This window comes from Streptomyces spinosus (assembly GCF_020400655.1).
Taxonomy (GTDB): domain Bacteria; phylum Actinomycetota; class Actinomycetes; order Streptomycetales; family Streptomycetaceae; genus Streptomyces; species Streptomyces argyrophylli.
This window is the reverse complement of the sequence record NZ_JAINRC010000001.1, coordinates 341,829-457,171: the sequence shown is the minus strand read 5'-3', so window position 1 is coordinate 457,171 and position 115,343 is coordinate 341,829. Positions and strand designations below refer to the sequence as shown.

Sequence of the window (115,343 nt, the reverse complement as noted above, 5' to 3'; positions counted from 1 at the left end):
CACCGCGTACGCGGGCTCCAGCTCCAGGGTGAGCGCGGTGACGACGCCCAGCGCGCCGAGGGAGGTGACGGCGCCGCCGAACCGCGCGTCGTCCCGGCCGATCCGCACGGTCGCACCGTCCGCGGTGACCATCTCCACCTCGCGGACCGCCGACGCCAGCGGGCCGTTGGCCACACCCGAACCGTGCGTGCCCGTCGCCACCGAACCGGCCACCGAGATGTGCGGCAGGGAGGCCATGTTGGACAGGGCGAGACCGTGCGCGTGGACCGTGCGGGCCAGTTCGGCGTAGCGGACCCCGCCCGCCACCCGGACCGTGCGCGCGGCCGTGTCGACGTCGATCGTGCGCGGCAGATCCGCGGTGGACACCAGGACGCCGTCCGGTCCGGGGTCGGCGATCCGGTTGAAGGAGTGCCCGCTGCCCAGTACCCGCACCCGTGTGCTCCCCGCCACCAGCGCCGCCAGCTCCTCCGGCGTACGCGGACGATGGAACCCACGCGCTGTGTACGTGACGGTGCGTGCCCAGTTGGTCACCGCGTCCGCGCCGGACGCCCCGGTCTCCGTCGTCCCCGTCGACTCCGTAGTCCCCCTCGTCCCTGCGGTCTCGGTCATCCCTGTGTCCTCTCCTTGGAGCGTCGCGTCTGCGTTGACCCTCTCATCCGCCGCCACCTACGGTAGAGACCGGTTGCTGCCCGAGCGTCACCGAGCCGGAAGGCCCCTTCCTTGCGCGAGCGTCCCCAGGCGCTGTTCGCCATGACAGCCCGGAACGTGCCGCTCGTCTTCCCGCCGCGGCTGCTGGCCCGGCTGCGCGCGTGCGTGGACGTCGACCCCGCCCTGGTGGCGCACGACTTCACCGGGGCCCGGGTGCGGGAGGTCCTCGCCCGCGTCGAGATCCTGATCACCGGCTGGGGCTGTCCCCGCCTGGACGCGGCCGCCCTGGACGCCGCGCCGAGGCTGCGCGCCGTGCTGCACGCGGCCGGCTCGGTCAAGGGGTTCACCACGCCCGAGGTGTGGCGGCGGGGCATCGCCGTCTCCTCGGCCGCCGCCGCCAACGCCGTGCCCGTCGCCGAGTACACCCTGGCCGTGATCCTGCTCGCCGGAAAGGACGTCTTCGCCCACCGTGACCGGCTGCGCGACCGCCGCGCCTTCCCCGACGGCGGCATCCTGCCCGGCATCGGCAACCACGGCCGCCGCGTCGGCGTCGTCGGCGCCTCCCGGACCGGCCGCCGCCTGCTCGCACTGCTCCGCCCGCACGACCTCGCGGTCACGCTCGCCGACCCGTACGTGGACGCGGCGGAGGCCGCCCGGCTCGGCGTGCCGCTGCTGGAGCTGGACGAGCTGCTGCGCACCTGCGACATCGTGACGCTGCACGCCCCGCAGACCGCCGAGACCCGCCATCTGATCGGCGCCCGGGAACTCGCCCTGATGCCCACCGGGTCCGTTCTCGTCAACACCGCGCGCGGCTCCCTGGTCGACCACGGGGCACTGATCGCGGAACTGCGCTCCGGTCGCCTCAGCGCCGTGCTGGACGTGACCGACCCCGAACCGCTGCCCGCCGGCTCCCCGCTGTACGACCTGCCGAACGCCTTCGTCACCCCGCACCTGGCCGGCTCGCAGGGCAACGAGGTCGCCCGGCTCGGGAGGGTGGTCGTGGAGGAGGCCGAGCGCCTCGCGGCGGGCGACGGCCTGCTGCACGCGGTCGACCCGGCGGAACTGGACCGGACGGCCTGAGCGCGCCGACGGCCTGAGCGTGCCGGCCGGGCCGGGCGGCGGCCCTCTGCCGAAAATCCCGCCAAAAATGGCCATAAGCGGCGTACCGGTAGGATCGCCGGGGCCCCGGCACCGGTGCGCCGATGGCGGGGGCATACGGTGAGAGGCGTACGCCTGAGCCGGGAGGAGACAGACGGATGGGCAGTCGAACCGAGCTGGTCGAGGATCTGATGGAGCGGTTCCCGCAGGTGCCGCGGGAGGCCGTCTTCAAGGAGGACCTGCTCCGGGGCGGTGTCGCCTTCGACAAGTCCGCACTCAGCGACACCGCCAACGAGGCGGCAGGCGACGTCAAACCGAAGTCGTACTTCATCTTCTCCTTCGACCACGGCACCCTGCCCGAGCTGGGCGAGGCCGCGCTGCGCCGGCCCCCGGAGGAGATCATCCTGACGGGCGGCCCGTACGACCTGAGGCGCACGGTCGTCTCCGTCCGGGTGAACCCCTCCTCGCCGTACCGGGTCGCCGCCGACGAGGAAGGGCTGCTCGGGCTGTACCTCGACGGCAGGCGCATCGCCGACGTCGGGGTGCCGCCGATGCCCGAGTACTACCGGCACACCCTGTCCAACGGGAAGTCCGTGATGGAGGTCGCGCCCACCATCCAGTGGGGCTACCTGATCTACCTGACCGTCTTCCGGGTCTGCCAGTACTTCGGCGCCAAGGAGGAGTGCCAGTACTGCGACATCAACCACAACTGGCGCCAGCACAAGGCCGCCGGCCGGCCCTACACCGGCGTCAAGGACGTCGAGGAGGTCCTGGAGGCGCTGGAGATCATCGACCGGTACGACACCCAGAAGGCGTCGACGGCCTACACCCTCACCGGCGGCGCGATCACGTCGAAGGTGGCGGGCCGGGACGAGGCCGACTTCTACGGCCACTACGCCAAGGCCATCGAGGAGCGCTTCCCGGGCCGCTGGATCGGCAAGGTCGTCGCGCAGGCGCTGCCCAAGGCGGACGTGCAGCGGTTCAAGGACTACGGCGTGCAGATCTACCACCCCAACTTCGAGGTGTGGGACCGCCGGCTGTTCGAGCTGTACTGCCCCGGCAAGGAGCGCTACGTCGGCCGGGACGAGTGGCACCGCCGCATCCTGGACTCCGCCGAGGTGTTCGGCGCGCGCAACGTGATCCCCAACTTCGTGGCGGGCGTGGAGATGGCCGAGCCGTTCGGCTTCACCACCGTCGACGAGGCCATCGCCTCCACCACGGAGGGCCTGCGCTTCTTCATGTCGCACGGCATCACCCCGCGCTTCACCACCTGGTGCCCGGAGCCCACCACCCCGCTCGGCAAGGCCAACCCGCAGGGCGCGCCGCTGGAGTACCACATCCGGCTGCTCCAGGCCTACCGGCAGACCATGGACGACTTCGGCCTGTCCTCCCCGCCCGGCTACGGCCCGCCCGGCCCCGGCCGCGCGGTCTTCTCCGTCAGCTCCTTCATGGACAGCCTCCCCGCTGACGACACGCCGGCGCAGGGCGCGGAGGGTACGGAGACGGGGGAGGAGCCGGTCCGGGTGTGACCCGGCGGGCCCTGTCGGTGGTCCGGCGGGGCCCGCGTCCGGTGAGCACAACCGCGTCCGATGAGCTCACCGTCCGCGTCCGGTGAGCACAACCGCGTCCGCGTCCGTACCAGAGGCCGGAGTCGCGGGCTGAGCGCGGCACGCGCGCCCGCCGCCACTGTCGGTAGCCGGATGTGAACAGGCCGCTTGTCAGTTGTGGCGGGAGCGTGAAAGGCTCTGTGCCCTGCCGCGAGGTTCCCCGCAACTCCCTTTTCCCTTTGGTGAGTTGCCCTCGCTCGTGGATGCAGGAGTCCCATGCCCGACCTGCCGACCCCCCAGGACGACACCGAGGCCGCGTTGTTCTCGGAGTGCTGGGACGCGGTGCTCTCCTACGCGGACCTGTGCACCTCCGGGTCCCTGACGGCCCACCAGCTGGCCACCGAGGCGTTCACGCTCGGCATGCGCGAGGTCCGCGCCGCCGCGAGCACCCACGTGCGCGGCGCCGGCAGCCGCACCGCACGGCTGCCGACGATCCCGGCGCTGCTGACCGCCGTCCGCGCCACCGCCGCCGCCTGGGAGGCCGGCGGCCAGGGGCACAAGCTCGACCCCGAGCTGCGGCTGTGGCTCAACTCCGGGAACGCCGCCCGCTTCTCCGGGCCGCCGCTCGGGCGGCCGGTCGCGCTGCGGGGACTGCGGGACATGCAGGAGGCGGACGCCGCACTGCTCTGGCTGGCCGAGGTGGAGGCGCTCCCGCTGCCCACCGTGGCCCGCCGGCTCGGCCTCGACCCGGCCACCGTCGCCGACGAACTCGACCAGGTCCGCGGCCTGTTCCGGGACCGCTGCCACCGCGCCCACCTCGACTCCCCGATGGACGCGCAGTGCCGCAGCTACGCCCGCCTGCTGGACGCGGTGACCCGCTCGCCCACCGCCGAGACACCCGGCGACCTCTCCCGGCACCTCGCCACCTGTGTGCGCTGCGCCGAGGCCGCCGCCTGTCTGCGCCTGCACGGCGGCGGGCTGCCCGGCGCGCTGGCCGGCGGGGTGATCGGCTGGGGCGGCCTCGCCTACCTGGAGCGGCGCCGCCGTGCCACCGAGGTCCGCCTCGGCGCGGGCCGCCCGGGCGGCGCCGACACCGACGCCCGCGAGGAGGGCACGGGCCGCAGCCGTGTGCTGCGCGGCGGGCTCCTCGCCGCCGCGGTGCTGCTGTCGGCGCTGGCGCTCGGTGTGTCGATGATGCCGTTCGGCGGCTCCGGCGACGGCACCGCCGCCGCCCAGGACGACCGGCGGCCGGCCGCCGACCCGGGCGTCTCCCGCACCACGGCCCGCCCCACCGCCACGGACTCCCCTTCCGCCCCGGCCTCCGCGACCCGCGCCGAGCGCCCGCCCGCCCGGCAGAAGCCGGACCCCGAACCCCAGGGCACCTCCTCCGCCACCCACCGCGCGGCCCCGACGAGCGCCCCCGCCACCACCCGCCCGGCCGGCTGCCGGGTCGCCTACGAGCTGGACAGCCAGTGGCCCGACGGCTTCCAGGCCACCGTGAGCGTCACCACCGACCAGGCCCTCACCGGCTGGGAGGTGTCCTGGACCTTCCGCGACGGCCAGCAGGTCGGCCAGATGTGGGACGCCACCGTGCACCAGGACGGCCCCCGCGTCACCGCCACCGCCGCCGACTACAACAAGGCGGTCGCCGCGCACGGCACCCTGTCCTTCGGCTTCCTGGGGTCCTGGAGCGACGGCAACCGCACGCCGCACCGCTTCACGCTCAACGGCTCGCCCTGCGCGCTCGGCTGACCGCGGGCGCGGGGGCCGGCCCGTGCCACGGCCCGGACATCCGCGGCCGGGCGGAAAATGCTTTGACCCACCGGCCCGTGGACGGGATACAGTCTCCGGGCACGCCGAGGTGGTGTGCGCACGCGCGAGCGGAGACGAGGAGGTGTCGACCGATGGCTGTCACTGTGCCGGGCGCTGCCCTCATCCAGGAACTCATCAAGTCCACCTCCGTGGCCGCCGGCTGAACCGACCGCGCACCGTACGCGCCTGCCCGGGGCCACCCTTGTGAAGGGTCTCCCTTGACTTCCACCTCCGCTGCTTTCTCCGCACTGGCTCCCTACGGCTGGGACGAGTCCTGGGCCGAGGCGTTCGCCCCGTTCGAGGCCGACGGGCTGCTGCCCGGACGGGTCGTCCGGGTCGACCGCGGACAGTGCGACGTCGTCACCGCGGACGGCACCGTCCGCGCCGACACCGAGTTCGTCGTGCCCCGCGACCCGATGAAGGTCGTGTGCACGGGGGACTGGGTCGCCGTCGACCCCGGCGGCGACCCCCGGTACGTGCGCGCCTGCCTGCCGCGCCGCACCGCCTTCGTCCGCTCCACCTCCTCCAAGCGGTCCGAGGGGCAGATCCTCGCCGCCAACGTCGACCACGCCGTCGTCGCCGTGTCCCTCGCCGTCGAACTCGACCTCGGCCGTGTCGAACGCTTCCTCGCCCTCGCCTGGGAGTCCGGCGCCCAGCCCGTCGTCGTCCTCACCAAGGCCGACCTCGTGCCGGACCCGGTCACCCTCGCCCACCTCGTGCAGGACGTGGAGACCAGTGCGCCCGGCGTGCCGGTCCTCACCGTCAGCGCCCTGCACGGCGAAGGACTCGACGTGCTCGTCGCACTCGTCGGCTCCGGTACGAGCGTGCTGCTCGGCCAGTCGGGCGCGGGCAAGTCCACCCTCGCCAACGCGCTCGTCGGCGCCGAGGTCATGGACGTGCGGGCGGCCCGCGACGTCGACGGCAAGGGACGGCACACCACGACCACCCGCAACCTGCTCGCCCTGCCCTCCGGCGGGGTGCTCATCGACACACCCGGGCTGCGGGGCGTCGGCCTCTTCGACGCCGGGACCGGCGTCGGACAGGTGTTCACCGAGATCGAGGAACTGGCCGAGCGGTGCCGGTTCCACGACTGCGCCCACGAGTCCGAGCCGGGCTGCGCGGTGCGGTCCGCCGTGGAGGACGGCGAACTGCCCCAGCGGCGGCTGGAGAGCTACCGCAAGCTGCTGCGGGAGAACCAGTGGATCGTGGCCAAGACGGACGCCAGGGTCCGCGCGGAACTGCGCCGGGAATGGCGGCGGAAGGGAGCCGAGGGCAAGGCGGCGATGGAGGCGAAGCGGGGACGGTGGGCGTAGGCACACCCCGGCCGCGCCCGTCAGCTCCACGTCCGATTTCCGCTGGCCCCCGCCCTTCGCGCGTTCCACACTGGACCGCGTGAAGGACGAAGACAGCAGGTACGAGGCGGTACGGAGCCGGGACGGGCGGTTCGACGGCGTGTTCTTCTTCGCCGTCGAGACCACCGGCATCTACTGCCGGCCCAGCTGCCCGGCCGTGACGCCGAAACGGCACAACGTGCGGTTCTTCGCGACGGCCGCCGCCGCGCAGGGCTCCGGGTTCCGGGCCTGCCGGCGGTGCCGGCCGGACGCCGTGCCGGGCTCGGCCGAGTGGAACGTCCGCGCGGACGTCGTCGGCCGGGCCATGCGGCTGATCGCCGACGGCGTCGTGGACCGCGAGGGCGTCGCAGGTCTCGCCGCGCGGCTCGGCTACAGCGCCCGGCAGGTCCAGCGGCAGCTCACCGCCGAGCTGGGCGCCGGGCCCGTGGCGCTCGCCCGGGCCCAGCGGGCGCACACCGCGCGGGTGCTGCTCCAGACCACCGACCTGCCGGTCACCGAGATCGCCTTCGCGTCCGGGTTCGCCAGCGTGCGGCAGTTCAACGACACCATCCGCGAGGTGTACGCGGCGACCCCCACCGGGGTGCGGGCCGCCGCACCCCGCGACCGGGCCGCCCGCCGGGCCGCACCCGGAGCCGGCATCCCCCTCCGGCTCGCCCACCGCGGCCCCTACCAGTCCGCCGCCGTCTTCGACCAGCTCACGCGGGAGGCCGTACCGGGCGTCGAGGAGGTGACCGGCGCCCGAGGCGCCCGCACCTACCGGCGCACCCTGCGCCTGCCGTACGGCACCGGTCTCGCCGCCGTCCACGAACGCGTCCGCACCCCGCGGACCGGCACCGGCACCCGTCCGGGCGGCTGGCTCGACGCCCGGCTGCACCTCACCGACCCCCGGGACCTCACCACCGCCGTGCAGCGGCTGCGCCGGCTGCTCGACCTGGACGCCGACCCGTACGCCGTCGACGAGCGGCTCGGCGCCGACCCCCGGCTCGCCCCGCTGGTCGCCGCCCGGCCCGGACTGCGCTCGCCCGGTGCCGTGGACCCGCTGGAGCCCGCCGTACGCGCCCTGGCCGGCCTGAACGGCGCCGCGGAACTGGTGCGCCGGTACGGCAAGGTGCTCGACGCGCCCCACGGGAGCCTGACCCACCTCTTCCCGGAGCCCGCCGTCCTCGCCGAGGCCGAGCCCGGCGGACCGCTCGGCGCGCTCGCCGCCGCCCTCGCCGACGGCACCGTACGACTGGACCCGGGCGCCGACCGGCACGACGCCGAGGAGGCCCTGCTCGCGCTGCCCGGCATGGACCCGGCCACCGTCGCCACCCTGCGCGTCCGCGCGCTCGGCGATCCCGACGTCGCCCCGCCCGGCGCCGGTGTCCCGGGCACCTGGCGGCCCTGGCGGTCGTACGCCGTGCGGCACCTGCTGGTGGCGGGGGAGCCACTTCCGTGACCGCCGGCCCGGGAACCGCCCTGTCCGCCCGCACCCCGACCACCCCCGATCCGAGGACCGCCGCGATGACCACCGTCTACTGCACCCACCTGGACACCCCCGTCGGGCGGCTGCTGCTCACCGCCGACGCGGACGGCGCGCTCACCTCCCTGTCCGTGCCCGGGCAGAAGGGCGGCCGGACCGTCCAGGACGCCTGGCGGCACGACCCCGGCCCGTTCCGCGACGCCGCCGGACAGCTCGCCGCCTACTTCGCCGGGGAACTGAAGGAGTTCCGGCTGCCGTTGCGGGCGGCCGGCACCGAGTTCCGGCAGCGGGTCTGGGCCGCGCTGGACGAGCTGCCGTACGGCGCCACCGCCACCTACGGCGAGATCGCCGCCCGGATCGGCGCGCCCCGCGCGGCCGTTCGCGCCGTCGGCGGGGCGATCGGCGCCAACCCGCTGCTCATCGTGCGCCCTTGCCACCGGGTGATCGGCGCGAACGGATCGATGACCGGGTACGCGGGGGGACTTGAGCGCAAGGTCCGGCTGCTCACCCTGGAGGGCGTGCTCCCCTGACGCGCCGCCCCCGACGCCGCCCGCCGCGCCGTCGGCCCCCGCCGCCTGCGCCCGGTGCCCGCGCCGCCCCGTCGCTCCCCGGTTCCCCCGTTGCGCCGAGCGGGTGGACCGCCGTCGATGCTCCGGCGGCGCGGCCCGCCCGTGTGGCACGGTCGCCTCCGACGGCCGACGGGGAAGGGCGGACACACATGACCAGGGTCGTACGGGTCCTCACGGGCCTCCTCCCGGCACTGCTGCCGGGCCTGACGGCACCGGCCGCCGCCGAGCCGGCCCCGCCGCCCTGGACCGGCAGCTGGGAGAGCGCGCCCTCCGGCACCGCCGCCGCGCTGCCCGGCGCCGCCGTCCGCAACGTCCTCCACCTCAGCGTCGGCGGCACCGCGGTCCGCGTCCGGCTCAGCAACCGGCTCGGCACCGCGCCCCTGCGCCTCGGCGCGGTCACCGTCGCGCTGAGCCGGGCGGCCGGCCCCGAGGCCGTACCCGGCACCCTGCGCACCGCCACCTTCCGCAGTGCCACGGAGCTGACCGTCCCGGCGGGCGCGGACGCCGTCACCGACCCGGTGCCGCTGCGCGTGCCGCCCGGCGCCGACCTGCTCGTCACCGTGTACACCCCGCGGAACTCCGGGCCCGCCACCTACCACCGCACCGCGCTCCAGACCAGCTACGTGGCCCCGGCCGGCGCCGGCCGGGCCGCCGACGAGGACGGCTCCGCGTACACGGCGACCACCAGCCGCTGGTACTACGTCACCGGCGTCGACGTCCGCGGGCCCGCCGCCGGCGCCGTCGTGGCCTTCGGGGACTCGCTCACCGACGGCAACGGCTCCACCCCCGACACCAACCACCGCTGGCCCGACCGGCTCGCCCTGCGGCTGCGCGAGCGACGGCTCGGCGTCCTCAACGCGGGCATCGCCGGCAACCGGCTGCTCCTCGACGGCGCCGGACCGAGCGCCCTCGCCCGCCTGGACACGGACGCGCTGGACCGGGCCGGGGTACGGGTCCTCGTCGTCTTCGAGGGCATCAACGACATCAAGGGCACCCCGGAGGCGACCGACGCCACCGCGTTCGCGGACGCCTACCGGGCCATGGTGACCCGCGCCCACGCCCGTGGTGTCCGGGTCGTCGGCGTCACCCTCACCCCGTACGGCGGGTACCCCGCCTGGACCGCCGCCGGCGAGGCGGTACGGCAGCGGGTGAACGCCTTCATCCGGGACGGCGGCACCTTCGACGCGGTCGCCGACGCGGACGCGACCGTACGTGACCCGGACGACCCCGGCCGCATCCTGCCCGCCTACGACCCCGGCGACCACCTGCACTTCAACGACGCCGGCATGGCCGCCGTCGCCGACACCGTCCACCGCGTGCTGACCCGGGGACCGCTCGGCCCCGGCCTCACGGGCCGCGCCCACACCACGGTGCCGGTCACCCGCGCCGCACCGCGCCCGCGCCCCGCGGGCAGGTGACCGGCGGGGCCGGCACCGGAGGTCAGCCGGCGGCTTCGCGGGACACCCAGCCGCGTTCGCAGGCGTGCCAGCCCAGCTGGAGCCGGGTCCTCGCCCCGGCCAGTTCCATCAGGCGCCGCACCCGGCGCTGCACCGTCCGCAGGCCCAGGTCCAGCTGTTTGGCGACGCTCGCGTCGGTCAGCCCGGCCAGCAGCAGCGACAGCACCTCCAGATCGACGGCGTCCGGGCCGTCCGGCTCCTCCTCGCTCACCCCCGCGGGCCCCAGCCGCAGCGGCAGCGCCTCCCGCCACACCGACTCGAACAGCCCGGCGAGCAGCTCCAGCAGCCCGCTGGCGTGCACCACCAGCGCGGCCGGCTCCGCCGTCCTCGACGTCAGCGGCACCATCGCGAGCGACCGGTCGGCCACCACCAGCTTCGTCGGCACCCGGTCCACCACCCGCACCCGCTCGTCCCGGCCGAGCGCCGCCGTCAGCTCGGACAGCCCGTGCGGCAGGTCCAGCACCGCGCGCTCCACCACCACCCGGTAGCGCACCCCGCGCCCGGCCGCCTGCTCCTCCGCGTCGTTCTCCATGCCGGACACGACCACCGGGTTGCCGGTCACCAGCGCGCACACCTCCTCGGCCGCGCCCAGCTGGAGCTGGAGGAAGCGCTGGGCGACCGCCGACGCGCCGGTCACCACCTCCACCAGGTCGTGCACCGCCGGCTCCGCCGCCGCCGCCCGGTACTCCTGCGCGAGCAGCGCCGCCGCCAGCTCCGCCTTCTCCAGCTCGTGCCGCTGCCGGGTGAGCAGCGCGCCCAGCGCCACCCCGGGCGGAGCCGCGACCCAGCGGCCCGGCCACGCCGAGGACTGGGCCGCGAGACCCTGCCGCTCCAGCCGGCGCAGCGCCCGCTCGGTGTCGTGCTCCGCCAGCGCCAGACGCCGCGCCAGATCGGTGACGTCGGCCGCGCCCACGGACACCAGCGCCCGGTACGCCGCCTCGTGCGTCTCGTCCAGTCCTATCGCTGCCAGCATCGCCCCGCGTCCCTCTCTGCGCACACCAACCGACGGAAAGCGGAACGGCCTGGCGGAAACCGGCCACGGCGCAAACCCGCCGCCGGACATCATCGCCGTACCGGTGGTGACTCTGCCAAGGTGGGAACGGACGTCGCCGGGCGGTCCTCCCGTGGGGGGTGGGGCCGCCCGGCGGCCATCAGCCCCCGCTCGTACGGCGGTTCAGACGTTCCTCGACACGCTGTTCGACGGGGGCGATGCGCCGGATTTTCCTCATGTCCCGTTTTCCGGCCGCCCGCGCGGTGGACAATCAGGGGCATGAGCCAGCAGGGGGGAACCTCCGCCCGTCACGACGACGACTGGTGGGGGCAGCTGTACGACGACCGCACCGAGGACACGGGCCCCACCGCGGCGCCCGATTCCCTGGACGACCGTTTCGCCTCGGCGCGGAACGCGGTGGGGAGACGGCCCGCGGACACGGTGGACCCCGGCCCGGTGGACCGGGAACCGGCCGACGCGGTACCGGTCGATCCCGGACCGGCCGAACCGGACCCGGTGGATCCGGCACCGGTACCCGCGAAGGCGCCGGTACCGACGCAGCGGACCGCGCCGCCGCCACCGTCCGCACCCGCCCCGCCCGTGGAGGGCGCCGCGCCACCCGGAAGCACTCCCTCACCGCGGAGCACCCCGCCCCCCTCCGTCGACTACGTCGGCTCCGGACCCCCCACCTACGACCCCGAGCCCACCGCGCTTCCGCTCGCCGAACCGGACGAACTCGGGCAACTGGTCGCGGACACCGTGCTGGACGGCGCCCGGTACGGGGCCTGCACCCTGCGGGCGGTGTCGCTGCGCGGGGACTCGTCCCGCTACCGCGGCGAGCCGCGCCGGGACGCGCTGCTCACCGCGCGGTTCGGGACCGGGGAACAGGCGCTGCTCCTGGTCGCGATGGCCACCGGGGCCCGGTCCGCGCCGGGCGCGCACCTGGCGGCGGCCGAGGCGTGCCGCTCGATCGGGCGGGCCGTGGGCCGCAGCCACCAGCGGCTCGTGGCGGACATCCGCGCGGCCCGGCGCGGCGACCTGAAGTCGGGCCTGCACCGGCTGACCGACCGCAGTCTCGGCAGGCTCCGCGAGAGCGCCGCCGAACAGGGCCTGGACCCCGGGCAGTACACGGCGAGCCTGCGCTGTCTGCTGCTGCCCGCCGACCCGGACTGCCGTACCCGCGTCTTCTTCGGCGTCGGGGACGGCGGGCTGTTCCGGCTGCGGGACGACGCCTGGCAGGACATCGAGCCGCGGGTCGCGCCCGAGGGCGCCGCCGGCGCAGCCGTCGCCGGCCCCGGCTCGCCGCCGGAGCGGACGCCCGAGGGCGACCGGCTGACGATGGACCTCGGCCTCCCGGCCCCGCCGAGCCCCTTCGAGCCCGCGCCGCCGGACCCGGAGCCGCCCCGCGAACCGTTCCGGTTCCGGGCCTCGGTAGCCCGCCCGGGTGATGCGCTGGTGATGTGCACGGCGGGCCTTGCCGGCCCGCTGCGCGACGAGCCCGCCCTCTGCGCCTACCTGGCCCGTCGCTGGTCGGGCGGTACCCCGCCGGGCCTCGCCGCCTTCCTCGCCGACGCCCAGGTACGGGTGAAGGGCTACGCCGACGACCGTACGGCGGCGGCCGTGTGGGAGGCGTAACCGTCGCCCCTGTGGATTGATGGAACGGGAGGGCCGTATCCCGGGACAGCGAAGGGGCTGACGCGCGCCATGGCCAAACAGAACGTCGCCGAGCAGTTCGTCGACATCCTCGTCCGCGCCGGGGTGCGGCGCCTGTACGGCGTCGTCGGCGACAGCCTCAACCCGGTCGTGGACGCCGTCCGCCGCAACGCCGCCATCGACTGGATCCACGTGCGCCACGAGGAGTCCGCCGCCTTCGCCGCCGGCGCCGAGGCCCAGATCACCGGGAAGCTGGCCGCCTGCGCCGGCTCCTGCGGCCCGGGCAACCTGCACCTGATCAACGGCCTGTACGACGCCCACCGCTCGATGGCCCCGGTGCTGGCCCTCGCCTCGCACATCCCGTCGAGCGAGATCGGCCTCGGCTACTTCCAGGAGACCCATCCGGAACGGCTGTTCCAGGAGTGCAGCCACTACTGCGAGCTGATCTCCAGCCCGAAGCAGATGCCCCGGCTGCTGCAGACCGCCATCCAGCACGCGGTGGGCCGCAGCGGGGTGAGCGTGGTGGCCCTGCCCGGCGACATCGCCGGCGAACCGGCCCCGGAGAAGGCCGCGCAGAGCGCACTCGTCGCCTCCCGGCCCACCGTGCGGCCGGGCGACGCCGAGATCGACGCGCTCGTGGAGATGATCGACGCGGCCGGCCGGGTCACCCTGTTCTGCGGCAGCGGCACCGCCGGCGCCCACGCCGAGGTCATGGAGTTCGCCGGGAAGATCAAGGCGCCGGTCGGGCACGCGCTGCGCGGCAAGGAGTTCATCCAGTACGACAACCCGTACGACGTCGGCATGAGCGGACTGCTCGGTTACGGCGCCGCCTACGAGGCCACCCACGAGTGCGACCTGCTGATCCTGGTCGGCACCGACTTCCCGTACAACGCCTTCCTGCCGGACGACGTGCGCATCGCGCAGATCGACGTACGGCCCGAGGTGCTCGGCCGCCGCTCCCGGCTCGACCTGGCCGTGTGGGGCGACGTCCGCGAGACGTTGCGGTGCCTGATCCCGCGCGTCAGGGAGAAGAAGGACCGGCGCTTCCTGGACCGGATGCTGAAGCGGCACGCCGACGCGCTGGAGGGCGTGGTCAAGGCGTACACCCGGAAGGTCGACAAGCACGTCCCGATCCACCCCGAGTACGTGGCCGCCGTACTGGACGAAGTCGCCGACGCGGACAGCGTGTTCACCGTGGACACCGGCATGTGCAACGTCTGGGCCGCCCGGTACGTCTCGCCCAACGGCCACCGCCGGATCATCGGTTCCTTCTCGCACGGGTCGATGGCCAACGCGCTGCCGATGGCGATCGGCGCCCAGTTCACCGACCGGCGCCGGCAGGTGATCGCGATGGCCGGGGACGGCGGATTCTCCATGCTGATGGGGGACTTCCTGACCCTGGTGCAGTACGACCTGCCGGTCAAGGTGGTGCTGTTCAACAACTCCTCCCTCGGCATGGTGGAGCTGGAGATGCTGGTCGCCGGGCTGCCCTCGTACGGCACCACCAACACCAACCCCGACTTCGCCGCCGTCGCCCGGGCCTGCGGCGCCTACGGAGTGCGCGTGGAGAAGCCCAAGCAGCTCGCCGGGGCCCTCAAGGACGCCTTCCGGCACAAGGGACCGGCCCTGGTGGACGTCGTCACCGACCCCAACGCGCTGTCCATCCCGCCGAAGATCAGCGCCGAGATGGTCACCGGGTTCGCGCTGTCCGCCTCCAAGATCGTGCTGGACGGCGGGGTCGGCCGGATGCTCCAGATGGCCCGCTCGAACCTGCGCAACGTGCCGCGGCTCTAAGGGGAGTGATTTCGGCCAGTTTCACGTGGCGTGACCACGTGACGCCGGCCGGTGCCGGACGCGGCCGGACCGGTGTCCCGGGGCGTCCGTGGCGTCCGGCGGCGTCCGGTGGGCGCGACGTCCGGCCGCCGCGCCGTCCGGTGGCCGGACCTCCCGCGGTACGGATATGGCCGAACCACCGGTCATCGGGCATGCGCCAGGACTGCCCGGGTGCCTGCTGGGCAAGCATCCCCCCGTGAACGTGTTCGACCAGGAGGGGCAGGGACCGGCGGCGTGCGGGCGGGGGTCATGAAGAGGCAGGCGCGAGGGGGCGGTCCCGTGACGATAGGGGCCTTCTCGGCGACAACGGGGGAAGCGACCGACACCACCACCGAACACGCGCGGCGGCTGCGGCGCGAGCTGGAACGGGCGGACCTCAGGGCGGTGCCGGAGGCCCGCCGGGAGCTGCGCGAACTGCTGCGGCACTGGGGCAAGCCGGGCCGCTCGGAGATCGCCGAACTGCTCACCAGCGAACTCGTCACCAACGCGCTCGTCCACACCGACGACGACGCCGTCCTCACGGCCGTCGTGGACCCCGGCGGACTGCGCGTGGAGGTACGGGACTTCGTGGCCCGCAGACCCGAGCCGCACGCGCCGGCGACGGACGACGACACCCACGGCCGGGGCCTGCTGCTGGTGCGGTCCCTCGCCGACGCCTGGGGTGTACGGCCGCACGAGGTGGGCAAGTCGGTGTGGTTCGAACTCGGCGCCGAGGCGGCGTGAGGCACAGCGCGACGGGACGGGGGCGTGACCCGCGCGGTCACGCCCCCGTCCCGTACCGCGGTCGCACCGCGGGTCCGGCCGTCAGCCGAACTGCTGCTCCAGGTCCTTCAGCTTGCGCTCCAGGGAGTCCAGGCGCGGCAGGGCCATGGTGTCGTCCTCGGCGGTGAGGTCGACGGTCACCGGCTCACTCCCGCTGGGGACCCGCTGCAGGGAGGGCCGTGCGCGGACGGGCAGCTGCTCCGCGGTCGATATGGCAGGCTCCGCGGTCGCGGGAGCCGGGCCGCGCTCCACGGCCTGCACCTCGACCTGCCGGCCGGAACCCCGGCCCGCGAAGCCGCGGTGGCCCCGGCTGATCGCCTTGAGCTGGGCGCGCTCCACCCGCTGCTGGTCGCGCCGCCGCTGCCGGGTCTCCTCCTTCTGCCGCTTGTCCTCGCGGACCTCCTCGACGGCCTCGTCGAGGCTGCGCACGCCCTCCAGGAGCATCAGCGACCAGGCCTTGTAGGTCTCGCGGGGCGCCCGCACCCAGCGCACGATCCGGATCTGCGGCAGCGGACGCGGCACCAGGCCCTGCTCGCGCAGCGCGGCCCGGCGGGTCTGCTTCAGCGCCCGGTCGAACAGCACGGCCGCCGACAGCGACATGCCGGAGAAGAACTGCGGCGCGCCGGCGTGCCCCGCGCCCCGGGGCGCGTGCACCCAGTTGAACCAGGCCGCCGCGGCGGCGAACAGCCAGACGAGTATCCGGGAACCGAGCGCCGCGTCACCGTGGCTGGCCTCGCGGACCGCGAGGACGGAGCAGAACATCGCCGCGCCGTCCAGGCCGAACGGCACCAGGTACTGCCAGCCGTCGGTCAGCCCGAGGTTCTGCTCACCGAAGCCGACGAGGCCGTGGAAGGACAGGGCCGCCGCCACCGCCGCACAGCAGAACAGCAGCACGTAGGAGGCCGTGCCGTAGATGGCCTCCTTGCGCCTGCGGCGCTCCTCGCTGCGCTCCCACGAGTCGTCCGCGCTCGCGTTCTCCCCGGCCGAGCGCTTGCCGCGCGCGAGCACCGCCACCGCCGCCAGCACGCCCAGGAGCAGTACGGCGCCCGGAAGCAGCCAGTTCAGCGATATGTCGGTCAGTCTCATCAGGGTCCCTTGCATTGGGATAGGGCGTAACGCCCGCCATAGTGGCCCACTCCCGAGGGCCCTCAGGGGGTTTCGGGGCAAGAGGCCGCCAATAAGGTGCAAGGGGATGCCCAGGACGGCGTTCTGCTCGAACTGCCGCTTGAGGGGCGGGAGTTGAGTTCGAATAAGACTACCCGTACGGATGGTTCCTCGGAAAGTTCCCGCGACGGGTGAGGAAGTTGTGAATCACCTGTCCGGGAACCGCGCCGAGGGCGGGCGGTCCTGTGCGGGTGATCCTAGTGGACGCAGGGGCGTGCTCCCGCCCTGACCACCCCTCAGGCCGCCGCGCACGCCGTGAGTTTGGCGATCCGTTCGCTGTCGCCGGTGCGCGGGCAGGTGGCGCAGGTGTCCTTCGGGCGGACGGTGTAGAACATGCAGCAGCTCACCCGGTCCCGGGTGGGCAGCCGTGCGCCGTCCGGCGCGGTCAGCGTCCGGAACCCGGCGCCGCCGGCGTACGGCAGGGTCGCCCCCGGCAGCAGCAGCTCCAGCTCGCGCACGGCCCGCGCCGCCTCCCGCTCGCCGAACAGCCCCGCGACGTACCAGAGGCCCTCCACGAGCTCGTCGGTCGCCATGCCCCACAGGGCGCGCCCCCGCCGCCGCATCCGGGGCCCGAAGGCGCCGAGCAGCGGCTCCAGGTGGGCGGCCACGGCCGCCCGCACCTCGGCCCGCAGCGCCTCCTCGTCCGGGACGACGACGGCGCCGGGCAGTGCGGCGGCGGGGTCACCCGGCAGACAGGCGAGGGAGACGGGAGGCCGTACGGCCATCCGGCCGGCCGTGCGGTCGTACCAGACGTGTGTCACGGGCAGCCGGGGCACCCGGCGGTGCAGGAACCACGGGACGGTGATCAGCAGACAGGCCGGCCAGGCGTAGCGGTGCAGGCCGAAACTCGCGACGACGTCCGGGCGGGCCGGCCGGCCGTAGTCCCGCACCACCTGGTCCGCGTCCCGGGCGAGGAAGGCGTCCAGCTCCGCGCCGCCCGCGGCGAGCCCGGCGGCGCCGGTCCAGCCCGCGCCCTCCGGGGCCGGGTCGTCCGGTCCCAGTTCGGTCACGGTCAGGCCCGGGAAGGCCGTGGCGAGGCGGTCGTACGCGGCGGTGAGCGGAGAGGCCGCAGCGGGCATGGCGGGACCACCGGTCCTTGGACGCGTCCGCGAGCACGGACTAGGCTGCACAGGTAAGCCTCACCTTATCCGGAGTCGCCGGAGTTTGAACTGCCGCCCGGTGCGCCTAAGGTGCTTGACGGACAAGCGACAACCCGTCGTTAATGACCCCAAGTGCCGACAAGCCGCCAGGAGGAGCCGTGAAGCAGGGCGTGCAGGGCTCCCCGGGCGCGCCGGCCGCCGCGCGCGTGCCCGCGCAGCAGCGGCAGCGGCAGCGGCAGCGGCCGGCCGCCGCCGGCCCGGACCGGGAGCGGGACGCCGCGGTGCCGGGCGCGGCACGCGGCGAGCACACCCACGCGGAGCGGCCGGTCCCGGAGCCCCGGGCCGCGGTGCAGCGCTCCTCGGTGCGCGGGCAGATCCTGGACGCGCTGCGCACGGCGCTGGTCACCGGTGACCTGAAGCCGGGCGAGGTCTACTCGGGGCCGGCGCTCGGGGAACGCTTCGGCGTCTCGGCCACGCCCGTGCGGGAGGCCATGCAGCAGCTCGCGCTGGAGGGCGCCGTCGAGGTCGTGCCCAACCGCGGCTTCCGGGTGGTCGAGCGGGGCGCGCGGGAGCTGGCCGAGCTGGCGGAGGTGCGCGCGCTCATCGAGGTGCCGGTGATGGCGCGGCTCGCGCGTACGGTGCCCGCCGAGCGGTGGGCCGAGCTGCGGCCGCTCGCGGAGGAGACGGTACGGGTGGCCGCCGCCGGCTGCCCGGCGGCGTACGCGGAGTGCGACCGGTCCTTCCACCGGGCCCTGCTCGCCCTGTCGGGCAACGAGCAGCTGGTCCGCGTCGCCGAGGACCTGCACCGGCGCGCCCAGTGGCCCCCGGTGCGGCTGGGACGGACGGAGCTGCTCGCCGACGCGGCGGAGCACCGCGCCCTGCTGGACGCGCTGGCCTCCGGCGACGTCGAGCGGGTGCGGGGGCTCGTGGCCGGGCATTTCGCGGGCGCGGGCTGAGCACCGACGGGGGCGTGGGTACCGGGCGGGGGTCCGCCGGGCCCGTCCGCGCGGTTCCCCGCGCTCCGCGGGCGGGGCGGCCGGCGGGCTCCCGTGGTGCCCCGGGAACGGCGCGGTCGAGCACCACGCGCCCGCGCCCGGCGCCGATTCCCCCGGCCCCCTACGCCGTCGCCACCCCGGGCGCGGGCTGAGCACCGACGGGGGCGTGGGTACCGGGCGGGGGTCCGCCGGGGCCGGGCGCGCGGTTCCCCGCGCTCCGCGGGCGGGGCGGCCGGCGGGTTCCCGTGGTGCGCCGGGAACGGCGTGGTCGAGCACCACGCGCCCGCGCCCGGCGCCGATTCCCCCGGCCCCCTACGCCGTCGCCGCCCCGGGCGCGGGCGGTGCCAGCTGTTGCGCCAGCCACGTCGGCACCCCGCCCAGCAGCCGGAACAGGCGGCGGGCCTCCTCGCGCAGCCGGGACGCCTCCGGTTCCTCCTCCGTGTCGGCCAGGGAGACCAGCGCCGGCGCCGTGCCCACCAGGTAGCCCAGCTCCTCCCTGATCCGCAGGGATTCGGCGAAGCCGTGCCGCGCCTCCGCCAACTCGCCCTCCCGCAGCGCGAGCCCCGCCAGGTGGCGCCAGGTGAAGGACAGCAGCAACGGGTCGGCGTTCGCCGTGGCGGCGGCGTGCGCCCGGCGGAACGCGGCGCGCGCCGCCTGCGGGGCGCCGGCCAGGTTCTGGGCCACCAGCCCCCGCCGGAAGTCCAGCAGGGCCCGCCCCCCGGCCCCCGGCGGGATCAGCGCCGCCGCCCGGCCCAGCGCGGCCCGCGCCTCGTCGGCCCGGTCGCGCACCCCCAGCAGGGTCGCGGCGTACGCCAGGTAGCCCCGCTCGCAGGCGGCGGCACCCCGCTCCTCGTCGCTGTGCGCCACCGCCTCCGCCGTCCGCAGCGCGTCCTCCGCCTCCTCCCAGCCCCGCTCGGTGTACAGGCACCGTTCGGCCAGCAGGGCGGCCCGCTGCAACGCCGGGGCGGGGCGGTCGGCGGGCAGCAGAGCCGCCGCGTCGGCCCAGCAGGCCCGGCTGCGCAACCGCCATACCGCGGTCTGGAGCGGATCGTCACCGGTGGTTCCGTTACCAGACATGGCGGTATGCGCCACGTTGCCCTCCCCGAGCACGCCATCGAGCTGTTGAGTGGTGGCGGCATTCCAGCACCATTCGCGGGGCCCGGCCAAGAGGGTGGGTGAAAGATTTCACAAAGTAGTGGGGCGCGGGCGTGACCTCGTCCGGCCGCCGCACGCCCCGCTGACCTCAGCTCATGCGCAGGGCCAGGAAGAAGTCCAGCTTGTCCTCCAGCCGGGACAGGTCCCGTCCCGTCAACTGCTCGATGCGGCCGACCCGGTAGCGCAGCGTGTTGACGTGCAGGTGCAGGCGGGTGGCGCAGCGCGTCCAGGAGCCGTCGGAGTCCAGGAACGCCTCCAGGGTCGGGATCAGCTCGGCCCGGTGCCGGCGGTCGTACTCCTTCAGCGGGTCCAGCAGGCGGGCGGTGAAGGCGCGCCGGACGTCGTCCGGGACGAACGGCAGCAGCAGGACGTGCGACGCCAGCTCCTGGTGGCCGGCCGCGCAGACGCGGCCGGAACGGGCGGCGGCGACCCGGCGGGCGTGCCGGGCCTCCTCCAGGGCACCGCGCAGGCCCTCCGCGGAGTGCACGGCCGCGCTGACCCCGAGGGTGAGCCGGCCGTCCTCGTCCAGGCCGGCCGACAGCGGCTCGCGCACCGACCGCAGCAGGGCGTCGGCGAGCAGACCGGTCTCCGAGCCGTCGTGCTCGGCGGCGACCGCGGGCAGCGGCACCAGGGCGACGGCCTCGTCGCCGGTGTGCGCGACGGCTATGCGGTCGGAGGGCTCGGGGCCGGTGGCCAGCGGGTCGACCAGCACCTCCTCCAGCAGGGACTGGGCGACCGGGCCGCCCTCGACCTCGCCGTCCTCCCACTCGACCCGGGCCACCACGATCTGCCAGTGCGGGGCCGCCCCGAGCCCGGGGAGCAGCACCGGGGCCGCCACCCGGAGGCGGGCGGCGATCTCGGCGGGCGCGGCGCCCGTCTGCACCAGCTCCAGCACCTCCTGGGCGAGCCGGCGGCGGACCGTGCGGCCCGCGTCCCGGCGGTCCCGCTCCACGGCGATCAGCTGGGTCACGCCCTGCAGCAGGTCCAGGCGCTCGCCGGGCCAGTCGCCCGCGTCCGCCTCGACGGCCAGCAGCCAGTCCGACAGGACCGTCTCGCGGACATCGCGGGCGGCCTGCGGGGAGCGGCCGGAGGAGCGGACCGGGAAGAGGGAGAAGGTGGTGCCGTGCACCTGGACGCGGTACGGGCCGCGGCGGCCGGTGCGGGTGGCCGCCAGGTGCTCGGCGGCGAGCCGGGCGCAGGTCTCGGCGGGCAGCGCCGGGCCCGCCGCCTTGGAACCGGCGATCATCCGGCCGGTGGGGGAGAGCACCCAGGCGCGCAGGTCGAGGTCGGAGCCGAGCAGGTCGAGGACGACGTCCGGGCCGCCGCCGGCCGGACCCGAGGTCATCATCCGGCGGTGCCGGTCCACGACGGCCGCCAGGTCCCCGGCGCGCTCGCCGGAGACCTGCCGCACCACGTGCTCGGTGATCGTCGCGAACGCCACCGACTCGTGCACGGCGAACAGCGGCAGCCGGTGCTTCGCGCAGGCCAGCACCAGGTCGTCCGGCACATCGCCCAGCTCGGCCTCGCCGGCCGCGAGGGCGGCCACCCCGGCCTGCACCAGGATCCGTACGAAGGGCTCGGAGTCGGCGGCGTCCCGGCGCCAGGCGAGCCCGGTGAGCACCAGCTCACCGCCGGAGAGGTAGCGGCTCGGGTCGCGCAGGTCGGTGGTCATGACCCCGCGCACCGCGCGGTCCAGTTCGCCCTCGCCGCCGAGCAGCCGCAGGCCCAGCGCGTCGGTGTCCAGCAGTGCGCGCAGCCGCATCTCGTCGCCGCCGTTCTTCTGTCTCGAAACCTACGATGGATCTTGGAGGAGCACCGTGAAGCGGCCCGGTCAGGGGCCGCACCGGCCGGAGTGGGGGCCGCCGTGCCGTCACCCGTGTTTCCCCGGGAAAACGGAGAGGTGAGCGATGACCTCCGTTCATACGAATCTACAAGATGCTCCTGCTGGCCAGCGAACTCCTTCATGGTTTCGGTGACTGACCCCGTCGGAGCACAGGACGGTGTACTGAGTCCACTCCGCGTGAACAGCACATGAACGAGCCGGGCCCGCCGCACACGGATTGGCTCAATCTGCACGACCTCAAGAGCACTGAGACGAAGAAGAGAGCCGGTCATGGACTTCCTTCGCCCCGCCAGCTGGGAGGAGGCGCTCGCCGCGAAGGCCGAGCACCCCACCGCTGTGCCGATTGCGGGTGGCACCGACGTGATGGTCGAGATCAACTTCGATCACCGCAGGCCCGAGTACCTCCTCGACCTGGGCCGCGTCGGCGACCTCTACGAGTGGGAGGTCGGCGAGGACACCGTGCGGCTGGGTGCCTCCGTCCCGTACACCGCGATCATGGAGAACCTCCGTGCCGAGCTGCCGGGCCTCGCGCTCGCCTCGCACACGGTCGCCTCCCCGCAGATCCGCAACCGCGGCGGCGTCGGCGGCAACCTCGGCACGGCCTCGCCCGCCGGTGACGCCCACCCCGCCCTGCTCGCGGCCGGCGCCGAGGTCGAGGTGGAGTCGGCGGCCCGCGGCACCCGGCGCATCCCGGTCGACGCGTTCTACACGGGCGTCAAGCGCAACGCGCTCCAGTCCGACGAGCTGATCCGCGCCGTGCACATCGACAAGGCCGACGGCCCGCAGCAGTACTCGAAGGTCGGCACCCGCAACGCCATGGTCATCGCCGTGTGCGCCTTCGGGCTGGCCCTGCACCCGCGGACCCGGACCGTGCGCACCGGCATCGGCTCGGCCGCGCCCACCCCGGTGCGCGCCACGGCCGCCGAGGAGTTCCTGAACGCGGCCCTGGAGGAGGGCGGCTTCTGGGACAACGGGAAGATCATCACCCCGTCGGCCGCCAAGCGGTTCGCGGACCTGTGCTCCGCCGCCTGCAACCCGATCGACGACGTCCGGGGCACCGCGAGCTACCGCCGGCACGCGGTCGGCGTGATGGCCCGCCGGACGCTGACCTGGACCTGGGAGTCGTACCGCGGCGCCCGCCGCGCCACCGAGGGAGCTGCGTGATGCGCGTCAACTTCACCGTCAACGGACGCCCGCAGGAGGCCGACGACGTCTGGGAGGGCGAGTCCCTGCTGTACGTGCTGCGCGAGCGGCTCGGCCTGCCGGGCTCCAAGAACGCCTGCGAGCAGGGCGAGTGCGGTTCCTGCACGGTCCGCCTCGACGGCGTGCCCGTCTGTTCCTGCCTGGTCGCGGCCGGCCAGGCCGAGGGCCGGGACGTCGTGACCGTCGAGGGGCTGGCCGACTACGCCAGGCAGCGCTCCTGCGGGACGGGCGCCCGCGGTGGCACGAGCCTGGACGAGGCGAGGGGATGGCAGGCCGGGCGCGCCGACTCGCAGACCGGCGAGGGCACCGGACTGAGCCCCGTGCAGCAGGCGTTCATCGACGCCGGCGCCGTCCAGTGCGGCTTCTGCACCCCCGGCCTGCTCGTCGCCGCCGACGAGATGCTGGAGCGCAACCCGAACCCGAGCGACGCCGACATCCGCGAGGCGCTGTCGGGCAACCTGTGCCGCTGCACGGGCTACGAGAAGATCATGGACGCGGTCCGCCTGGCGGCCGCCCGCCAGTCCGAGGGGGTCTGAGCATGCCGGCCAACGGCGCACCCACCAAGATCACCCAGGGCTCGCAGACCAGGGGCGGCATCGGGGAGTCCACGCTCCGCCCGGACGGCACCCTCAAGGTGACAGGCGAGTTCGCGTACTCGTCCGACATGTGGCACGAGGACATGCTGTGGGGCCAGATCCTGCGCTCCACCGTCGCGCACGCCGAGATCGTCTCCATCGACACCTCCGAGGCCCTCGCCCTGCCCGGCGTGTACGCCGTCATGACGTACGACGACCTGCCCACCGAGGTGAAGAACTACGGCCTGGAGATCCAGGACACCCCGGTCCTCGCGCACGGCAAGGTGCGCCACCACGGCGAGCCGGTCGCGATCGTCGCCGCCGACCACCCGGAGACGGCCCGCCGCGCCGCCGCCAAGATCAAGGTGGACTACAGGGAGCTGCCCGTCGTCACCGACGAGGCCTCCGCCACCGCACCGGACGCGATCCTCGTCCACGAGCACCGCGACGACCACCACGCCGGGCACGTGCCGCACCCGAACATCGTGCACCGCCAGCCGATCATCCGCGGCGACGTGGCGGAGGCGCGCCGGCGCGCGGACGTCATCGTGGAGGGCGAGTACACCTTCGGCATGCAGGACCAGGCCTTCCTCGGCCCGGAGTCCGGCCTCGCCGTGCCCGAGGAGGACGGTGGCGTCCACCTCTACATCGCCACCCAGTGGCTCCACTCCGACCTGCGCCAGATGGCGCCCGTCCTCGGCCTGCCCGAGGACAAGGTGCGCATGACCCTGGCCGGCGTCGGCGGCGCCTTCGGCGGACGCGAGGACCTGTCGATGCAGATCCACGCCTGCCTGCTGGCACTGCGCACCGGCAAGCCGGTGAAGATCGTCTACAACCGGTTCGAGTCCTTCTTCGGGCACGTCCACCGCCACCCGGCCAAGCTCCGCTACGAGCACGGGGCCACCCGCGACGGCAAGCTGACCCACATGAAGTGCCGGATCGTCCTGGACGGCGGCGCCTACGCCTCCGCCTCCCCGGCGGTCGTCGGCAACGCCGCCTCGCTGAGCGCCGGCCCGTACGTCATCGACGACGTCGACATCGAGGCCGTCGCCCTCTACACCAACAACCCGCCCTGCGGCGCGATGCGCGGCTTCGGCGCGGTCCAGGCGTGCTTCGCCTACGAGGCGCAGATGGACAGGCTGGCGAAGGAACTGGGCATGGACCCGGTGGAGTTCCGGCAGCTCAACGCCATGGAACAGGGCACCGTCATGCCGACCGGACAGCCGGTCGACTCCCCGGCGCCGGTCGCCGAACTCCTGCGCCGCGTCAAGGCGATGCCCATGCCGCCCGAGCGCCAGTGGGAGTCCAGCGAGGGCGCCGACGTGCGCCAGCTGCCCGGCGGACTGTCCAACACCACGCACGGCGAGGGCGTCGTACGCGGGGTCGGCTACGCGGTCGGCATCAAGAACGTCGGCTTCTCCGAGGGCTTCGACGACTACTCCACCGCCAAGGTGCGCATGGAGGTCGTGGGCGGTGAGCCCGTCGCCACCGTGCACACCGCGATGGCCGAGGTCGGCCAGGGCGGAGTCACCGTCCACGCGCAGATCGCCCGCACCGAGCTGGGCGTCGCACAGGTGACGATCCACCCGGCGGACACCCAGGTGGGCTCGGCCGGTTCGACCTCGGCCTCCCGGCAGACGTACGTCACCGGCGGCGCCGTCAGATACGCCTGCGAGCTGGTCCGCGAGCGGGTCCTGGAGATCGGCCGGCGCAGGTTCGGCTCCTACCACCCCGCCTGGGCCACGGCGGAGCTGCTGCTGGAGGGCGGCAAGGTCGTCACCGACGGCGGTGAGGTCCTCGCCGACCTGGCCGACGTCCTGGAGGACCGGGTCGTGGAGGTCGAGGAGGAGTGGCGGCACCGGCCGACCGAGCCCTTCGACCTGCGCACCGGCCAGGGCAACGGGCACGTCCAGTACTCCTTCGCCGCCCACCGCGCGGTCGTCGAGGTGGACACCGAGCTCGGCCTGGTCAAGGTCGTCGAACTGGCCTGCGCCCAGGACGTCGGCAAGGCGCTCAACCCGCTCTCCGTCATCGGCCAGATCCAGGGCGGTACGACCCAGGGCCTGGGCGTGGCCGTGATGGAGGAGATCGTCGTGGACCCGAAGACCGCGAAGGTCCGCAATCCCTCCTTCACGGACTACCTGATCCCCACCATCCTCGACACGCCGACCATCCCGGTCGACGTGCTCGAACTCGCCGACGAGCACGCCCCGTACGGGCTGCGCGGCATCGGCGAGGCCCCGACCCTGTCGTCCACCCCGGCCGTCCTCGCGGCGATCCGGAACGCGACCGGGCTGGAGCTCAACCGCACGCCGGTGCGGCCCGAACACCTGACGGGAACGTGACCCTTCGGGGATCCAACCGGTGATTCCCCGGGGGGACCATCTCCCCCCGGGCCCCCACTGTTCGTCTCGGGCCGTCCCCCGGGTCGTCCAATCCCAAATCCCGTGCCCGGTCAAGGCGCCGCACACGGGTGCACCTATGAACCTTGGGAGTTGGCCCATGGCCCAGCAGTCAGTGGAGCCCAGGACCGCCGCCGAGGACGCGGGCGAAGGCAGCCGCGTCCCGGCCGGGCGGTCCTGGCTCGACCGGTACTTCCACATATCCGGAAGAGGATCGACGGTCGCGCGTGAGGTGCGCGGCGGCATCACCACCTTCATGGCGATGGCCTACATCCTCCTGCTCAACCCCCTCATCCTGTCCGGCAAGGACGCGGCCGGGGACACGCTCGGCCAGAAGGCGCTGATCACCGCGACCGCGTTCGCGGCGGCCTTCACCACGCTGCTGATGGGGTTCGTCGGCAAGGTGCCGCTCGCCCTCGCCGCCAGCCTCTCCGTCTCCGGCGTCCTGTCCTCGCAGGTCGCCCCCGCCATGACCTGGCCGCAGGCCATGGGCATGTGCGTGCTGTACGGGGTGGTCATCATGCTGCTGGTCGTCACCGGCCTGCGCGAGATGATCATGAACGCGATCCCGCTCGCGCTCAAGCACGGCATCACCATGGGCATCGGCCTGTTCATCGCCCTCATCGGTTTCTACAAGTCCGGCTTCGTGCACCAGGGCAAGGCCACCCCGCTCGCCCTCGGTCCCGCCGGGGAACTCACCGGCTGGCCGGTGCTGCTCTTCGCCGGCACCCTGCTGCTGATCTTCATGCTGCAGGCCCGGAACGTCCCCGGTGCCATCCTCATCGGCATCGTCTCCGGCACGGCCGTCGCCGCCGTCCTCAACGGCCTCGGCGTCATCGCCCCGGCGCAGTGGGCCGGTGGCGCCCCCGAACTGCACGGCAGCGCCGTCTCGATGCCCGACTTCTCGCTCTTCGGCAACGTCGGGTTCGGCGGCTGGGGCGAGGTCGGCGCGATGACGATCGGCATGATCGTCTTCACCCTGGTGCTCGCCGGCTTCTTCGACGCGATGGCCACCATCATCGGCGTCGGCACCGAGGCCGGACTGGCCGACGACAGGGGCCGGATGCCGGGCCTGTCCAAGGCGCTGTTCATCGACGGCGCCGGCGGCGCGATCGGCGGTGTGGCGGGCGGCTCCGGCCAGACCGTGTTCATCGAGTCGGCGACGGGCGTCGGCGAGGGGGCCCGCACGGGTCTCGCCTCCGTCGTCACCGGCCTGTTCTTCGCGGCCTGCCTGTTCTTCACCCCGGTCACCGCGATCGTGCCGCAGGAGGTCGCCTCCGCCGCGCTGGTCGTCATCGGCGCCATGATGCTGATGAACGCCCGGCACGTGGACTGGGCCGACCGCGCGACCGCGGTCCCGGTCTTCCTCACCGTCGTCCTGATGCCGTTCACGTACACCATCACCACCGGTGTCGCCGCGGGCGTCATCTCCTACACCGCCATCAAGGCGGCACAGGGCAAGGCCCGCGAGGTCGGCGCCTTCATGTGGGGCCTGACGGCCGTCTTCCTCGTCTACTTCGCCCTCCATCCCATCGAGGCCTGGCTGGGCGTGCACTAGGGCCTCTCGTTCGGACCAGCCGGATCAGGGCGCGGTGCCAGGGCCCGCGAGCCCGGCATGGTCCGAACGAGAGGCCCTGACCACCCTGACCCCTGCACCCGTCTTCAAGGAGACCGACAGATGCTGGACATCGCCGACGAGCTGGACCGGTGGGCCGAGCAGGGCCGTGACTTCGCCGTCGCCACGGTGGTGGCCGTCGGCGGCAGCGCCCCGCGCCGGCCCGGCGCCGCCCTGGCGGTGGACGCCGACGGCACGGCGATCGGGTCGGTCTCCGGCGGGTGCGTGGAGGGCGCCGTGTACGAGCTGTGCCGGCAGGCGCTGGAGGACGGCCACCCCGTCCTCCAGCGCTTCGGGTACAGCGACGAGGACGCCTTCGCCGTCGGCCTGACCTGTGGGGGCGTCATCGACGTCCTCGTCACGCCGGTCCGGGCGGAGGGCCCCGGCCGGCCGGTGTACGCGGCCGCGCTGGCCGCCGCCGCCCGGGGAGAGGCGGCGGCCCTCGCGCGGATCGCCGAGGGCCCCGGGGAACTGCGCGGCCGGGCCCTGCTGGTCCGGCCCGACGGGTCGTACGACGGCGGCTTCGGCGCCCACCCCGAGCTGGACCGCACGGTCGCCGCCGAGGCCGGAGCCTTCCTGGACGCCGGCCGTACCGGCACCCTGGAGATCGGCGCACAGGGCTCGCGCTGCGGCGCCCCGCTCACGGTGCTCGTGGAATCCTCCGTCCCCGCACCCCGGATGATCGTCTTCGGCGCGATCGACTTCGCGTCGGCCCTGGTTCGGATCGGCGCGTTCCTCGGCTACCACGTCACCGTGTGCGACGCCCGCCCGGTCTTCGCCACCCGCGCCCGCTTCCCCGAGGCCGACGAGATCGTCGTCGACTGGCCCCACCGGTACCTGGAGCGCACCGAGGTCGACGGCCGCAGCGTCCTGTGCGTCCTCACCCACGACGCCAAGTTCGACGTCCCGCTGCTGAAGCTGGCGCTGCGACTGCCGGTCGCCTACGTCGGCGCGATGGGTTCGCGCCGCACCCACCTGGACCGCGCCGAGCGGCTGCGCGCGGTCGGCGTCGGCGAGCTGGAGCTGGCCCGGCTGCGCTCCCCGATCGGCCTGGACCTAGGCGCCCGCACACCGGAGGAGACGGCGCTGTCCATCGCGGCGGAGATCGTCGCGGGCCGGCGCGGCGGCAGCGGGGTGCCGCTGACCGGTGCGCACACCCCCATCCACCACGACACGGCGGCGGAAACGGCGGGGCGGATCGGGTCGGTCGCCTGAAAAGCGTTTGCCGGCCGCCGCGGTCCCTGTGTTGCATGACGGCATGGTGTCCCCCGACCGGCTGGCGGCCTTCGCCGTCCTGTCCTTCCTGCTCATCGTCGTCCCCGGCCCCAGTGTGCTGTTCGTGATCGGACGGGCGCTGGCCCACGGCCGCCGGGCCGCGCTGACCACCGTCGCCGGCAACACGCTCGGCGCGTACCTGCTCGTCGTCGCGGTGGCGTTCGGCATCGGATCGGTCGTCGAGCGCTCGGTCCTGGTCTTCACGGCCCTGAAGCTCGCGGGCGCCGCGTACCTCGTGCACCTCGGCGTCAAGGCGTGGCGGCAGCGCGGCTCGCTGATGGCGGCGGTCGCGGAGTCCGGCCCGGCGCGCGGTGGCCTGCGCACCCTGGGGGAGGGGTTCGCGGTCGGCGTGGCCAACCCCAAGACGATGGTCTTCTTCGCCGCCGTACTGCCCCAGTTCGTGGACCGCGAGCAGGGTCACGTGCCCGCGCAGATGCTGTTGCTCGGGCTCGTCTTCAACGCCATCGCGGTGATCTCCGACGCCGTCTGGGGCCTGGCCGCCTCGGCCGCCCGCGACTGGTTCGCGCGGTCCCCCCGCCGGCTGTCCGCGGTCGGCGGCACGGGTGGCCTGACGATGATCGGCCTGGGCGTGACGGTGGCCCTGACGGGCCGCAAGGACTGAGGGCCGCGCGCAGGCACCCGCCCCCGGCTCACCCCCGCGCCAGCAGCTGGTCCGCCGCCCGGCCGAACAACAGCCGGGAGGCCGACTCCAGGGGGCCGTCGAAGGCCCGCGGGAGGAAGCGGACGCTCAGGTCCTCCCGCCACACCACGCGGCTGCGGCCCCCGGGCTCCGGGTGGACCTCGATCTCCGCCCAGCCGAGGATCAGCCGGCCGCGTTTGTCCAGGCGGCACAGCGCGGGCGCGTCGCCGGCGGGCGGTCGCCACACCGTCACCTCCATCACGTCGTCGAAGGCGAGCGGGCCGAGCCCCGACCGGGCCACGAAGCGCGTGCCCTCACGGGTCGGCGGGGGCGTGAGCACCCTGATCCGGGTCAGCGGGACCGCGTCGGCGTGGCGCGGCCAGTCGGTGAGCCGGCGCCACGCCTCGCCGGGCGGCAGCGGGACCGTGCGTTCGAAGGAGATGGTGGGCACGGCACGATCCTAGGCAAGGGACCCCGGTCACCGGCGGGTTCACCCGCCGCGCCGTCCCGCTCGCGTAGCAGGTGTCCGCCAGGAGTCGTATGGTGGAACCGTGGGTGCGGGGGCGGCGCCAGGGGGAAACTGCTTCTGCGCTTCCTGCCACGGGCCGGTCAAGCGGCCTGTCGTACGGGGGAGTTGATCGCCATGCCGGTGAAGAACTACGGCGTGCTGGTGGCCCGCGTCGTCGAGACACGGCGCGAGGGCGCGCGGGGGACACCGCACTACCAGATCCACCTGACGGACGACCACGGCACGCACTACCGCGCCGCGGTCAACGTGCTCTCCCAGGAGCACCCCTCCGAACTGCTCTACCTGGTCGCCGACGACTTCCGGCACCCGCTGACCACCGCCCTGGAGGGCCTGCCCGGCGGCTGGAACACCCTGCCGGCCGGCCCCGGCGGCCCGACCCTCGACTTCGTGCGCGGCAACCTGTTCGACCCGGCCGGGATGCGCACGCTCCCGCCGGACGTCGAGGGACCGGACAACGACCTCGCCGACCTCCTCGACCACTACGTGCAGCGCGCGGTCGCGGCCCCGGAGGCGCGGGCGTACGTCTTCGGCTCCCGCTTCGGCCCCGAACCCACCGTCAAGGACAAGGTGTTCGGCTTCCTACCCGGCAACGGCGTGCACGACGTCCACATGAACCAGGGCAACAGCTCCCGCTTCAGGGGCGACGACGGGGTGTGGCAGGACGGCGGGCTTCTGCTGCGCTTCCCCGCGCAGTCCCGCTGGGTCGCCATCTTCCTGGCCTTCCAGAGCCAGTCCTGGCACACCGACGACACCACCGGGCACACCCTGGAGGACGTCGACGGCACCCGGCCCGCGGCCGGAGCGCAGCCCGTGGTGATCATCGCGGCGGCGGTCAACCCGAGGGGCCCCGCTCCCGAGGCGGAGACCGTGACCCTCTTCAACGCCTCGCCTGACCCCGTGGACCTGACGGGCTGGCGGATCGTCAGCCGCCTCGGCCACGGTTCCCCGGTCCCGGCCACGGCCCCGCTCGCGCCCGGTGACTGTCTCGCCGTGCCGCTCACCGGGGAGACCCCGCTCGGCAACCAGGGCGGCGAGATCACCCTCCTCGACGCGGCCGGCCTGAAGGTCCACGGCGTCTCCTACACCGCCGGACAGGCGTCCCGCGAGGGCTGGTCGGTGGTGTTCTGAGCCGGGGAGGCGCTACGGGCGGTACACCTTGCCCGGCTCGGCCCTGCCGGGTGCCAGCAGCTGGGGGACCGTCACGAAGACGTAGCCCCGCGCCTTCAGCGCGTCGATGATGCCGGGCACGGCCGGCACGGTTCCGGGATAGATGTCGTGCAGCAGGATGATCCCGTCCCGGGACGACTGGTCGAGGACCCGCTTGGTGATGAGCGCCGAGTCGTCGGTCGTGTAGTCCTTGGCGGTCACGCTCCACAGCACCTCCGCCAGGCCCAGCTCCTTGCAGATCTTGTGCACGTTGGCGTCGGTGCGGCCCTGCGGCGGGCGCATCAGCGTCGGCTTGCGCCCGGTGAGCCGCTCGATCGCCTCGTCGGGCCGGTTCAGCTCCTCACGTATCTCCTTGTCCGATATCCGGGTGAGGATCTTGTGGTCCCACGTGTGGCTCGCGACCTCGTGGCCCTCCGCCGCCATCCGCTTGACCAGCTCGGGATACTTCTCGATGTGCCGCTTGCCGAGCAGGAAGAAGGTGGCCGGGACCTTCTTCTGCTTCAGGATGTCGAGCAGCCGCGCCGAGTTCTCGCTGGGGCCCGCGTCGAAGGTGAGCGCGATGCACTTGGCCTCACGGCAGTCGACGGTCCCGAACCGGGCCGGTGCCCCGTGCGCCGCCTCGGCGCGGGCGGTGCTCGGGGCGGTCGTGTCGACCTCGGCGCACCCGGACAGGGTCAACGCCAGGCAGGCGGCGGCGGACGCGAGCGCCCAGCCACGCAACCTCCGGCCCGTTGCGCGCATCTTCCTTGGCGCGTCGGTGATCGCGTGTGCGGGCGTCGGGGTCGCTTCGGTCGTCAGAGGCATGCCGGGACTATACACCGCGTGTATAGTCCACGTGTTCGGGTCCCCGTACCGCTTCGGTACGAGGCGGTGTCGCGGCCGGTCACCACGAGCCCGCGCGGCTGCACGCCGGAGCGCCAGGCGTCGTTCGTCCGGGGCCGCCGGCACGCCCGGAAGGACGTCGACGGCCGCTACGAACCCTCCGCCGGGCTGCTCCTCGGCGCCCCCGCCAACCACGCGTGGGAGGTCTCCGCGGACCTGGTCGCCCATCTGCACGCCACCCCGGCGGTCAGGAAACTGATCCGGTACCTGGCCTCCGCCGACGCCCAACGCGCCTGGGGCGCCCAGCAGTCCGGCTTCTCCGTCCACGCCGGCGTCCCGCCCGCCGGCGGCACCGGCCCGGACCGGCGCCGCTCCCTGGCGCGCACCTTCCGCGACCCGGGGCCGTGCGCTGCTTCGCCTCCGACGCGATGCCGCCCGCGGTGCGGGACGCGTTCGCCGAGGCGGCGATCGAACTCCCGGCCCAACGGCCGGCGGGCGGGCCTCGGGGGCGGCACAAGGGCGCGCCCGCGTGGGCGGGGGAGCGTCCACGCGTGACCCCGCGTCGCGTCCTGACGGCGTACGCGCGGGCCCGGGGGAGCGTCCACGCGTGACCGCGCGTCGCGTCCTGACGGGGTACGCGCGGGCCCGGGGGAGCGTCCGGGCGTGACCGCGCGTCACGCCCCGACGGCGTGCGCGCGCGGCCCCGGCCCCGGCCGCGCCCCGTGGAGCCGGCGGTGTACGGGTCCGCTCAGTCCATCGCCCAGGGCAGCGTGAGCGCGCGTCCCTGGGCCCGGCCCGCCTCGGCGGCCGGGCGTCGGGTGGCCGGGTCGAGGGCGTTGTCGCCGATCGCCGCGGCCGACGCCTCGTCGGGAGCGACGACCACGACCTCGGCGCCTTCCGCGCGCAGCTCCGCCACGGACCGCTCCAGCGGCCGCTCGCTGGGGAAGGGCTCGGTCGCGCCCAGCGGCACCAGCACCAGCACCCGGTCGGCGCCGGCGGCGAGGTCGGCGTTGGCGATGGACCGCACCCCGCCGTCCACGTAGCGGCGTCCGCCGATCGTCACCGGCGGCCACACGCCCGGCACGGCGCAGCTCGCGGCGACGGCGTCCACCAGCGGCACGCCCGAGGTCCGGTCGAAGACCCGCGGCTCACCGCTCACCGCGTCCACCGCGACGATCCGCAACGCCCGCTCCGGCCACCCGTGGGACGGCAGCCGGGACTCGATCACCGCGCGCCGCTCCGCCTCGGAGACCGTCCGCGCGTCCAGGGCCGCCCGCCCGACCGCGCGCCGCAACTCGGCCAGGGAGGCGGCCGATCCCATGGCCGCGCCGATCTCCGCCGCGAACTTCTCCAGGTCCATCTCGGCCATGATCTCGGCGGCCTGGAGGGCGGGGTCCACCTGCCGGGCGTACAGCTCCTCCAGACCCAGCCCGCTGCCCACCTGCGCCGCCACGGTGGACCCGGCCGAGGTCCCCACGAGCAGACCGGCGCCGGTCACGTCCCGTCCGGCCTCGGCGAGCCCCGCCAGCACCCCGGTGATCCAGGCGATCCCGCCCACGCCGCCGCCGCCCAGCACCAACGCCTCGCTCATGTCCGCCCCTTCCGCGGTGTCCCTGGTCCCGCGTACGACACCACAGCCGGCGGCGGAGGGACAACCGCCGGGCATCGCGGACACGCACTGTCCGCGACGGGTGTCAGGGTACGGTCATGACCCAGAGCACAGGGAAGCGGAGCGGGCCGGGAGGCGCGCCCGTCATGGACGTCCGGGCGCTGAACCGCGCCACCCTCGCCCGGCAGCTCCTGCTGAGCCGGTCCACGCGGCCGGCCGGGGACGCGGTGAGTCATCTCCTCGGACTCCAGGCGCAGAACACCAGGCCCCCGTACTACGCCCTCGCCGCCCGGCTGGACGGATTCACGCCGGAGCGGTTGTCCGCGCTCATGGCCGGCCGGGACGTGGCCCGGATCGTCACGCTGCGCTCCACGATCCACACCCACACCGCCGACGACTGCCTCACCCTGCCGTCCTTCGTCCAGCCGGCCCGCGACCGCGGACTGGTGAACTTCCGCGCGGGGCTGACCGGCGTCGATCCGGACCGGCTCGCGGCCGTCGCCCGGGAACTGGTGGAGACCGAGCCGCGGACCATGGCCCAGTTGCGCGCGGCGCTCGGCGCCGAGTGGCCGGACGCCGACCCGCAGGCCCTCGTCGTCGCGGCCCGCTGCACGCTCCCGCTCGTCCAGGTGACCCCGCGCGGCCTGTGGGACGAGAGCGGCCAGGTCGCGCTCACCACGGCCGGGCACTGGCTGGGCCGCCCCACCGGACCCGCCCCCGAGCCGGACGCCATGGTCCTGCGCTACCTCGCGGCCTTCGGCCCCGCCTCCGTGCGGGACATGCAGACCTGGGCCGGACTCACCCGCCTCGCGCCCGTCTTCGCACGCCTGCGCCCCCGGCTGCTGACCTTCCGTGACCCGCGCGGTGCCGAGCTCTTCGACCTCCCCGCAGCCCCGCGCCCCGACCCGGCCACCCCCGCACCGCCCCGCTTCCTGCCCGAGTTCGACAACCTCCTGCTCTCCCACGCCGACCGCACCCGGGTCGTACCGCCCGAGTACCGCGGCCGGCACTGGCAGGGCAACCAGGCCCACCGCACGCTGCTGGTCGACGGTTTCCTGGCCGGTCTGTGGAAGCTCGAGGGCCGCACCCTCGTCATCGAGACCTTCGCCGAGCCCGGCAGGGCACGGCGGGAGGAGGTGACCGCGGAGGCGGAGCGGATGCTCGCGGTCATGCACCCGGGCACCGCGTACGACATCCGGTTCGGGGACGTCGTACGGCGCTGAGGGCATCGTACGACACGACCGAGCGGTGGAGAGGGGGGGGGGGGGGGGGGGGGGGGGGGGGGGGCCCCCCCCCCCCCCCCCCCCCCCCCGGCCGTCACCCGAGCGGGGCTCGGGAAGTCTTCCGGGTCACGAGCCGACCTGCGCGGTCACCAGGTCCGAGAAGGTGGTCAGCCGGGTGTAGACACCCGGGTAACCGGCCTCCGCGCACCCCTCGCCCCAGGAAGTGATCCCTGCCAGGACGCCCCCGATGAGCAGGGGACCGCCGCTGTCGCCCTGGCAGGTGTCAACGCCGCCGGACGTGTATCCGGCGCAGACCATGTCGGACTGGACGAAGTCCGAACCGTAGGAGGAGCGGCAGCCGGAGTCGGACACGACCGGGACGGTCGCGGTCCGCAGCTGGTTGGAGGAGCCGCCGTTCTCCGCGGTGGTCCCCCAGCCGAGGATGCGGGCGGTGGTGCCGGCCGCGTACACGCTCGTCTGGGAGGAGGTGACGTACTTGGCCGTGGTGTACGGCATCGACGTCGAGAGGGTCAGTACGGCCACGTCGTCGCCGTTGGTGGCGTCCGTGTAGTCCGGGTTGATCCAGATCTTGCTGACCCGGCTCACCGTGCCGTTGGTGCCGTTGAGGTAGGTCCGGCCGCCGATCACGCGGACGCTGCCCGTGGTCTCTCCGACCATGCAGTGCGCGGCCGTGACCACCTTCGTGGGTGCCACCAGGGTGCCGCCGCAGAACTGGTTCTGCGACGCGTCCGTGATCTGCATCATGAACGGGTACGCGGTCGTCGTGGTGGTCGTGCCGCCGACGATGGGCTGGGGGGCTGCGCTCGCCGTGGGGGAGGCGAGCAGCGCGGAGGCCGCCGCGGCGGCGGTGGCCACCACGGTCGCGGCGGTCTTTCTAGCACGTGTGAGCCCGAACATGAGTCTCCTCAGTGGGGTTGCACCGGTGGGGGGTTCGCGCGGGTCGGTGTGGGGGGTTTGCATGGGGGTCGCGGGACCGACCCCCATGTGCCCGGGCGAGCGGCACGCCCATTACGCTAGGACCCGGCACCCTCGGCTCCCAATGAGGGAACCCCCTAGGGGGTTGGGTGAGGGAAAACCCTCGGTCCGGTTCAGTTAACAAGAGCACCGCTCAGGGCGCGCGGTGACCTGCCGCCAATCGGACGATGTCCACCCGCGAGCGGATCCCCAGCTTGCGGTAGACCCGTGTCAGGGTCGCCTCCACCGTCTTCACGCTGATGAACAGCCGGGCCGCGATCTCCCGGTTCGTGGCTCCCTCCATGACGAGCGCGGCGACCTGACGCTCCATCGCGGCCAGCGCGTGCAGCGCGTCCAGGGCCTCCGGCACGGCCGGCGCGGGTTCCGGTCCGGCGGTGGCCGGGGATTCGTCCACTTGGCGCAGCCAGGGCAGCGCCCGGCAGCGCCGGAACAGCCGGGTGGCCTCCTCGAACACGGCCGGTCCGGCCTCCGGGCCGCCGCGCAGCCGGGCCAGCGCGAACGCGGCCCGTGCCTCCTCCAGGCCGTAGCCGAGCTTGCCGAGCCGGTCCTGAGCGGACGTCAGCTGGGCGAGCGCGGCCTCCCGGTCGCCGCGGGCGGCGCGCACCAGCGCCTCGGACCGGTCGAGCACGGCGAGGACGCTCTCCCGGCCGAGCCGCAGCGCGTGTTCCCGGCTGACGTCGATGACGTCCTGCGCCTCGGCCGCCTCACCGGTCAGGACGAGCGCCTCGGCGAGGTCGCCGTGCCAGCGGCCCCGGGCCGGGTCGGTGATGCCGAGGCCCAGTTCCAGGGTGCGCACCCGGCGCAGCGAGCGCACGGTGCCCGCCGGGTCCCCGGCCACCAGCCGGGCGTACCCGAGGGCGCCCAGCGCCCGGGACAGGTACATCTGGTCGCCGTCCTCCTCGGCGTGGTGCACCGCCTCCAGGGCCAGGGCCAGGGCGCGGTCCACATCGCCGCCGGAGGCCTCGGCGAGCGAGGTGAGCATCGCCGAGGCGGTCTCGCCGATCCCGGAGTCCCGGGCGAGCCGCAGACTGTCGCGGGCCAGTTCCAGGGCCCGGCCGCAGTGTCCGGCGCGCAGCTCGGTCTCGGCGAGAGCGCGCAAGAAGTGCACCTCGCTCTCCACCGAGCCGCGCCGGCGCACCTCGCGCAGCAGCCCGGTGACCGCGGCCCGGGCCTCGGCCAGCTGGTCCCCCATGACCAGCCAGCGGAACCGGGCGCTGCCCGCGCCGTTGTGATGCCACGCCACCCGGGGGTCCTGGGGCTCCTTCAGGGCCCGCTTGATGGTGCGGGGCGCCTCCGGGTGACCCATCAGGGTCTCGGTCTGCGCCTGGAAGGCGAGGGAGAGCAGCTCGGTGCGCCGGTCCCCGCCGCGGGCGGCCAGCTCGGCGGCGTGCGCGGCGGCCTCCCGGGCCTCGGTGAAGTCGCCCTCCACGATGAGTGCCCGCCAGGCCAGCTGGTAGTGGACCAGGGCGAGCAACCGGGGGTCGTCGCCGGCGTCGGCGAGGGCCTGCGGGAAGACGGCGTCGACCTCGGCCATGGTGTGGCCGGCGGTGTCGATGACGATCATCCAGGCCCGCACGCGGTCGGCGGGCACGGTCGCCCGGGCCAGTACCTCCCGGGCGATGTCCCGGGCCAGGTCGACCTCGCCGGCGGTGATGGCGTCCTCGGCGGCCGTCAGCCGGCGTTCCTGCGGGCTCGGGGAGCCGTCGGCGGGGGTGTGCCGGGCGGCGAGCAGCCCCAGCTGGGCGGCGACCGAGGGCGCTCCGCGGTCCCGGGCGAGGGCGGCGGCCTCGGCGAGCCGGGCGGCGACCTCCGGGTCGGTGCCGGTGGTGGCCAGGGCCAGGTGCCGGGCCCGTTCGATCGGGTCGGAGGCCGCGGTGGACAGCGCCGCGTGCGCGGCCCGCCGTTCGTGGGCGGGCGCCTCCGCGTACAGCGCGGCGGATATCAGCGGGTGCGCGAACCGTACGGCCGGGGCGTCCGGCTCGGTGGCCAGCAGCCCGAGTTCGGCGGCCTGGGCGCACTCGGCCTCGGCGTTCTCCCGGCCGGCCGCGTGCAGCAGGGCCGGGGTGGGGCGGGCGCCGGCGCTGGCCACCAGCAGGGTGCGGCGGGCCTCCACGGAGAGCATGTCCAGCCGGCTGAGCACCAGGGCGCGCAGCGAGGTCGGCACGGGCAGCGGCTCGCCCGGCCGGGGCGGGGTGGGGCTGTCGGCGAGGGCGCGGCCCAGTTCCAGGGCGAAGAGCGGGTTGCCGCCGCTGGTGCGGTGGATCTCGCGGACCGTGGAGCGGGACAGGCAGCCGTGGCCGCGGTGGTCGAGCAGCTCGGCGACCTGGGTGCGGGAGAGCGGGCCCAGCCGGACCGCGAGGGTGCCCGGCGGGCAGGCGCGCAGGTGGCGGTCGTACTCCTGGCTCTGCCGGCCCTCCGTGCGGACCGCGCACAGCAGTTGCACCGGGGTGCCGTCCAGGCGCCGGGCGGCGAAGCCGAGGAGTTCGGCGCTGGCCGGGTCCAGCCACTGGAGGTCGTCGGCGACGACCAGGACGGGGCCGTGGGCGGCGAGGGCGCGCAGCGCTGACAGCACGGCGAGGCGCAGGGCGAGTCCGTCGCGCTGGAGGCTGGACTCGCCCCGGCCGGTGAGCGCGGACTCCAGGGCGGTGCGCTGGGCGGCGGGCAGCCGCGGGGAGACCTCGTCGAGCACCAGGCCGAGCAGGTCGGCGAGGGCGAGGAAGGGCAGGTGGGATTCGGACTCGGTCGCCGAGCAGCGCAAGACCGTGCGGGCGGTGGCGCCGTATTCCTCGGCCAATGCCCGCAGGACGGTGGATTTCCCTATTCCGGCGGGGCCGTGGAGCAGCACACTGCCCCCGGAGGCGAGTCGCTCACGGGCGTCGGCGAACAGCTCCTCGCGGCCTATGACCAGGTCGGGGCGGCACCTGGCAGGCTCCTTGAAGTCCCGTCGCACGGTCACCGCTCCCCTCGTGTGTCGTGTCCGGAGCAAATTCTAGGCAACGATCCCTGAAATCCGGACGGAAGCCCTGGTGAGGGAAATAACAAACGGTCAAGCAGAGGGAAATTCAAAGTGCCGCCGGATGAATGGTCAGGTTTCCTGACCAACGGGTTTCCCGGACGGGGGGTTGCATGACCGTCAGGTTTCCCGGTCGGAGGGTTGCGTGACCGTCAGGTTTCCCGGCCGGCTCCGGGCTACGGCAGCAGCCCCGCCCTGCGCGCCGCGGTGACCGCCTCCCCTCGGGTGTGCGCGCCCAGCTTCCGCATCGCCGAACGCAGATAGCCCTTGACCGTCTCCGGACCGATGCCCAGCCGCTCGGCCACCGCCGCGTTGGTGGCCCCCGCCGCCACCCAGGACAGCACGTCCACCTCGCGTGGCGCCAGGGTCACGCCCCCGGCTCGGGGCGGCGCGGTCAGCAGCCCGCACGCCGACAGCAGTTCGGCCCGCAGCCGCGGATCGGCGATCCGCGGGGCCAGCGCCCGCAGTGCCGCGTGCGCCTCGCGCACCTGCTCCCACACGGCACCGCCCTCGGGGACGGTCCGCTCGGGCCGGGCCGCCGCCAGCAGCTCCCGCGCCCCGTCCCGCACCACCAGCGCCTGCTCCACGTCCCGCGCCACCGCCACCGCCGCGTCCAGCGTGCGGTCACCGAGCGGCCGGGCCGAGCGCAGCGCGCCGTACAGCACCCCGCGCACCCTGCGCCGCACCACCACCGGCACGGCGAGCACCGCCCGGATGCCCTCGGCGGCCACCGGCACGTCGTACTCGTGGCTGATCTGGCGTGAGCTGGAGTAGTCGGTCACCGCGCACGGCCGGGCCAGCGCCACCGCCTTGCCGCCGAGCCCGTTGCCGGAGGTCACCGCGAGCGAGCGCAGCGCGGCCGTGGTAGTGCCGCTCAGCTCGCTGATCCGGATCCGCGGCCGGCCGGACTCCACCAGGCCGCCGAAGGCCACGGGCAGTCCCGTCACCCGCCGCAGCCGGGCCAGCGCGCCGCCGATCTCCACCGTCCCCACCGCGTCTGCCGTCACCCGTTCGCCCTTTCGGCCGCCCACACCCCCGTTCGGGGGTAGTGAGACCCGCATCACGGATTAGACGATGCCAGAGAGCCGCCCGGCAATGGTCCGGAGCATAGGAGGAGAACCGATGACGACGGCGACGGAGATGTTCCGCGGGGCCCGGGACTTCCTGCTGGAACACCGAGAGGACTACGCCACCGCCTACGAGGGCTTCCGCTGGCCCCGGCCCGAGCACTTCAACTGGGCGCTGGACTGGTTCGACGAGATCGCCGACGGCAACGACCGCACCGCGCTGCACATCGTGGAGGAGGACGGCACCGAGACCCGGCTCTCCTTCGCCGAACTGTCCGAGCGGTCGAACCGGGTGGCCCGGTGGCTGCGTGAGCGCGGGGTCGCCGCCGAGGACCGCGTCCTCGTCATGCTCGGCAACCAGGCCGAGCTGTGGGAGACCGCGCTGGCCGCGATGAAGCTGCGCGCGGTCGTCATCCCGGCCACCCCGCTGCTCGGCCCGGCCGACCTCGCCGACCGGGTGGAGCGGGGGAGGGTGAAACACGTCGTCGTCCGGGCGGAGGACACCGCCAAGTTCGACGACGTGCCCGGCGCCTACACCCGCGTCTCGGTCGGCGGCCTGCCGCAGGAGGGCTGGGAGCCGTACGAGGACGCCTACGCGGGCCCGGCCGACTTCCTCCCGGACGGCCCGACGCTGGCCGACGACCCGCTGATGCTGTACTTCACCTCCGGGACGACCGCCCGCCCCAAGCTGGTCGAGCACACCCACACCTCGTACCCGGTCGGGCACCTGGCCACCATGTACTGGATCGGCCTCAAGCCCGGCGACGTCCACCTGAACATCTCCTCGCCCGGCTGGGCCAAGCACGCCTGGTCCAACTTCTTCGCGCCGTGGAACGCGGAGGCGACCGTCTTCGTCTTCAACTACACCCGCTTCGACGCGGCCCGGCTGATGGCCGAGATGGACCGGGCCGGCGTGACCACGTTCTGCGCGCCGCCGACCGTGTGGCGCATGCTCATCCAGGCCGACCTCGGCCAGCTGCGCACCCCGCCCCGCGAGATCGCGGCCGCGGGCGAGCCGCTCAACCCCGAGGTCATCGAGCAGGTCCGGCGCGCCTGGGGGGTGACCGTACGGGACGGCTTCGGGCAGACCGAGACGGCCGTGCAGGTCTCCAACAGCCCCGGCCAGCCGCTGAAGACCGGCTCCATGGGCCGTCCCAGTCCCGGTTTCCGGGTGGAGCTCCTGGACCCGGTCTCCGGTGCGCCCGGCGCCACCGAGGGCGAGATCGCGCTCGACCTCGCCGAGCGCCCGGTCGGCCTGATGACCGGTTACCACGGCGACCCGGACCGCACGGCACAGGCCATGGCGGGCGGATACTACCGCACCGGGGACATCGCCGCCAGGGACGAGGAGGGCTACCTCACCTACATCGGGCGCAGCGACGACGTCTTCAAGGCCTCCGACTACAAGGTGAGTCCGTTCGAGCTGGAGAGCGCCCTGCTGGAGCACGAGGCGGTGGCCGAGGCCGCCGTCGTCCCCGCCCCGGACGAGCTGCGGCTCGCGGTGCCCAAGGCGTACGTCGTCCTCGCCGAGGGCTGGGAGCCCGGCCCGGACACCGCGAAGGTCATCTTCGAGCACTCCCGTGACGTGCTCGCGCCGTACAAGCGCATCCGCCGGCTGGAGTTCGCCGCGCTGCCCAAGACCGTGTCGGGCAAGATCCGCCGGATCGAGCTGCGCGAGGCCACGGCGGCCGGCTCGGAGAACGAGTACCGCGAGGAGGACTTCCGGTGACCCCGCAGCCGTCGTACGCGCACGGGACGAGCCCCACCGCCCTGCTCGGCGACACCATCGGCGCCAACCTGGACCGGGCCGTGGCCGCCTGGCCGGACCGTGAGGCCCTGGTCGACGTGCCCTCCGGGCGGCGCTGGACGTACGCGGAATTCGGCGCGGCCGTCGAGGAGTTGGCACAGGCCCTGGTGGCCGGCGGCGTCACCAAGGGCGACCGGGTCGGCATCTGGGCGGTCAACTGCCCGGAGTGGGTGCTGGTGCAGTACGCCACCGCCCGCGTCGGCGCCGTCATGGTCAACATCAACCCGGCCTACCGCACCCACGAGGTCGAGTACGTCCTCAGGCAGTCGGGCGTCTCGCTGCTGGTGGCCTCCCTCGGCCACAAGACGAGCGACTACCGGGCGATGGCCGAACACGTGCGGGGCCACTGCCCCGAGTTGCGCGAGATCGTGTACATCGGCGACCCGAGCTGGGAGGAACTGCTGCGGCGGGCGACGCCCGGGGTGGCGTACGAGGAGCTGTCCTGCGACGACCCCATCAACATCCAGTACACCTCGGGCACGACCGGCTTCCCGAAGGGCGCCACCCTCTCCCACCACAACATCCTCAACAACGGCTACTTCGTGGGGGAGTCGATCGCCTACAGCGAGCAGGACCGCATCTGCATCCCGGTGCCCTTCTACCACTGCTTCGGCATGGTCATGGGCAATCTGGCGGCCACCTCGCACGGCGCCTGCATGGTCATACCGGCGCCGTCCTTCGACCCGGCGGCCACGCTGGAGGCGGTGCAGCGGGAGCGGTGCACATCGCTGTACGGCGTCCCGACCATGTTCATCGCGGAGCTGAACCTGCCCGACTTCGCCTCCTACGACCTGTCCACCCTGCGCACCGGCATCATGGCGGGCTCACCGTGCCCGGTGGAGGTGATGAAGCGGGTGGTGAGCGAGATGCACATGGAGCAGGTCTCCATCTGCTACGGCATGACGGAGACGTCCCCGGTGTCGTTGCAGACGCGGATCGAGGACGACCTGGAGCACCGCACCGCGACCGTCGGCCGGGTCCTGCCCCACCTGGAGGTCAAGGTGGTCGACCCGGCCACCGGCGTCACCCGGCCACGCGGTGTGGCGGGCGAGTTGTGCACGCGCGGCTACAGCGTGATGCTCGGGTACTGGAACGAGCCGGACAAGACGGCCGAGGCCGTCGACGCGGGCCGCTGGATGCACACCGGGGACCTGGCGGTGATGCGCGAGGACGGGTACGTCGAGATCGTCGGCCGGATCAAGGACATGATCATCCGGGGCGGCGAGAACGTCTACCCGCGCGAGATCGAGGAGTTCCTGTACGCCCACCCCAAGATCCGGGACGTCCAGGTCGTCGGGGTGCCCCACGAGCGGTACGGCGAGGAGGTCCTCGCCTGTGTCATCCCGAGCGACCCCGCCGACCCGCTCACGCTTCAGGAGCTGCGGGACTTCTGCGCGGGGCGGCTCGCGCACTACAAGATCCCCAGCAGGCTCCAGCTCCTCGACGCCTTCCCGATGACGGTGTCGGGGAAGGTCCGCAAGGTGGAGCTGCGGGACAGGTACGGGGTGTGATCCGGGGGGTGAAGCGGCCGGGAACGAGCATGCGGTGCGTGTCCCACGGCGGTCCTCGGGGCGGGCGCACGGTCGGCGGCGCGCTCGGCCCGGGGAGCGCCGGGCGTACCCGGGGCAGGACGGAGGACGGCCGGTGGGGTGGTCAGGTCCGCCCGTCCCGTGCCGTCGTTCCCCGTTCCGGTGCGCCCCTGGTGTGCAGGGCCTCGGCGGGGTCGTTCACGGGCTGCGGGACGCCCGCGAGGTCGAGCACGAACAGCGGGACGCCGAGGGCGTCCGCGCCGGCCCGGGCGGCGTCGGTGTGGCCGGCGAGGGAGAAGTGCGCGCACTCGGCGGACTCGGTCATCGCCGTCAGCCACAGGCACTCCACGTCCCTCGCGCCGGCCGCCCGCACGGTCGGGTCCACCTGGGCGAGCAGCCCGCGCGCGGCGAGCCCGATGCCGTGCACGGGCCGCTGGTCGGCCCGGCGGACGTCCCGGTATCCGAGCCAGCGCAGGTAGAGCGCGGCGGCGGTGACGGCGTCCCGGGCGGTACGGATGGTGCGGGGCCGGAAGGGGGGACGGTGACCGGGGGCGGGGCCGGCGCCGTCCGCACCGGGTGCGCGGGCCGGCCCGTCCGAACCTGCGGGTCCCCGTGCGTGGTCGGGCTCGCCCGGACGGGCGGGTTTCCCTGCGTGGTCGGGCCCGTCCGGGCCGGCCGGTCCCTGCGCGCCGACGGGTCCCTGCGCGCCGGCGGGTCCCTTCGTGCCGGCGGGTCCCTTCGTGCTGGCGGGACCCCCTGGGCCGGCGGGACCCCCTGGGCCGGCGGGACCCCCTGGGCCGGCCGTGTTCGCCGGGTCGGCCGGTTCCTGGGTGCCCTCCGCCGGGTGCGCACCGGCGGGGCGCTGTGGATCGGCCGGAATCCGCGTCCCGCCCGGGTCTCGCGGCCCCGGTGATGCCCCCGCGCCGGGCGGCCCCCACGTCCCCGCCGCCGGCTCCGCCGCCCACGCACCCGTCACCGGGATGCGCAGGACCGTGCCGCACGGGCAGCCCAGTTCCGGGCGGGGCCAGTGGCCCAGGCGTCCGCAGCCGGCGCACGGCAGCGTGAGCCACTCGTCGTCCCAGGCGCGGTGCGCCGCCACGGCCGGTTCGGCCGCCGGGTCCAGCCGGGGCGCTGTCGGTGCCCCGCACGCGCAGGGATACGCCGGCGCGGTGTAGACGTGCGTGCGCCGGCAGGCCGGGCAGCGCACCGGAACGCTCTCGGGCATGTCCCACTCCAGGGCGTCGCGTCGGGACGGCGCTCCCATGGTGCTCCTCCCCGGCCGCCCCTGTCCGGCGCTTGCCGGTGTCCGGACCACTCTTGACGGCCTTGTCGCACCCCCTTACATTGCTTCCAGATAGTAGAAGTAACTTTCCGTTATGCGGAAAACATGGGTGCTCACCGCGGGGCGCGACGGGAGTACGCATCCGACAGCCGAAGCAGGAGTACTCGATGGCTCGTATGACCGCTGCCCGCGCGGCAGTTGAGATCCTCAAGCGCGAGGGCGTCACGGACGCCTTCGGTGTGCCGGGCGCGGCGATCAACCCGTTCTACAAGGCCCTCAAGGAGGGCGGCGGCATCACCCACACCCTCGCCCGCCACGTCGAGGGCGCCTCGCACATGGCCGAGGGCTACACCCGGGCCGCGCCGGGCAACATCGGTGTCTGCATCGGCACCTCCGGCCCGGCGGGCACCGACATGATCACCGGTCTGTACTCGGCCATCGGCGACTCCGTCCCGATCCTGTGCATCACGGGCCAGGCGCCCACCCACGTGATCCACAAGGAGGACTTCCAGGCCGTCGACATCGCCTCGATCGCGCGGCCGGTCACCAAGATGGCCGTCACCGTCCTGGAGGCCGCGCAGGTCCCCGGTGTCTTCCAGCAGGCGTTCCACCTGATGCGCTCCGGCCGCCCCGGCCCGGTCCTGATCGACCTGCCCATCGACGTCCAGCTCGCCGAGATCGAGTTCGACCCGGACACGTACGAGCCGCTGCCCGTCTACAAGCCGGCCGCGACCCGCGCCCAGATCGAGAAGGCCCTCACGTTCCTCCTGGAGTCGCAGCGCCCCGTCATCGTCGCCGGCGGCGGCGTCATCGGAGCCGACGCGGCCGACCTGCTGGTGGAGTTCGCCGAGCTGACCGGCACGCCCGTCATCCCCACCCTGATGGGCTGGGGCGTGCTGCCCGACGACCACGAGCTGAACGCCGGCATGGTCGGCGTGCAGACCTCGCACCGCTACGGCAACGCCACCTTCCTGGAATCGGACTTCGTACTCGGCATCGGCAACCGCTGGGCCAACCGCCACACCGGCTACAAGCTCGACGTCTACCGCGGAGAGCGGAAGTTCGTCCACGTCGACATCGAGCCCACCCAGATCGGCAGGATCTTCCCGCCGGACTACGGGGTCGTCTCCGACGCCAGGGCCGCGCTGGAGCTGTTCGTCGAGGCGGCGAAGGAGCTGAAGGCCGGGGGCAGGCTCCCCGACCGCTCCGGCTGGATCGCCGCCGCCCAGGAGCGCAAGGCCACGCTGCTGCGCCGTACCCACTTCGACAACGTGCCGATGAAGCCGCAGCGCGTGTACGAGGAGATGAACAGGGCCTTCGGCCCGGACACCCGGTACGTCACCACGATCGGCCTCTCCCAGATCGCCGGCGCGCAGATGCTGCACGTGTACAAGCCGCGCCACTGGATCAACTGCGGCCAGGCCGGCCCGCTCGGCTGGACCATCCCGGCCGCGATCGGCGTCGCCAAGGCCGACCCGGACTCCCCGGTCGTCGCGCTCTCCGGCGACTACGACTTCCAGTTCCTGATCGAGGAGCTGGCGGTCGCCGCGCAGCACAGGATCCCCTACGTCCACGTGCTGGTGAACAACGCCTACCTGGGCCTGATCCGGCAGGCGCAGCTCGGCCTGGACATCGACTTCCAGGTGAACCTGGAGTTCGAGAACGTCAACACGCCCGAGATCGGTGTCTACGGCGTCGACCACGTCAAGGTCGCCGAGGGGCTGGGCTGCAAGGCGATCCGGGTCACCGAGCCGGACGAGCTGGGCGCCGCCTTCGAGCAGGCGAAGAAGCTGGCCGCCGAGTACCGGGTGCCGGTCGTCGTCGAGGCGATCCTGGAGCGGGTCACCAACATCGCGATGAGCCGCACCATGGACATCAGCGACATCAGCGAGTTCGAGGACCTGGCCACCGAGCCGGGCCACGCGCCGACCTCCATCAGGCCGCTGAAGGTCTGATCCGCCGCACGCACCGCGCACCGTGGGGGCGGCCCGTCATCCGGACGGGCCGCCCCCACGTCGTCCACGCGCACGCCAGGCCCTCAGTCGGACCCGCCGCCCCCGCCGCAGCCGCCCCCGTAGTCGTGCCCCCCGTGGTCGTGTCCGCCGTACCCGCCGCCACCGCCGTCCCAGCCGCCGTACGCGCCCTCGTCCCCCACGACGTACCGGAAGGCGGTGCCCCGGCCGAACGGGAAGCGGCCCTCGTCCGCCAGCGCGCCCCGGCCGGTGAGCCCCGCTTCGCGGGCGAACCGCGGGGCGAGCACGCTCAGGGCCCGCCCGCCGTACAGGGCGACGGCCAGCAGCACCTCGTCCTGCGGCAGTCCGTCCGGTCCCTCGGGCAGCGGACGGCGCGCGCGGAGGTCCGCCAGCAGCCGGCGGGCCGCGCGGGTGCGGCCGGGCGGCAGCACCCGCAGCAGCCCCTGCGCCGCCAGCTCGGCCCGCATCCGGGCGAGGGCCCGCCGCACCACCGCGCGGGCGGGCAGCTCCCGGGGGCCGGCGGGCCGGTAGAGGGCGGTGCGGACGGCCTTCTCCAGCGGATGCCGCAGGGGCCCGGCGTCGCCGGTCGCGGTCTTGCGCAGCGTGCCCGGCCGGCCCGCCTCGACCGCGCCGCGCAGATGCATCCCGAGTACGGCGACGGTCAGGGCGGCACGGTCACCCCCGCGCAACAGCGCGACCGCGCACGGGTCCGTCGGATGCGACGCCGTACTGCTCATGAGACACCCCCGTACGGGGCCCGTCGCCCCCGTGCCGACGGGCCCCGTGTGACGTCAATCTGCCCTGTCACCGGGGTGGTTGAAGCCTCCGCCGCGGTCTTCAGAGGTTGATTTGAGGGTTGCGCACCCGCTCTACGACCGCTGCCGTACGCGCCGCCGTCACCACTCGTGCTCCGACAGTCCCGGCCAGTCGTCCGGGCCGCCGCCCTGCCATTCGATCAGGTCGCTCTGCTCCACCTCGATCCGGTCCAGATCGGCCAGCCGCAGGATCTCCACGACGTCATCGAGATGCGAGGCGATCCCCAGCGTCACGTCCCCCTCGGTCACCCGCCGGGAACCGTCCAGCGCCGGGGGGTGGACCACGATGTGCGGGTAGTGGGTCGGATTGGCCATGCCTTCAGCCTGCTGCCGAAGCGGTGCGGGCGCACCCCGGGCCGGGAACACGCCGGAGCGCCCCCTGGGCAGGGGGCGCTCCGGGTGCCGTCCTGTGGCCGTCCGACGGCGCGAGGCTGGGCGCGACAGGTCGTTCGCGCCGCCGGACGGGGTGGGCGGGCCCCTCGGGAGGGGCCGGGCGGGACCGCGGTGGACGCGACGGAACCGGGTGCCCTTCCCTCTGGTCGAGAAGGGGACGCGGGTCCTTCACCACCGCACTGGCTCGCGGGCCACCGCGGTCCTCACCCTGCCCGCGCGCTCCGCCGGGCCGTCCCTCATCCGGGCCGTCCGGCGTGGCGCGCGGGCCGCGTGCGCGGATCATGACCTCCCGTCAGATCCCGCACGCAGCTTGTGGTTTCTCGCTGCTCAGTCCTCGCGAAGGGCGCGGACCGCCTCCTCCACGCGCTTGCCGTACTCGGGGTCGGCGGCGTGGAAGTGGGCCAGGTTCCTCTCGATCACGTCGTCGCGGGAGACCTGCGAGAGGCCGCCGGCGATGTTCGCGACCAGCCGGGACTTCTCCTCCGGCGACATCAGGCGGTACAGCTCGCCGGCCTGGAAGAAGTCGTCGTCCTTGGTGTGCAGGGGCGCCTCGTGGGTGCCCGTGTGGCCCGAGACCGGCAGCGGGGCCGAGAGGGGGCGGCCGGTCTCGACCGGGCCGCCGTAGGAGTTCGGCTCGTAGTTCTTGGCGTGGCGGCCCTGCGCGTTGAGCGCCATGAAGCCGTCCCGGCCGTAGTTCCGCGCACCGCCGGGAACCGCCTTCGGGGCGTTGACGGGGAGCAGGGTGTGGTTGACGCCGAGGCGGTAGCGGTGGGCGTCGGCGTAGGCGAACAGGCGGCCCTGGAGCATCTTGTCCGGGGAGGGGCCGATGCCGGGCACGAAGTTGCCGGGAGCGAACGCGGCCTGCTCCACCTCGGCGAACACGTTGTCCGGGTTGCGGTCGAGGACCAGGCGGCCCACCCGCTGGAGCGGGTAGTCCCCGTGCGGCCACACCTTGGTCACGTCGAACGGGTTGAAGCGGTAGTCCGCCGCCTCGGCCGCCGGCATGATCTGCACGTACAGCGTCCAGGACGGGTGCACGCCCCGCTCGATCGCCTGGAGCAGGTCGGTCTGGTGGGAGGCGGGGTCCTGGCCGGCCAGCTCCCGCGCCTGCTCGGCGGACAGGCAGCGGATGCCCTGGTTCGTCTTGAAGTGGTACTTGACGAAGAAGGCCTCGCCCTCGGCGCTCGTCCACTGGTAGGTGTGCGAGCCGTAGCCGTTCATGTGCCGGTACGACGCCGGGATGCCGCGGTCGCCCATCAGCCACGTCACCTGGTGCGTGGCCTCGGGGGAGTGCCCCCAGAAGTCCCAGACGTTGTCCGGCTCCTGGCGGCCCGTGAACGGGTCCCGCTTCTGCGAGTGGATGAAGTCGGGGAACTTGACCGGGTCCTTGACGAAGAACACCGGGGTGTTGTTGCCGACGAGGTCGTAGTTGCCCTCCTCGGTGTAGAACTTCACCGCGAAACCGCGCGGGTCGCGGACGGCGTCGGCGCCGCCGAGGGAGTCGGCCACGGTCGAGAAGCGCACGAACACCTCGGTGCGCTTGCCGATCTCGCCGAGGAAGGCGGCGCGGGTGTAGCCGGTGACGTCGTCCGTCACCTCGAAGTGGCCGTACGCGCCGGAGCCGCGGGCGTGCACCACGCGCTCCGGGATCCGCTCGCGGTTGAAGCGCGCGAGCTTCTCCAGGAGGTGCTGGTCCTGGATCAGGAGCGGGCCGCCGACGCCGGCGGAGGCGGAGTTCTGGTTGTCGGCGACCGGGGCGCCGGACTCGGTGGTGAGCACGCGCTGCGACATCGTGGACCTTCCGTGCGGGAGTCAGCGGAAACCTGTTTCCGCTTCGTGGAGCCTAGGAGTGGGACGATCGGGGCGTCAACACTTTGTTGAATCGCATGTCGGGGTGGAGCCGGGGTGAAGGCGGTTCCGGGCCGCGGCGCCGCCTGGGCGCGACAGGACAGGTGTCGGCGCCGCCGCGGCCCGGAAGTCGGTGAGGGCCCGTCAGACCTGGGCGCCGGACAGGCGCTCCACGGCCCGCAGCAGGGCCGAGTGGTCCAGGCCGCCGTCGCCCTGGGCGCGCAGCGACGCGACCAGCTGGGCGACCACGGCGCCGACCGGCAGGGCCGCGCCGACGGCGCGGGCGGCGTCGGTGACGATGCCCATGTCCTTGTGGTGCAGGTCGATGCGGAAGCCCGGCTGGAAGTCGCGGTTCAGGAAGTTGTCCTTCTTGCGCGTCAGCACGGTCGAGCCGGCGAGGCCGCCGCCCAGCACGTCCAGCGCGGCCTTCAGGTCCACGCCCGACTTCTCCAGGAAGACCACGGCCTCGGCGCACGCCTGGATGTTGACGGCGACGATCAGCTGGTTGGCCGCCTTCACGGTCTGGCCGGAGCCGTGCGGACCGCACAGCACGATGGTCTTGCCGAGCGCCTCGAAGACCGGCCTGGCCTCGTCGAAGTCGGCCTGCTCGCCGCCGACCATGATCGACAGTACGGCCTCGACGGCGCCGGCCTCGCCGCCGGAGACGGGCGCGTCCAGAACGCGGATGCCCTTCTCCTTCGCGCTCTTCGCGAGGTCGACGGAGGTCTGCGGGGTGATCGAGGACATGTCGATCAGCAGGGCGCCCTGCCGGGCGTTCTCCAGGATGCCGTCCGGGCCGTAGGCGATGGCCTCGACCTGCGGGGAGGCGGGCACCATCGTGATCACCACGTCGGCGTCCCGCACGGCCTCGGCGATGGAGGCGGCGGCCGTACCGCCGGCGGCGGCCAGCCGGTCCAGCTTCTCCCGCTCCAGGGTGTAGCCGGTGACGTCGTAACCCGCCTTGATCAGGTTCTCGGACATGGGGGAGCCCATGATGCCGAGGCCGATCCAGGCGATCTTGGGAAGACTCATCGGGGGTGCCTTTCTCAGTGCGGGGTGGTCAGCGGGCGGCGCGGGGCAGCCAGTCGAAGGCCTCGGCGCTCGGGCGGTCGCCCGGCTTGTACTCCAGGCCGACCCAGCCGTCGTAACCGGCCTTCCTCAGCCGGCCGAGGAGGTCCTCCAGGGGCAGCGAGCCCGTGCCGGGGGCGCCGCGGCCCGGGTTGTCGGCGATCTGCACGTGCCCGGTCTTCGGGGCGTACCGTTCGATGACCGACGGCAGGTCCTCGCCGTTCATGGACAGGTGGTACAGGTCCATCAGGAACTTCGCGTTCCCAAGGCCCGTCGCCTCGTTGACCCTGTCCACGACCTCGATGGCGGCGGGCGCGCTCACCAGCGGGTACAGCGGTGACTCGGGCCTGTTGAGGGCCTCGACCAGCAAAACCGCGCCGATCCGGTCGGCCGCGCGGGCCGCCAGGGCCAGGTTCTCCAGGGCGAGAGCGTCCTGCTCGGCCGGGGCCACGCCCTCGACGCGGTTGCCGTACAGGGCGTTGAGCGCCGTGCAGCCGAGGGAGGCCGCGAAGTCGGCGGCGACGCCGATGTTGGCGCGGAACCTCTCGGACTCCTCGCCGGGGACCGACAGGGCGCCGCGGTCCGGGCCCGGCAGCCGGCCGGCGTAGAAGTTCAGGCCCGTGAGCCGGACTCCCGCGTCCTCGACCGCCTTCCTCAGGGCGTCCAGTTCGGACCGGGCGGGGGTGGGGGAGTCGGTCCAGGGCCACCACAGCTCGACCGCGGAGAAGCCCGCGGCGGCGGCGGCCGCGGGACGCTCCAGGAGCGGGAGTTCCGTGAAGAGGATCGACAGGTTGACGTTGAAGCGGTGGTCCGCGGCGGTGCTCCACTCGAGACCCGGCATCTGGTCCGCGCTCCCTTCCGTGGTCGAGTTTCCGTATTACGGAAGTTTGTTTCTGCGTAATGGAAGATTGCCGTCGGGTGTCGGAGCTTGTCAAGGGGGGCCGGCCGCCGGGCGCCCGAAAAGCCGCGCCGGGCGTTAGGTTGAGCGCGTGCGATTGAGAGTGGAGTTCACGACCGAACCCTTCGACCTGGACGAGGCCCCCGCGCACGCCCTGGTGGCGCGGGAGGTCATCGAGACGGCCGGGCTGGACGCCGTCGACGTCGGCCCGTTCGGCAACACGGCCGAGGGCGGCGCCGATCGCGTGCTCACCGCGGTGGACGCGCTGCTGCGCAAGGCCCTGGAGGCCGGCGCCACCCGTGTCTCGCTCCAGGTCAACGTGATCGACGGCGCGAACGGCGACGCGACCGCGGAGGGCGGCAGATGACCGGGGACGAGCCGTTCATCGCGGCCGTGAAACCACTGGTCGACGCCATGGGCGGCGAGATGCTCCCGCCCGACGAGGCCGGCCCCGAGGACGTCGTGCTCGCCTGGGAGGGCGTCGACGTCGTCGCCGTACGCCTGCCCCAGCTCGCCGACTCCCTGGACCACATCCTCGCCGCGATGGAGCGCAGGCAGGGCCGGCCGCTGGCCGACCTGGACCGCAAGGCCAAGCAGGAACTGGTGCGCAGCCTCGAGGCGCGCGGCGCGTTCGCCGTACGGCACGGCGTGGAGACCGTGGCCGGCGCGCTCGGCGTCAGCCGGTTCACGGTCTACAACTACCTCAACCGGGAGAAGGGTTCCTGACCGGTCCGGGAGCGGGTGCCGACGCGCCGTCCGGGCCCGCCCCCGCTTGTTACGCGGAATTTTCAACAAAGTGTTGACGTGATGTTTCCGAGGGCGTTAGCTATCGGCAGCCCGATCAGCACGACGGCCCCTCGTGGCCACGGAGGCTCCCGTGACGTCGACTTCCACGCCCCCGGGCCTGGCCCGGTTCAACGATCTGGAGGAGCGCGCGGCCCTCGCCGCCCTCCACGAGGCGTGCGCTTCCACCGAGTGGGCCCGGCGACTGCTCGCCGCCCGCCCCTACGCCACCCCGGAGGACCTCTATGCCGCCAGCGACGCCGCCACGGCAGAGCTGACCACGGCGGACCTCGAGGAGGCGATGGCCGGGCACCCGCCGATCGGCCGCCCCAAGCCCGGCGACCCGGCCTCCGCCCGCGAGCAGCGCGGCATGGCCGGCGCCTCCGACGGGCTCAAGGCGGAGATGCTCGAACTGAACCTGGCCTACCAGGAGAAGTTCGGCCACGTCTTCCTCATCTGTGCCACCGGCCGGACCGGCGAGCAGATGCGGGACGCGGTCAAGGAGCGGATCGGGAACGCGCCGGAGCGGGAGCGGGAGATCGTCCGCACCGAGCTGGGCAAGATCAACCGCATCCGACTGGCCCGACTCGTCGAAGAGGACGCCTGACACCATGAGCACCAGCACCACCGCCTCCGTGTCCACGCACATCCTGGACACCTCGATCGGCCGCCCCGCCGGGGGCGTCGCCGTCCACCTCTCCGCCCGCGGCGGCCAGGGAGCGGACTGGCAGGCGCTCGGCGGCTCCGCGACCGACACCGACGGCCGGTGCAAGGACCTGCCGGCGCTGCCGGAGGGGACCACCCACGTACGGCTCGACTTCGAGGTGGAGCCGTACTTCGCGAAGAAGCAAGCCGATGCGCAGCAGGACGCCCCCGCGAATCGGGACAGCGGACCGGCGGTGTTCTTCCCGGAGGTGGCGATCACGTTCGCCGTCGTACCGGGCGAGCACTACCACGTACCGCTGCTGCTCAACCCGTTCGGCTACTCCGTTTACCGAGGGAGCTAGCTCACATGCCGACCATCCTGGGACAGAACCAGTACGGCAAGGCCGAGAACCGAGTCGTCAAGATCACGCGGGACGGCGCCACCCACCACATCAAGGACCTCAACGTCTCGGTCGCGCTGAGCGGCGACATGGAGGAGGTCCACTACTCCGGCTCCAACGCCAACGTCCTGCCGACCGACACCACCAAGAACACGGTGTTCGCGTTCGCCAAGGAGTACGGCATCGAGTCCGCCGAGCAGTTCGGCATCCACCTCGCCCGGCACTTCGTCACCAGCCAGGAGCCGATCCGCCAGGCCCGCATCCGCATCGAGGAGTACGCCTGGGAGCGGATCGAGACCTCCGACGCCAACAGCAGGTTCATCGGCGCCGACGAGGTCAAGCACTCCTTCGTCCGCAAGGGCCAGGAGATTCGCCTCACCCAGATCACCTACGACGGCGAGCGGTGGGAGGTCGTCTCCGGCCTGAAGGACCTGGTCGTGATGAACTCGACCAACTCCGAGTTCTGGGGCTACGTCAAGGACAAGTACACCACCCTCCCGGAGGCCTACGACCGCATCCTGGCCACCCAGGTCTCCGGCCGCTGGCGGTTCAACTGGACCGACGACGAGCAGAAGATGCCCCACTGGGAGAAGTCCTACGAGCAGACGAAGAAGCACATGCTCCAGGCCTTCGCCGAGACGTACTCCCTCTCCCTCCAGCAGACGCTGTACCAGATGGGCGCGCGCATCATCAACAACCGCAGCGAGATCGACGAGGTCCGCTTCTCGCTGCCGAACAAGCACCACTTCCTGGTGGACCTGGAGCCGTTCGGACTCAAGAACGACAACGAGGTCTACCTCGCCGCCGACCGCCCCTACGGCCTCATCGAGGCCACCATCCTGCGGGACGGCTGTGAGGCCCGTATCCCGGTCGACATGACCAACCTCTGACGCGGGACGCGCGCCCCCGGCCCCGCCACCCGGGCCGGGGGCCCGCCACACCGGAGGGAACGAAATGGCACAGCCTGCGAAGGGGCCCGCCACAGCCCCCTGTTCCACCCCGCCGGAGCACACCGAGGACGCCGTCACGTCCGTGCACCCGGTGGACGAGAAGCTCCACCTCTCGCGGCTCGTCCCCGCCGCGCTCCAGCACATCGCCGCGATGTACGCGGGCGTTGTCACTCCTCCGCTCATCATCGGCCAGGCCTGCGGACTGGACATCGCGGCCCGCACCCGGCTGATCGCCGCGAGCCTGCTCATCGCGGGCGTCGCGACCGTCCTGCAGACCCTCGGCGTCAAAGGCCTCGTCGGCAACCGGCTGCCCTTCGTCAACGCCGCCTCCTCCGCCGGCATCGCCCCGATCCTCGCGATCGCCGAGACCACCACCAAGGGCCACCAACTGCCCGCGATCTACGGCGCGGTGATGGTCGCCGGCGCCTTCTGCCTGGCCCTCGGCCCGTTCTTCGGCCGGCTGCTCCGCTTCTTCCCGCCCCTCGTCACCGGCGTCGTCATCACCCTGATCGGCGTCACGCTGATGCCCGTACCCGTCGGCTGGGCGCAGGGCGGCGACGAGACCGCCGCCGACTTCGGCGCCATGCGGCACCTGGCGCTCGCCGGGTTCACCCTCGCCGTCATCCTGCTCGTCCAGCGCTTCGGCAAGGGCTTCGTCAAACAGGTCGCGCTGCTGTTCGGGCTGCTCATCGGCACCCTCGCCGCGATCCCCTTCGGCATGGCCGACTTCAGCGGCCTGACGTCCGCGCCCGTCGCCGCGCTGCCCACGCCGTTCGCCTTCGGCGCCCCCGAGTTCCAGCCCGCGGCCATCCTCTCCCTGTGCATCGTGATGCTGGTCCTGATGACCGAGTCCAGCGCCGGCATGCTCGCCCTCGGCGAGATCTGCGACCGCCGCGCCGACGCGCGGACCATCACCCGCGGACTGCGCACCGACGGCATCGCCACCCTGCTCGGCCCCGTCTTCGGCGGCTTCCCCACCTCCGCCTTCGCCCAGAACGTCGGCGTCGTCTCCCTCACCCGGGTGCGCAGCCGCTACGTCGTCGCCGTCGCCGGTGCCGCCCTGCTGGTCCTCGGCGCCTTCCCGGTCCTCGGCGCCGTCGTCTCCCTCGTCCCCATGCCGGTCCTCGGCGGCGCGGGCATCGTCCTGTTCGGCTCGATCGCCGTCAGCGGCATCCGTACGCTGGCCGAGGCGGGCCTGGACGACAGCTCCAACATCATCCTGGTGGCCGTGGCCCTCGGGGCCGGCATCATCCCGCTGGCCGCGCCGGCCTTCTACGCCGGCTTCCCGGCCTGGGCGCAGACCGTGCTCGGCTCCGGCATCAGCGCCGGCGCGCTCGTCGCGGTCCTGCTCAACCTGTTCTTCCACCACCTCGGCACCCGGAACGGGCAACCGGCTCCGGCACTCAAATCCTCCTAGGGTCCTGCCGTGCCCTCCCCGTGGGCCTCTCCCGTCCACGGGCCGCCACCGAAAGACAAGGAAGCACGATGGCACCACCGGCAGCCGAGCGCATCGTCATCGAGAACTGCGCCATCGCGACCGTGGACGCGGGCGACACGGAACACGCCTCGGGACACCTCGTCCTCGCGGGCAACCGCATCGAGTCGGTCGGCGCGGGCAAGGCCCCCGAGGGCCTGGAGAACGTGGTGCGCCGGATCGACGCGACCGGCCACCTGGCCACGCCCGGCCTGGTCAACACCCATCACCACTTCTACCAGTGGATCACCCGGGGCCTGGCCACCGACCACAACCTGTTCGACTGGCTGGTCGCGCTCTACCCCACCTGGGCGCGCATCGACGAGCGGATGACGTACGCCGCCGCCCAAGGATCGCTCGCCATGATGGCGCGGGGTGGCGTGACCACCGCCATGGACCACCACTACGTCTACCCGCACGGCTCCGGCGACCTGTCCGGCTCGATCATCCGGGCCGCCACCGAGACGGGCGTCCGCTTCACACTGGCCCGCGGCTCGATGGACCGCGGTGAGAAGGACGGCGGGCTGCCCCCGGACTTCGCCGTCGAGACGCTGGAGGGCGCCCTCGCCGCCACCGAGGAAACCGTCAAGCGGCACCACGACGCCTCCTTCGACGCCATGACCCAGGTGGCGGTCGCGCCGTGCTCGCCGTTCTCCGTCTCCACCGACCTCATGCGCGAGGGCGCCGAACTGGCCCGCCGTCTCGGCGTACGGCTGCACACCCACGGCTCGGAGACGGTGGAGGAGGAGAAGTTCTGCCACGAGCTGTTCGGCATGGGCCCCACCGAGTACTTCGAGTCCACCGGCTGGCTCGGTGAGGACGTGTGGATGGCGCACTGCGTCCACATGACCGACTCCGACATCGCCGCGTTCGCCCGCACCAGGACCGGCGTCGCCCACTGCCCGTCCTCCAACGCCCGCCTCGCGGCCGGCATCGCCCGCGTCCCCGACATGCTCGAGGCGGGCGTCCCGGTCGGACTCGGCGTCGACGGCACCGCCTCCAACGAGTCCGGCGAACTCCACACCGAACTGCGCAACGCCCTCCTGATCAACCGCCTGGGCGCCCACCGCGAGGCCGCCCTGAACGCCCGTCAGGCGCTGCGGCTCGGCACCCACGGCGGCGCCCAGGTGCTCGGCCGCGCGGAGCAGATCGGCTCGCTGGAGCCGGGCAAGCTCGCCGACCTGGTGCTGTGGAAGATGGACACGCTCGCCCACGCCTCCATCGCCGACCCGGTGGCCGCGCTCGTCCTCGGCGCCGCGGCCCCGGTCACCGCGTCCTTCGTGAACGGCCGGCAGATCGTGGAGAACGGCCGCCTGCTCACCGTGGACGAGGACGCCATCGCCCTCTCCACGCGCGCGGAGGCCCAGCGCCTGGCCCGTATCACCGCGCGGGCCTGACCCGGCTCGGGCCCCTACAGACTCCGGCCGGGAGGGACGGCTCCCGGCCGGGACCCGTGGATCCGAGCGGGATCCACGGCAGCCGTCCCCGGGGCGCGTGCGTGCACGCCCCCCGGGGACGGCCACCCCCGCACCGCTCGCCCCCGCTCACCGCGCCACCCCCGTCAGGTCCCTTCCCCGGCTCGCGGCTTCGTCCGAGCGGGGAGGTGCCCCCTGCCCACCCGCACCACCTCCATGACACCCACGTCGACGACGACGTGTTACCCGCCCGGAGGACCGCCGTGGCCGCCCATCCCGTAGACGAGAAACTCCCCGCCCTGAAAATGGCGACCAGTGGCCTGCAGCACGTGGCCGCCATGTACGCCGGGGTCGTCGCCCCACCGCTCATCGTCGGCGCGGCCATCGGCCTGAGCGCGACCGACCTGACCTTCCTCACCGGTGCCTGCCTGTTCACCGCGGGCCTCGCCACCTTCCTCCAGACGCTCGGCTTCTGGAAGATCGGCGCCCGGCTGCCCTTCGTCAACGGCGTCACCTTCGCCGGTGTCGCCCCCATGACCGCGATCGTCGCCTCCACCGAGGACAAGTCCGACGCCCTGCCGGTCATCTTCGGCGCGGTCATCGTCGCCGGTCTCCTCGGCTTCCTCGCCGCACCCGTCTTCTGCAAGGCGGTCCGCTTCTTCCCACCGGTCGTCACCGGATCCGTCATCACCCTGATCGGCGTGTCCCTGCTGCCGGTCGCGTTCGGCTGGGCCCAGGGCCCCGACCCCCGGGCGGACGACTACGGTTCCACCACCTACCTCACCCTCGCCGGCGTCACCCTGCTCATCGTCCTGCTGCTGCGCCGCTTCACCCGCGGCTTCGTCAAGCAGATCGCCGTGCTGCTCGGCCTGATCGTGGGCACGCTCGTCGCGATACCGTTCGGCGTCACGGACTTCGGCCCGGTCGCCCACGCGGACGTGGTCGGCTTCCCGACCCCGTTCCACTTCGGCGCCCCGCGGTTCCAGCTCGCCGCGATCCTCTCGCTGTGCGTGGTGATGGTGGTCTCGATGACCGAGTCGACCGCCGACATGCTGGCGCTCGGCGAGATCGTGGAGCGTCCCGCGGACGAGAGGACCATCGCGGCCGGCCTGCGCGCCGACACCCTCGGCTCCGCGATCAGCCCGCTGTTCAACGGCTTCATGTGCAGCGCCTTCGCCCAGAACATCGGCCTGGTCGCCATGACGAGGATCCGCAGCCGGTACGTCGTCGCGACCGGCGGCGGCTTCCTGGTGCTGATGGGACTGTGCCCGATGGCCGCCTCGCTCATCGCGGTCGTACCCCGGCCGGTCCTCGGCGGCGCCGGTGTCGTCCTGTTCGGCTCGGTCGCCGCGAGCGGCATCCAGACCCTGGTCCGGGCCGGGCTGGACCGGGACAACAACGTCCTGATCGTGGCCGTGTCCCTCGCGGTCGGCATCATCCCCATCACCGCGCCGGAGTTCTACCACGCGTTCCCCGAGACCGCGAAGATCGTCCTGGACTCCGGCATCTCCACCGGCTGCGTCACCGCCGTGGTGCTCAACCTCCTCTTCAACCACCTCGGCAAGGGCCGCGAGGCCCAGGACGTCACCCACCCCATGGAGTCGGGCCAGGAGATCGCCGCCGCGCACTGAGGCCGGCGACCGGCACTCAACCGGCCGGGGGAGACGGCGGCGACGCCGTGACCCCCGGCCACTTCATGAGGCTGGCCAGCAACTCCGCCTGCTCGACCGCGTCGTCCAGCGCGTGGTGCGTGTGCCGGCGCCGCGACAGCAGCTCCCGCGGCATGGTCCCCTTCGCCACCGCCCGCAGCGGCAGCCGGGCCTTCACCGCGTACAGCGTCTTCATGTCCAGGCAGCCGGAGTGCCCGAAGGGGCTGCTCCCGGTGAAGCGGATCAGGTACCAGTACAGGAACGTCCAGTCGTACGAAGCCGGGTAACCGCACATCACCGGCTGCGCGCCCGCACTCACCTCCCGCACCCACGCGGTGAACTCCGCCAGCGCCACGGCGGGTTCGGCGCCCTCGGTGGTCAGCCGGGCCCGGTCGAGCCCGCTCACCGCCAGCGCCTCGGGCACGAACTCCGCGCTGATCGGCCGCAGTTCCCGGTAGAAGGTCCGCTCCTCGGGGTCGGCTGCGGTGAAGCCGGCTCCGCTTTGCACCCCGGCGACCGCCGCCCCGAGACTGAGCATGGAGTACGGCCCGGGGATCGGTCCGTCGGCCTCGATGTCGACGGAGATGTACAGACTGGGCTTGACACGGCGTGCGGACATGCACCGGAGCGTCCCATCCTCCCCGCGCGCCCCGCATCCCCTTTCGGTCCCACGGGGCTGCGGGGCGCCACCGGCCCGTGTCCGCGCCCGGCCTCAGCCGCGGCGCTCGCGCAGGACCAGCGCCGCCAGGGCCAGGGCCGTCGCCGCGATGCCCGTGACCACGGTGAACGCCGGCCGGTAGCCCCCCGCGGTCGCGGACAGCGGGGGCGTGCCGTCGGCGAGCAGGCGCCCGGTGCGGCTCGCCGCGAGCGTCGTCAGAACGGCCAGGCCCGGCGAACCGCCCACCACCTGCGTGGTGTTGAACAGCCCGGAGGTGAGCCGGCGCGGCATCGAGGGCATCAGCCGCCGCATGCTGACCCGCACCCTGCGCAACCTGGAACGGGACGGCCCGGAGACGCGCACCGTCCGTCCGACGGTGCCGCCCAAGGCGGAGTACGCACTCAGCCCCGTCGCGCACGAGTCGCACGACACCCTGCAACGGCTGACCGACCGGGCCGGGCGCAACCGGGTGACGTCGCCGAGGCGCGGGCGGCCTGCGACGCCGAGCACCGGCCGGACCCGTTCGACGCTCAGGCCCTGTCGTCAAACTCCCGTCTGCCGCGCGACGCCATGCACGCACTCTCGCCGCGCCGGCCCCGGCGCGAGTACACCCAGTACGAGGGCCAGGGCCCGGCACTCCCCCAGCCTTCGGCCGGGGGGACCCCCAGAGCACGCACCTGACGCCGCGCGGCCCGCCCTCCGGGCGACGGGAGTTCGACGACAGGACCCAGGCAGCCGGCGGGACTACAGGCCGAACAGGGCGGGGTCCGCCGCCAGTTCCCCGAACAACGCGCGGGGGTCGGCCAGCAGTCTGCGCGCGGTGAGGTCCATCAGGCCGCCCACCGCGACGACCTCGGCCGCCAGGGTGCCGTCGGTCTTCACGATCTCCTGCCGGATCCGGAAGGTCTTTCCCTCCCCCCACTCGAACGCGCAGGTCACATCGACCTCGTCGCCGGCGAGCAGCTCACGGTGGTAGCGGATGGTGGTCTCCAGCGCCACCGGGCCCACGCCCCGGCCCGCCAGCCGGGCCTGGCTGATCCCGGCGGCCTGGAGCAGCGACCAGCGGGCGTGCTCCGCGTAGTTGAGGTACACCGCCTGGTTGAGGTGTCCCTGTACATCGGTCTCGTAGCCGCGGACGGTCACACGGACGGAAAACGGTTCGGCCACTGCGTGCCCTTCTGCTGTGCGCATCTTCGGTCGACCGATCCTGGCACGCCCGTCACACCCGGCGCGGGGAGGCCAGCAGATAGCGCGCTCTCGTCCGGGGCTCGGTGTACTCGCCCGCCTGCCAGCCGGCGCGCTCCAGGGTGAGCGCACAGGCGGTGAGCGTCCGCGCGTCCGGCGCGTACACCGCCACCGCCTCCGGCTGCGGGGTCGCCCGGACCCGGTAGCCGTCCGTGTCCCCGCCCGCCGGCCGGTGCCCGGCCGCCTCCAGCGCGAGCGCCGCGGCCCGCACCAGGTGCGTCCGCTCCCAGCCGCACGGCCGGTCCGTCGCGCCGTCCGCATTCGTCATCCGGCGCAGCTCCAGCAGCCCCTGCCAGGCACTGTGCACCTCACGCTGCCGCGCCGGGCCGGACACGGGCGGGTCCTCCTCGCCCCCGGCACGGGCCGTGAACGCGCCGGTGTCCCGGGCCGGCTCCGCCGGCGGCCCGGGCACCGCGTCCCGTATCCGGTGGCCCGCCGGGGTGAGGAAGTGGTCGTGCGGCGGCCGGGGGTGCCGGAAGGCGAGACCCCGCTTCACCAGCGCCGCGAGCTGGGTCCCGGTACCGCGTAGCCGGCCGGTGACCGGATCGGCGTCCTCGATCACCCGCCGCTGGGCGGGGGTGGGCGGTCGGGTCACGGGGGGCTCCTTCCAGGGGCGTTGCCGGGGGACGGCTGAGGAACGCGCCGGCGGGCCGCTGCCGGGGAACCGCCGGACGGGTCACTCGTTCGCAGAGTACGGCCCGGGTCCGACAACGCCCTGCCCTCACCGCCCCCTCGGTTCCTCACTCCGCCCGGGGCCGGATGTTCCACCCCGCGACGACCGGACGGCCGTGCTCCGTGCCGAGCCGGCACAGTGCCCCCGTCGCGAGCCGGAAGAGGGCCCCGTGCTGGGGCGGCAGGCCCAGGCGGCGGGCGGTGAGGACGCGGAGGAAGTGGCCGTGGGCGATCAGGACGACGGCCCCCTCGGTGTCGGCGAGCGCCGCGTCGGCCTTGGCCAGCACCCGGTCGGCGCGCTCCCCGACCTGCTCCGCGCTCTCGCCCGGGTGGTCCGGCGGCCCCGGGGCGACGCCGTCCGTGAACAGGAACCAGCCGGGCCGGCTGCGCTGGATGTCCACGGTGGTCACACCCTCGTAGCCGCCGTAGTCCCACTCGCGGAGGTCGGCGTCGACCCGCGCGTCCGGGACACCGATGAGCCGGGCGGTCTCCCGGGCGCGCTGGAGGGGACTGACGAACGCCGCCCCGATCCGCTGCGAGCGGATCAGCGGGACCAGCCGGCGCGCCTCCTCCCGCCCGTGCTCGGTGAGGGGTACGTCGGTCCGGCCCGTGTGCCGCCCGGACCGCGACCACTCGGTCTCACCGTGCCGCACGAGAAAGAGGTCACCCATGACGGCACGGTGGCACAGGGCGTCCGCCGCCCGCAGGACGGACTGCGCCAGACGGCCGGTCGGCCGGGGTGGCGGCCTCGCCTCAGGACCCGGCCGGGGTGCGGCGCGGCACCGCCATGGCGAGGGTCTCCCCGCAGGCGTCGATCGTGGCGGCCCTCCCGTGCGCGTCCGTGACGGGGACGACCGTGCCACGGGTGTCGTGCGGTGCGCGGACCGAGGCCTCGGTCTGCCGCACGCACCAGCCGTCGTCCGCGCCCTTCGTGCCACGGCGCGTGTAGTCGAGGTCCACGGTCACGGAGGCACCGCCGGGCAGGGCGAGCGAGGCCGGGCGGCCCCGCCCGGTGCCCTCGACGCCCTCCGCCTTGCCGTTGTGGATCTCCAGGACCGGGTAGCCCGCGAACACGCACGGGCCGGGGCCCTTGTTGACGGCGGTGAGCCGCGCGTCGGGCCGGCCGGTCCCCTGCCGTGTGCCTTCCCCGTCGAGCAGGGACAGCGTCCACGTCAGGGAGGCGGTCCGGCAGGGCGGTGCGGTGGCGTCCGGCGCGGCGGCGTCCGGCGCGGCCTTCGTGCCGTGGCCGCAGGCCGTCAGCGCCAGGCCGGCCGTGAGCAGGGTGAGGCCGCCGGCGAGGCGGGTGGTCAGGCGCATGGTTCCCCTTGGCGGTACGCGGTGGTGTGGTCAGGTGCCGGGATCGACCAGCGTGTGCTCGGTGCCGACCGCCTTAGTGCCGGTGTCGGCGTACAGCGTCGTCTCCCCGTCGGACCAGCGCACGACGAGGTCGTTCCCGGTGCCGCCGTGGCGGAGGCCGCCGACCGTCAGCGCCCGCGCGTGCCGCCACAGGCCGTTCGGGCCGCGCACCCGTGTCCTGGTGCCGAGCCCCGCCGCCGAGGTGCCGGTGTACGTGTCGAGCGTGCCGTCCGTCCAGCGCACCAGCAGGTCCCCGCCGGCCGTACCGTCGAAGTCGCCGCCGGCCAGCGCGGCTGCCTTGGTCCAGGTGCCGTTCGCCGCGACGAGCCGCGTGCCGGCGCCGAGGCCACCGGTCCCGATCCGCGGGTACAGCGTGAGCGCGCCGTCGGCCCAGCGGACCAGCAGCCCGGTGCCCCCGTCCGCCCGGAACGCCCCGGAGGTGAACTGGACGGCCTTCCTCCATGCGGAGCCGGGTGGTGCCATCCGGATCTCCCGGCCGAGGCCGGCGGGGCCGGGCCCCGGGTAGAGGGTGACCTCGCCGTCGGACCAGCGCACCAGCAGGCCGGACCGGGCGCCGCCGGTGAAGGTGCCGCCGGTCACGGCGCGGGCGTGGGTCCAGGTGGAGTTGGCCCGCCGCAGCCGCTTCTCGGCCAGGAAACCGCCCTTGCCGTCGCCCGGGTGCAGGGTGATCCCGCCGTCGGACCAGACCACGAGCAGATCGCCGCGCCGGTCGCCGGTGTAGTCGCCGGACGCCATGAGCGCGGCCCCGCGCCAGCGTGCGGCGCCGCCCGGCAGCGCGCCCTTGATCCCCCGGTACGGTGGCAGGTCGGCGGGCGGGGCCTGGTCGGCGACGGCGTCGGCGAGGAGGTTGGCGGCGTCCGCGCCGAACGCGGTGGCGTAGCTGACGTAGTCGGCGTTCGCGTCGTTGCCGCCGCCGTTGTAGCCGCCGAGGTCGCCGATGACGTGCCCGGTGCGGGCGTCGTCCCGGTAGTCGGTGATCCACGGGCTGCCGGAGACGCCGCCGTAGTAGCCGCCGCAGGTCATCGACAGCTGGCGGTAGCCGCGCAGCTGCTTGGTGGGGACCGTGCACTTGACGGCGCGTCCGGCGCTGTTGTGCCGGTGCGAGGGGTAGCCGACGACGGTGACGTTCCGGTGGGTGTAGCCGGCCGGCCGGGTGAAGGTCAGGCCGCCGCCCACCGCGTCCTGCAGGGACGCGCCCCGCTGGTTGGCCGAGACCCGGGCGAACGCGGTGTCCAGGTCGGACGCGGTCTTCTTGGTGGTGGCCGTACCGCGGTCGGGCACGTACCGGGGGTCGATGAAGATCCGCTGGATGTGGAAGATGCCGTACGGCTGCCGGTCGGGGGCCGCGCCCTTCACGAACTTCGGGACGAAGACGTAGTCGCCGTTCATGTTCAGCGCGCAGTGGGCCGCGGTGAGGACGATGTTCCGCGCCTCGGTGTCGATCACGCTGCCGGTGCAGTGCCAGGTGGTGCCACGCGGTCCGTCGGCGCCGAAGAACGTCCCCACCAGGCGGGTTCCCCGGAACAGGGTGCCCTTCGGCCGGGCCGCCGCCGTGCTCGCCGCCCCCGGCTCCGACGGCAGGTGCCGTGCCGCGTCCAGCGGCGGGGCGTCGGCCATGCGCTGCGCGGTCCAGAACGTCGCGGCCTGCCGTGCCTCCCGCCCCGCGGCGGGCGCGGGGGGCCGCGGCTCCTCTCCGGCCCGGGCGCCGGGCGCCGTGAGGCCGAGTACCACCGCGCACAGCACGGCGACGGCCGTACGGCGCCTTCCGCGCGTACGGCGTCTTGCGTACGAGAACACCGCTGATCCCCCCTGGTCTGACATCCCCGGCCGGTCCGCCGGTACCGGACCAGGGGGGTGCTGCGCTGGTCAGGCGCGCACCGGCGGCCGATGGGCGGCCCGCCCCGCGTCGGACCCCCGGTCGTCGACGGGGGTGATCTTCGCACGCAACGCGCGGTGCGGGCCAGGCGGCTACTGCCGGTACCCGCTGAGGAACCTGCCGATCCGGCCGATGGCCGCCTCCAGGTCGTCCGCGTGCGGCAGGGTCAGGATGCGGAAGTGGTCGGGGGAGGGCCAGTTGAAGCCGGTGCCCTGGACCACCTGGATCTTCTCGCGCAGCAGCAGGTCCAGGACGAACCTCTCGTCGTCGTGGATCGGGTGCACCTTCGGGTCGATGCGCGGGAACGCGTACAGCGCGCCCTTGGGTTTGACGCAGGACACGCCCGGGATCTCGTTGAGCCTCTCCCAGGCCACGTTCCGCTGTTCGTACAACCGCCCGCCGGGAGCGGTGAGTTCGCCGATGGACTGGCGTCCGCCGAGCGCGGCCTGGATGGCGTACTGGGCGGGCGCGTTGGCGCACAGGCGCATGGAGGCCAGCATGGTCAGGCCCTCCAGGTAGTCCCTGGCGTGCTGCTTCGGCCCGGTGACGACCAGCCAGCCGGAGCGGAAGCCCGCCACCCGGTAGGTCTTGGACAGGCCGCAGAAGGTGAGGACGACGAGGTCGGGGGCGAGTGCCGCGGCCGAGTGGTGGACGGCGTCGTCGTAGAGGATCTGGTCGTAGATCTCGTCGGCGAACACCATCAGGCCGTGCCGGCGGGCCAGGTCGAGGATGCCCTCGACGACCTCCTTCGGATAGACCGCGCCGGTCGGGTTGTTCGGGTTGATGACGACCACGGCCTTGGTGCGGTCGGTGATCTTCGACGCCAGGTCGGCCAGGTCCGGGTTCCAGTCGGCCTGTTCGTCGCACAGGTAGTGCACGGCCTTGCCGCCGGCCAGGGTGGTGACGGCCGTCCAGAGGGGGAAGTCAGGCGCGGGGACGAGGACTTCGTCGCCGTCCTCGATCAGTGCCTGTACGGCCATGGAGACCAGTTCCGAGACGCCGTTGCCCAGGTAGACGTCGTCGACGTCGACGTCGAGGCCCAGGGTCTGGTAGCGCTGGGCGACCGCGCGGCGGGCGGAGAGGACACCGCGGGAGTCCGTGTAGCCGTGGGCCCGCGGCAGCATCCGGATCATGTCCTGGAGGATCTCCTCCGGCGCCTCGAAGCCGAAGGCCGCGGGATTGCCGGTGTTCAGGCGCAGCACGCTGTGCCCCGCCTCCTCCAGCGCGTTGGCGTGCTCGATCACCGGGCCGCGGATCTCGTAGCACACCTCGCTGAGCTTGTTGGACTGCCGGAACTCCATGCGCCCCTCCGGAAACTCGTGGTGCTTGGTTTTACCAAGCAGGAGCTTGGAAAGTCCAACAACGCGTCTACACTGCGTCGCATGTCACCTCGCCGAAGCTACGACCAGTACTGCTCCGCAGCCCGCGCCCTCGACCTCGTCGGCGACCGCTGGACCCTGCTGATCGTCCGCGAACTGCTCGCCGGCCCGCGCCGCTACACGGACCTGCACGCGGACCTGCCCGGCGTCAGCACGGACGTACTGGCCTCGCGGCTGAAGGACATGGAACGGGACGGGCTCACCACCAGACGGCGGCTGCCCCCGCCGGGCGCGGCGTACGTGTACGAACTCACCGCCCGGGGGAGCCGGTTGCTGCCCGTGCTCCAGGCGCTCGGTGCGTGGGGCGAGGGGGAACTGGGGGAGCGCAGGCCCACCGACGCCGTCCGCGCGTACTGGTTCGCCCTGCCGCTGCTGCGGGCGCTGGACGGGGAGGGCGTGGTGGAAGTCCGCCTGGAGGAGGGGGTCTTCCACCTCCGCGTCGGCGCGCAGGAGGGCCCGGTGTACGGCGACGGGCCCGCTCCGGGCGAGGCGGACGCGCGGCTGGAGATGGACGCGGCGACCAGCGAGGCCGTCGCCCGCGGGGAGACCCGGCTGCCGGACGCGGTGCGCGACGGCCGGGTCACGGTGACCGGGGACGCACCGCTCGCCAAGGCGCTGCGGGAGGCGTGAGGCCCGGCGAACGCGAAGGCCCGCCGGTCGGGCGGGCCTTCGCACTGCGGCGGGTCACACGTTCGGCGGCACCCGGGACGGCCGCCCGGAACCCCGGGTCAGCACGTACCCGCCGATCCCGGCGAGCGCGGCCAGCACCGCGCCGATCCCGGTCCACACCCACCGGTCGGACCACCAGCCGGACGACCAGCCGTCGTCCGACCCGAAGCTGGAGAGCACGGCACCCTTGGCACCGTCCGCGTCCTTCTGCGACGTGACGGCGATGCCGGGGACGAGCGGCTTGCCCAGCGAGCCGTCCACGGCCGCCGCGCCGCCGATGTGCCTGGAGTCGACGCGCACCTCGGCCCCCACCGGCTTGCCGAGGTCGGCGGCGGCGAGGTCCACCACCGTCAGCCGGACGTAGTACGTGCCCGGCAGCGGGTCGTTGGCCCACGGCTCCGCCCAGCCCCGCACCGTGCGCAGCACACAGGCCAGTTCGACCGAGCCGGCGCCCTGCGCGGCGGTCCGGCTCTGGGCGCCGTACTGGCAGGACTGGCGGCGCCGCAGTCCGTCGTACACGTCGAGCTGCCAGGTCTCGGAGCCGTGCGCGTCGGGGAGTTTCACCGTCGCCTTGACGGTGGGGCGCTGCCCGGTGTCCGCGGGGAAGGACCAGTACAGGTAGTCGCCGGTGGAGCCGGAGGCGGTGGCCTGCTGCCCCTGGTCGATCTCCGTCGCCGTACGGAAGGAGGTGCCCGCCCGGGTGGGCGTGTCGCCGTCGGCGGAGGCGCTCGGGGAGGGCGAGGAGTCGGCGGCGGCCGGTCCGGCGGCCACCCCCAGCGCCAGCAGCGCGGCGCCCAGCACTCGTGTGATCCGCATCAGTTCGTCCTCCAGACGGCGACCCGCCAGCGCGACAGCCAGCCCCACAGCAGACCGGCGAGGAAGCCGACCAGCACCAGCGTGCCCAGCAGCCACCAGCCACGGCCGAGACCGAACGCGGCCACGTCGTGGTGACCGGACGGCCCGTCCACGACGTCGACGGTCAGCTCCAGCGGCAGACCGGGGGTCGTCTTCACGCCCGACGCGGGCGAGAAGGAGGTGGTGACCTGGAGGCACACCGTCTCCGCGGGCGCCGCGTCGTCGTCACTGTCCGGCCGCGGGTAGCGCAGGCCGGTGGAGACGACGTCCGTGCGGCCGGTGCCTGCGGCCTCGCCGCGGACGATCTCCCGGCCGTGCACGGTCACCGCCCGCAGCAGCACACCGTAGTCCGGCTGGACGGCCCGGTCGTCCGCCACGCTCACCGAGGCGCGCAGCTCCTGTCCGGGCTCCACGTCCACCTTGTACCAGCGCTGCCGACCGAACCCGGCGCGGTCGGTGTACAGGCCGGACTTGAGCGCCGGCGCCTGCTCGCACCGGTCCGCGCCCTCGGTGGCCACCGGTGTGACCACGGGGTCGGCCGCCCGGTCCACCAACTCACCGACGCGGTCGCTCAGTTCCTCCTTGTGCCGCACGTCGGTGTAGGTGCCGCCGGTGGCGTCGGCGATGCAGCTGAGCTGGTCGCGGGTCTTGGCGTCCGGCACCAGGCCGAGGGTGTCGATGGTCAGCCCGATGCCCTTGGCGGCTATCTCCCGGGCCACCTCGCACGGGTCGAGCGGCTGGCAGGTGTCCTCACCGTCGCTGATCAGGACGATACGGCGGGTGCCGTCACCGCCGTTCAGGTCGTCCGCCGCCTTCAGCAGCGCGGGCCCGATCGGCGTCCAGCCGGTCGGCGCCAGCGTGGCCACGGCCGTCTTCGCGTCGGTCCGGTTCAGCGGGCCGACCGGGTAGAGCTGTTCGGTGTCCTTGCAGCCCTCCTTGCGGTCGTTGCCGCGGTAGTTGGCGCCGAGGGTGCGGATGCCGAGCCGGACCTCTTCGGGGGTCGCGTCCAGCACCTCGTTGAACGCCTGCTTCGCCGCGGCCATCCGGGTGCCGCCGTCGATGTCACGGGTGCGCATGGAACCGCTGACGTCCAGCACCAGTTCGACCTTCGGAGCGGCCTGGTCCGTCTCGTCGGCGACCGCACCGGCGGGGAAGGCGATCCCGGCCGTCAGGGCGGCGAGCAGAGCACAGACGCCCGCCGCCAGCCGTTGTCTTCTGATCATCGCCGGATCTTATTGATCGGACCGGCCGTCCTCCAAAACGGCCGCCGCCCGCCGGTCCCGGGCCGCCTTCAGGTCCCGTCGCCCGGCGCCGCGGTCCCGAACAGGCCCGCCAGGCGGGCCCGGTAGAGCGCGGCGACGGTGAAGCCGTCCGTGATCCGCCCGTCGGCCACCATCTCCTCCGCCTCGGCCGGGGTCACCGTGACGGCCCGGTGGATCGCCTCCCCCCGCTCGACCGCGCCGATGCCGTCCACGCGGGCCGCGTAGAGGGAGACCTTGTGGCCCAGCAGCCCGGTGTCGGGGTGCAGTTCGCCCAGCGGGACCACCTCCGTCGGCGTGGCCGCGATCTCCTCCCGCAGTTCCCGGGTGACGTTCTCCGCGGGCGTCGCGCCCGGGTCCCCGAAGCCGCGCACCACCTCCCAGTGCCGGCTGCGCGTCGCGTGCCGGTGGTGCTCGATCAGCACGACCTCGCTCTCGGGACCGAGCAGCGGCAGGACCACCACGCCGGGAGTGGAGCCCGGGGGCGGCAGGATGCGGTCGTACAGGCCGAGGCGGCCGTCGGGGAAGCGCACCGGGTCGCGCAGGTACCACAGGTAGCGGCCGGCCGAGACCACACCCGCGGGTACCGGCCGCAGCACGGCCCGCAGCCGCGCCCACAGCGCCCGGGGCGCGCCGCCGCGCCCGCCGCGTCCGGCGGTGGTCGCCTGGCGGCGGGCCTCGCGGATCCGCGCCGGGTCCGTGAGGATCCGCACCCCCTCGGGATCGTCGCGGAACCACTCCGGAACGTCCCGGCGCAGCGCCTCGTAGCGGTTCATCGGGGCCTCGGCAGGCTGGGCACAGGGGTACTCCGGCTCATCGGGTGCGTCAGTAGTCGGGCAGGTCTTCGTTGTCCTGGGTGGTCGTCAGGGCGGTGCCCGTGGGAACCGGCCCCGACGTGTCCCGGTAGCCGGGCAGGCGCCGCACCAGGTCGTGGAACTGCGCCCATTCTCGTTCACTCGCCAGTCGTACGGAGGCGATCTCCCGGGCGAACCTCTGTTCCTGCCGTCCGGCGACCAGGTTGCGCAGCACCAGCTGCACCGAGCCGGTCAGCGAGCCGCTCACCGTGAGCGGCAGGACGGTGCCGGCCACCTCCCAGATGTCGTTGCCGCTGACGGCGGTGAACACGGCCGCGCCCACCGTGACGACGACCTCGACCACCGGGCGCCAGGTGGCCGGCCGGGCCTGCCGGCGTTCCCGCGCGAGCCGGAGGATCTCCGCGTTGAGCCGGACGTAGGAGTCGAAGACCTGCCCGACGCCGTCGTGGAAGGCCTCCGGCGCCGCGGTCAGCGCGCCGAACGCCTTGATGTAGAGGTTCCAGGCGGGGGTCTGCCGCAGCCGCCAGATGTCGTGCAGGGTCAGGTCGTTCACCGCGTGGGGCGTCAGGTGGTCCTGTACGACGGCGAAGGTCTGCCGGCGCAGGAACGTCAGCAGCCGCTCCGGGTCCTGGACCACACCCACGGTGGAGGACGTCGCCTCGCGGGCCTCCTGGAGGACCACGCGCCGCAGGCTGCCGACCGGTGTGAGGGGGTAACGCCCCAGCGCGTCGGCGAGGTTGACGTTGTAGATGAGGTCCAGGAGCTGCTTTATCTCCGCCGCGAAGGGCTTGGCGCGGTCGTACCTGCCCTCCGCCACGTTCGTGCCCGGCACGGTCACGAACTCCTCGTACAGGGTGTTGCGCACGACCGGCTGCCGGCGCACGCTCAGGCCGTTGCTGAACGCGACCACCTCGCCGAGCCGTTCGCCGAACCGGTCCGTGTCCTCGCGGGCCACACCGACCTGCGCGGCGAGGATGTCGATGTCCTTGGCCGTGAGTCCCTGCACCTTCTCGGTGAACGGCTGGTAGAGCCGCATCCGGGTGCGGTTCAGGTTCTCCTGGTCGCCGGCGGAGTCGTCCCAGGACATGCGCACACAGCGCACCCGGTCGCCCGCCGGCATGCCCGCCAGCGTCTCCTGCCAGGCGGCGAAGCCGTCGCGCCGCAGGTGGAGGTAACCGGGCGGCTCCTCGGCCGGGTGGCGTTCCCGCAGCAGGAAGGGGACGATCGCGCCCGAGGCGAGCAGTTTGCGGTGCGCCGCGCGGGCCTCCCCCTCCTCGGCGAGGTCCCGGCTGATCGCGTCGTTGTTGTAGAAGTAGGCACGGTTGATCACGACCTGGCTGGCGTTGATGAGGCTGCGGAAGTACTCGGCCCGCACCTCCCGCACGCGTCGGCGGTCGACCTGGTCCAGGGACTCACCGCGCTCGATCATCTCCCGGGTGAGCTGCGCGGGGACCCACTGGTTGTCGAGCGACTGGGCGATCACGGCCCCCGGGTCCAGCTGTTCGGGCCGGATCGGCGACATCAGGCTGTCACTGCGGTCGTCGTCAGTCATCTGCTGCTCTCGAAACTCTCGTGTCCTGGCTGGCTCATCAGGGGTACACCGCCGGGCGGCGCCCCGGAGAACAAAGACCTTTTCGGTCACGGAAGATGACGCGAAATCAGCCCCGCACCGGGGACGGTACCGCGCGGGGACGAGGCAGGGTCGTCCAGATGTCCCCCGCATGGTCGGGCGACAGGCGCATCAGCGTCAGTGCCTTCGCCGGAAGCGGGTCCTCGCGCAGGGACACCAGGTCCGGGCCGGGCGGCAGATCGGGCAGTGCCGCCCGCAGCGCGGTGTCCAGCGCGGGGGCCGAGCCCGCCGTGCCCGCCAGCGCCCCCGCCACCAGGGAGGCGAACAGCTTGCGGCGCAGGGCGGTGTCGTCGTCCGTGATCAGACGGCCGGTGAGCGCGGGCGGGGCGATGCCGTGCCGGGCCAGGCGGGCCGGGCTGATCCGGATGTCGGCCAGGTCGCGGTAGACCAGGCGCAGCGGGGTGCCGTCGGGCGCCAGGACGACCAGCAGGTTCTGGCCGTGGGCCTCCAGGGCCACGCCGAGGTCCAGCAGCCGCAGGCCCACCGTGAGCGCCAGCCGGGTGAACGCGGCCAGCCAGGCGGGGGAGCCGGGCAGCGGCGTGGTGGCGAGGGCGGCCACCGGCAGGACGCGCTCGCCAGGACCGGCGTACACCTCCGGCGGCTCCCGCAGCAGAGCGGCCAGGTCGGGGGAGTGGGCCGTGACCGCCCCCAGCGTGCGGGTGATGTGCAGCAGGCCGTCCGTGCGCGCCGCCAGGTCCTCGGCGAACGCGGACAGCGGCGCCGCCGCCCGCACCGAGTACACCGAGATGTCCCGCACCGACGACGTCAGCCGGGCGCTCAGCGCGGTCTTCACCTGCGGTCCGCCGGGCACCGCCAGCGTGCGCAGGGACATCAGCGGGTGGGCGGGGCGCCAGAGCCTGTACGACCGCCCCAGCACGTGCGCGGCCTGCCAGGGGTGGACCGGCACCAGGATCCGGTCGCCGTCGCGGAGCTCGGCCGGCCAGTCGCCGGACACCAGGCACCCCTCCGCCGGCACCGGTACCGTCCCCAGCTCCACCACCGGCCCGTGCTCGGGGGCGTACGCCAGCTGGTCCGCCACCGAGAACCCCGGCCGGGAACGGCAGCTGGGGTGGTACGGGTGCCCGTCGACCACCCGCTGCTCCCACTCCCAGTCCCTCCCCCCGCCGTCCACCGGCCACTCCTTCGGGTGACCGGCGCCGGCCCGGGACAGCGCCAGCGAGGCCACGCTGTGTGCCAGCTCCGCGGCGAACGCGGACCCGTGCGGCACCCCGAGCGCGGTCATCAGCCGCGCCGGATCGTCGTACCGCTCCCGGTCCAGGCGTACGGCGGTGACGTAGGCGCTCGTGGCGTACGGATCCGCGTGCGGCCCGCGCAGCGTCCGCCCGTCGGCCAGGCGCAGGGCGAGGCCGTCCGCCCCGGACACCCGGCCGGACAGCCACGGCAGCGGTTCGTGGGCCAGTGCCCGCCACAGCCGGGTCAGCACGGCGGCGCGGGCACCGGGCAGCTCCGCCGCGTACCGGGACAGCAGCGCGGGCCGGACGGCGGCCAGCTCCTCGGCGATCTCGGCGTCGGCGGTCGGGGGACGGTGCACGGTCGGCTCCTCGGGTACACGGGCCACGGCACGATTGTCCGGGACGGCAGCCATACTGATCGTCACCGGCTCCCGCACGGCGCACCCGGTCCGCCCCGGGGACGACCGCGGGCCTCCTGGACGAAGAACGAATGGATCGCGTGGACCTCACACCCCCCAACGGCCCGGTCGGCCGCCGTGCCGACGCGTACGCGACCGCACCGCTGCTCAACTGCCTGCTGCGGGAGGTCGCCGAACCGCTCGCGGACGGCGGGGACGGCCGGGTCCACCGGCTGCCGGACGGCAGGCTGCTGCGGGTGCGCCCCGGCCGTCGCCCCGCCGACCCCGAGCTGTACACGGCCGGGGCCTGGCGCCGCATCGGCCACTCGGAGCTGGTCAAACTGGTCGCCGAGGAGCTGCGCCGGCACACCGGGCTGTCCGGCGGCGACCTGCCCGCCGAGATGATCGACAGCCGGGACGCGATCGCCGCCCTGCTCACGGCCCGCGCCCGGGCCACGGCGCCCGAGGATCCGTACCTGCGCTCCGAGCAGTCCCTGCTGACCGGACACCCCCACCACCCGGCCCCCAAGGCGCGCGGCGGCGGGCCCGTCGCGTCCTGGCTGCCGTACGCCCCCGAGGCGCACGCCCGGTTCCCGCTGGCGCTGCTCGGCGTCCGCGAGGACCAGGTGGCCGAGGAGGGCGACACCCGGGCCCTGGACGCCCTCGGCACCGCCCCGCCCGGCTACCGGCTGCTGCCCGCCCACCCCTGGCAGCTCGAACTCGTCGCCCGCGAGCTCGCGCCCGCCTTCGCCGACGGCCGGCTGCTGCGGCTGGGCACGACCCCGTTCGACACCTGGCCCACGGCCGCCGTCCGCACGGTGTACGAGCCGCGCCGCGACCTGTTCGTGAAGTTCAGCCTGGACGTCCGCATCACCAACGACATCCGCCGGCTGTGGCGCCATGACCTGCGGAAACTGCGCCGCACCGACACCGCGGCCGGGCACGCGTTCGCGGCGATGGGCCCGCCCGCGGCCTGGCTGAGCGACCGCGGCTACCGCACCGCCGCGTTCGCCTTCGAGGAACTGGCCGTCCTGGTCCGCGACGGGCTGCGCGGCCATCTGCTGCCGGGCGCCACCCCCCTGCTCGCGGCGGGTCTCGCCGAGGGCTTCGACGGCAGCCCGCTCGCCGCCGCCACCGACCCGGACGCCTGGTGGGAGGCGTACCTGCGGCAGGTCGTGCCGCCCGCCCTGACCGCGTTCGGCGACCACGGGGTGGTCCTGGAAGCCCACCTGCAGAACACCCTGGTCGCCGTGGACGCGGCCGGCACGCCCGTGCAGGCCCTGTTCCGGGACGCGGAGGGCGCCAAGCTGCTGCCGGACGTGACCCGGGCCGCCGGCTGGGAGCGGCTGGTGTACTGCCTGGTCGTCAACCACCTCGTCGAGATCGCCGGCGCCCTCGCCGAGCACCACCCCGGCCTCGACCCCTGGCCCGCCGCCCGCCGGGAACTCGCCCGCCACGACCTCCCCGAGATCCCCGCCCTGCTCGGCGCCCCCACCCTGCCGGGCAAGACCAACCTGCTCCTGCGCTGGACCGGCGCGGACGGCGCGGACGCCCGCTACCTGCCGCTGCCGAACCCGCTGGCCGGCGCCTGACCTGCCGTAGTCTGGCCGGTGTGCTGCGCGACGTGACTGCTGTTCGATACGTGACCCCGCTCCACTCCGGCGGCTCCGTGCCCGGAGTCGTGGAGGCCGACGACGACGGCACCTACGTCGTGAAGTTCACGGGCTCGGCGCAGGGGCACAAGGCGCTGGTCGCCGAGATCATCGTCGGGGAACTCGCCCGCGCGCTCGGTCTGCGCTTCCCCGAACTGGTCCTCGTGCACTTCGACCCGGCCGTCGCCGCCGCCGAGCCGCACCAGGAGGTGCGCGAGCTGCTCAACGCCAGCGCGGGCGTCAACCTCGGCATGGACTACCTGCCGGGCGCCCGGGACCTCACCCCGGAGATCGCCCGGACGTTCCCGGTGGACCCGCTGGAGGCCGGCCGGATCGTCTGGCTGGACGCGCTCACCGTGAACGTCGACCGCACGGTCCACAGCTCCAACCTGATGGTCTGGCCCACGCTCGGCACCGTTCCCGCGCGCCTGTGGCTGATCGACCACGGCGCCGCCCTCGTCTTCCACCACCGCTGGGACACCACGGCCCCGGGCCGGCGGTACGACTTCCGGCACCACGCCCTCGGCGGTTACGGCCCCGACGTGCGCGCCGCCGACGCCGAACTGGCGCCCCGGGTGACGGAGGAGCTGCTGCGCGGGATCGTCGCCGAGGTGCCGGACGCCTGGCTCGCCGAGGACGCCGGGTTCGCCACGCCCGACGACGTCCGGGACGCCTACGTCGGCTACCTCCTGGACCGGGTCCGGCTCTCCCACGAGTGGCTGCCCACCGACTTCCCGAGCCGTGAGGAGCTGGCGGCCGAGGAGGCCGCCCGCGCGGCGAAGACGCAGGCGGGCCGCCCCGAGTGGCTCAAGCGGGTCCCCGACCTGCACGGCAAGCCGGCGGCGGAACAGGACTGGTCGGTGCACCTCGGATGACCCGCCGGGCGGCACCGGGAACGTCCCCGGTCCGCCCGGACGGGCACGGCGTCAGCCGCGCAGCTGCTCGTACGCCGGGAGGGTGAGGAAGTCGGCGTAGTCCTCGTCCAGGGCCACCTTCAGCAGCAGGTCGTGCGCCTCCTGCCAGTGACCGGCGGCGAACGCCTCCTCGCCGGTCTCCTCGCGGATGGCGGCCAGTTCCTCGGCGGCGACCTTGCGGGCCAGCTCCGGCGTGGCCCGCTCGCCGTTCTCGAACTCGACGCCCGCGTTGATCCACTGCCAGATCTGCGAGCGGGAGATCTCGGCCGTGGCCGCGTCCTCCATCAGGTTGAAGATGGCGACCGCGCCGAGCCCGCGCAGCCAGGCCTCGATGTACCGGATGCCGACCTGCACGGCGTTGACCAGCCCGGCGTACGTCGGCTTCGCGTCGAGCGAGTCGATCGCGATCAGGTCGGCCGCCTCGACGTGGACGTCCTCGCGGAGGCGGTCCTTCTGGTGCGGCTTGTCGCCGAGGACCTTGTCGAAGGACTCCATGGCGATCGGGACGAGGTCGGGGTGGGCGACCCAGGAGCCGTCGAAGCCGTCGTTCGCCTCGCGGTCCTTGTCGGCCCGGACCTTCTCGAAGGCCACCTTGTTGACCTCGGCGTCCTTGCGGGACGGGATGAAGGCGGCCATGCCGCCGATGGCGTGCGCGCCGCGCTTGTGGCAGGTGCGGACGAGCAGTTCGGTGTACGCCCGCATGAACGGGGCCGTCATGGTGACCGCGTTGCGGTCCGGCAGGACGAACTTCGCGCCGCCGTCACGGAAGTTCTTGACGATGGAGAACAGGTAGTCCCAGCGGCCCGCGTTCAGCCCGGAGGCGTGGTCGCGTAGTTCGTAGAGGATCTCCTCCATCTCGTACGCCGCCGTGATGGTCTCGATCAGCACGGTCGCGCGGACGGTGCCCTGCGGGACGCCCACGTAGTCCTGCGCGAAGACGAACACGTCGTTCCAGAGGCGGGCTTCGAGGTGCGACTCGGTCTTCGGCAGGTAGAAGTAGGGGCCCTTGCCGAGGTCGAGCAGCCGCCGCGCGTTGTGGAAGAAGTACAGCCCGAAATCGACGAGGGCGCCGGGGACGGCACGGCCGCCGGCGTCGGCCAGGTGCCGCTCGTCCAGGTGCCAGCCGCGCGGGCGCATGACGACGGTCGCCAGCTCCTCGTCCGGCCGCAGGGCGTACGACTTGCCGGTGCGCTCGTCGGTGAAGTCGATGTTCCGGGTGTAGGCGTCGATCAGGTTGAGCTGGCCGAGGACCACGTTCTCCCAGGTGGGGGCGGAGGCGTCCTCGAAGTCGGCGAGCCAGACCCGCGCGCCCGAGTTGAGCGCGTTGATGGTCATCTTGCGGTCGGTGGGGCCGGTGATCTCGACGCGCCGGTCGTTCAGCGCGGCCGGGGCCGGGGCGACCTTCCAGGAGTCGTCCGCGCGGATCGGGGCCGTCTCCGGCAGGAAGTCGAGCGTGGAGGTGCGGGCGATCTCGGCGCGGCGCCCGGCCCGGCGGGCCAGGAGTTCGTCACGGCGCGGGGTGAACCGCCGGTGCAGCTCCGCCACGAAGGCGAGCACCGCGTCCGTGAGGACCTCCTCCTGCCGGGGCAGGGGCTCGGCGTCGACGATGGCCAGCGGGGACGGCGCTGGTGCGGACATGAGCTGTCACTTCCTTCAGCGGTGGCACCTGGTGCCAAGGGGCACGGGCAGGACGGTGAGCGCCGGATGTGCGGACAGGCGCTTCTGATCAGTGGATACTAGTTTCCTCATCGTGGAAGTTCAATGGTTTGTTGACGTCGAGATTCTTCGGCTCGAGGCAAGGCGGCCCCCGGTGTCACCCCGGTCACCGCAGGTGGCCGAGGTCGGCCTCCGTGTCGATGTCGTACGGTTCGGCGACGTCCGCGCACTCCACGAGCCGGATCTCCCGCTCGTGCGCCTTCAGGTACGCCCGCGCCCCGCGGTCCCCGGTGGCCGTCTCCGCGATGCCCGCCCAGTGCGCCGCACCGAACAGCACCGGGTGCCCGCGCACCCCCGCGTAGGCGGCCGAGACCAGGGACGTCTCGTCCTGCCAGGCGCCGAGCACCCGGGCCGCCGCCGCCGGGCCGATGCCGGGCTGGTCGACCAGGCTCACCAGGGCCGCGCGGGCGCCCGTCCCGGCGAGGGAGGCGAGTCCCGCGCGCAGCGAGGAGCCCATGCCCGCCGCCCAGTCCGGGTTGTCCACCAGCACACAGCCGTCGAGCCGGGCACGGTCGCGCACCTCGTCCGCCGCGGCGCCCAGGACCACGTGGATCCGCTCGCACCCGGCCGCGCGCAGCACCCCGACCGCGTGCTCGACGAGGGGCCGGCCCCGGTGCGGGAGCAGTGCCTTGGGGCGTCCGCCGAGCCGTCTGCCGCCGCCGGCGGCGAGCAGCAGCCCCGCGACGTCCCCCTGGAGATCCTGGTTGTCCGTCATGGGTCCTGCATACCCGACGGCCGTGTATTCGGCCGGTTTTCCGGTGCCGCTTCCGATGGGCTGAATTTCGGTCCGCGCTGTGGCGCTCCCGGACGCCGTGGCGTTTACTGACCCGCGCACGACGGCGCGTCAGGGGGGAGGGCTGCGTTGCGGAGCTTGGGGCAAAGGCCGGTGACCGGCAGCGACGAGGACCCGAGGGTGGCGGAACTGCGGGCCGCGGTGTCCCGTCTGCGCCGCGAACTGGCCGCGCTGCCCGCGGACTTCCCCGACCGGGGGATAGCCGAGGACGAACTCGCGGCGCTGGCCGCGATGGCCGCCGGCGGCCGGCCGGAGATCCCTCGCCTGCGCAGCTCCCTGTTGCTCATCGCCGGCGCGATCGGCTCGGTGAGCGCGCTGGCCCGGGGACTGTCCGAGGTGCGCTGCGCCGTGGACCTGTTCGGCGAACCGCCCCGCGACCGGGCCCCGGGGCGCCGGCACGATCCGAACGACAGGCTCTAGCCGTCCGTCACGGCCGCCCGTGGCCGTGGGGGCAACCCGATGCCGTCGGCAGGTCGCGGCAGACCTGGTCCTCGTGGGACTGGGCGGCGGCCCCGCCGAGGACGAGGAGGCAGACCAGGACGGCCATGACGGCCTGGCCGGCGACCGTGACGACGGCGCCGGCCCGCGCGGCGACCAGTCCCGCCACGAGGGCGAGGACGCCGACTCCGCCGGCGGCGGCCAGGTAGTTCCACAGCGGATCGGTCGTGACGGTCTCGGCCGTGTCGAAGGTCCACCCCGACAGCGCCCAGAGCCCGAAGATCACCACCAGGGCGACCAGTTCCAGGAACACCAGCCCGCATCCGGCCCCGACGTCGGCACCGCGGTCGGCACGGCGGCGCGGCCCGGGGCCGGTGGTGGCGTCGAAGGCGGGCGGGGCGACGGGGAGATCCATGCCGTCCACCCTTCCCGGGCGGGCGGGAGGGCGCATGAGTACGGGTACTCAGCCGGCACGCCCCTGGCGGGCGGTGCCCGTGCGGGTCAGCCCTGGTTCTGGCTGGCCAGTGCCGCCGACAGCTCACCGGCGATCTGCTGGAGCACCGGCACGATCTTCTCCGTGGCCGCTTCCGTGACCCGTCCCGCCGGTCCGGAGATGGAGATGGCGGCCGCCGTGGGGGAGTCCGGCACGGACACCGCGAGGCACCGCACCCCGACCTCCTGCTCGTTGTCGTCCACGGCGTAGCCCAGATCCCGCACCTCCTCCAGCGCCGCCAGGAACCCCTCCGGCGTGGTGATGGTCTTCTCCGTGGCGGCCGGCATGCCCGTCCGGGCCAGCAGCGCCCGCACCTCGTCGTCCGGCACCCCGGCCAGCAGCGCCTTGCCCACACCGGTCGAGTGCGGCAGCACCCGCCGGCCGACCTCGGTGAACATCCGCATCGAGTGCTTCGACGGCACCTGGGCCACGTACACGATCTCGTCCCCGTCGAGCAGTGCCATGTTCGCCGTCTCGCCGGTCTCCTCCACCAGACGGGCCAGGTACGGCCGCGCCCAGGTGCCGAGCAGCCGGGAGGCGGACTCGCCGAGGCGGATCAGCCGGGGGCCGAGGGCGTAGCGCCGGTTGGCCTGCTGGCGGACGTAGCCGCAGGCGACCAGCGTGCGCATCAGCCGGTGGATGGTCGGCAGCGGCAGCCCGCTCGCCGCGGACAGCTCGCTCAGCCCCACCTCGCCGCCCGCGTCCGCCATCCGCTCGAGCAGGTCGAAGGCGCGCTCCAGGGACTGCACACCGCCGGTGGCGGAGGGCTTGGCGGAGTCGGTGGTGCTGGCGCTGGACGTCGGCACGGCGCGTTCCTTTCGGGACTGGCGGGGAGAGCAGAAGCCTACCCGGCAGTCGGTTGACTCCCTGCTTGTACGTAGCTACGTTCTGCTTGTCGGAATTCTAATTCCGCTTTGTGGAAACGTCCAGACCCGGCGACGCCTCGACGCTGCCCAGAAGTGTGCCTCTTGACGGCGGGGGAGCGGGAGTGAAGACTCCTTCAACAGAACGTTGAAGTCCGTTACGTGGGTGTAAATCCCGTTTCCTGGACGTAAAACGGCGGGAGAGAGAGGGGTTCGGGTGTCCGACGCTGAACTGGTGCTGCGCTCCACACGCGTGATCACTCCGGAGGGGACACGGGCCGCCACCGTCACCGTGTCCGCCGGGACGATCACGGCCGTCCTGCCGTACGACGCCGAGGTCCCGGCCGGCGCCCGGCTGGAGGACGTCGGCGACCACGTCCTGCTGCCCGGCCTGGTCGACACCCACGTGCACGTCAACGACCCGGGCCGCACCGAGTGGGAGGGCTTTTGGACCGCGACCCGCGCGGCGGCGGCCGGCGGCATCACCACCCTGATCGACATGCCGCTCAACTCCCTGCCCCCGACCACCACGGTCGGGCACCTGCGGATCAAACAGGACGTCGCCCGGGACAAGGCGCACATCGACGTCGGTTTCTGGGGCGGCGCCCTGCCCGACAACGTCAAGGACCTGCGCCCGCTGCACGAGGCCGGCGTCTTCGGCTTCAAGGCCTTCCTGTCGCCGTCCGGCGTGGACGAGTTCCCGCACCTCGGACAGGAACAGCTCGCCCGGTCCCTGGCCGAGGTCGCCGGATTCGACGGGCTGCTCATCGTGCACGCCGAGGACCCGCACCACCTGGCCGCGGCCCCGCAGCGGGGCGGCCGGAAGTACGCCGACTTCCTCGCCTCCCGGCCGCGCGACGCCGAGGACACCGCCATCGCGAACCTCCTCGCACAGGCCCGGCGCCTGAACGCACGCGTGCACGTACTGCACCTGTCCTCCGCTGACGCCCTGCCGCTCATCCGCGCCGCCCGCGCCGAGGGTGTCCGCGTCACCGTGGAGACCTGCCCGCACTACCTCACCCTGACCGCCGAGGAGGTCCCGGACGGGGCCAGCGAGTTCAAGTGCTGCCCGCCCATCCGCGAGGCCGCCAACCAGGACCTGCTCTGGGAGGCGCTCGCCGACGGCACCATCGACTGCGTCGTCACCGACCACTCGCCCTCCACCGCCGACCTGAAGACGGACGACTTCGCCACCGCGTGGGGCGGCATCTCCGGCCTCCAGCTCAGCCTGTCCGCGGTCTGGACCGCGGCTCGCGAGCGCGGCCACGGCCTGGAGGACGTCGTGCGCTGGATGTCCGCGCGGACCGCCGGCCTCGTCGGCCTCGGCGCCTCGAAGGGCGCCATCGCCCCGGGCCACGACGCCGACTTCGCCGTCCTCGCCCCCGACGAGACCTTCACCGTCGACCCGGCCGGCCTCCAGCACCGCAACCGGGTCACCGCCTACGCCGGCAGGACCCTGCACGGCGTCGTCAAGTCCACCTGGCTGCGCGGCGAACGCATCGTCGCCGACGGCGCGTTCACCGCCCCGAAGGGCAGGCTGCTCGCCCGCCCCCAGTGACCCACCACCGCAACCGCACCCGGCCGACTCCCAGAGAGGACCCACTGATCACCGTGACGGCGATTGAGAGCTTCACCGGCGACGCGAACCCCTACGGAGGCGGCGACCCGTACGCGGACTACCGCACCGCCGACTTCCCCTTCACCCGGTACGCCGACCTCGCCGACCGGCGGCTCGGCGCCGGGGTCATCGCCGCCAACGACGAGTTCTTCGCCGAGCGCGAGAACCTGCTGGTGCCCGGGCGGGCCGAGTTCGACCCCGAGCACTTCGGGCACAAGGGCAAGATCATGGACGGCTGGGAGACCCGCCGCCGCCGCGGTGCCTCCGCCGGGCACCCGTGGCCCACCACCGGGGACCACGACTGGGCGCTGGTCCGCCTCGGCGCCCCCGGGGTGATCCGCGGGATCGTCGTCGACACCGCCCACTTCCGCGGCAACTACCCGCAGGCCGTCTCGGTCGAGGCCACGTCCGTGCCCGGCTCCCCGTCCCCGGAGGAACTCCTCGGCGGCGACGTGAAGTGGACGACGATCGTCCCGCGCACCGCCGTCGGCGGCCACGCGGCCAACGGCTTCGAGGTCACCGCCGAGCAGCGCTTCACCCACCTGCGGATCAACCAGCACCCCGACGGCGGCATCGCCCGCCTGCGCGTGTACGGCGAGGTCGTCCCGGACCCCGGGTGGCTGGCGGTCCTCGGCACCTTCGACGTGGTCGCCCTGGAGAACGGCGGCCGGGTCGAGGACGCCTCCGACCTCTTCTACTCCCCGGCCACCAACACCATCCGGCCCGGCCGCTCCCGCAAGATGGACGACGGCTGGGAGACCCGCCGCCGCCGCGACCAGGGCAACGACTGGATCCGCTACCGGCTCGTCGCCCAGTCCCGGATCCGCGCCATCGAGATCGACACGGCATACCTGAAGGGCAACAGCGCCGGCTGGGCCTCGGTGTCCGTCAAGGACGGGGAGGACGGCGCGTGGCGGGAGATCCTGCCCCGCACCCGCCTCCAGCCCGACACCGACCACCGCTTCGTCCTGCCCGAGCCGGCGGTCGGCACCCACGCGCGGATCGACATCTTCCCCGACGGCGGCATCTCCCGCCTGCGCCTGTACGGCTCCCTGACCGAGCAGGGCGCGAGCGGCCTCGCCGCCCGCCACCAGGAACTGGGCGGCTGACCCGGCGCCGGCGCACGCCCACGCGCGCGGGAGCGCCCCGGCCGGACGGCACCGGGCGCTCCGCGCGTCACCCGCACGGAGCCCTGTTCCGGGCTGCCGGAACTCTTTCCTCCTCCTTTCGCGTTCCTTCCACGTGACCCTTAAGCAAGAGATCGTCGGCAACGCCATGCAGATGGCGGTCGTCAACCTGCACCCCGGCCAGACCGTGTACTGCGAGGCCGGGAAGTTCCTGTTCAAGACCACCAACGTGACCATGGAGACGCGGCTGTCCGGCCCGTCCGGCAGCGGCGGGCAGCAGGGCGGTTCGGGCGGCGGCGGCATGGGCGGTCTGCTCCGGCAGGCCATGGGCACCGCCATGCAGGTCGGCCAGCGCATGCTCGCCGGTGAGTCGCTGGCCTTCCAGTACTTCACCGCCCAGGGCGGCGAGGGCACGGTCGGCTTCGCGGGCGTGCTCCCCGGCGAGATGCGCGCCCTGGAGCTGGACGGCACGCGCGCGTGGTTCGCCGAGAAGGACGCCTTCGTGGCCGCCGAGTCCACCGTCGACTTCGGCATCGCCTTCGCCGGCGGCCGCACCGGCATGAGCGGCGGCGAGGGCTTCGTCCTGGAGAAGTTCACCGGACACGGCACGGTGATCATCGCGGGCGCGGGCAACTTCATCGACCTCAACCCGGCGGACTTCGGCGGCCGGATCGAGGTCGACACCGGCTGTGTCGTCGCCTTCGAGGAGGGCATCCAGTACGGCGTCCAGCGCGTCGGCGGCCTCAACCGCCAGGGTCTGATGAACGCCGTGTTCGGCGGCGAGGGCCTGTCCCTGGCCACGCTGGAGGGCAACGGCCGGGTGATCCTCCAGTCCCTCACCATCGAGAGTCTCGCCAACGCCCTGAAGAAGGCCCAGGGCGGCGACAAGCAGGGCCCGACCGGCGGACTGTTCTCCACGCACGCGGGCTGAACCGGATTCCCCCGGGGACCACCCGGTCCGGCTCGTCGACGCCCCGCGCCTGCTGACGTTCCCGGTCGTCCGGCACCTACCGGCAGCGGACCCCCGCCCGCGGGGAACCGCGCGGCGGGGGCGGCGAGCCGGGCGGCGCCGGAGCGCGTGGACGCCCGGCCCGCTGTCGGTGGGGGCGTCCTCTTCCTGGCCGGGGGCCGTCGCGGCCGGTAGCGTGAGCGCGCCCCCGCGCGAGCCGCCGACGTCTCCGCACCCCTTCCCGGAGACCAGGAGAGCCGCACCCCGTGTCCTCGCTCGCCGTACCCGCCGTGCTCGCGCCCCGCCGGACCTGGCACACCGACCTGCCCGTGCTGCTCGTCGCGGTCTGCTGGGGCGCCAGCTACCTGGCGGCGAAGGAGATCACCACCGCCCGGACGGTGCTCGCCGTCCTGGTGCTGCGGTTCGCCCTCGCCCTGCCCGCCCTCGCCGTCGCCGGCCGTCGCTCCCTGCGCGCGCTCTCCGGCGCCCAGTGGCGCGGCGCGGCCCTGCTCGGGCTGATCCTCGCCGGGATCTTCCTGCTGGAGACGTACGGGGTGGTGCACACCTCGGCGACCAACGCCGGTCTGATCATCAGCCTCACCATGATCTTCACCCCGCTCGCCGAGGCCGCCGTCACCCGCACCCGGCCCACGCCGTCCTTCCTCGGCGCGGCGGCCCTGTCGGTGCTGGGCGTCGTCCTGCTCACCCAGGGCGCCGGCTTCACCCGGCCCTCCCCCGGCGATCTGCTGATGCTGCTCGCCGCGTGCGCCCGCACCGTGCACGTCCTGGCCATGTCGCGGATCAAGGCCGTACAGGGCGCCGGAGCGCTGCCGCTGACGACGGTCCAGCTCGGCTCCGCCGTCGCCGTCTTCGCCCTGCTGTCGGCCGCGGGCGGCGGGCCTGCGCCGTGGACGGCCGCGACCGGCTTCGGCGCGCGGGAGTGGGCGGGGCTGCTGTTCCTGTCGGCCCTGTGCACGGTGTTCGCGTTCTTCGTGCAGATGTGGGCCGTCCGCCGCACCTCCGCCTCCCGGGTCAGCCTGCTGCTCGGCACCGAGCCGCTGTGGGCCGCCGGCGCCGGTATCGCGCTGGGCGGCGACCGGCTCGGCGCGCTCGGTCTGGCGGGCGGCGCGCTGGTGCTGGCCGGGACGGCCTGGGGGCGCCGGGCGGCGGCCTGACCCGGGGCCCACGCTCCCTGGTCCGTGACCTGCCGCACATCGCCCGGAGGTCCATCGAAACGTTTGAGTCTCGCCGCGAGATTGCCTACCTTTGCAGTACGAAACTGTTTCGGACCGATGGCGGCGGGGACACGGTCGTCCCGCCGGCGCTGACGCACAACCGAGCAATCCGAGCCCCCTGAGGGAGTTCCATCGTGGAAGCCATCCCGGTCGCCACCGTCCAGGCCGGGCCGTCCGGCCAGACCCACGCCCCGCCGAAGCACCGGTGGTGGGCGCTGGCCGTGATCGGCCTCGCCCAGCTCATGGTCGTGCTCGACGCCACGATCGTGAACATCGCGCTGCCGTCCGCCCAGCAGGACCTGGGCTTCGACAACAACGGACGGCAGTGGATCGTCACCGCCTACTCCCTGGCCTTCGGCAGTCTGCTGCTGCTCGGCGGCCGGCTCGCCGACCTCTTCGGCCGCAAGACGACCTTCATCATCGGCATCGTCGGCTTCGCCGCCGCCTCCGCGGTCGGCGGCGCGGCGAACGGCTTCACCATGCTGGTCGTCGCCCGTGCCGTGCAGGGACTGTTCGGCGCCCTGCTCGCCCCCGCGGCGCTCTCCCTGCTGACCACGACGTTCACCGAGGCCAAGGAACGCGCGAAGGCGTTCGGCATATTCGGCGCCATCGCCGGCTCCGGCGCCGCCGTCGGCCTGGTCCTCGGCGGTCTGCTGACCGAGTACCTCAACTGGCGCTGGACGCTCTACGTCAACGACGCCATCGCGATCCCCGCGCTGATCGGCGCGGTCGTCCTCATCGGCCGTTCCGTCCCGGCCGAGCGGCCCACACTCGACATCCTCGGCGCCGTCCTGGTCTCCGGCGGCCTGTTCGGTGTCGTCTACGGCTTCGCCAACGCCGAGACGCACGACTGGGACAACTGGATGACCTGGGGCTTCCTCGCCGCGGGCGGGCTCCTTCTGGTGGCGTTCTTCCTCTGGCAGTCCCGTGCGAAGCACCCCGTCCTGCCCCTGCGCGTCCTGGCGGACCGCGACCGCGCCGCCGCCCTGTCGACCGTGCTGATCTCCTCCGCCGGGATGTTCGGCGTCTTCCTCTTCCTCACCTACTACCTCCAGGCGACGCTGGGCTACTCGCCGGTGAAGAACGGCGTGGCCTTCCTGCCGATGGTGGGCGCGCTGATGGTGATGGCGCAGCTGTCCACCAACTGGCTGGTGCCGAGGATCGGGCCCAAGACCGTCGTGCCCGTCGGCATGCTGCTGGCCGCCGGCGGCATGGTCTGGCTGACCCGCCTCGACCTGCACAGCAGCTACGCGCCGCATGTGCTGCCGCCGCTGCTGCTGCTGGGCGCGGGTCTCGGAATGTCGATGCCCGCGGCCATGAGCTACGCCACCCTCGGGGTCCGGGCGAGCGACCAGGGCGTGGCCTCGGCGGCCGTCAACACCACCCAGCAGGTGGGCGGTTCGATCAGTACGGCCCTGCTGAACACCCTGGCCGCCAGCGCGGCCACCGACTACGCGAAGCACCACCTGACCGACCCCCTGGTCAAGGCGAACGCGGCGCTGCACAGCTACACCGTCGCCTACTGGTGGTCGGCCGGCTTCTTCGCCTTCGCCGTGCTCGTCACCGTGCTGCTGTTCCGCGCCAGGAGGAAGGCGGACGTGTCCGCCGAGGACGCCGAGGGGCCGGTCGGGGCCGAGGCGGCCCCCGCCGCCGGGGCCGAACCCGCCGCGGGAGCCGCGGCGGCCACCGGGAACGTGCCCGGGGCCGACGAGGGGACCGCCGACGTACCCCTTGCGTCCCTCGGCGCGGACGGTGCGGCGGCCGTCCGTGGGCAGGTACGGGACGGTGCCGGGGTACCCGTGCCGCGTACCGCGATCACCGTGCTGGACACGGCGGGTCACCAACTGGCCCGCACCACCTCCGGCGACGACGGCTGGTACGCCGTGGACACTCCCGCGCGCGGCAGCCTGGTCCTCATCGGCTCGGCGTCCGGGTACCGTCCGCAGGTCGCCACGCTGAGCCTGGACGGCACGCCCGTCGTCCACGACCTGGTGCTCCTGCCGAGCCCCGGCGGCGTGGCGGGCACGGTGCGCGGCGGGGACGGGGAGGTGCTTCCCGGCGCCCTGGTGGTGGCCACGGACCGGCACGGTGACGTGACCGCCTCCGCGACCACGGGTACGGGCGGCGGCTACCGGCTCGGCGACCTGCCGCCCGGTGACTACACGCTCAGCGCCAGCGCGCCCGGCCACCGCCCGGCCGCCGTGCCGGTCACCGTCTCCGGCGAGACCACCCGCTGTGACCTCCGGCTGTCCACGGCGGCGACCCTGTGGGGGACGGTGCACACCCAGGACGGACGGGCACTGGAGGACGCCCGGGTGACCCTGATCGACGCCGCGGGCAACGTCGTCGGCACACGCACCACGAGCGTCGACGGCAGCTACTCCTTCACCGACCTCGCCGGCGAGCAGTACACCGTGATCGCCGCCGGGTACGCGCCGGTGGCCACGCAGGTCACCGTGGACGGCGGCCAGGCCGAGGTCGACATCCTGCTCAGCCACAAGGAGGCGTAGCCGCGCGCGTCGGCGCGCACCGGGCCGGGCTCCCCGCTTCCGGGTCCTCCGTGGGGGGAGCACACGGGGCGAGGAGCCCGGCCCGCACCTCAGCAGCCGAAGTCGACCAGGTCGGACGTGGCGTAGTGGTCGGAGGTGCAGTAGTCCTCCCGGTCCTCGTCGCCGGTGACGATCCGGCGGGCGCCGCGCGTGGGCGAGCCGGGGGTGATCACCGTGTACTCGTGGTAGTAACCGGACGGCCGGCCGGGCAGGACGCGTTCCCGGTTCTGGAAGACGGTGCCGTCCTGCGCGTACGGGAACGGTCCGCCCCGCTCGATCAGGCCGAGCGTGTCGTACGCCGGTAGATTCCCCCCACGGATCGCACGCGCCGGCGCCGCGGCCGCCGTCCTGTCCGCCCTCCTCCTCGGCGGCACCGTCACCGCGACCCCGGCGGGCGGTGGCCGAAGGTCCACGGCGGTGCGACTTAGGTCGACGGTCCCGGTCGCCCGGTCGGTGATCCGGGGACCAGGACGGCCGCGGGGCCCGATCCGTGCGTAGATTTGCCGACCGTGACCGAACACGAACAAGCGCGGGCGCCGAGGGAGTTCACCGGCCGCCGGTGGCTGTTCCCCTCCGCCCTCGTCCACGAACTGGACCCGGACGCCGGGGTCCCCGGCCGACGGCCGCGGCGCACGGCACGCGACTGGGTCGTCGACGTCTCCTGCTTCCTCCTGGCCGTCCTCATCGGCCTGGCCGCCGCCCAGGGCCTCGACGAGGAACCCGGCCTGCCGCACTCCCTCGCCGTCCTCGACCAGGTGCTGGGCGGCCTGTCCTGCGGCGCCGTCTGGCTGCGCCGCCGGTGGCCCGTCGGGCTCGCCGTCGCGATGATCCCGGTCGGCCTGCTCTCCAACAGCTCGGGCGGCGCCGCCATGGTCGCCCTGTTCACACTCGCCGTCCACCGGCCCTTCCGGTACGTCGCCTGGACCGCCGGCGTGGACCTCGCGCTCGTCCCGCTGTTCTCCTGGATGCGGCCCGACCCCGACCTGCCCTACGCCGGTGTCGTCGCGTTCACCGCCCTGCTCACCGTGTCCGTCACCGGCTGGGGCATGTTCGTCCGCTCCAAACGGATGCTGATGCTGAGCCTCAGGGACCGGGCGCACCGGGCGGAGACCGAGGCCCGGCTCCGCGCCGAGCAGGCGCAGCGGCTGGCCCGCGAGGCCATCGCCCGCGAGATGCACGACGTGCTCGCCCACCGGCTCACCCTGCTCAGCGTGCACGCGGGCGCCTTGGAGTTCCGGCCGGACGCGCCCCGCGAGGACATCGCGCGGGCCGCCGGGGTGATCCGGGAGAGCGCCCACGAGGCCCTCCAGGACCTGCGGGAGATCATCGGTGTCCTGCGGGCCGGGGAGGCGGAGGAGCCGCCCGGCGGGCGTCCCCAGCCGACGCTGGCCGGGCTGGACGCCCTCGTCGCCGAATGCCGCGAGGCCGGCATGCACGTCACCCTCGACCACCGCGTCGCCGACCCGGCCGCCGTCCCCGCCTCCGCCGGCCGCACCGCCTACCGCATCGCCCAGGAGGCCCTGACCAACGCCCGCAAGCACGCCCCCGGCACCGAGGTCACGCTCCGCCTCACGGGTACGCCCGGCGACGGCCTGACGATCACGGTCGCCAACCCCGCCCCGCCCGCCGAGGTCCCGCCCGTGCCCGGCTCCGGACAGGGCCTGATCGGCCTGACGGAACGGGCCACGCTGGCCGGCGGGCGCCTGGAACACGGCACGCGTCCGGACGGGGGATTCACGGTCCGGGGGTGGCTCCCGTGGCCGCGGGCCTGAGGGGCCCGGCGCCGTACACCGGCGCACGCACGCGCACGCGCGCACCCGGCTTCCGGCCGTGCCCCCCGCCCGGCCCCCGCACCCGTGATTACGTGAGCCCATGACTGCGACGCCCATCAGACTCCTCCTCGTGGACGACGACCCCCTGGTACGCGCCGGTCTGGCGCTGATGATCGGCGGGGCCGGGGACATCGAGATCGTCGGCGAGGCGGCCGACGGCGCGGAAGCGGAGGAAGCGGTGGCGCGGACCCGGCCGGACGTCGTCCTGATGGACCTGCGGATGCCCGCGGTGGACGGCATCACCGCGACCCGGCGGCTGCGCGCGCGGCCGGACGCGCCGCAGGTCGTCGTGCTCACCACCTTCCACGCCGACGAACAGGTCCTGCACGCGCTGCGCGCCGGGGCCGCCGGTTTCGTGCTGAAGGACACCCCGCCCGCCGAGATCGTCGACGCCGTGCGCCGGGTCGCGGCCGGCGACCCGGTCCTGTCGCCCGCCGTCACCCGGCAGCTGATGCGGCACGCGGCCGGTACCGCCGCCGACGCCCGGCGGACCCGCGCGCGTGAACGGCTCGCCGTGCTCAACGACCGCGAACGCGAGGTCGCCGTCGCCGTCGGCCGCGGCCTCGCCAACGCCCGGATCGCCGCCGAACTCTTCCTCAGCGTGGCCACCGTCAAGGCCCACGTCTCACGCGTCCTCACCAAGCTCGGCCTGGACAACCGGGTCCAGATCGCCCTGCTCGCCCATGACGCGGGACTGCTGGACGACAGCGGGGACGAAGCCTAGGCGGCGGGTACCGGGGGGCCGTACGGGGCGACGGGCACGATCCGGGCGCCGTGCGCGTTGTCCCCGTACCGGCCGCCGTCCGGGACCTCGGGGCACTTCACAGGGGGAGACATGGAACGAGTGATCGATCTGACGGGGTGCGGCGAGGCGCTCCGCCGGGACCCGCACCCGGTGTACGCGCGGCTGCGCGAGCGGGGTCCCGTCCACCGGGTCCGGCTCGCCATGCCGGGCGGAGTCTGGGAGACCTGGCTGGTGGTGGGGTACGACGAGGCGCGGGCCGCCCTCGCCGACCCCCGGCTGGCCAAGGACAGCGCCAAGACGGGCTACGTGCCCCTGGACGAGCAGCTGATCGGCAAGTACCTGCTCGTCGCCGACCCGCCGCAGCACACCCGGCTGCGGGGCCTGGTCGCGCGCGCCTTCACCATGCGCCGGGTCGAGCGGCTGCGCCCGCGGATCCAGCGGATCACCGACGACCTGCTGGACGCCATGCTGCCGCACGGCCGCGCCGACCTCATCGACTCCCTCGCCTACCCGCTGCCGATCACCGTCATCTGCGAGCTGCTCGGGGTGCCTGAGACCGACCGCGCGGAGTTCCGGAAGATCTCCACGGAGGTGGTCGCGCCGACCGACGCGGACTCCGAACGCGCGGCGACCGTCCGCTTCGCCGAGTACCTCACCGGGCTGATCGAGGACAAGCGGTGCGCGGGCCCCACGGGCGACCTGCTCGGCGACCTGATCCGCACCACCACCGAGGACGGCGACCGGCTCTCGATGGACGAGCTGCGGGGCATGGCCTACCTGCTGCTCATCGCCGGTCACGAGACCACGGTCAACCTCATCGGCAACGCCGTCCTCGCCCTGCTCACCCACCCCGCGCAACTGGCGGCCCTGCGCGCCGACAGCACCCTCCTGGAGGGAGCGGTGGAGGAGACGCTGCGCTGGGAAGGGCCGGTGGAGAACGCGACGTACCGGTACGCCGCCGAGCCGCTCCGGATCGCGGGCAGCAGCATCGGGCGCGGCGACGACGTGCTGATCGGCCTCGCCGCCGCCCAGCGCGACGGCGGCCGGTTCGCCGATCCCGACCGCTTCGACATCCGCCGCGACACCCGGGGCCACCTCGCCTTCGGCCACGGCATCCACTACTGCCTGGGCGCACCCCTGGCCCGGCTGGAAGCCGGCATCGCCATCGGCACGCTCCTGGACCGCGCTCCCGGTCTCACCCTGGACGCGGAGCCGGGGGAGTGGCTGCCGGGCATGCTCATCCGGGGCGTGCGAAGCCTGCCGGTCCGCTGGTGACGGGGCACCGCGGCGGCCCTCCGGCAGGGCCGCGGCGCGCGCCGGTCGCGGACGAGGAGCCTCACGGCGCCCCCGTACCGCCCGGCACCTCGGCCAGTGCCACCGGGCGCCGCTCGCGGCGGGACCGCTCGCAGGCCTCGGCGACGCGCAGGGCCTGAAGAGCCTCGCGGCCGTCGCAGGGGTTGGGCCGTTCGCCGCGGACCACCTCCACGAAGGCGTTCAGCTCGGCCTCGTAGGCGGGGCCGAACCGCTCCAGGAACCCCGTCCACGGCTTGTCCGCGGGCGGGGGACCGGTCGGCTCGGTGGACGCGAGGGGCGTGCGGTCGTCCAGGCCCACCACCACCGTGTCGCGCTCCCCGGCCAGTTCCATGCGGACGTCGTAGCCGGCGCCGTTCAGCCGGGTCGCCGTCGCCGTGGCCAGGGTGCCGTCGTCCAGCGTGAGCAGCGCCGCGCCCGTGTCGACGTCCCCGGCCTCCCGGAACATCGCCGGACCGCGGTCCGAGCCGGTGGCGTACACGTCGGTCACCTCACGGCCCGTCACCCAGCGCAGCACGTCGAAGTCGTGGATCAGCGTGTCCCGGAACAGCCCGCCGGACAGCGGCAGCCACTCCACCGGTGGCGGGGCCTGGTCGCAGGTCAGGGCCCGTACGGTGTGCAGCCGGCCGAGCCGGCCCGCGCGGACGGCCTCCCGGGCGCCGGCGTAGCCCGCGTCGAACCGCCGCTGGAAACCCATCTGCAGCACCGTCCCGGCCGTCTCCACCTCGGCGAGCGCGTGCAGCGTGCCCGGCAGGTCCAGCGCGATGGGCTTCTCGCAGAAGACCGGCAGGCCCGAGCGGGCCGCCCGGCCGATCAGCTCGGCGTGCGCCGCCGTCGCCGTGGTGATCACCACGGCGTCCACGCCCCACCGGAAGATCTCGTCGACGCCCGGCGCCGCCGTCTCGCCCAGCCGGTGCGCCAGCGTCTGCGCCCGCGCCGGGTCCGTGTCCGTCAGGATCAGGGACCCGACCTCGCGGTGGCGGCTGAGCGTCCTCGCGTGAAGGGTGCCGATGCGGCCCGTACCGATGACCCCGATGCGCATGGAAACAAAGTGAGGGCCGACACCGTACCCTGTCAATGCGTATGTCCGGACAACCGGACTACACGACTTCCCGTCAACCGGGCACAGGGCTACGCTCGGGCCCGTGCCGAAACCAGATGTGGACCCGACCGTGTCGCTCGACCTCCGCGTGGACCGTAGCTCCCCGGTGCCGCTGTACTTCCAGCTCTCCCAGCAGCTGGAGGCCGCCATCGAGCACGGCAGCCTCACCCCGGGCAGCCTCCTGGGCAACGAGATCGAGCTGGCCGCGCGGCTCGGGCTGTCCCGGCCGACCGTCCGCCAGGCCATCCAGTCCCTCGTCGACAAGGGCCTGCTCGTGCGGCGCCGGGGGGTGGGCACCCAGGTCGTGCACAGCCAGGTCAAGCGCCCGCTGGAACTGAGCAGCCTCTACGACGACCTGGAGGCGGCCGGTCAGCGCCCCGCGACGAAGGTCCTGGTCAACACGGTCGTCCCCGCCTCCGCCGCGGTCGCCGCCGCGCTCGGCGTCGCGGAGGGCGGTGACGTGCACCGCATCGAGCGGCTGCGCCTCGCACACGGCGAGCCGATGGCGTACCTGATCAACCACCTGCCGCCCGGCCTGCTCGACCTGGACACGGACCAGCTGGAGGCCACCGGCCTGTACCGGCTGATGCGCGCCGCCGGGATCACCCTGCACAGCGCCCGCCAGTCCATCGGCGCCCGGGGCGCGACGGCCACCGAGGCCGAGCGGCTCGGCGAGGCCGAGGGGGCCCCGCTGCTCACCATGCAGCGCACCACCTTCGACGACACCGGCCGCGCGGTGGAGTTCGGCGACCACACCTACCGCCCGAGCCGCTACTCCTTCGAGTTCCAGCTCCTCGTACGCCCCTGACCGGCCGGCCGCCTTCGTCGCAATGTCCGGACAATGCGACCCGTGGGGGCTCCCCGGTCATGTCACGGGTGTTCCCCGTGTTCGATACTGGAGCGTTTGGGGCCGCTGACGCGATCGACGGCCCCTTGCGTCTGTACGAACACGGCAAGAAGGGCACGGCCTCGTGGCACGGTTTCGGACCTGGGTAGGCATAGCGCTGGCGGGGGCACTCTCCGTGTCCCTGGCGGCATGCAGCAGCACCGGCGGCAAACGGGCGGAGGACGCCCGCAAGGCCGCCGCCGCCCAGGGCAGGGCAGCGGTGGACACTCCGCGCTGGACGTTCGCGATGATCACCCACTCGGGCGATGGCGACACCTTCTGGGACATCGTGCAGAGCGGCGCCAAGCAGGCCGCCGTCAAGGACAACATCAACTTCCTGTACTCGCACGACGACGAGGCCCAGCAGCAGGCCCAGCTGGTCGACGCGGCCGTGGACAAGAAGGTCGACGGCATCATCGTCACCCTCGCCAAGCCGGACGCCATGAAGGCGGCCGTGGCCCGTGCCGAGAAGGCCGGCATCCCGGTGATCACCGTCAACTCCGGCTCGCAGGAGTCCAAGGCCTTCGGCGCCCTCACCCACATCGGCCAGGACGAGACCGTCGCCGGCGAGGCCGTCGGCGAGGAACTGAACAAGCGCGGCAAGAAGAAGGCCCTGTGCGTACTGCACGAGCAGGGCAACGTCGGCCACGAGCAGCGCTGCGACGGCGTCGCCAAGACCTTCCGCGGCACGCTGCGCAAGCTCTACGTCAACGGCACCAACATGCCCGACGTGCAGTCCGCCGTCGAGGCCAAGCTGCAGGCCGACAAGTCCATCGACTCCGTCGTCACCCTCGGCGCGCCCTACGCCGACACCGCCGTGAAGGCGCGCACGGACGCGGGCAGCAAGGCCGAGATCGACACCTTCGACCTCAACGCCAAGGTGGCGGCCTCCCTGAAGAACGGCACCCTCGGCTTCGCCGTGGACCAGCAGCCGTACCTCCAGGGCTACCAGGCCGTCGACCTGCTGTGGCTGTACAAGTACAACGGCGACGTCCTCGGCGGCGGCCGGCCGGTGCTGACCGGCCCGCAGATCATCACCAAGGACCAGGCGTCCGCCCTCGCGGAGTACACCGAGCGGGGCACCCGATGAGCGCGGTCACGGACGACAAGGCGCTCGACGAGAGACTGCTGCGCGGCTCCCCGCTGCGGACCCTGCTGACCCGCCCGGAACTGGGCTCGGTCGTCGGCGCCCTCGCCGTCTTCGTCTTCTTCTCGTTCGCCGCCGACGGCTTCCTGCGCGCCACCAGCCTCAGCACCGTCCTGTACGCCTCCTCGACCATCGGGATCATGGCCGTACCCGTGGCCCTGCTGATGATCGGCGGCGAGTTCGACCTCTCGGCGGGCGTCCTGGTGACGTCGTCGGCGCTGGTCTCCTCGATGTTCAGCTACCAGATGACGGCGAACACCTGGGTCGGCGTGGGCGTGTCCCTGCTGGTCACGCTGGGCATCGGCGCCTTCAACGGCTTCATGCTCACCCGCACCAGGCTGCCCAGCTTCATCATCACGCTGGGCACCTTCCTGATGCTGACCGGCATGAACCTCGGCTTCACCAAACTGATCGACGGCACCGTCTCCACCAAGACCATCGCCGACATGGAGGGCTTCCCCAGCGCCCACGCCGTGTTCGCCTCGACCATCGGCGTCGGCGGGGTCGACATCAAGGTCACCATCCTGTGGTGGCTCGGGCTGGTCGCCCTCGCCTCCTGGATCCTGCTGCGCACCCGCACCGGCAACTGGATCTTCGCCGTCGGCGGCAACGAGGACGCGGCCCGCGCGGTCGGCGTCCCGGTCGCCCGGACCAAGATCGGCCTCTACATGGGCGTCGCGTTCGGCGCCTGGATCTCCGGCCAGCACCTGCTCTTCTCCTTCGACGCCGTCCAGTCCGGCGAAGGCGTCGGCAACGAGCTGATCTACATCATCGCGGCCGTCATCGGCGGCTGCCTGATCACCGGCGGCCACGGCAGCGCGGTCGGCTCGGCCGTCGGCGCGCTGCTGTTCGGCATGACCAGCAAGGGCATCGTCTTCGCCGAGTGGAACCCCGACTGGTTCAAGTTCTTCCTCGGAGCGATGCTGCTCCTCGCGACCCTGCTCAACGCCTGGGTCCGCAAGCGCGCGGAGGCCACCAAGTGACACTCGTCGAGCTGACCGGCGTCAGCAAGCACTACGGCACAGTCCGCGCCCTGGAAGGCGTCTCGCTGGAGGTCCACGCGGGTGAGATCACCTGCGTCCTCGGCGACAACGGCGCGGGCAAGTCCACCCTGATCAAGATCGTCGCGGGCCTGCACCGGCACGACGGCGGCACCCTGCGCGTCGAGGGCGAGGAGACGACCCTCTCCTCCCCGCGCGAGGCCCTGGACCGGGGCATCGCCACGGTCTACCAGGACCTGGCCGTCGTCCCCCTCATGCCGGTCTGGCGCAACTTCTTCCTCGGCTCCGAGCCCCGCAAGGGCGCCGGCCCCTTCAAGCGCCTGGACACCGACTTCATGCGCCGCACCACCCGCGAGGCGCTGCTCCGCATGGGCATCGACCTCCGGGACGTCGACCAGCCCATCGGCACGCTGTCGGGCGGCGAGCGCCAGTGCGTCGCCATCGCGAGGGCGGTCCACTTCGGTGCGAAGGTCCTGGTGCTGGACGAGCCGACGGCGGCACTGGGGGTCAAGCAGTCCGGTGTGGTCCTGAAATATGTGGCGGCGGCACGGGACGAGGGCCTGGGCGTCGTCTTGATCACCCACAACCCGCACCACGCGTACCTGGTGGGGGACAGATTCGTGCTCCTGCGCAGGGGCACGATGGTGGGCCATTACACACGGGACGACATCACGCTCGACGAGCTGACCCGGCAGATGGCGGGCGGGTCCGACCTGGAGGCGCTGCGCCACGAACTGCGGCGCGGGTGAGGGGCGCGGGGCCGTGCCGCCGTGCGGCCCCGCGCGTCGGCGCGGGACAGCGAGACGCGCCCGCGCCCCGCGTCCGGCCCGCACACCTCCCCCGCCCCGCGCGGCACCCGGCGTGAGCGTGCGGCACAATCGAGCCCGATGAGCACCTACCGCGACCTCACCGCCCCCATCGGTTCCCGCCGAGCCCCGGTCCTGCGCACCGTGGGAACACGAGAGCGCCGGTCACATCTGACCGCACCCCGTGTCCCCACCGTCGGCATCGACATCGGCGGCACCAAGGTCATGGCGGGCGTCGTGGACGCCGACGGCAACATCCTGGAGAAGCTCCGCACGGAGACCCCGGACAAGTCCAAGAGCCCCAAGGTCGTCGAGGACACCATCGTCGAACTGGTGCTGGACCTGTCCGACCGGCACGACGTCCACGCGGTTGGCATCGGCGCCGCCGGCTGGGTCGACGCCGACCGCAACCGCGTCCTGTTCGCCCCCCACCTGTCCTGGCGCAACGAACCGCTGCGCGACCGCCTCGCCAGCCGCCTGTCCGTCCCGGTCCTCGTCGACAACGACGCCAACACCGCCGCCTGGGCGGAGTGGCGCTTCGGCGCCGGCCGCGGCGAGGACCACCTGGTGATGATCACGCTCGGCACCGGCATCGGCGGCGCCATCCTGGAGGACGGCCAGGTCAAGCGCGGCAAGTTCGGCGTCGCCGGCGAGTTCGGCCACATGCAGGTCGTTCCCGGCGGACACCGCTGCCCGTGCGGCAACCGCGGCTGCTGGGAGCAGTACAGCTCCGGCAACGCGCTGGTCCGCGAGGCCCGCGAGCTGGCCGCCGCCGACTCACCGGTCGCCTACGGCATCATCGAGCACGTCAAGGGCAACATCGGCGACATCACCGGCCCGATGATCACCGAGCTGGCCCGCGAGGGCGACGCGATGTGCGTGGAGCTGCTCCAGGACATCGGCCAGTGGCTCGGCGTCGGCATCGCCAACCTCGCCGCCGCCCTCGACCCCTCCTGCTTCGTGATCGGCGGTGGCGTCTCGGCCGCCGACGACCTGCTCATCGGCCCGGCCCGGGACGCCTTCAAGCGGCACCTCACGGGACGCGGCTACCGCCCCGAGGCCCGCATCACCCGTGCCCAGCTCGGCCCCGAGGCGGGCATGGTGGGCGCCGCCGACCTGGCCCGGCTGGTCGCCCGCCGGTTCCGCAGGGCCAAGCGGCGCCGGGTGGAGCGCTACGAGCGCTACGAGCGGTACGCCCAGACCCGCCGCGACCAGGACACCGCATGACGCCGTCGCTGCCCCACCAGGGCGGCCCGCCGGACCAGCCGCGGCCGTCCGCCGAGGACCCGCGGCACAAGGCCAGACGGCGGGCGCTCACCCTGCTGATCATCGTGCTGCTGATCGGCGTCCCGGCCGGCTACCTGGTGATCTCCGCGAACCAGAGCCGCGACAGCGGCAAGGACAAGGAGGCGAAGTACTCGGCGACCGGGCTCACCCCGGGCTGGCCGTCGAAGGTGCAGCGCCGTCTCTACCAGGTGAGCGTCCCGCACCCCGCCGACGACATCGCCTACTACGAGACGAACAACTGGAAGACCAGCCGCCTCTACGTGCAGTTCCGCACCAATCCCGCCGGCCTCGACAGCTTCCTCCAGGCCATGGGCGTGCGCCGGGAGGAGCTCAGGAAGGGCGACATCGCCGTCGGCGAACGCGACCGGAAGGTCAGCGGCTGGACCTTCGGCGGCACCGGCCCCTGGTGGGGGCTGACCCACGAGCAGAAGAACCCGGCGCCGACCCAGGACGTGGTCGTCAACCTGTCCGACCCGCGGTATCCGATGGTGTTCGTGGTCTCCCGCACGGTCCCGTGACGAGCGCCGGCACCCGCCTTGGGAGCCGACTGTCAGACCCCGCCCGTAGAGTCGGAGACGTCTGATCCGACACACGGGCGGGAGGTGGCAGGACGTATGAGCGGCACGGCTGTGGTGGCCGAGCGCACGGGCAGTCCCCGGGAGACGGGGACCGGGCACCCGGTCCCGGTGCGCCTCGCCTCCGTCTACCTGCCCGCGCCCCTGCCCCGCCAGGGCCGCCTGGCCTTCTGGGACCCCGCCGGCGACCCGCTGCCCACCACGAGCGGCGGCGACCTGGAGGAGCTGACGGTCGTACGGCGGCACGGCGCCGGCGTGCGCCGCCGGCAGGTGCCCGCGCTGATCCTGCCCCTCGCCGAGGCCCTGCCGCTGCTGGCCGGCGCCCGGCGCGACCCGGCCGCCCACCCGGCCACCGCCTGCTGGAGCGCCGCCGCCCTGCACGCGCTGCGGCTGGTCGCCCGCGGCCGGCTGCTGCCGGGCCTGACCCCGGCCGGCCACGACGCCTGGCGGGCCGGCCCGCTGGAGCCCGGCGACATCGCCCACCTGCGGGCCATCGCCGCGGCCCTGCCCCCCGAGGGCCACGCCGTCCCCCTCCCCGGCCCGGGCGCGCTGCGGCTGCCCGAACCCGAGGCCCTGGTCCGCTCCTTCCTGGACGCGGTCGCCGACACCCTGCCGCGCACGCCGGCGGCTGCGTACACGGCCGGCCGGCCGTTCGCCGCCCGCGAGCCCCAGACCCTGCCCGAGGCGCACGAGTGGGCGGCCGAGGTCGCCGCCGGGATGGACGCGGGCGTCCGCATCTCGCTCCGCCTGGACCTGTCCGCGTACGACGTCTTCGACGCCGCCGCCGACGAGGGCGCCCGCGCCGCCGGAGCGGCTGTCGTCCAGGTGCACAGCCTCGCCGACCCCACCCTGGTGGCCGACGCCGCGGCCCTGTGGGCGGGCGAGGCCGACGAGGCGTTCGGGCCCCGCGCGCGCGTCGACGCCGCCCTCGCCGTGCGGCGCGCCGCACGCGTGTGGCCGCCCCTGGACCGCCTCGCCGAGCAGGACGTCCCCGACGTCCTCGCACTGTCCGAGGAGGAGCTGGGCGAACTGCTCGGGGTGGCCGCCTCCCGCCTCGCCGCCGCGGGCGTCGCCGTGCACTGGCCCCGGGACCTCGCCCGCGACCTGACCGCCACCGCCGTGGTCCGCCCGGCGCCCGGCTCGGCCACCGACGGCACCGGCTTCTTCGAGAGCGAGGACCTGCTCCGGTTCCGCTGGCAGCTGGCCCTCGGCGGCGACCCGCTCGGCGAGGCCGAGATGGACGCCCTGGCCGAGGCCCACCGCCCCGTCGTACGGCTCCGGGACCGCTGGGTACTGGTCGACCCCGCGCTGGTCCGCAAGGCCCGCACACGCGAACTGGGCCTGCTGGACCCGGTCGACGCGCTCGCCGTCGCCCTCACCGGCACCGCCGAGGTCGACGGCGAGACGGTCGAGGCCGTCCCCGCCGGCGCGCTGGCCACCCTCCGCGACCGCCTCACCGCCGGCCTGCGCCCCGCCGACCCGCCCCCCGGCCTGCGTGCCACCCTCCGCGACTACCAGCTGCGCGGCCTGGCCTGGCTCGACCTGATGACCTCCCTCGGCCTCGGCGGCTGCCTCGCCGACGACATGGGCCTCGGCAAGACGGTCACCCTCATCGCCCTGCACCTGAAGCGGGCCCGCACCGAGCCGACCCTCGTCGTCTGCCCGGCCAGCCTCCTCGGCAACTGGCAGCGGGAGATCACCCGCTTCGCGCCCGGCGTCCCCGTCCGCCGCTTCCACGGCCCCGAACGCACCCTGGACGGCGTGGACGGCGGCTTCGTCCTCACCACCTACGGCACCATGCGCTCCACCGCGGCCCACCTCGCGGAACAGCCCTGGGGCATGGTCGTCGCCGACGAGGCCCAGCACGTGAAGAACCCCTACTCCGCCACCGCCAAGGCCCTGCGCACGATCCCGTCCCCCGCGCGCGTGGCGCTGACCGGCACCCCCGTGGAGAACAACCTCTCCGAACTGTGGGCCCTGCTCGACTGGACCACCCCCGGGCTCCTCGGCCCGCTGAAGTCCTTCCGCGCCCGGCACGCGCGGGCGGTGGAGAACGGCGAGGACGAGGAAGCGGTGCGGCGCCTGGCCCGGCTGGTCCGCCCCTTCCTGCTGCGCCGCAAGAAGTCCGACCCCGGCATCGTGCCCGAGCTGCCGCCCAAGACGGAGACGGACCACCCGGTGCCGCTCACCCGGGAACAGGCCGCGCTGTACGAGGCGGTGGTGCGCGAGTCGATGCTGGCCATCGAGACGGCGCGGGGCATGGCCCGCCGGGGCCTGGTACTGAAGCTCCTCGGCGCCCTGAAGCAGATCTGCGACCACCCGGCGCTCTACCTGAAGGAGGACCCCCGCCCGGACCGCCTGGCCGCACGCTCCGGCAAGCTCGCCCTCCTGGACGAACTGCTGGACACCCTGCTCGCCGAGGACGGCTCGGCGCTCGTCTTCACCCAGTACGTCGGCATGGCCCGCCTCCTCACCGCCCACCTGTCCGCCCGCGCGATCCCCGTCGACCTGCTGCACGGCGGCACGCCGGTGCCGGAGCGCGAGCGCATGGTCGACCGCTTCCAGGACGGCGGCACACCGGTGCTGGTGCTGTCCCTGAAGGCGGCCGGCACCGGCCTGAACCTCACCCGCGCGGGCCACGTCATCCACTTCGACCGCTGGTGGAACCCGGCCGTGGAGGAACAGGCCACCGACCGCGCGTACCGCATCGGCCAGACCCAGCCGGTGCAGGTCCACCGCCTGGTCACCGAAGGCACGGTGGAGGACCGCATCGCCGAGATGCTCGCGTCCAAGCGCGCCCTGGCCGACGCGATCCTCGGTTCCGGCGAGGCGGCCCTCACGGAGCTGACGGACCGCGAGCTGTCCGACCTCGTCTCCCTGCGGAGGACCCCATGACGCCCCCGCCCCGTCCCGGCGACGCCGCCCGCCGGGCCCTCCGCGCGGCCCGGGAACGAGCGGAGAGCGAGCGGGAGCGGACAGCGGGACCGGCGCGGGACAGCTTGGAGGAAACGGCCGCCGAGCCGGCCGAGGCACCACGGGCCCGCGAGGAGGCGACGGCTCCCGCGGAGAGTGGGGACGGGAGCGAGCCCGGGCCGGCGGACGAGGGGCGAGCGGGGCTCTCCGGCGGTGGGGCGGGGCCCGGCGGCGGGCTGCCGACCGACGGCGACAGCGCACCGGGGGGCGTGCCGCACGCGGCGCCCGTCGCGGACGGCGAGGCCGAGCGGGGTGCGGGGGCCGAGCGGGGTGCGGGTGAGGCGGTGCCGTCCGGCGGTGGGGCGGGGCCCGGCCGCGGGCTGCCGACCGACGGCGACAGCGCACCGGGGGACGTGCCGCACGCGGCGCCCGTCGCGGACGGCGACAGCGCACCGGGGGACGTGCCGCACGCGGCGCCCGTCGCGGACGGCGAGGCCGAGCGGGGTGCGGGGGCCGAGCGGGGTGTGGGTGAGGCGGTGCCGTCCGGCGGTGAGGGCGAACCGGGCGGTGACGGGCCGGGCGACGACGGGGCGGCCGGGCTTGCCGGCACCCCGGGGGCCAGGCCCGGCGATGCGGCGCGCGCGGCTCTGCGGGCCGCCGCCGCCACGCGGCGGGGCCGGGGCGTGCCGCGAACGGCCGCCGGCCCGGTGGCGCGGGGGGAGCAGGAGGACGCGAAGCCGGGAGTGGGGGACGGGCGGGGAACGGACGGTGCAGGTGCCGGCTCCGGTGACCTCGATGCGGTGGGTGCCGCCGGTGCCGGTGGAGCTGCCGGTGCCGGGGGCGGCGGTGCCGCGGGCGGGCGTCCCGGGGATGTCGCCCGGGAGGCGCTGCGGGCGGCCCGGCGGGAGGCGTCGCGTGCGCGGGCGGCGGAACCCCCGAGCGAGCGGCGGACGGCGGCGCGTTCCGCTGCCGCGACACCGCGCACCTCGCCCGCACCGGGTCAGCGGCCCTCGGCCGCCAGGGCCAAGGCCGCCCAGGACATGCGGCACTACCTGGCGACCGCCTTCCGCATGCCGACGTGGTCGGAAACCCCCGAGGAGCTGGAGGAGCACGCCTCGCCGACGACGGCCGGACAGACCCCGTCGGCCTCGGCGTCAGCACCGCCGTCCCCGGCGTCCGGTCCGTCCGACCAGGCCCCCGCCGTGCGGACCCCCGCTTTCCCGACGGAGCCCTCGGCCTCCGCCCCGTCCGCGCCCGGCCCTTCCACGGAGGTGCCCCGAACCACCCCCTCGACCCGGTCCACGCCGACGCCCACGCCTACGCCTTCGGAACACACGTACGCGTCTTCGGCGTTGGCGCCCGCGTCTTCGGGATACTCGCCCCCGCCTTCAGGGCACACGCCCGCGCCTTCAGGGCACACGTGCGCGTCTTCGGCGTCGGCGCCCGCGCCTTCCGAGCCCACGCCCGCGTCTTCGTCGTCCACGCCGGCATCTTCAGCGTCCACACCCGCCTCCACGGGGCACACGTCCGGCCCTTCAGCGTCCACGTCCATACCCCCGGCATCCGGCCCCGGCCCTTCGGAGCGCGCTGCCGCTCACCCCGACCCGGCCGGGCCGTTCGCCCGTTGGACGCCCGCCGCTCAGGGGGCCGCGGCTGGGGGTGCCTCGGCGCCGGCCGGACCGTCCGAGGCTTCCGCGCACCCCGGCCCCGGCCCCGGCACCCCGCACAGCCCGGCCGCCCCGCAGACGCCGACGACCATGGCGGCTCCCCACCGTGACACCGAACTCCGCCGTACCTTCCCGGCGTTCGCCCCGCGTGGGAGCGCCGGCGGGGACGAGGCGTTCGCCGGGACCTGGTGGGGCAACGCCTGGGTCGGGGCGTTGGAGCAGGGCGCGCTGGACGCGAAGCGGCTGGCGCGGGGGCGGGGGTACGCGGACCAGGGGCACGTGGACGCGATCACCGTCACCCCCGGGCTCGTGCTGGCGTACGTGCGCGGAAGCCGGCCCCGGCCGTACCGCGTGCAGGTACGGGTGCGGACGCTGGAGGACGAGGACTGGGAGAGGTTCCTGGACGCCGCGGCCGACCGGCCGGGACACATCGCGGCGCTGCTCGACAAGGAGTTGCCCCAGTCGCTCGCCGACTGCGGGGTGCCCCTGCTGCCCGGCCCCGGTGACCTCGGCCCCCGGTGCAGTTGCCCCGACTCCGGTCACCCCTGCAAGCACGCTGCGGCCCTCTGCTACCAGACGGCCCGTCTGCTCGACGCCGATCCGTTCGTACTGCTCCTGCTGCGCGGCCGGGGGGAGAGGGAACTGCTCGACGCGCTGTCCCGGCGCAGTGCCGCCCGGGCCGCTCACGCCGCCCGGGAACGGCAGCCGCGTACGCTGCCGGGCGTCCGTGCCGCCGACGCCCTCGCTCCGCGTGAACTTCCGCCGCCGCCACCGCCGTTGCCGTTGCCCCCGCACCCCGAGCAGCCCCCGGTGTACCCGTCGGCGCCCGGCGGCCCGGACCCCTTCGCGCTGGACCAGTTGGCGACCGACGCCGCCGCCCGCGCCCACGCCCTGCTCGCCACGGGACGCGATCCGGTCGGTGAGCTGACCCTGTGGCAGGACGCGGTACGCCTCGCCGCGGCCCGTCCCGGCTCCGGGCTGACCGCGGCCACCCGCACGCTGTACGCCACGCTCGCCGACGCCGCCCACCGCACCCCGGCGGACCTCGCGCGTGCCGTCGCGGCCTGGCGGCAGGGCGGCGCCGCGGGGCTGGCCGCGCTGGAGGAGCCGTGGGATCCGCCGGCCGGACGCTTCGACCGGGCCCGCCCGTTGCTGCTCGCCGCCGACCTGCCGGCGTTCCGGCCGTGGCGCAACCGCCTCACCCACCCACGCGGCCACGTCCAGCTCCGCCTCGGGCGTGACGGCCTCTGGTACGCCTACGAGTCGGAACCCGGCCGGGACGACTGGTGGCCCCGCGGCACCCCGGACCTCGACCCGGTCGGCGCCCTGACCGGTCTGGGCGTACCCGACGACGTGACCTGAGCGACCGCCGCACCCGCCCCGATCGTCTCCGGCGCGGGCCAGGGCACCGCCCGGACCGCCACGCGGATCGCCGCCTCCACCGGAGTCGCCGCCGACGAGCAGGGCACCGCCAACGGCACGGCCTCCACGGCTTCACGGCCTTCACGGGGCCTTCACGGCGTTCTCGGCCCTCGCCACCGGCAACGCCATCGGCCTGGCCCCTCACCGCCCGCGCCGACGCCGGCACCGGCGGCAGGAAGGCGCGGACCGCTTCCGCCGCCGTCGCGGATCCCGTCCTCACGGTCCGCCGAGGGCCACCGGTCACCTCGGGTCCGGCCGTCCCCCGCGGACGCGCACGGAGGCCGACGCGCTCGAGTGCCCGGGTGGCCACCGCCACCCGGGCACTCTCCCGCTCCGGGACGCCGGCCCCGCACGGAACACCGCCGGCCGTCACCGGCGTACGCGTGTCAACTGGTGCGACGCCGGGAGGGGAAGCCGTGGGCGCGGGCGGCGAGGACCACGGCGAGCACGGGCAGCAGGAGCACCAGCACGGTCCGGGGGAGGGAGCCGCTGCCGGCCGCGTCCAGCAGGACGCCGCCCAGCACGCCGCCGCCGGCCATGGCCACGTTCCAGAGCGTGACCAGCATCGCCTGCGCCGCGTCCGCCCGGTCGCCGCCCGCGTCCCCGACGGCGGTCTGCAACAGGGTGGGCAGCCCGCCCCAGCCCAGCCCCCACAGCGCGGCGGCGACGTACACCGGTGCGCCACCGTCGCCGAGCACTCCGAGCCAGGCCGCGGCCACCGCCACCAGCACGGTGCTCGCGATGGTCAACGAGCGCAGCCGGTACTGGATCCGGGCCCCCACGACCCAGACGCCCAGCAGCGAGGCGACGCCGAACGCGAGCAGCACCAGGTCGGTGTCGTCGCCCATCCCGAGACCGTCCAGGAACGTGGCGATGTAGGCGTACAGGACGGTGTGGGCCAGCACGAAGACGAGCGTCACGAAGAGCACCGGGCGCACGCCCGGGACGCCCAGCGCCCGCAGCGTCCGCGGGCGTTCGCCGCGCGGAAGGCCCGGATGGTCGGGCACCACGGCGGTGATCCACAGCAGCAGCACCACCGTGAGCGCCGACATCGCCAGGAACGCCACGCGCCAGCCGAGGGCCTGGCCGAGGAAGGTCCCGGCGGGCACACCGAGGGAGAGCGCCAGCGGAATCCCCGTCATGGCCACGGCGACCGCCCGGCCCTGGAGGGCGACGTCCACCATGCGCCGCGCATAGCCCGCGAGCAGGGACCACGCCAGGCCCGCGGCGACACCGGCGAGGAAGCGGGCCGCCATCGTCAGGCCGTAGACGGACGACACGGCCGTGACCGTGTTGGCCACGGCGAAGCCCGCCACGGCGGTGAGCAGCAGCCGCTTGCGCCGCCAGGTGGCGGTGGCCGCCGTCAGCGGGAGCGCGGTGAGCGCCGTGCCGAGCGCGTAGACCGTGACCGTCTGTCCGGTCGCGGACTCGCTCACCCGCAGGTCATGGCTCATCCCGGGGAGCAGGCCCGCCGGGAGCGTCTCGGTGAGGCTGGTGAGGAACACGGCGGTGGCGAGGGCGAGCAGCGCCGGCAGTGGCAACCGTCCGCCGCGCTGCCGCGCGGGCGGCGCGGCAGCGCGGTCCCTGCCGGACGGGGCGGCCGTGTCGGGGGAGGCGGTCATGGTGAGGCACTCCGTATCTCGTGGATCGGTGTCTGGGGGACTCGTGGATCGGTGTCTGGGGGAACTGTGCGGGCGGGCCCTTCGGGAGTGCTTCGGAAATCCTTCGGGAACGTTGCGGACCCGGACGGCACAGCCGGGTCGCGCACATGGGCGGGTACGGTGGTGCGCATGCGGTTTGGGGTGCTCGGACCACTCGCGGTGTGGGACGACCAGGGGGAACCGCTCCGGGTCCCCGAGACCAAGGTGCGGGCGCTGCTGGCGGATCTGCTCGCGCACGACGGCGGTCCCGTCTCCGCCGACCGGCTCGTCCACGACCTGTGGGGCGACCGCCCTCCCGGCAATCCGGCGGGCGCGCTCCAGGCCAAGGTCTCCCAACTGCGCCGGGTGGTGGGCCGGGAGCGGCTGGCACGGCAGCCGCCCGGCTACCGGCTGATCCTCGGCCCGTCCGACGACGTGGACACCGAGCGGTTCGGCCGGCTCGTCACCGAGGCGCGCCGCGCCATGGACCCGCGGGCGCGGGCAGCGCTGCTCACCGAGGCCGTGGGACTGTGGCGGGGTCCGGCGTACGCCGACTTCGCCGACGAGGAGTTCGTCCGCGCGGCCCGGGAGTGCCTGGCGGAGCAGCGGCTGGCCGTGCTGGAGGAGCGGGCCGAGGCCCGGCTGGCGGCGGGGGACCACCTGCTCCTCGCCGGTGAACTGGCCGCGCTCGTGGCCGAGCATCCGCTGCGGGAGCGCCTGCGCGCGGTGCAGATGCGGGCGCTGTACCGCGCGGGCCGCCAGGGCGAGGCACTCGCGTCGTACGAGGATCTGCGCACCCGCCTCGCCGGCGAACTGGGCGCCTGCCCCGGCCCCGCCCTGAGCGCCCTGCACCGGGCGGTGCTCCGCCAGGACCCGTCCCTGGCCGCCGACCCCGTGGCCCTGGTCGCCGACCCCCTGGCTATGTCCGGGAACGCTGCGGCTCCGTCCGCCGACCCCGTGGCTCCGGTCGCCGAACCCCTGGCTACGTCCGGGAACGCCGTGGCTCCGTCCGCCGACCCCGCGGCTCCGTCCACCGACCCCGTTGCCCCGGCCGTCGACCGTGCGGCTCCGTCCGCCGACCCCGCGGCTCCGTCCGCCGGCCGTGGGGCTCCGTCCGCCGACCCCGTTGCCCCGGCCGTCGACCGTGCGGCTCCGTCCGCCGACCCTATGGCTCCGTCCGGAGACCCCGTGGCTCCGGCCGGGGGCGCCGTGGCTCCGGCCGTCGACCCTGTGGCTTCGTCCGGGAACGCCATGGCTACGTCCGGGAACCCCGTGCCGCCGACGCCTCCGGCGGACACCGCGCCGAGTTCCCCGGCCACCGTGCCGGGTCCGCAGGGCTCCCTCACCCCCGCCACCCCCACCAACCTCCTGCACCCCCTCACCCCCCTCGTGGGCCGCGACCGAGCACTCGCCGACCTCGCCGCGCTCCTCGCGCGGCAGCGGCTGGTCACCCTCACCGGGCCCGGTGGCGTCGGGAAGACGCGTCTCGCGGTGGCCGTCGCGCAGGGGTTCGCGTCCGGAGGCGTACCCGACGGAGTCTGGTTCGTGGAGTTCGGGGGTGTCCGAGGCGCCACCGCCGACGACCTCGCCGGGATCGTCGCCGCCGCCCTCGGCCTCCATGACGGCGCTCCCTCCGCCCCGCCCGCCACCGGCACCGCGACCGCGTCCCCCGTGCACCGGCTGGCCGCCGCCCTGCGCGAGCGCCGTACCCTGCTCGTGCTGGACAACTGCGAGCACGTCGTCGCGTCCGCCGCCGAACTGGTCGCGCCGCTCCTGCACAGCGCCCCCGGGCTGCGCGTCCTCACCACCAGCCAGGAGCCGCTCGCCCTGGCCGGCGAGACGGTGTTCCTGGTCGAGCCGCTGCCCACCCCGGACGCCGTACGCCTGTTCACCGAGCGGGCCGCCGCCTGCGCGCCCGGGTTCCGGCTCGGCACCGGCGAGGACGACGGCACCGGCGAGGACCAGGGAGCCGACCGCGCCGTCGTGTCCGAGATCTGCCGGCGTCTGGACGGCATCCCGCTCGCCCTGGAACTCGCCGCGTCCCGCGTACGAGCGCTCGGCGTACGGGAGCTGGCCGTGCGTCTCGACGACCGGTTCCGGGTGCTGACCCGCGGGCAGCGGGACGCGCCCGCCCGGCAGCAGACCCTGCGCGCGATGATCGACTGGAGCTGGGAACTGCTCAGCGTGCCCGAACGCCTCGTACTGAGCCGTCTCGCCGTGCACGGCGACGGCTGCGCCCTCGACGCCGCGGAGGCGGTGTGCGCGGGGGAGGGCGTGCCCGGCGGCGCGGTGCTCGACCTCGTCACCCGGCTCGTGGAGAAGTCACTCGTCGTCGTCACGGCCGGCCCGTCCGGCCCCCGCTACCGCCTCCTGGAGACGGTCGCCGCCTACGCTCTCGAACGGCTGCGCGAGACGGCCGACGAGACCGCCGTACGCGAGCGGCACCTGCGGCACTACCTGGCGCTCGCCGAACGCGCGGAGCCGCGGCTGCGCGGACCACGGCAACGGGACAGGCTCGCCCGCCTGGACGCCGAGGCGGGCAATCTGCGCGCCGCCCTGGACGAGGCGGTGCGCCGGGCCGCCGCCGGACGGCGTGCGGAGGCCGTTCGGCTGGTCACCTCCCTGGCCTGGTGGTGGCTGCTGCGCGGCCGGCTCACCGAGGCCCGCCGCGGTCTGGCCGCCGTCCTCGCCGCCACCGCCGACGATCCCGATCCCGAACTCGCCCTGCTGCACAGCGCGTTCGTGCTGCTCACCGGGGAGCGCACGGCGACCCCCGCCGCCGACGCGGTACCCGACCCCGCGCGCCGCGCCAGGGCGCTGTGGCTGAACGCCTACGGCAGGTTCAGCGTGGGCGATCTGGACGGCAGCCGCGCCCTGAACACCCGTGCCCTGGCCGGCTTCGAGGCGGTGGACGAGCAGTGGGGCATCGCCGCCGCGCTCGGGCTGCGAGCGGCGCTCGCCCTGGTCCGCGGTGACCTGGACGCGGTCGCCCGCGATGGACGGCGCAGCCGTGCCCTCTTCCGTGAACTGGGTGACCGCTGGGGGGAGTTGCAGACCGTTTCGCCCCTCGCCGTGCTCGCCGAGATCACAGGGGAGTACGCGCGAGCGGCCGATCGTCAGAACGAGGGGCTCCAGATCGCCAGGGAGTTGCGTCTGGAGGCCGAGGTGGCGGCGCGGCTGTCCGGGCTCGGCCGCCTGGCGCTGCTCGCCCACGACTTCGACCGCGCCCGCGAACTGCACGAGCAGGCCCGCCGGATCGCCGTCGAACAGGGCTACAAGTACGGCGAGATCCACGCCGACATGGGCCTGGCCCTCGGCGCGCGGCGCTCCGGCGACGTCGAGGCGGCCGAGGCCCACCTGCTGCGCATCCGCGCCGCCCACGCCGACGTCTCCTCCCCGGCCGGTGACCACCTCCTGCACGCCGAACTCGGCTTCCTCGCCGAACTCCGCGGCGACGTCGCCCGGTCCGCCGCCCACCACCTGCGCGGACTGCGGATCGCCCGCCGCCTGGACGAGCCCCGCGCCCTCGCTCTCTCCCTGGAAGGGCTCGCCGGGACGGCCGCCCGGTGCGGACACCGGTCCGGCGCCACCTGCGCGGCCCTGCTCCTCGGTGCCGCGGACGCCGCGCGCCGCGGCGTGGGCGCACCCCTGCCGCCCGCCGAGCGCGGCGACGTCGACCGCGTCACCGCCGCGGCGCGGGCGGTCCTGGGCCCGCGTGCCTTCACCGAGGCGTTCGGGCGCGGTGAGCTGCTGGCCCCCGACGAGGCGGTGCGGCAGGCACGCACGGCCCTGGCCGGGCCGGCGGACCCGGCCGCCCGAGCCGGCGCCCCGTGCGCCCTCACCGTCCCCCACGCGCACGGCCCCGCTCACCCCTGACGAGGTGGTTCACCCAGGCCGGCCGGGTACCCGGCGGGCCGAGGCAACCAGGGAGCGATGCGCATGGCGAGGAACGCGGGGCCGGCGACGGAAGGCGGGGTCCGGGCCGAGCGTCTGCGCCGTACGGCGGCGGACGTCTTCGGCTGGGAGCACCTCCTGCCGGAGCAGCTCACGGCCATGGAGTGGGTGCTGCAGGGCCACGACACCCTGGTCGTCATGCCGACGGGCTCCGGCAAGTCGGCCGTCTACCAGGTGCCGGCGCTGCTGCTGCCCGGTCCGGTCGTCGTGGTGTCACCGCTGCTCGCGCTTCAGCGGGACCAGATCGCGGGTCTTCCCGAGGGCGACGACGCCCCGGGCGCCGTCGCGGTCAACTCGGACCTGGGCGCGGCGCAGACCGAGGCGGCCTGGGAGGACGTACGGTCCGGCCGGGCCCGCCTCGTCTACCTCGCCCCGGAGCAGCTCGCCCGGGACGATGTCGTGGACACGCTGGCCGCGGTGGGTCCCGCCCTGTTCGTGGTGGACGAGGCCCAGTGCGTCTCCTCGTGGGGCCACGACTTCCGCCCCGACTACCTGCGACTGGAGCAGGCAGCGCACCGTGTGGGCAGACCGCCCGTACTGGCCCTGACCGCGACCGCCGCCCCGCCCGTGCGCCGGGAGATCACCGAGCGTCTGGGCATGCGCCGGCCCCGGCTGATGGTCACCGGATTCGACCGGCCGAACATCCGGCTGGAGGTCCGCCGCTTCCTCGACGAGGACGAGCGCCGGCAGGCCGTGGTCGAGCGGGCCGCCGCCGAGCCCAAGCCCGGCATCGTCTACGCGGCGACCAGGAAGGACACCGAGCGGTACGCGGCCGAACTCGCCTCACTCGGACTGGCCGCCGAGGCCTACCACGCCGGGCTGCGCTCCGCAGAGCGCGCCCGCGTCCACCGGGCCTTCCTGGCCGGTGACACCGACGTCGTCGTGGCGACCTCGGCGTTCGGCATGGGGATCGACAAGGAGGACGTACGGTTCGTCCTGCACGCCTCGCTGCCCGGCTCCCTGGACGCCTACTACCAGGAGATCGGCCGCTGCGGCCGGGACGGGGACCCCGCGCTCGCGGTGCTGCACTACCGGGCCCGGGACACCGGGATGCAGACGTACTTCGCGCACCGGGCGCCCGGCCGCGCGACCCTGTCCCGGGTGGCCGAAGCCGTCCACCGGCGCGGTGGGGACCCCTCCGGCCTGGACGAACTGCGCAAGGAGACGGGGCTGTCCCGCAACCGGGTCACCGCCGCGGTCAACCTCCTGGAGGAGGCGGGAGCCGTCACCACCGCCGAAGGGGGCGCGGTGCGCCCGGCCGAGGGCGTGTCATCCGCCCTGGCGGTGGAGCGGGCGGAACAGGCGGCCGAGGCCCACCGCCGTACCGACCGGTCGCGGGTGGACATGGCCCGGTCCTTCGCCGAGACGACCGGCTGCCGACGGCACTTCCTCCTGGGCTACTTCGGCGAGGCGTACGAGGCCCCCTGCGGGAACTGCGACACCTGCGAGGAAGGCGCGGCCGACCAGGCCGAGCACGGCGCGGGCGGCGACCAGCGGCCCGCGCACCCCACCGCCGCGTCCTTCCCGACCGGGACCGAGGTCCGGCACGAGAAGTGGGGTGAGGGCACGGTGCTCAGCGAGGAGGGGGACCGCATCACCGTGCTGTTCGACCGGGCCGGCTACCACACGCTCTCCCTGGAAGCCGTGGCGGACCACGACGACCTGCTCACGGTCCTGCGCCGCCCCGGCGAGGAACAGCGGGACACCTGAGAGATCCCCGGTCCGAGATCCCCGGTCCTCGGCACCCTCGGCCTCGGCTGGGACTCGCGGGACCTCGGCCTCGGCAAGGGCGCGCGGGACCACCGGGTCCTGCCCGGTGGTCCCGCGCGCCGTACGTCCGACCGCGGAAGCGGCGTCAGCCGCGACCGGGGGCGTACGACGTCGACACGCCGCTCCGGGCCCGGGACGACTCCGCCGTCCGGGCGGCCGCGCTGGCGGCGAGGGCCAGCAGCAGGGCCAGCGCGCCGACGATGACGTTGTTCACGATGGTCTTCGTCGTGCTGACATTGCCGGCCACCACCCACGGCGCGATGATCGCCCACACGCCGAGGGCGCAGGACGCCCACGCCATGCTGTGGGTGCGTTCGAAGGCCCGGCCGAATCCGCCGCTCATGAGGACCGCGTAGGCGATACCGGTGAGCAGGTTGGTCACCGTCAGGGTGGACAGGGCGTTGAAGCCCGTGATCCAGGGTGACGCCGCGAGGTACAGACCGGTGAGCAGCGCCAGGGTCTCGATGGCCTGGCCTTGCGGCGTGCTCGTGGCGCGCTCGGCCATCTCGTGCCGAAGGCGCATGTCGACGATGTCGGGGTGCGTCTCCATGGACGGCCTGGGGGAAGTGGTCATGGTCTCCACCTTCGGAGGGTGTGGTACGTCCGGACATTCCGCGAGTACCCCGATCGAAGCGTGCAATCTATGACGAACGGGACGATGTGCACCCTGGTCGGGAAGCGGCTGCCGTCAGGTCACACCGACGCCCCTCGGGCGCCAGGCGAAGTGCTCGACGACGCGCGCCGGCTCGGACAGGCCCGGGCGCCGGGTACACGGCGAGCGGACCGTGGGCCGTCACGGCCGGTACCGGGAAGTGGCGCCCGACGGGAACGGACCCCTCGGTTCCGGGCCCCCGCGGTCGCCGCCGCACCGGCGTGAGGCGCGCCGGGCGGGCGGCGTTCCTCAGGCTCCCGCCGGCCCTTGCCGGCCGGCGGCGGGGTGAGTGCGGGCCAGCAGGAGGGTGATGTCGTCGTCCACCGGTCCGTCGGGGACCAGGGCGTCGATGACCGACCCGCACAGCTCGTCAAGACTGGAAACGGGCCCGGCGAGTGCCGTGCGCAACCGCTCCAGTCCACGGTCGACGTCGCGGTCCGTCTCGATCAGGCCGTCGCTGTACAGCCCGACCACGCTCCTCTCCGGCAGGTCCACCTCGATCGCCTCGTACGAACCCAGCCCCACCCCGATGGGCGCGCCCGGGGGTACGTCGGCGAAGTCCACCGATCCGTCGGGGGAGATGATCGCGGGCGGCGGATGGCCGGCACTGGACATGGTGCACCGCCGGGTCGCCGGGTCGTACACGCCGTAGAAGCAGGTGGCTCCGAAGGCCGCCGGTATCGAGCGGCCGTCGTCACAGCGGTCCCGGGCGGCCTCGACGGCGAGTTCGTCCATGAGACGGAGCAACTCGTCCGGCGGCAGTGCCAGCTTGCTCAGCGCACGGGTCGTGGCGCGCAGCCGTCCCATGGTCACCGCCGCGTGGATGCCGTGGCCGACGACGTCCCCCACGACCAGGGCCACGCGGGCGTCGGACAGCCGGATGACGTCGAACCAGTCGCCGCCGACGCCGCCGTGGGTGTCCGCGGGCAGGTAGCGGGTGGCCACCTCGACCGTGCCGCCCCCCGACAAGTGGTGCGGCATCAGGTCGCGTTGTATGGCGAGCGCCGCCGTTCGCCCCCGTGTGAAGCGCAGGGCGTTGTCGATGACCAGTGCGGCGCGGGCCGCGAGTTCCTCCGCGAGGGCGAGGTCCGCCGCGCTGAACGGAACCGGGTTCACGCTGCGCACGAAGACGGCGATGCCGAGCACCGTGCCCCGGGCCTGCAAGGGGACGATCATGAGGGAGTGCATCCCGGTCCGGTGGATGACCCGGGCCCGGTCCGGGTCCTCGTCGAGCCATGTGCCGGGGGAGGTGTCGAGGACGGGCTCGAAGTAGGACCTGCGGTGCTCGAGCACGGTGGTGAACGGGGACGACGGCGGGACGTAGACCGGTGTTCCGCGTGCCCAGAGGGACTCGCGGAGATCGTCGTGGATGGAGGCGGCGGCCGCGCGGTAGAAGCCGGGGATGCCCGAACCGGTGGGCTTGAGGCGCCTCAAGGGCTCCTTGTCCAGCGGCACGGGCTGGACCAGGTCGATGGTGACGTAGTCGGCGAGGTCGGGTACCGCTGTCTCCGCCAGACTCTGACTGGTGACCAACGGGTCCAGATCCGTGCCGATGCGGCTCTTCGCCGCGTTGAGCAGGCACAGTGGCCCGCCGCCCTGCCCGGTGCCGGCCCGGACCGCCACGGAACAGACGCCCAGGGGCCGTTCGTCGGACCCGTCGAGACGGACCAGGTCGACACGGTAGCGACGGCCTGGGGACGGGGTTCCGGCCGCCCACAGTTCGTGCCCGAGGAGCGGTTCGCCGGTGCGCAGGACGCGCGCCATGGCTCGCTCCAGGAACTCCGGGTGACGAGCGCGGACCACGTCGGTGACGTGACCGCCCAGTTCCGGTTCGCTGCCGTAGAGATCCTGATGGTGCACGCTGTCGTTGAACCACACGCAACGCGATTCCCGGTCCCAGAGGGCCAGACTGACCGGCGAGTGGTGGACGAGCGCGTCCAGCGCGGCCGGATCCAGCCCCGGCCGGTCGTACGCACTCGGCCCCCACACGAGCCAGCCCGCGCGGCCGTCGGCGTCGAGAGGAGTGATCCGCAGGTACGCGGTCGCCTCACGGCCGTCGCGGCGGCGGATCCGCGCCCGCCCCGACCAGGGACCGCCGGCGAAGACACGGGGACTTCCCGGGGCGCTCGCCACCAACAGCCTCTCGGCGGGGCGGTGCAGCACTTGGCCGGCCGCGTAGCCCCAGAGGCGTTCGGCGGCCCCGGTCCACACGGACACCGTCATGCCGGCACCGAGCACCGCCAGGACGTCACCCGGTTCCACAGCCCGCCCCCCGGCCGGGGAACTCGCGGCGCGATCCGAGGACATACTGCAACTATGCCGCGCCCGCGCCGTTGACTGCCACGGCAGCGGGAGCGGCGGTCCGCCCCGCGCTCCGGGCCGTCGCGGACGGTCCGGCGCGCTGAAGCGGGGGCTGCCGGGTAGCGTGGGAGCCACGACGTGCTCATCGGCCGCCTTCCGCGCGGAGCCGTCCGTCGTCCCGCGGCGTGACACGGCCCCTGCGGCCCGGGCACCGGACCCTCAGCAGACGCGAACCCCGGACAAGGCTGGAGGGGCGATCATGGCCTTCGCCACCGCCAAGGACGGCACACGGATCTATTTCAAGGACTGGGGGTCGGGCCCACCGGTGGTCTTCTCCCACGGCTGGCCGCTGATCGCGGACGCGTGGGACCCGCAGCTGAAGCTGATGGCGGACAACGGCTTCCGGGCCGTGGCCCACGACCGGCGCGGGGGCGGACGCTCCGACCAGCCCTGGCGGGGCAACGACCTCGACACGTACGCCGACGACCTGGCCGCGGTCATCGAGACCCTCGACCTGCGCGACATCGTCCTGGTCGGTCACTCGACCGGAGGGGGCGAGGTCACGCGCTACATCGGCCGGCACGGAACGGACCGTGTCGCCAAGGCGGTCCTGCTCGGGGCGATCCCCCCGCTGATGCTCAAGACGGAAGCGAACCCCGAGGGGCTGCCGGTCGAGGTCTTCGACGAGATCCGCGACGGCGTGCTGACGGACCGCTCTCAGTACTACGAGGACCTCAGCGCCGCCTTCTACGGCGCCAACCGCGAGGGATCGACCGTCTCGCAGGGGATCCGCGACGAGTTCTGGCTCTGGAGCATGTCCGTGGGCATCAAGGGCGCCCACGACTGCGTCAAGGCGTTCTCCGAGACCGACCTCACCGAGGACCTGAAGAAGTTCGACGTGCCCACGCTGATCATCCACGGTGACGACGACCAGATCGTCCCCATCGTGGCGTCGGCGGAGAAGTCGTCGCGGATCGTCGAGGACGCGACCTTCAAGGTGTACTCGGGTGCTCCGCACGGCCTGTCGATGGTCCCCGAGTTCGCGGAGCGGTTCAACGCCGACCTGCTGGAATTCGTCCGGGGCTGACCGGCCCGCCTGTCCGGATGCGGGTGACTCACGGCCGGACCGAGGCGGCGCCGGGCGCGCGGTGGCAGGCACCGTGGAAGGGGGACGCGGCGTCCGTGCGCAGCGCGGCGACATCGAAAGGTTCACAGGCCATGAGCGAGATCATCGCGGGGACGGGATCCCCGGAGCGGCGGCGGTCGCCGGAACAACCCGCGTCATGACGCCGCTCTGCGACAGCGAGCAGCGCCCCGCGCGGGAGGACCGGCTCGCGGCCGAGTGGGAGCGGCACCGGCCCGCCGTCTTCGGTGTGGCCTACCGGCTGCTCGGGAGTGTGGCCGACGCCGAAGACGTGACCCAGGACGTGTGGCTGCGGGCGGCCGGGGCGG

At 74.0% G+C, this 115,343-nt stretch carries 94 protein-coding genes and 2 pseudogenes (2 of these 96 cut by a window edge); 56 read left to right on the top strand and 40 right to left on the bottom strand.

Annotation, left to right across the window (positions count from 1 at the left end; all coding sequences use genetic code 11):
• Positions 1–609: the start of an FAD-binding protein gene (locus LG395_RS01945; protein ID WP_225808191.1), read on the bottom strand. The gene continues 702 nt to the left of window position 1, outside the view; the window shows 609 of its 1,311 coding nt (coding positions 1–609); its start codon is at positions 607–609; the stop codon falls past the left edge of the window.
• Between the two features lie 111 nt (positions 610–720).
• Here LG395_RS01945 and LG395_RS01940 point away from each other — a divergent pair, with 111 nt between their 5' ends.
• From LG395_RS01940 to LG395_RS01910, 7 genes are all read left to right on the top strand, one after another.
• Entirely contained in the window at positions 721–1,728 is a 1,008-nt protein-coding gene (locus LG395_RS01940; protein WP_225808190.1) for a hydroxyacid dehydrogenase, read from the top strand.
• Between the two features lie 176 nt (positions 1,729–1,904).
• Positions 1,905–3,275, top strand: coding sequence for a radical SAM protein (locus tag LG395_RS01935; protein WP_171151633.1), 1,371 nt, complete (start codon positions 1,905–1,907; stop codon positions 3,273–3,275).
• Positions 3,276–3,569: 294 nt separating this feature from the next.
• Positions 3,570–5,045: a cellulose-binding domain-containing protein gene (locus tag LG395_RS01930; RefSeq protein ID WP_225808189.1), complete on the top strand. Its 1,476-nt coding sequence runs from the start codon at positions 3,570–3,572 to the stop codon at positions 5,043–5,045.
• Between the two features lie 278 nt (positions 5,046–5,323).
• Positions 5,324–6,418: a ribosome small subunit-dependent GTPase A gene (rsgA, locus tag LG395_RS01925; protein WP_225808188.1), complete on the top strand. Its 1,095-nt coding sequence runs from the start codon at positions 5,324–5,326 to the stop codon at positions 6,416–6,418.
• Between the two features lie 79 nt (positions 6,419–6,497).
• Entirely contained in the window at positions 6,498–7,895 is a 1,398-nt protein-coding gene (locus tag LG395_RS01920) for a bifunctional transcriptional activator/DNA repair enzyme AdaA (protein WP_225808187.1), read from the top strand.
• A gap of 65 nt (positions 7,896–7,960) precedes the next feature.
• On the top strand, positions 7,961–8,449 hold the full coding sequence (locus tag LG395_RS01915) for a methylated-DNA--[protein]-cysteine S-methyltransferase (protein WP_225808455.1): 489 nt from the start codon (positions 7,961–7,963) through the stop codon (positions 8,447–8,449).
• 188 nt (positions 8,450–8,637) lie between these two features.
• A complete protein-coding gene (locus LG395_RS01910) occupies positions 8,638–9,906 on the top strand; it encodes an SGNH/GDSL hydrolase family protein (protein WP_225808186.1) in 1,269 nt (422 codons plus the stop codon).
• Between the two features lie 22 nt (positions 9,907–9,928).
• On the opposite strand, the gene LG395_RS01905 is transcribed toward LG395_RS01910, so the two are convergent.
• Complete coding sequence (locus LG395_RS01905; protein ID WP_171151623.1) at positions 9,929–10,918, bottom strand: helix-turn-helix transcriptional regulator; 990 nt, start codon at positions 10,916–10,918, stop codon at positions 9,929–9,931.
• Between the two features lie 297 nt (positions 10,919–11,215).
• On the opposite strand from LG395_RS01905, the gene LG395_RS01900 reads away from it, so the two are divergent.
• The 3 genes from LG395_RS01900 to LG395_RS01890 all read left to right on the top strand — a co-directional run bounded on the left by LG395_RS01900 (position 11,216) and on the right by LG395_RS01890 (position 15,145).
• Positions 11,216–12,571: a protein phosphatase 2C domain-containing protein gene (locus LG395_RS01900; RefSeq protein WP_225808185.1), complete on the top strand. Its 1,356-nt coding sequence runs from the start codon at positions 11,216–11,218 to the stop codon at positions 12,569–12,571.
• A 69-nt stretch (positions 12,572–12,640) separates the two neighbouring features.
• Positions 12,641–14,383 (top strand): pyruvate dehydrogenase, encoded by a 1,743-nt coding sequence (locus LG395_RS01895; protein ID WP_171151618.1) that lies wholly within the window; start codon positions 12,641–12,643, stop codon positions 14,381–14,383.
• 318 nt (positions 14,384–14,701) lie between these two features.
• On the top strand, positions 14,702–15,145 hold the full coding sequence (locus LG395_RS01890; RefSeq protein WP_171151616.1) for an ATP-binding protein: 444 nt from the start codon (positions 14,702–14,704) through the stop codon (positions 15,143–15,145).
• A gap of 81 nt (positions 15,146–15,226) precedes the next feature.
• Here the strand turns inward: LG395_RS01890 and LG395_RS01885 are convergent, their stop codons facing one another.
• Together LG395_RS01885 and LG395_RS01880 are read right to left on the bottom strand one after the other, a co-directional pair.
• Positions 15,227–16,270 carry a DUF2637 domain-containing protein gene (locus tag LG395_RS01885; RefSeq protein WP_171151614.1) on the bottom strand — a complete coding sequence of 348 codons (1,044 nt, stop codon included), beginning with the start codon at positions 16,268–16,270 and terminating at the stop codon, positions 15,227–15,229.
• Positions 16,271–16,584: 314 nt separating this feature from the next.
• Positions 16,585–17,427 carry a (2Fe-2S)-binding protein gene (locus LG395_RS01880; protein ID WP_225808184.1) on the bottom strand — a complete coding sequence of 281 codons (843 nt, stop codon included), beginning with the start codon at positions 17,425–17,427 and terminating at the stop codon, positions 16,585–16,587.
• Between the two features lie 179 nt (positions 17,428–17,606).
• Between LG395_RS01880 and LG395_RS01875 the strand changes: the two genes are divergently transcribed.
• Entirely contained in the window at positions 17,607–18,404 is a 798-nt protein-coding gene (locus LG395_RS01875) for a GntR family transcriptional regulator (RefSeq protein ID WP_225808183.1), read from the top strand.
• 351 nt (positions 18,405–18,755) lie between these two features.
• On the opposite strand, the gene LG395_RS01870 is transcribed toward LG395_RS01875, so the two are convergent.
• Together LG395_RS01870 and LG395_RS01865 are read right to left on the bottom strand one after the other, a co-directional pair.
• The gene (locus LG395_RS01870) at positions 18,756–19,520 is read right to left on the bottom strand and encodes a hypothetical protein (RefSeq protein ID WP_171151609.1); all 765 of its coding nucleotides are present in this window, start codon (positions 19,518–19,520) and stop codon (positions 18,756–18,758) included.
• Between the two features lie 166 nt (positions 19,521–19,686).
• Entirely contained in the window at positions 19,687–21,360 is a 1,674-nt protein-coding gene (locus LG395_RS01865) for a PucR family transcriptional regulator (protein ID WP_171151606.1), read from the bottom strand.
• A 351-nt stretch (positions 21,361–21,711) separates the two neighbouring features.
• On the opposite strand from LG395_RS01865, the gene LG395_RS01860 reads away from it, so the two are divergent.
• The 6 genes from LG395_RS01860 (at position 21,712) to LG395_RS01835 (ending at position 29,133) form a co-directional block, all read left to right on the top strand.
• On the top strand, positions 21,712–22,605 hold the full coding sequence (locus LG395_RS01860) for an FAD binding domain-containing protein (protein WP_225808182.1): 894 nt from the start codon (positions 21,712–21,714) through the stop codon (positions 22,603–22,605).
• Positions 22,605–23,180, top strand: a complete 576-nt coding sequence (locus tag LG395_RS01855; protein WP_225808181.1) for a (2Fe-2S)-binding protein — start codon at positions 22,605–22,607, stop codon at positions 23,178–23,180. Before LG395_RS01860 ends, LG395_RS01855 begins: the two co-directional genes overlap by 1 nt.
• A gap of 2 nt (positions 23,181–23,182) precedes the next feature.
• Complete coding sequence (locus tag LG395_RS01850; protein ID WP_225808180.1) at positions 23,183–25,564, top strand: xanthine dehydrogenase family protein molybdopterin-binding subunit; 2,382 nt, start codon at positions 23,183–23,185, stop codon at positions 25,562–25,564.
• 157 nt (positions 25,565–25,721) lie between these two features.
• Positions 25,722–27,179 (top strand): NCS2 family permease, encoded by a 1,458-nt coding sequence (locus tag LG395_RS01845; protein ID WP_225808179.1) that lies wholly within the window; start codon positions 25,722–25,724, stop codon positions 27,177–27,179.
• Positions 27,180–27,299: 120 nt separating this feature from the next.
• Complete coding sequence (locus tag LG395_RS01840; protein WP_225808178.1) at positions 27,300–28,451, top strand: XdhC family protein; 1,152 nt, start codon at positions 27,300–27,302, stop codon at positions 28,449–28,451.
• Between the two features lie 43 nt (positions 28,452–28,494).
• Entirely contained in the window at positions 28,495–29,133 is a 639-nt protein-coding gene (locus LG395_RS01835) for a LysE family translocator (RefSeq protein WP_225808177.1), read from the top strand.
• Positions 29,134–29,161: 28 nt separating this feature from the next.
• Here LG395_RS01835 and LG395_RS01830 read toward each other — a convergent pair whose 3' ends face one another.
• The gene (locus tag LG395_RS01830) at positions 29,162–29,602 is read right to left on the bottom strand and encodes an SRPBCC family protein (protein WP_171151592.1); all 441 of its coding nucleotides are present in this window, start codon (positions 29,600–29,602) and stop codon (positions 29,162–29,164) included.
• 192 nt (positions 29,603–29,794) lie between these two features.
• On the opposite strand from LG395_RS01830, the gene LG395_RS01825 reads away from it, so the two are divergent.
• Positions 29,795–30,808: a DUF2278 family protein gene (locus LG395_RS01825; protein ID WP_225808176.1), complete on the top strand. Its 1,014-nt coding sequence runs from the start codon at positions 29,795–29,797 to the stop codon at positions 30,806–30,808.
• 12 nt (positions 30,809–30,820) lie between these two features.
• Here LG395_RS01825 and LG395_RS01820 read toward each other — a convergent pair whose 3' ends face one another.
• Entirely contained in the window at positions 30,821–31,651 is an 831-nt protein-coding gene (locus LG395_RS01820) for a polysaccharide deacetylase family protein (protein WP_372463193.1), read from the bottom strand.
• A 66-nt stretch (positions 31,652–31,717) separates the two neighbouring features.
• On the opposite strand from LG395_RS01820, the gene LG395_RS01815 reads away from it, so the two are divergent.
• Positions 31,718–32,224 (top strand): hypothetical protein, encoded by a 507-nt coding sequence (locus LG395_RS01815; RefSeq protein ID WP_225808175.1) that lies wholly within the window; start codon positions 31,718–31,720, stop codon positions 32,222–32,224.
• A 193-nt stretch (positions 32,225–32,417) separates the two neighbouring features.
• Here LG395_RS01815 and LG395_RS01810 read toward each other — a convergent pair whose 3' ends face one another.
• Complete coding sequence (locus tag LG395_RS01810) at positions 32,418–33,260, bottom strand: patatin-like phospholipase family protein (protein WP_225808174.1); 843 nt, start codon at positions 33,258–33,260, stop codon at positions 32,418–32,420.
• A gap of 116 nt (positions 33,261–33,376) precedes the next feature.
• On the opposite strand from LG395_RS01810, the gene LG395_RS01805 reads away from it, so the two are divergent.
• A complete protein-coding gene (locus tag LG395_RS01805; protein WP_225808173.1) occupies positions 33,377–34,501 on the top strand; it encodes a winged helix DNA-binding domain-containing protein in 1,125 nt (374 codons plus the stop codon).
• A gap of 126 nt (positions 34,502–34,627) precedes the next feature.
• Here LG395_RS01805 and LG395_RS01800 read toward each other — a convergent pair whose 3' ends face one another.
• The 3 genes from LG395_RS01800 to LG395_RS01790 all read right to left on the bottom strand — a co-directional run bounded on the left by LG395_RS01800 (position 34,628) and on the right by LG395_RS01790 (position 39,517).
• Positions 34,628–35,419: a S1 family peptidase gene (locus tag LG395_RS01800; RefSeq protein ID WP_171151584.1), complete on the bottom strand. Its 792-nt coding sequence runs from the start codon at positions 35,417–35,419 to the stop codon at positions 34,628–34,630.
• A 211-nt stretch (positions 35,420–35,630) separates the two neighbouring features.
• Complete coding sequence (locus tag LG395_RS01795; RefSeq protein ID WP_225808172.1) at positions 35,631–38,453, bottom strand: ATP-binding protein; 2,823 nt, start codon at positions 38,451–38,453, stop codon at positions 35,631–35,633.
• A 233-nt stretch (positions 38,454–38,686) separates the two neighbouring features.
• Positions 38,687–39,517 (bottom strand): response regulator transcription factor, encoded by an 831-nt coding sequence (locus LG395_RS01790; protein ID WP_225808171.1) that lies wholly within the window; start codon positions 39,515–39,517, stop codon positions 38,687–38,689.
• 115 nt (positions 39,518–39,632) lie between these two features.
• Between LG395_RS01790 and LG395_RS01785 the strand changes: the two genes are divergently transcribed.
• Together LG395_RS01785 and LG395_RS01780 are read left to right on the top strand one after the other, a co-directional pair.
• Positions 39,633–41,306: an AMP-binding protein gene (locus tag LG395_RS01785; protein WP_225808170.1), complete on the top strand. Its 1,674-nt coding sequence runs from the start codon at positions 39,633–39,635 to the stop codon at positions 41,304–41,306.
• Positions 41,303–42,895 (top strand): AMP-binding protein, encoded by a 1,593-nt coding sequence (locus LG395_RS01780; protein WP_225808169.1) that lies wholly within the window; start codon positions 41,303–41,305, stop codon positions 42,893–42,895. The genes LG395_RS01785 and LG395_RS01780 overlap by 4 nt, the downstream gene beginning before the upstream one ends.
• A gap of 142 nt (positions 42,896–43,037) precedes the next feature.
• Here the strand turns inward: LG395_RS01780 and LG395_RS41605 are convergent, their stop codons facing one another.
• Complete coding sequence (locus LG395_RS41605; RefSeq protein ID WP_225808168.1) at positions 43,038–44,177, bottom strand: collagen-like domain-containing protein; 1,140 nt, start codon at positions 44,175–44,177, stop codon at positions 43,038–43,040.
• Positions 44,178–44,362: 185 nt separating this feature from the next.
• Between LG395_RS41605 and gcl the strand changes: the two genes are divergently transcribed.
• A complete protein-coding gene (gene gcl, locus LG395_RS01770; protein ID WP_171151574.1) occupies positions 44,363–46,150 on the top strand; it encodes a glyoxylate carboligase in 1,788 nt (595 codons plus the stop codon).
• 83 nt (positions 46,151–46,233) lie between these two features.
• Here gcl and LG395_RS01765 read toward each other — a convergent pair whose 3' ends face one another.
• From LG395_RS01765 to LG395_RS01745, 5 genes are all read right to left on the bottom strand, one after another.
• Positions 46,234–46,905, bottom strand: coding sequence for a DUF2207 domain-containing protein (locus LG395_RS01765; RefSeq protein WP_225808167.1), 672 nt, complete (start codon positions 46,903–46,905; stop codon positions 46,234–46,236).
• Between the two features lie 159 nt (positions 46,906–47,064).
• A complete protein-coding gene (locus tag LG395_RS01760; protein WP_103811724.1) occupies positions 47,065–47,298 on the bottom strand; it encodes a hypothetical protein in 234 nt (77 codons plus the stop codon).
• Between the two features lie 405 nt (positions 47,299–47,703).
• Positions 47,704–49,167 carry a catalase gene (locus LG395_RS01755; RefSeq protein ID WP_225808166.1) on the bottom strand — a complete coding sequence of 488 codons (1,464 nt, stop codon included), beginning with the start codon at positions 49,165–49,167 and terminating at the stop codon, positions 47,704–47,706.
• A 201-nt stretch (positions 49,168–49,368) separates the two neighbouring features.
• The gene (locus LG395_RS01750; protein WP_171151567.1) at positions 49,369–50,256 is read right to left on the bottom strand and encodes a 2-hydroxy-3-oxopropionate reductase; all 888 of its coding nucleotides are present in this window, start codon (positions 50,254–50,256) and stop codon (positions 49,369–49,371) included.
• Positions 50,257–50,284: 28 nt separating this feature from the next.
• Entirely contained in the window at positions 50,285–51,133 is an 849-nt protein-coding gene (locus tag LG395_RS01745; RefSeq protein ID WP_225808165.1) for a TIM barrel protein, read from the bottom strand.
• Positions 51,134–51,281: 148 nt separating this feature from the next.
• Between LG395_RS01745 and LG395_RS01740 the strand changes: the two genes are divergently transcribed.
• The 8 genes from LG395_RS01740 to LG395_RS01705 all read left to right on the top strand — a co-directional run bounded on the left by LG395_RS01740 (position 51,282) and on the right by LG395_RS01705 (position 58,489).
• Positions 51,282–51,557, top strand: a complete 276-nt coding sequence (locus tag LG395_RS01740; RefSeq protein WP_225808164.1) for a thiamine-binding protein — start codon at positions 51,282–51,284, stop codon at positions 51,555–51,557.
• Positions 51,554–51,916, top strand: coding sequence for a helix-turn-helix domain-containing protein (locus LG395_RS01735; RefSeq protein ID WP_132783070.1), 363 nt, complete (start codon positions 51,554–51,556; stop codon positions 51,914–51,916). Before LG395_RS01740 ends, LG395_RS01735 begins: the two co-directional genes overlap by 4 nt.
• A 151-nt stretch (positions 51,917–52,067) precedes the next feature.
• Positions 52,068–52,580, top strand: coding sequence for a 2-oxo-4-hydroxy-4-carboxy-5-ureidoimidazoline decarboxylase (uraD, locus tag LG395_RS01730; protein WP_225808163.1), 513 nt, complete (start codon positions 52,068–52,070; stop codon positions 52,578–52,580).
• A 4-nt stretch (positions 52,581–52,584) separates the two neighbouring features.
• Entirely contained in the window at positions 52,585–52,980 is a 396-nt protein-coding gene (uraH, locus tag LG395_RS01725) for a hydroxyisourate hydrolase (RefSeq protein ID WP_171151559.1), read from the top strand.
• A gap of 5 nt (positions 52,981–52,985) precedes the next feature.
• Positions 52,986–53,909: a factor-independent urate hydroxylase gene (gene pucL, locus LG395_RS01720; protein ID WP_225808162.1), complete on the top strand. Its 924-nt coding sequence runs from the start codon at positions 52,986–52,988 to the stop codon at positions 53,907–53,909.
• Positions 53,910–53,973: 64 nt separating this feature from the next.
• The gene (locus tag LG395_RS01715) at positions 53,974–55,386 is read left to right on the top strand and encodes a nucleobase:cation symporter-2 family protein (RefSeq protein WP_225808161.1); all 1,413 of its coding nucleotides are present in this window, start codon (positions 53,974–53,976) and stop codon (positions 55,384–55,386) included.
• 68 nt (positions 55,387–55,454) lie between these two features.
• Positions 55,455–56,840, top strand: a complete 1,386-nt coding sequence (locus LG395_RS01710) for an 8-oxoguanine deaminase (protein ID WP_171151554.1) — start codon at positions 55,455–55,457, stop codon at positions 56,838–56,840.
• Between the two features lie 281 nt (positions 56,841–57,121).
• Positions 57,122–58,489: a nucleobase:cation symporter-2 family protein gene (locus LG395_RS01705; protein ID WP_225808160.1), complete on the top strand. Its 1,368-nt coding sequence runs from the start codon at positions 57,122–57,124 to the stop codon at positions 58,487–58,489.
• 16 nt (positions 58,490–58,505) lie between these two features.
• Here the strand turns inward: LG395_RS01705 and LG395_RS01700 are convergent, their stop codons facing one another.
• The gene (locus LG395_RS01700) at positions 58,506–59,126 is read right to left on the bottom strand and encodes a 3'-5' exonuclease (RefSeq protein WP_171151549.1); all 621 of its coding nucleotides are present in this window, start codon (positions 59,124–59,126) and stop codon (positions 58,506–58,508) included.
• Positions 59,127–59,219: 93 nt separating this feature from the next.
• Positions 59,220–59,444: pseudogene (locus LG395_RS01695) on the bottom strand (MFS transporter); the annotation flags it as partial.
• Between the two features lie 4 nt (positions 59,445–59,448).
• Between LG395_RS01695 and LG395_RS01690 the strand changes: the two are divergent.
• Positions 59,449–59,687: pseudogene (locus LG395_RS01690) on the top strand (winged helix-turn-helix transcriptional regulator); the annotation flags it as partial.
• Between the two features lie 222 nt (positions 59,688–59,909).
• On the opposite strand, the gene LG395_RS01685 reads toward LG395_RS01690, so the two are convergent.
• The 6 genes from LG395_RS01685 to LG395_RS01660 all read right to left on the bottom strand — a co-directional run bounded on the left by LG395_RS01685 (position 59,910) and on the right by LG395_RS01660 (position 65,636).
• Positions 59,910–60,332, bottom strand: coding sequence for an acyl-CoA thioesterase (locus LG395_RS01685; RefSeq protein WP_171151545.1), 423 nt, complete (start codon positions 60,330–60,332; stop codon positions 59,910–59,912).
• A 52-nt stretch (positions 60,333–60,384) separates the two neighbouring features.
• On the bottom strand, positions 60,385–61,005 hold the full coding sequence (locus tag LG395_RS01680) for a hypothetical protein (RefSeq protein WP_171151543.1): 621 nt from the start codon (positions 61,003–61,005) through the stop codon (positions 60,385–60,387).
• A 145-nt stretch (positions 61,006–61,150) separates the two neighbouring features.
• The gene (locus LG395_RS01675; RefSeq protein ID WP_225808159.1) at positions 61,151–61,753 is read right to left on the bottom strand and encodes a histidine phosphatase family protein; all 603 of its coding nucleotides are present in this window, start codon (positions 61,751–61,753) and stop codon (positions 61,151–61,153) included.
• A gap of 82 nt (positions 61,754–61,835) precedes the next feature.
• On the bottom strand, positions 61,836–62,399 hold the full coding sequence (locus tag LG395_RS01670) for a DUF4232 domain-containing protein (protein WP_225808158.1): 564 nt from the start codon (positions 62,397–62,399) through the stop codon (positions 61,836–61,838).
• 30 nt (positions 62,400–62,429) lie between these two features.
• A complete protein-coding gene (locus LG395_RS01665) occupies positions 62,430–64,256 on the bottom strand; it encodes a trypsin-like serine peptidase (protein WP_225808157.1) in 1,827 nt (608 codons plus the stop codon).
• Positions 64,257–64,427: 171 nt separating this feature from the next.
• A complete protein-coding gene (locus tag LG395_RS01660) occupies positions 64,428–65,636 on the bottom strand; it encodes a pyridoxal phosphate-dependent aminotransferase (protein ID WP_171151538.1) in 1,209 nt (402 codons plus the stop codon).
• An 81-nt stretch (positions 65,637–65,717) separates the two neighbouring features.
• Between LG395_RS01660 and LG395_RS01655 the strand changes: the two genes are divergently transcribed.
• Positions 65,718–66,344 carry a winged helix-turn-helix transcriptional regulator gene (locus LG395_RS01655; protein ID WP_225808156.1) on the top strand — a complete coding sequence of 209 codons (627 nt, stop codon included), beginning with the start codon at positions 65,718–65,720 and terminating at the stop codon, positions 66,342–66,344.
• Between the two features lie 54 nt (positions 66,345–66,398).
• Here the strand turns inward: LG395_RS01655 and LG395_RS01650 are convergent, their stop codons facing one another.
• The 5 genes from LG395_RS01650 to LG395_RS01630 form a co-directional block, all read right to left on the bottom strand.
• Positions 66,399–67,199: a hypothetical protein gene (locus tag LG395_RS01650; protein ID WP_225808155.1), complete on the bottom strand. Its 801-nt coding sequence runs from the start codon at positions 67,197–67,199 to the stop codon at positions 66,399–66,401.
• The gene (locus LG395_RS01645) at positions 67,199–68,461 is read right to left on the bottom strand and encodes a VWA domain-containing protein (RefSeq protein WP_171151532.1); all 1,263 of its coding nucleotides are present in this window, start codon (positions 68,459–68,461) and stop codon (positions 67,199–67,201) included. The genes LG395_RS01650 and LG395_RS01645 overlap by 1 nt, the downstream gene beginning before the upstream one ends.
• Positions 68,462–68,529: 68 nt before the next feature.
• Positions 68,530–69,273, bottom strand: a complete 744-nt coding sequence (locus LG395_RS01640) for an NUDIX hydrolase (RefSeq protein WP_225808154.1) — start codon at positions 69,271–69,273, stop codon at positions 68,530–68,532.
• A 49-nt stretch (positions 69,274–69,322) separates the two neighbouring features.
• Positions 69,323–70,864: a hypothetical protein gene (locus tag LG395_RS01635; protein WP_225808153.1), complete on the bottom strand. Its 1,542-nt coding sequence runs from the start codon at positions 70,862–70,864 to the stop codon at positions 69,323–69,325.
• 106 nt (positions 70,865–70,970) lie between these two features.
• Positions 70,971–72,494: an IucA/IucC family protein gene (locus tag LG395_RS01630; RefSeq protein WP_225808453.1), complete on the bottom strand. Its 1,524-nt coding sequence runs from the start codon at positions 72,492–72,494 to the stop codon at positions 70,971–70,973.
• Between the two features lie 131 nt (positions 72,495–72,625).
• Between LG395_RS01630 and LG395_RS01625 the strand changes: the two genes are divergently transcribed.
• Complete coding sequence (locus tag LG395_RS01625) at positions 72,626–74,125, top strand: IucA/IucC family protein (protein ID WP_225808152.1); 1,500 nt, start codon at positions 72,626–72,628, stop codon at positions 74,123–74,125.
• Between the two features lie 20 nt (positions 74,126–74,145).
• A complete protein-coding gene (locus LG395_RS01620) occupies positions 74,146–75,060 on the top strand; it encodes a HipA family kinase (protein WP_171151524.1) in 915 nt (304 codons plus the stop codon).
• Between the two features lie 51 nt (positions 75,061–75,111).
• Here the strand turns inward: LG395_RS01620 and aceB are convergent, their stop codons facing one another.
• Both aceB and LG395_RS01610 read right to left on the bottom strand, forming a co-directional pair.
• Positions 75,112–76,737 (bottom strand): malate synthase A, encoded by a 1,626-nt coding sequence (gene aceB / locus LG395_RS01615; protein ID WP_225808151.1) that lies wholly within the window; start codon positions 76,735–76,737, stop codon positions 75,112–75,114.
• A gap of 184 nt (positions 76,738–76,921) precedes the next feature.
• Positions 76,922–77,530: a nucleotidyltransferase family protein gene (locus LG395_RS01610; protein ID WP_225808150.1), complete on the bottom strand. Its 609-nt coding sequence runs from the start codon at positions 77,528–77,530 to the stop codon at positions 76,922–76,924.
• A 171-nt stretch (positions 77,531–77,701) separates the two neighbouring features.
• On the opposite strand from LG395_RS01610, the gene LG395_RS01605 reads away from it, so the two are divergent.
• Complete coding sequence (locus LG395_RS01605; RefSeq protein WP_225808149.1) at positions 77,702–78,028, top strand: DUF5955 family protein; 327 nt, start codon at positions 77,702–77,704, stop codon at positions 78,026–78,028.
• Between the two features lie 7 nt (positions 78,029–78,035).
• Here the strand turns inward: LG395_RS01605 and LG395_RS01600 are convergent, their stop codons facing one another.
• Both LG395_RS01600 and LG395_RS01595 read right to left on the bottom strand, forming a co-directional pair.
• The gene (locus LG395_RS01600; RefSeq protein ID WP_225808148.1) at positions 78,036–78,461 is read right to left on the bottom strand and encodes a DUF6234 family protein; all 426 of its coding nucleotides are present in this window, start codon (positions 78,459–78,461) and stop codon (positions 78,036–78,038) included.
• An 86-nt stretch (positions 78,462–78,547) separates the two neighbouring features.
• Complete coding sequence (locus LG395_RS01595; RefSeq protein ID WP_171151514.1) at positions 78,548–79,345, bottom strand: IclR family transcriptional regulator; 798 nt, start codon at positions 79,343–79,345, stop codon at positions 78,548–78,550.
• A gap of 274 nt (positions 79,346–79,619) precedes the next feature.
• Here LG395_RS01595 and allB point away from each other — a divergent pair, with 274 nt between their 5' ends.
• From allB to LG395_RS01570, 5 genes are all read left to right on the top strand, one after another.
• A complete protein-coding gene (gene allB, locus LG395_RS01590; RefSeq protein ID WP_225808147.1) occupies positions 79,620–80,960 on the top strand; it encodes an allantoinase AllB in 1,341 nt (446 codons plus the stop codon).
• 53 nt (positions 80,961–81,013) lie between these two features.
• Entirely contained in the window at positions 81,014–82,129 is a 1,116-nt protein-coding gene (alc, locus tag LG395_RS01585) for an allantoicase (protein WP_225808146.1), read from the top strand.
• 133 nt (positions 82,130–82,262) lie between these two features.
• Positions 82,263–83,078, top strand: coding sequence for an AIM24 family protein (locus LG395_RS01580; RefSeq protein WP_225808145.1), 816 nt, complete (start codon positions 82,263–82,265; stop codon positions 83,076–83,078).
• Between the two features lie 284 nt (positions 83,079–83,362).
• The gene (locus tag LG395_RS01575) at positions 83,363–84,271 is read left to right on the top strand and encodes a DMT family transporter (protein WP_225808144.1); all 909 of its coding nucleotides are present in this window, start codon (positions 83,363–83,365) and stop codon (positions 84,269–84,271) included.
• Positions 84,272–84,465: 194 nt separating this feature from the next.
• Positions 84,466–86,841, top strand: a complete 2,376-nt coding sequence (locus LG395_RS01570) for an MFS transporter (protein ID WP_225808143.1) — start codon at positions 84,466–84,468, stop codon at positions 86,839–86,841.
• Between the two features lie 89 nt (positions 86,842–86,930).
• Here the strand turns inward: LG395_RS01570 and LG395_RS01565 are convergent, their stop codons facing one another.
• Positions 86,931–87,254 (bottom strand): guanyl-specific ribonuclease, encoded by a 324-nt coding sequence (locus LG395_RS01565; protein WP_372463201.1) that lies wholly within the window; start codon positions 87,252–87,254, stop codon positions 86,931–86,933.
• Positions 87,255–87,389: 135 nt separating this feature from the next.
• Here LG395_RS01565 and LG395_RS01560 point away from each other — a divergent pair, with 135 nt between their 5' ends.
• From LG395_RS01560 to LG395_RS01550, 3 genes are all read left to right on the top strand, one after another.
• Positions 87,390–88,652 (top strand): sensor histidine kinase, encoded by a 1,263-nt coding sequence (locus LG395_RS01560; RefSeq protein WP_372463192.1) that lies wholly within the window; start codon positions 87,390–87,392, stop codon positions 88,650–88,652.
• 100 nt (positions 88,653–88,752) lie between these two features.
• Positions 88,753–89,436, top strand: a complete 684-nt coding sequence (locus LG395_RS01555; RefSeq protein ID WP_225808141.1) for a response regulator — start codon at positions 88,753–88,755, stop codon at positions 89,434–89,436.
• 111 nt (positions 89,437–89,547) lie between these two features.
• Positions 89,548–90,732, top strand: a complete 1,185-nt coding sequence (locus tag LG395_RS01550) for a cytochrome P450 family protein (RefSeq protein ID WP_171151499.1) — start codon at positions 89,548–89,550, stop codon at positions 90,730–90,732.
• A 61-nt stretch (positions 90,733–90,793) separates the two neighbouring features.
• Here LG395_RS01550 and LG395_RS01545 read toward each other — a convergent pair whose 3' ends face one another.
• The gene (locus LG395_RS01545) at positions 90,794–91,810 is read right to left on the bottom strand and encodes a Gfo/Idh/MocA family protein (RefSeq protein ID WP_225808140.1); all 1,017 of its coding nucleotides are present in this window, start codon (positions 91,808–91,810) and stop codon (positions 90,794–90,796) included.
• 130 nt (positions 91,811–91,940) lie between these two features.
• On the opposite strand from LG395_RS01545, the gene LG395_RS01540 reads away from it, so the two are divergent.
• From LG395_RS01540 to LG395_RS01505, 8 genes are all read left to right on the top strand, one after another.
• A complete protein-coding gene (locus LG395_RS01540; protein ID WP_103811762.1) occupies positions 91,941–92,678 on the top strand; it encodes a GntR family transcriptional regulator in 738 nt (245 codons plus the stop codon).
• A 163-nt stretch (positions 92,679–92,841) separates the two neighbouring features.
• On the top strand, positions 92,842–93,846 hold the full coding sequence (locus LG395_RS01535; RefSeq protein WP_171151495.1) for a sugar ABC transporter substrate-binding protein: 1,005 nt from the start codon (positions 92,842–92,844) through the stop codon (positions 93,844–93,846).
• Positions 93,843–94,886: an ABC transporter permease gene (locus LG395_RS01530; RefSeq protein WP_225808139.1), complete on the top strand. Its 1,044-nt coding sequence runs from the start codon at positions 93,843–93,845 to the stop codon at positions 94,884–94,886. The genes LG395_RS01535 and LG395_RS01530 overlap by 4 nt, the downstream gene beginning before the upstream one ends.
• Complete coding sequence (locus LG395_RS01525) at positions 94,883–95,653, top strand: ATP-binding cassette domain-containing protein (RefSeq protein WP_225808138.1); 771 nt, start codon at positions 94,883–94,885, stop codon at positions 95,651–95,653. The genes LG395_RS01530 and LG395_RS01525 overlap by 4 nt, the downstream gene beginning before the upstream one ends.
• Before the next feature lie 138 nt (positions 95,654–95,791).
• Positions 95,792–96,937, top strand: coding sequence for an ROK family glucokinase (locus LG395_RS01520; RefSeq protein WP_171151491.1), 1,146 nt, complete (start codon positions 95,792–95,794; stop codon positions 96,935–96,937).
• Positions 96,934–97,515 carry a sugar kinase gene (locus tag LG395_RS01515; protein WP_171151489.1) on the top strand — a complete coding sequence of 194 codons (582 nt, stop codon included), beginning with the start codon at positions 96,934–96,936 and terminating at the stop codon, positions 97,513–97,515. The genes LG395_RS01520 and LG395_RS01515 overlap by 4 nt, the downstream gene beginning before the upstream one ends.
• 96 nt (positions 97,516–97,611) lie before the next feature.
• Positions 97,612–100,467 carry an SCO1167/SCO6262 family helicase gene (locus tag LG395_RS01510; RefSeq protein ID WP_225808137.1) on the top strand — a complete coding sequence of 952 codons (2,856 nt, stop codon included), beginning with the start codon at positions 97,612–97,614 and terminating at the stop codon, positions 100,465–100,467.
• A gap of 1,058 nt (positions 100,468–101,525) precedes the next feature.
• A complete protein-coding gene (locus tag LG395_RS01505; protein ID WP_263982031.1) occupies positions 101,526–103,514 on the top strand; it encodes an SWIM zinc finger family protein in 1,989 nt (662 codons plus the stop codon).
• A 446-nt stretch (positions 103,515–103,960) separates the two neighbouring features.
• Here the strand turns inward: LG395_RS01505 and LG395_RS01500 are convergent, their stop codons facing one another.
• Entirely contained in the window at positions 103,961–105,196 is a 1,236-nt protein-coding gene (locus LG395_RS01500; RefSeq protein WP_225808136.1) for an MFS transporter, read from the bottom strand.
• A gap of 168 nt (positions 105,197–105,364) precedes the next feature.
• On the opposite strand from LG395_RS01500, the gene LG395_RS01495 reads away from it, so the two are divergent.
• Both LG395_RS01495 and LG395_RS01490 read left to right on the top strand, forming a co-directional pair.
• Complete coding sequence (locus LG395_RS01495; protein WP_225808135.1) at positions 105,365–109,090, top strand: AfsR/SARP family transcriptional regulator; 3,726 nt, start codon at positions 105,365–105,367, stop codon at positions 109,088–109,090.
• Between the two features lie 63 nt (positions 109,091–109,153).
• On the top strand, positions 109,154–110,878 hold the full coding sequence (locus LG395_RS01490; protein WP_225808134.1) for a RecQ family ATP-dependent DNA helicase: 1,725 nt from the start codon (positions 109,154–109,156) through the stop codon (positions 110,876–110,878).
• Positions 110,879–111,023: 145 nt separating this feature from the next.
• Here LG395_RS01490 and LG395_RS01485 read toward each other — a convergent pair whose 3' ends face one another.
• Both LG395_RS01485 and LG395_RS01480 read right to left on the bottom strand, forming a co-directional pair.
• The gene (locus LG395_RS01485) at positions 111,024–111,488 is read right to left on the bottom strand and encodes an SPW repeat protein (protein WP_171159584.1); all 465 of its coding nucleotides are present in this window, start codon (positions 111,486–111,488) and stop codon (positions 111,024–111,026) included.
• A 351-nt stretch (positions 111,489–111,839) separates the two neighbouring features.
• Positions 111,840–113,897 carry a SpoIIE family protein phosphatase gene (locus tag LG395_RS01480; protein ID WP_225808132.1) on the bottom strand — a complete coding sequence of 686 codons (2,058 nt, stop codon included), beginning with the start codon at positions 113,895–113,897 and terminating at the stop codon, positions 111,840–111,842.
• Between the two features lie 253 nt (positions 113,898–114,150).
• Here LG395_RS01480 and LG395_RS01475 point away from each other — a divergent pair, with 253 nt between their 5' ends.
• The gene (locus LG395_RS01475) at positions 114,151–114,978 is read left to right on the top strand and encodes an alpha/beta fold hydrolase (RefSeq protein WP_171151475.1); all 828 of its coding nucleotides are present in this window, start codon (positions 114,151–114,153) and stop codon (positions 114,976–114,978) included.
• Positions 114,979–115,174: 196 nt separating this feature from the next.
• On the top strand, positions 115,175–115,343 hold the beginning of the coding sequence (sigJ, locus tag LG395_RS01470; protein ID WP_225808131.1) for an RNA polymerase sigma factor SigJ. The gene runs 761 nt beyond the window's last position; 169 of the gene's 930 nt are visible here — the first part of the coding sequence; it begins with the start codon at positions 115,175–115,177; its stop codon lies beyond the right edge, outside the window.

Bases quoted from the DNA above. Each gene is read 5' to 3' on its own strand.
- LG395_RS01935 (WP_171151633.1), top strand. From the start codon at position 1,905: ATGGGCAGTCGAACCGAGCTGGTCGAGGATCTGATGGAGCGGTTCCCG.
- LG395_RS01930 (WP_225808189.1), top strand. From the start codon at position 3,570: ATGCCCGACCTGCCGACCCCCCAGGACGACACCGAGGCCGCGTTGTTC.
- LG395_RS01915 (WP_225808455.1), top strand. From the start codon at position 7,961: ATGACCACCGTCTACTGCACCCACCTGGACACCCCCGTCGGGCGGCTG.
- LG395_RS01910 (WP_225808186.1), top strand. From the start codon at position 8,638: ATGACCAGGGTCGTACGGGTCCTCACGGGCCTCCTCCCGGCACTGCTG.
- LG395_RS01905 (WP_171151623.1), bottom strand. From the start codon at position 10,918: ATGCTGGCAGCGATAGGACTGGACGAGACGCACGAGGCGGCGTACCGG.
- LG395_RS01900 (WP_225808185.1), top strand. From the start codon at position 11,216: ATGAGCCAGCAGGGGGGAACCTCCGCCCGTCACGACGACGACTGGTGG.
- LG395_RS01895 (WP_171151618.1), top strand. From the start codon at position 12,641: ATGGCCAAACAGAACGTCGCCGAGCAGTTCGTCGACATCCTCGTCCGC.
- LG395_RS01885 (WP_171151614.1), bottom strand. From the start codon at position 16,270: ATGAGACTGACCGACATATCGCTGAACTGGCTGCTTCCGGGCGCCGTA.
- LG395_RS01880 (WP_225808184.1), bottom strand. From the start codon at position 17,427: ATGCCCGCTGCGGCCTCTCCGCTCACCGCCGCGTACGACCGCCTCGCC.
- LG395_RS01870 (WP_171151609.1), bottom strand. From the start codon at position 19,520: ATGTCTGGTAACGGAACCACCGGTGACGATCCGCTCCAGACCGCGGTA.
- LG395_RS01865 (WP_171151606.1), bottom strand. From the start codon at position 21,360: ATGCGGCTGCGCGCACTGCTGGACACCGACGCGCTGGGCCTGCGGCTG.
- LG395_RS01860 (WP_225808182.1), top strand. From the start codon at position 21,712: ATGGACTTCCTTCGCCCCGCCAGCTGGGAGGAGGCGCTCGCCGCGAAG.
- LG395_RS01855 (WP_225808181.1), top strand. From the start codon at position 22,605: ATGCGCGTCAACTTCACCGTCAACGGACGCCCGCAGGAGGCCGACGAC.
- LG395_RS01850 (WP_225808180.1), top strand. From the start codon at position 23,183: ATGCCGGCCAACGGCGCACCCACCAAGATCACCCAGGGCTCGCAGACC.
- LG395_RS01845 (WP_225808179.1), top strand. From the start codon at position 25,722: ATGGCCCAGCAGTCAGTGGAGCCCAGGACCGCCGCCGAGGACGCGGGC.
- LG395_RS01840 (WP_225808178.1), top strand. From the start codon at position 27,300: ATGCTGGACATCGCCGACGAGCTGGACCGGTGGGCCGAGCAGGGCCGT.
- LG395_RS01835 (WP_225808177.1), top strand. From the start codon at position 28,495: ATGGTGTCCCCCGACCGGCTGGCGGCCTTCGCCGTCCTGTCCTTCCTG.
- LG395_RS01825 (WP_225808176.1), top strand. From the start codon at position 29,795: ATGCCGGTGAAGAACTACGGCGTGCTGGTGGCCCGCGTCGTCGAGACA.
- LG395_RS01820 (WP_372463193.1), bottom strand. From the start codon at position 31,651: ATGCCTCTGACGACCGAAGCGACCCCGACGCCCGCACACGCGATCACC.
- LG395_RS01810 (WP_225808174.1), bottom strand. From the start codon at position 33,260: ATGAGCGAGGCGTTGGTGCTGGGCGGCGGCGGCGTGGGCGGGATCGCC.
- LG395_RS01805 (WP_225808173.1), top strand. From the start codon at position 33,377: ATGACCCAGAGCACAGGGAAGCGGAGCGGGCCGGGAGGCGCGCCCGTC.
- LG395_RS01800 (WP_171151584.1), bottom strand. From the start codon at position 35,419: ATGTTCGGGCTCACACGTGCTAGAAAGACCGCCGCGACCGTGGTGGCC.
- LG395_RS01785 (WP_225808170.1), top strand. From the start codon at position 39,633: ATGACGACGGCGACGGAGATGTTCCGCGGGGCCCGGGACTTCCTGCTG.
- LG395_RS41605 (WP_225808168.1), bottom strand. From the start codon at position 44,177: ATGGGAGCGCCGTCCCGACGCGACGCCCTGGAGTGGGACATGCCCGAG.
- gcl (WP_171151574.1), top strand. From the start codon at position 44,363: ATGGCTCGTATGACCGCTGCCCGCGCGGCAGTTGAGATCCTCAAGCGC.
- LG395_RS01765 (WP_225808167.1), bottom strand. From the start codon at position 46,905: ATGAGCAGTACGGCGTCGCATCCGACGGACCCGTGCGCGGTCGCGCTG.
- LG395_RS01760 (WP_103811724.1), bottom strand. From the start codon at position 47,298: ATGGCCAATCCGACCCACTACCCGCACATCGTGGTCCACCCCCCGGCG.
- LG395_RS01755 (WP_225808166.1), bottom strand. From the start codon at position 49,167: ATGTCGCAGCGCGTGCTCACCACCGAGTCCGGCGCCCCGGTCGCCGAC.
- LG395_RS01750 (WP_171151567.1), bottom strand. From the start codon at position 50,256: ATGAGTCTTCCCAAGATCGCCTGGATCGGCCTCGGCATCATGGGCTCC.
- LG395_RS01745 (WP_225808165.1), bottom strand. From the start codon at position 51,133: ATGCCGGGTCTCGAGTGGAGCACCGCCGCGGACCACCGCTTCAACGTC.
- LG395_RS01735 (WP_132783070.1), top strand. From the start codon at position 51,554: ATGACCGGGGACGAGCCGTTCATCGCGGCCGTGAAACCACTGGTCGAC.
- uraH (WP_171151559.1), top strand. From the start codon at position 52,585: ATGAGCACCAGCACCACCGCCTCCGTGTCCACGCACATCCTGGACACC.
- pucL (WP_225808162.1), top strand. From the start codon at position 52,986: ATGCCGACCATCCTGGGACAGAACCAGTACGGCAAGGCCGAGAACCGA.
- LG395_RS01715 (WP_225808161.1), top strand. From the start codon at position 53,974: ATGGCACAGCCTGCGAAGGGGCCCGCCACAGCCCCCTGTTCCACCCCG.
- LG395_RS01710 (WP_171151554.1), top strand. From the start codon at position 55,455: ATGGCACCACCGGCAGCCGAGCGCATCGTCATCGAGAACTGCGCCATC.
- LG395_RS01700 (WP_171151549.1), bottom strand. From the start codon at position 59,126: ATGTCCGCACGCCGTGTCAAGCCCAGTCTGTACATCTCCGTCGACATC.
- LG395_RS01675 (WP_225808159.1), bottom strand. From the start codon at position 61,753: ATGGGTGACCTCTTTCTCGTGCGGCACGGTGAGACCGAGTGGTCGCGG.
- LG395_RS01670 (WP_225808158.1), bottom strand. From the start codon at position 62,399: ATGCGCCTGACCACCCGCCTCGCCGGCGGCCTCACCCTGCTCACGGCC.
- LG395_RS01660 (WP_171151538.1), bottom strand. From the start codon at position 65,636: ATGGAGTTCCGGCAGTCCAACAAGCTCAGCGAGGTGTGCTACGAGATC.
- LG395_RS01655 (WP_225808156.1), top strand. From the start codon at position 65,718: ATGTCACCTCGCCGAAGCTACGACCAGTACTGCTCCGCAGCCCGCGCC.
- LG395_RS01650 (WP_225808155.1), bottom strand. From the start codon at position 67,199: ATGCGGATCACACGAGTGCTGGGCGCCGCGCTGCTGGCGCTGGGGGTG.
- LG395_RS01645 (WP_171151532.1), bottom strand. From the start codon at position 68,461: ATGATCAGAAGACAACGGCTGGCGGCGGGCGTCTGTGCTCTGCTCGCC.
- LG395_RS01640 (WP_225808154.1), bottom strand. From the start codon at position 69,273: ATGAACCGCTACGAGGCGCTGCGCCGGGACGTTCCGGAGTGGTTCCGC.
- LG395_RS01635 (WP_225808153.1), bottom strand. From the start codon at position 70,864: ATGACTGACGACGACCGCAGTGACAGCCTGATGTCGCCGATCCGGCCC.
- LG395_RS01625 (WP_225808152.1), top strand. From the start codon at position 72,626: ATGGATCGCGTGGACCTCACACCCCCCAACGGCCCGGTCGGCCGCCGT.
- aceB (WP_225808151.1), bottom strand. From the start codon at position 76,737: ATGTCCGCACCAGCGCCGTCCCCGCTGGCCATCGTCGACGCCGAGCCC.
- LG395_RS01610 (WP_225808150.1), bottom strand. From the start codon at position 77,530: ATGACGGACAACCAGGATCTCCAGGGGGACGTCGCGGGGCTGCTGCTC.
- LG395_RS01600 (WP_225808148.1), bottom strand. From the start codon at position 78,461: ATGGATCTCCCCGTCGCCCCGCCCGCCTTCGACGCCACCACCGGCCCC.
- LG395_RS01555 (WP_225808141.1), top strand. From the start codon at position 88,753: ATGACTGCGACGCCCATCAGACTCCTCCTCGTGGACGACGACCCCCTG.
- LG395_RS01550 (WP_171151499.1), top strand. From the start codon at position 89,548: ATGGAACGAGTGATCGATCTGACGGGGTGCGGCGAGGCGCTCCGCCGG.
- LG395_RS01545 (WP_225808140.1), bottom strand. From the start codon at position 91,810: ATGCGCATCGGGGTCATCGGTACGGGCCGCATCGGCACCCTTCACGCG.
- LG395_RS01530 (WP_225808139.1), top strand. From the start codon at position 93,843: ATGAGCGCGGTCACGGACGACAAGGCGCTCGACGAGAGACTGCTGCGC.
- LG395_RS01520 (WP_171151491.1), top strand. From the start codon at position 95,792: ATGAGCACCTACCGCGACCTCACCGCCCCCATCGGTTCCCGCCGAGCC.
- LG395_RS01515 (WP_171151489.1), top strand. From the start codon at position 96,934: ATGACGCCGTCGCTGCCCCACCAGGGCGGCCCGCCGGACCAGCCGCGG.
- LG395_RS01510 (WP_225808137.1), top strand. From the start codon at position 97,612: ATGAGCGGCACGGCTGTGGTGGCCGAGCGCACGGGCAGTCCCCGGGAG.
- LG395_RS01505 (WP_263982031.1), top strand. From the start codon at position 101,526: ATGCGGCACTACCTGGCGACCGCCTTCCGCATGCCGACGTGGTCGGAA.
- LG395_RS01500 (WP_225808136.1), bottom strand. From the start codon at position 105,196: ATGACCGCCTCCCCCGACACGGCCGCCCCGTCCGGCAGGGACCGCGCT.
- LG395_RS01495 (WP_225808135.1), top strand. From the start codon at position 105,365: ATGCGGTTTGGGGTGCTCGGACCACTCGCGGTGTGGGACGACCAGGGG.
- LG395_RS01490 (WP_225808134.1), top strand. From the start codon at position 109,154: ATGGCGAGGAACGCGGGGCCGGCGACGGAAGGCGGGGTCCGGGCCGAG.
- LG395_RS01485 (WP_171159584.1), bottom strand. From the start codon at position 111,488: ATGGAGACGCACCCCGACATCGTCGACATGCGCCTTCGGCACGAGATG.
- LG395_RS01480 (WP_225808132.1), bottom strand. From the start codon at position 113,897: ATGTCCTCGGATCGCGCCGCGAGTTCCCCGGCCGGGGGGCGGGCTGTG.
- LG395_RS01475 (WP_171151475.1), top strand. From the start codon at position 114,151: ATGGCCTTCGCCACCGCCAAGGACGGCACACGGATCTATTTCAAGGAC.